The organism is Hymenobacter coalescens (assembly GCF_054783195.1).
On record NZ_BAAGRA010000022.1, the window covers coordinates 57,672 to 172,638 of the forward strand.

A 114,967-nucleotide genomic window follows, 5' to 3' on the forward strand; every position below is an offset into this window, starting at 1 on the left:
GCTCCACTTCCACCGGCGGAGCGGCGCGCACCTCACAGTCGGGAATGGAGCACCGCTCGCAGGTTTCGTTAACCCAGCGCACCGGAATGGTCTCGTCGTCCAGAAACTTCACTTTCTGCCGCAGGTTCTCATCGACGGGCAAGCCCACCGTCACGCTGCTGCCGTGGCCGTTGGCGTCGTAGCGGGCCACGGTGAGGCAGAGGTACTCGTCGGGCGTCTGCCAGTAGCGGGAGCGTTGGGCGGCCACGCGCAGGCCGGGTCCGCCGGCCTGCCGGCCCTGCTCCAGCAGCCACAGGCTCACCCAGCGGCGGCAGTAATGTTCCTGCAGTTCGTTGGCGTGGGGGTTGTGCAGGCGCGAGAGGTGCAGCTCCTTGCTCAGGTGAAACTGCCCGGTGGCGGCGTCCTGATCGAAGCGCAGGAAGAACAGACTGCCAATGCCGAAGTGCCGGGCCAGCAGGTTGGTCACGCGCTGCAGCAGCATTTCCGGCGACACCTCGTAGCGCGTGAGCAGGCCCAGCAGCAGGGCCGCGTTCCAGCGCGGGTAGGAGAAAAACGCCTGTAGATCGGCCACCAGCTGGCCTTCCTCCATCAGCAGGGCCACGGCGAAGTACGAGGCGCGAAAGTGGTTGAGGACCTGCTCAAAGGTGCCCGGCGTGACGGCCGGCACGTTCGTGTACGGTCGATCTTTCAGCCCCAGGTAGTTGAAGGCCACTTCGCGCCCGAGCACGAAGGCCTCCTGCGCCCGCGTGAGGCCGGGGCGCAGCAGCAGGCGCCGGGCCGCGGGCTGGTACACCGACCGCAAGCTTTGCAGCTCCGGGAGGCTGCCCAGCTCTTCGCGGTCGATCAGGTAATGGTATTCGGTGCCCAGCAGGTTTTCGAGCTGGTGCAGGTCGAAGGGGGCGTCGGTGCGCAGGCGGAAGCGGGCCACGCAGCTGCGCACGGCGTCTTCCAGGTCGTCGAAGTAGTTGTCGTGCATCTCCTGGTAGGAGCGCAGCGCGGCCAGGTAAAAGTGCTCCTGGCGCATCTCGTAGTTGCGGCCCAGCTCCCACAGCGTGCTGATAAAAGCCATAACCCGCGTCGGCGCGTCCGATATCAGTTCCACCAGCCGGCCCGCGTCGAGCCCAAACATGTCCAGCGGAAACTCGCGCAGCACATCCGACTGCAGCAGCTCCGAAATCGGGGCTAGGCGTTTGCCCAGCGTCAGCGAAATCAGCTCGTCGTAGCTCACGCCCAGCACCCGCGCGAAGGCCAGAACCTTATCGGCCTTGGGGTACTTCTTGCCCTTCTCAATTTCATTCAGGTACGACACCGATACGTCGACCGCCTGTGCCAAAGCGGCTGGGGTAAAGCCCCGCTCTTGCCGGAGCTGCCGCAGCTTTAAACCAAAAATGAGACGGACAACCTGGGCTTGGGTAAGCATATGAGCAGAAAATAGGCCGGGGCAAAAGGCTGAAGGAGCAGCACAAAATCAGCTTTGCAGGCAAAGAAAGGCATTATCTCAGCATTTGTGAATAAATCACTTTCTGCTAATTATTTACTTTTAGCGAATATTCGCTTGATTTTAAATATTCGCTTGCGTATGTTTGGCCACGCTCTCGCACTTCCACGACCAAACACCATAATCACATGGAAACCCTTGTTAAGCCGCTTGCTACCAGCAAAGTCGAATACCGTTGTCCCGACCGGGTAAAAGTACTGGGAGAGTACACCCACGAATTCGCCCAGGTGCTTACGCCCTCCGCCCTGGCCTTCATAGCCGAATTGCACCGACACTTCGACAAGCGGCGGCAGGAATTGCTCCGGCTGCGGCGGCAGCGGCAGGCCGAATTCGGCGCCGGACGCTTGCCGGATTTTCTGCCCGAGACGACCCAGTTGCGCGAAAGCGACTGGCAGGTAGCGCCTGTGCCGGCCGATCTGCAGGACCGGCGTGTGGAAATTACCGGGCCCACCGAGCGGAAGATGGTCATCAATGCCCTCAACTCCGGAGCGAAAACGTTCATGGCCGATTGCGAGGATTCTCTGGCGCCGACCTGGGCCAACGTCGTGCAGGGCCAGCTCAACCTACGCGACGCCGTGCGTGGCACCATCTCGCTGGAAACGCCCCAGAAAACCTACCGCCTCACCGAGCGCCCCGCTACGCTGCTAGTGCGCCCGCGTGGCTGGCACCTGAACGAAAAGCACGTGCTCGTCGACGGCGAGGAAGTCAGCGGCGCCCTGTTTGACTTCGGCCTGTACTTCTTCCACAACGCCCACGAGCTGCTGGCCCGCGGTACCGGTCCGTACTTCTATCTGCCTAAGCTGGAAAGCCACCTGGAGGCCCGGCTGTGGAACGAGGTGTTTGAGCTGGCGCAGTGGGAACTGAAGATTCCCAAGGGTACCATCAAGGCTACCGTGCTTATCGAGACGCTCCCTGCCGTTTTTGAAACCCACGAAATCCTTTGGGAGCTGCGGCAGCACTCGGCCGGGCTGAACTGCGGCCGCTGGGACTACATTTTCTCCTACATCAAAACCCTGGGTGCCCGCCCCGAGTACCGCCTGCCCGACCGCAGCCAGGTGACCATGACCGTGCCCAACATGGCGGCCTACGTGCGCCTGGTCATCGATACCTGCCACCGGCGCGGGGTGCACGCCATGGGCGGTATGGCCGCCCAAATTCCCATCAAGGACAACCCGGCCGAAAATGCCATTGCCCTCGACAAAGTGCACCTGGACAAGGTGCGTGAAGCCCGGCTGGGCCACGACGGCACCTGGGTGGCGCACCCGGCGCTGGTGCCCATCGCCCTCGGCGTGTTCGATGAGCTGATGCCCGAGCCCAACCAGATCGGCAAGCCCCGCAGCGCCGAGCCGCTGCCCACCGCCGCCGAGCTGCTGCAGGCGCCGCAGGGCAGCATCACCGAGGCGGGCCTGCGGCAGAACATCGACGTGGCCTGGCGCTACCTCGGGGCCTGGCTGGGCGGCAACGGCTGTGTGCCACTCTACCACCTGATGGAGGACGCGGCCACGGCCGAAATTTCCCGCGTGCAGCTCTGGCAGTGGCTGCACACGCCCGGTACCACGCTGGCCGACGGCCGCCCGGTAACGCCTGAACTGTACCGAGCTCAGTTAGCCGAGCTGGTCGACAAGCTGCGCCACGAAGCAGGGGAGGAGGCTTACACCGCCTATTACCGCCCCGCCCTGCATCTGCTCGACCGCCTCGTACTGGCCCAGGACTGTGCCGATTTCCTGACCCTGCCGGCCTACGAGCTGCTGCCGTGACGCCTGCGTGGTAGCGCGAACTACTCCCTTCGCGATACGCCACCTGCGACATCTCGCTTTTCTGCATGCCTGCTTCGATGTTCCCCAAAGCATCGACAGCTACGCCTTTGTCTTTGCTGACCCCCTTTTCCACAACCAAACCCCAAGACCCATGAACCGCACCCAACGCACCGCCGCCCTCGCGCACGATTGGTCCACCAACCCCCGCTGGCAGGGCATCGAACGCCCGTATTCGCCCGACGACGTGGTGAAGCTGCAGGGCTCCGTGCAGATCGAGTACTCCCTGGCCCGGCAGGGCGCCGAGCGGCTCTGGCAGCTGCTGCACACCGAAGAATACGTGGCGGGCCTCGGCGCCCTCACCGGCAACCAGGCCGTGCAGGAGGTGCAGGCCGGCCTCAAGGCCATTTACCTCTCGGGCTGGCAGGTGGCTGCCGATGCCAACGGCGCCGGGCAGATGTACCCCGACCAGAGCCTCTACCCCGCCGACTCGGTGCCGGCGGTGGTGCGCCGCATCAACAACGCCCTGCTGCGCGCCGACCAGATTCAGCACCTCGAAAGCCGGGACGGCGACGCCGGCCACGTGCACTGGCTGGCACCCATCGTGGCCGACGCGGAGGCCGGCTTCGGCGGCAACCTGAACGCCTTCGAGCTGATGAAGATGATGATTGAGGCCGGGGCTGCCGGCGTGCACTTCGAAGACCAACTCTCCTCGGCTAAGAAGTGCGGGCACCTGGGCGGAAAGGTGTTGGTGCCGACCCAGGAGGCCGTGCAGAAGCTCGTAGCCGCCCGCCTGGCCGCCGACGTGCTGGGCGTGCCCACCCTCATCGTGGCCCGCACCGACGCCGACGCGGCCGACCTGCTCACCGCCGATGTGGACCCGCGCGACAAGCCCTTCGTGCTGCAGGAAGCCGAGCGTACTTCTGAGGGCTTCTACCGCGTGCGCTGCGGGGTGGAGGCCTGCATCGCCCGGGGGCTGGCTTACGCGCCCTACGCCGATCTGCTCTGGATGGAAACGTCGCACCCCGATCTGGAGCAGGCCCGGCAGTTTGCCCAGGACATTCACGCCCGGTTCCCCGGCAAGCTGCTAGCCTATAATTGCTCGCCGTCGTTCAACTGGGCCGCCAAGCTGAGCGTGGAGCAGATGGAGACCTTCCGCGAGGAGCTGGCCGCGTTGGGCTACAAGTTCCAGTTTATCACCTTGGCCGGCTTTCACGCGCTCAACACCAGCATGTTTGAGCTGGCCCAGGCCTACCGCGACCGGGGCATGGCCGGGTACTCCGAGCTGCAGCAGCGCGAGTTTGCCCTGCAGCAGCAGGGCTTCAAGGCCGTCAAGCACCAGAGCTTCGTCGGCACCGGCTACTTCGATGCGGTGCAGCACGTGGTGTCGGCTGGGCAGGCCAGCACGGCGGCCCTTGTCGGCTCGACGGAAGAAGAACAGTTTCAGCGCTAAGGACCCAGTCCGCGGTCATCATAGCTGGAAAGAACGGCGGCGTACCGGCAGTTTCTTTCTGTAGAATCGGCAATGGCGCTGCACCCCCGCTTAAAAACGATACCGCCCGAAGCCCGTCGTGCAGACGTGGTTTCGGGCGGTATCGTTTTTAAGCGCGGGCACCCCGGTGAGCAGCGCCGATTGGTTTACGCCGTCCGCAATTCTTGCGCGTGGCCTGGATGGGGCGGGCTAGCGGCCGTTGAGCCAGGCGAAGGGCTGGGCGATAAAGCCGTAGTCGAGGCCGTTGCGGGCGGTAACGTCGCGCAGGATTTGCTGCTGCCAAGGCCGCAGGGCCGCATCGGCACCTAACTCGATGATATCGGAAATGAGACGATTCGACAGTACCAAGTTAGCTACGTAGCTGTTCAGATCGTTGGATACGTGCGTTTTCAGGGTCATCAGAAACTGCTCGCGGGCATCGGCCTGGGCGGCCTTCTCGCCGCTGAGGCGGCGGCGGAAGGGGAAGCGGCGTGACTCGGCGGCCATAGGTGGCTCGGGTACGGCCACGAAGTTGTCGGGCGAGAAGTTCAGTAGCTGCTCGAAATAAGGCGGGCGCTTCAATTCCGGGTGCAAGCCGCGGGCCGCTTTCCAGTCATTGGCGTTGCGCGGGGTATCGCGCACCAGTTCCGACAGTCGGTCGTTGCTGAACACCATGTAGGGCGGGCGGTCCAGTTCTTTGGCTACTTGGTCGCGCAGCAGGTACAGGTCACGAAACAGCGGCATTTCCTGGGGCATGATGCGGTACTTGCTGGCCATGCGCAGGTAGGGCCGCTCGTCGCGGGTGTAGCGCACATCTTCCAGTGCCATGTTTTCCTCCGCAGCCCAATGCAGGCGGCCCAGGGCTTCCAGCTTGGCCACGAGCCGGTCGGCTAGCTCCAGCAGGTACAGCACGTCGTTGGCCGCGTAGATTTTCTGTGCTTCCGTCAGCGGCCGCTTCAGCCAGTTCGACTTCTGCTCGCCCTTGTCTACCTCGATGCCCAGCTCGCTCTGAATCAGCCGGCCCAGCGAAATGTTGTTGTCCGATTCGGCCAGCAGCGTATGCAGCACGCTCGTGTCGGTAATGCGGCGTACCCGCACGTCGTACAGCTCGTCGAGCAGCAGGATATCGGACTTGCAGCTATGGAATACTTTTTCCACGGCCGGGTCGCCGAGCACGGCCCACAGCGGGGCCAGCTCCTCCCCGGGATTGGTCAGAGGAACCGGGTCGAGCAGAAAAACCGTGTGGCCGTCGTAAATCTGGATCAGCGCCAGGTTACGCCCGTAATGGTGGCGCATATCGTCGAACTCCAGATCGACGGCCAGGCGAGGTTGGGTATGCAGCCCCGCCGCGGCCTCTTGGATGGCGGCTGGGGTGGTGAGGTATTGTATTTCAGCCATTAAAAGCTAAGGTTGGCTACCCGGGACAGACCCGGCGCACCGCCGGCAGCAGTGCCTGGTTTGGGTAAAGGTAGGCAGTAGCAGGTGCCAAATCCAATGGCCGGGACAAACGGGGCGCCGACGCGCGCGCAGGTGCCCTGGCTTCAGCGCCGGCGCAACTGCGTTTAGACGGCTTAAAAGGGGGACGTGTGACCAAAACCCAGGCCGGAACCGCACTGGCGACCGGTAATTAGGTCAATTTCAAGATTATTCATGCCCTAGCGCAGTGCAGCTGGAGGCCGTTAGAAGCTGATTTTCTTGACGCGCACCTTCCCATCGCTGCAGGAAACTTACCAAGGTAGGATGCAAGCAGCCATTCTATACCTAAATTGGGTCTATCACTCACCAAAAATGGCTCCTGAGCCAACCCACACATGAAACACAAGCTACTACTCTCCCTGGCCCTAGCGGTGCCGGTGGCAGTGGTGGCCCAAGCGCAAACGCGAAGCGTGAGCGGGCGGGTCACTTCTGTCGCCGACGGCACCGGCCTGCCGGGCGCAACGGTGCTGGAGCGCGGCACCACGAACGGCACGAGCACGGATGCCGATGGCAACTTTCAGTTGACCGTGCAGCCCGGCGCTACCTTGATTATCAGCTCGGTCGGTTTCGCGTCCCAATCTGTACCCGTGGGCACCCAAAGCAGCCTCAACGTGCGTCTGGCCGCCAGCGAGACGCTATTGGGCGAAACCGTGGTGGTCGGCTACGGCACGCAGGCCAAGCGGGAGCTGACGGGCGCCATCACGCAGCTCGGCAGCAAGGAAGTGGAAAACGTGCCCACGGTCAGCTTCGAGCAGGCCATCCAGGGCCGCACGCCGGGCGTACAGATCAACCAAGGGACCGGTAAGCTGGGCGCGGGCGTGCAGATCCGCGTGCGCGGGGCTTCGTCGGTGCGAGCCAGCAACCAACCGTTGTACGTTATCGACGGCATTCCCGTGACGTCCACCGACGTGGGCAGCATCAACGCCGACGAGCCCATCAACCCGATGGCCGACCTGAACCCGAATGACATCGAAAGCATCTCGATCCTGAAGGATGCCGCCGCCTCGGCCATCTACGGGTCGCGCGCGTCGAACGGGGTCATCATCGTGACGACGAAGAAGGGCCGCCAGGGGCAGACGCGCGTGAACGTGGGGGCGTACTTCGGGACGAGCCGCCCCACCCGCATCCGCGAGTTCCTGAACGCAGACGAATACCGCGAGCTGTTCAACGAGTCGGTGAAAAACGCCCTTGACGACCCGAACAGCTTCTTGCGGGCGGAAGTGGGGCTGCCGGCCAATACCCCGGCGGCCGACGTGTTCGAGCTGTTTTCGGGTTCGACAGATTACAACTCAACCAACAACACGCCCTGGAACGAGCTGGCTTTTCGCGACGGCAAGGTGTCGCAGTACGACGCCAACGTGTCGGGCGGCGACGCCAAAACCCGCTTCTACATCAGCGGCAACTTCAGCGACCAGACCGGCATCATCGTGGGCAACCGCTACCGCCGCGGGTCGTTGCGCACCAACTTTGACCACTCCATTACCGACAAGCTGAAGATCGGGCTGAACCTCTCGGTGACGCGCTCGGTGAACGACCGCGTGCCCGACGACAACGCCTTCACCAACCCGGTGCAGTTGAATGCCATTCCGCCGGTGCAGTCGCCCTACAACGCGGCCGACCCGACGGGCTTCAACCGCCAGCTGCTCTACGAAAACGCCCTGGTGAGCGTAGACCGCAACACCAACCGCGCCAGCAACTACCGCTCGTTTAGCAACCTGTCGTTGCAGTACCAGCCCATCCAGGGCCTGACGCTGCGCTCGGAAATCGGGGGTGACCTGCTGGCCCTGCGCGAGGAGGTGTACTGGAGCCGATTCACGGCCGATGCCGCCGGCGAAGGCCAGGCGCTGAGCAACCAGGTGCAGGCCGTCAACTACACGACCAACCAGACGGCCACCTACCTGCGCACCCTCGGCGCCGACCACACCGTGGAAGCGCTGCTGGGCTACTCCTACCAGCGCTACGACAGCGAGCAGACGGCGGCGGTGGGCCGCGGCTTTGCCAGCGACCAGTTCCGCAAAGTGGCTTCGGCGGCCGTGTTTTCGCCGGGCACCACCAGCGCCGGCACCGGCTACGACTTCCAGTCGGTGTTCAGCCGCGTGAACTACACCTTCCGCAACAAGTTCCTAGTCTCGGGAAGCATCCGCGCCGACTACTCCTCACGCTTTGGCGTCGACAATCGCTGGGGTTACTTCCCAGCCGGTTCGCTGGGCTGGGTGGTGTCGGAGGAAAGCTTCCTGCAGGACAACAACGTGGTGAGCCTGCTGAAGCTGCGCGGCAGCTACGGCCGTACCGGCAACGCCGAAATTGGCGACTTCGACGCGCTGACGCTCTACAGCGGCGCGCAGTACGAAACCCGCCCGGGCATTGTGCCCGCCGCGCGCATCGGCAACAACCTGCTCACCTGGGAAAACACGGATCAGGCCAACGTAGGCGTGGAATTCGGCTTTTTCAATGACCGCATTGCCGGTGAAGTGGACGTGTACCACAAGAAAACCACCGACCTGCTGCTCGATCAGCAGCTGCCCTACACCGGCGGCTATCAGGTAGTGCAGCGCAACCTCGGCTCCTTGGTCAACAAGGGCATCGAAGTGTCCTTGAACACGCGCAACCTCGACGGGGAATTTAAGTGGGGTACCAACTTCAACATCTCCCTCAACCGCAACAAAGTGACCGATCTGGCGGGGCAAGAGTTGATTTCTGGCGCCCGCAACCTGGGCCGCGTGCGCGAAGACCAGCCCATCGGTGTGTTCTGGGGCCGCGAGTACGCCGGGGTAGACCCGGCCAACGGCGACGCCCTCTACTACCGGAACTCCCCGAACGCCGACGGCTCGGTGGACCGCAGCACCACGAACAACCCCAACCAGGCTACGTTCGTGAAGCTGGGCGACCCGAACCCAAAGTTCACGGGAGGTTTCACCAACACGTTCTCCTACAAAGGGTTTGATCTGAGCCTGCTCACGCAATTCACCTACGGCAACGACATCTACAACATTGCCGGCCTTTACCAATCGGTGAACGGGGACTACTTCGATAACCAGACCCGTGACCAGCTGAACCGCTGGCGGCAGCCCGGCGACATCACCGACGTGCCGCGCGCCAAATTCTACGAGGGCAACGGCACAGCCGCGTCGTCGCGCTGGATTCAGGACGGCTCTTTCTTCCGCTTCAAAAACCTGACCTTGGGCTACAACCTGCCCAAGGCCTGGGCTTCGAAAGCCCTGCTGCAGAGCGCCCGCATCTACGTGACCGGCCAGAACCTGATAACCCTGACCGATTACGAGGGCTACGACCCGGAGGTGAACACCTCGGGCCTGAACACGGCCGCCGCCAACTACCTGCTGGGCCACGATTTCTACACGCCGCCGCTGGCCAAAACCTGGCTGGTCGGTTTCAACCTCGGTTTTTAACCTTAGCCGACGCGTACTGACATGAAGAAACTATCTACTCGCGCCCTCTTTGCGGCGCTGTTACTCGGGGGCGGTCTGCTGACTTCGTCCTGCGAAAAGGAAATCAACCCGGAGCAATCCATCGACGCGGAAACGGCGCTGAGCGACGAGCAAGGCATCCAGACGGCTGTGGTGGGGGCTTACTCGCGGCTGTACCAGCCGGCCCTGTACGGCACCAACCTGATCATCATTCCCGACCTGCTGGCCTCGCCCGGCTACCTCTCGTGGCAGGGCTCCTTCCAGTCGTACCGCGAAATTTCCTCGGTGCAGATTACGACCGTCAACGCGGATGTGCAGCGCACCTGGCGCGATGCCTACCGTGTTATCAACATCAACAACCTTGTGCTCGAAGCGCTGCCCACCATCCGCGACGCGGCCCAGCGCCAGGAGCTGCAAGGCGAGATGCAGCTGATGCGCGGCCTGATGCACTTCGAGTTGGTGCGGCTGTACGGGCAGCCTGCCATGTCGAGCACCTTCGGCGTGCCGGTGGTCACGCGCGCCAACCGCACCGTGGACGAAGCCTCCCAGCGCCTGCCGCGCAATACCGTGCAGCAGGTGTACGACCAGGTCATCAGCGACATGCGCGCCGCAGAGCAAGCCTTGCCGGAGGAGAACGACGCCGGGCGCTTCGACCGTTACGACGCCAAAGCGCTGCTGGCCCGGGTGTACCTGCAAATGGGCAACTATGCCCAGGCCCGCGACCTGGCCAACGACGTGATTCAGAACAGCGGCGCTACGCTGAATGCTTCCGTACTCGATGCCTTCACCTCCGACGGCTCGCCGGAAGTGCTGTTTGAGGTTCTGCAGAACGAGCAAAACAACGCCGGCCAAGCCAACGACGGCCTGGCCACCTTCTACTCGGGCAAGTCGGTAGGCTTCCAGGGCCGCGCCGATGTCGCCGTATCGGCTGCTTTCGCCGGGCGCTACGAAGCCAGCGACGTGCGCGGCGACCAGGGCAACATCGGCGACGGCCTGCTCTACCTGGGGGATGCCGCCCGTCCCGGGCAGCTGCGCTCGTACAAGTGGAACGACTTCGCCCAAAACATACCGGTGATTCGGCTGGCGGAGATGCTCCTGACCCGCGCCGAGGCCAACCGACGCTTGGGCACCACCACCGGCGCCACGCCGCTGGCTGATGTCAACGCTATTCGCCAGCGCGCCGGTGCCACCCCGCTCACGGCCGTTACCGTGGAAGACATCCTGCTGGAGCGGGAGTTGGAGCTAGCTTACGAGGGCTTCCGCATCCACGACTACCGGCGCACCGGCCGCCAGCTGGGCGCCAACCCTTCCACGGCTGATGCCCGCGTGCTGCCCATTCCACAGTACGAAATCAACCTGGGTAACGCAACTCCCCAGACGCCGGGCTACATGTAGGCCTTAGGTACAAGCTTTACCAAAAAAGCCGCTCCGGAAGCTTCCGGAGCGGCTTTTTATTTGGGTATTTGAATTATTCCTCGTCGTCGTCGTGCGGGGCGTCGAAGTCCAGCGTGTCGACCAGGTCGGCTGCTTCCTGAATCACGGCATCCATGGCCGGAATGGAGTCCGCGTCCAAGGTTCGTTCGAAAAGGTGCAGCAGTTGCTCGCCCTCGTCGTTGACGTACAAATCGGTGTACAGCCGCTCGAAGCGCTTGGCTTCCTTGGTAATGGTCGCGTCGATCTGCTCGATGGAGCCCGCCTGCAAGGCCTGGTGCAGAACGTGCTGCACCTGCCGGCTTTCGTCGTGGTCGCCCAGGTCGGCCAAGGCCTTCATCAGGCTCATGGCCACCAGCAGGCGCACGCGCTCGAAGCGGAAGCCCTGCTCGCGCCGGGGCGCGCGCTGCAGCTCGCCGTAGGCGTGCAGGTCGTCCGACGGCAGGTAGGTGGCGGCATCTTGGCGGAAAGCGGCGTGCAGCAGCTGCTGAAACAGGGTAGCGGACATCGGCGGGGGAGGGCAGAAGAAAGTACAAAGGAACGCAAATGCCCGCAGCTACCACCCGGGCCCGTGCATCGGCCCCGCGGAATTTGCCGTACTCCTGTGCCAGGTGCGGCCGCAGAGGCCGGGCCAGGCTTTTCACATACCTCTGCTAGCGAGATGACGCATAAATCCAAATGGCTGTTGTTTGCCCCCAGCGGGCTAGTGGTAATCGGCTTCGGTGCCTGCCTGGTGCAGTGGGCCTCGGAAATGAAGCGCGACGGGGCCCCAACCGCGCAGTGGGTGGGCGCCGGCACGGTGGCGCTGGGCGTGTTCAACGCGGGCGTCAGCCTGTTTGGGCGCGGCGTGGCCGAAAGCGTGCTGTACCAGATTCGGGAAAAGCCCGGCGAGGACCCCGGACCGAATGCCGAATAAGGGAGCCTCGGGCATCACCCGACCGCAGTGTACTTTCGCTTCGTCGCCGGAGCCCGGCGGCCTCGTTTACCCGCTTTTCGCTCGGCATTTATGATTCGACCTCTCCTGCGCCTGCTGCCCGCCTTAGGGGTGGGGGCGAGCTTGCTGCTAGCTGCCCCCGGCCAGGCCCAAACCGCGACCCCGCTGCTGGCGCCTGCCCAATTCCTCGGCTATCCGCTCGGCAGCCGCTTTACCTACCACGCCGATGTGCTGCGCTACGCCGAGTACCTGGCCCAGCAGCACCCCGACCGGCTGCGCGTGGTGCCCTACGGCAAAACCTACGAAGGCCGGCCGCTGGAGGTCGTGCAGGTAGCCTCTGCCCGCAACTTGGCCCGCCTCGAGGATATTCGCCGCAGCAACCTGCGCCGCACCGGCTTGGAAAGCGGCTCCCCGGCCCCCGACCAGCCCGCCGTGGTGTGGCTGAGCTACAACGTGCACGGCAACGAGGCGGTGTCGTCGGAGGCGGTGCTGCAGGTGCTCTACGACTTTGCCAACCCGCAGAATGCCGAGGCCCAGGCCTTGCTGGATAAAGTGGTGCTGCTCATCGACCCCTGCGTGAACCCCGACGGCCGCGAACGGTACGTGCAGTGGTACGGCCGCGTGGCCGCGGCCCCCACCAGCGCCGCGCCGCTGAGCTGGGAGCACCGCGAGCCGTGGCCTGGGGGGCGCTTCAACCATTACCTTTTCGACCTGAACCGCGACTGGGCCTGGCAGACGCAGCGCGAAAGCCAGCAGCGCATTGCGCTCTACAACCAGTGGCTGCCGCAGGTGCACGCCGATTTTCACGAGATGGGCCCCGATGCGCCCTATTATTTCTCGCCGGCCGCCAAGCCCTTTCACGAGGACATTACGGCGTATCAGCGCCAGTTTCAGAACCGCATCGGCGACTACAACCGCCGCACGTTCGACCAGAACAGCTGGCTGTACTTCACCCGCGAAACCTACGACCTCTTCGCGCCCAGCTACGGCGACACCTGGCCCTCCTTCAACGGAGCCATCGGCATGACCTACGAGCAGGGGGGCAGCGGCCGGGCCGGCGTGCGCGTCATCAAGAGCGACGGCGACACGCTCACGCTCACCCAGCGCATTGCGCACCACCACGCCGCCAGCTGGGCTACCATCCGGGCTGCGGCCGACCACCAGGCCGAACTGCTCACCGAGTTTGGCCGCTACTATGCCGATGCCCGGCAGCGGCCGCGCGGCGAGTATAAGAGCTTTGTGGTCAGTGGCGCCGCCGAGCGCGTAGCGCCGCTGGCGGAATACCTGCAGCGCCAGCAAATCGAGTTCGGCTACGTGGGGGAGCGGCGTAAAACCAACGCGTACAACTACGCCACCGGCCGCCGCGAGGCCGTGACCCTGCAGCCTACCGACCTGGTGGTGAGCATGTACCAGCCGAAATCAACGCTGGTGAAGGTGTTGTTCGAACCGCAGTCGGCGCTGGAGGATTCGCTGACGTACGACATTACGGCGTGGTCGTTGCCGTACGCGTACGGCCTGCAGGGCTACGCACTGACAGGTAAGTTATCTGGAAGGGAACTGGCAGTTGTCAGTGGGCAAAAGTCCAATGCCAAAGGCCTGACAACTGGCAATCTGCAACTGACAACCAGGCCTGCTGGCCCGCCAACCGACAACTCACCAGCAGCATCGGCTAAGCCCTACGCCTACATTGCCGGCTGGAATTCCCTGCGCGACGCGCGGCTGCTGTCAGCCCTGCTGCAGCGGCAGATCCGTGTGCGGGTGGCTTACCAGCCGTTTGAAGCCGGCGGCCGCAAATTTCAACCCGGTACACTCATCATCAACCGCGGCAATAACGAGGGGCTTGGCGCCCGTTTCGATGGAGTGGTGCGCGCGCTGGCCGATTCCATCGGCACGGAGCTGACGGCGGTGCAAACCGGTTTTGCTACCACTGGCAGCGACCTGGGCTCCAGCAATGTGCACGGCGTGGGCCGGCCCAACGTGGCCGTGCTGGCCGGTAACGGCACCGACCCCTCCGCGTTCGGCGAGGTGTGGCACTTCTTCGAGCAACAGCTCGGCTACCCCGTTACCGTGCTGGGGGCCGATTACTTTGCATCGGTACCGCTGACCAAGTTCGACGTGCTCATCCTGCCCGATGGCAACTACGCCGACGTGCTGCCCGAGCGTCAGCTGGAGAACCTGAAGGCCTGGGTGCGCGGCGGCGGACGCCTGATTGCTATGGAAGGCGCCATGAGTTACCTGGCGGGCAAAAAAGATTTCGCTCTGAAGGCCAAGCCGGCCGACACTACCCGCACCCGCAAGGCCGACCCGAGCCGCCTGCTGCGCCGCTATGGCACGGCCGAGCGGGAGTCGCTGCAGGAGCTGGTGCAGGGCAGCGTGTACCCCGTGCAGCTGGACAACACCCACCCGCTGGCCTTTGGCTACGGCTCCACCTACTACGCGCTGGTGCGCAGCCCGCTCAACTTCCAGTACCTCGGCGACGGCGGCTGGAACGTGGGCGTATTGCGCAAGGGGCAGGCAGCGGCCGGCTTCACCGGCAGCCAAGCGCGCCGCAAACTCACCGATACGGTGGTGCTCGGCGTGCAGGAAATGGGCCGGGGGCAGGTCGTGTACCTCGGCGACAATCCCCTGTTCCGCGGCTTCTGGCACGCCGGCAAGCTGCTGTTCAGCAACGCGGTATTCTTCGTCGGACAGTAAGCCAGCGGATTAAAAAAGCCCCGCCGGACCTGCGTCCGGCGGGGCTTTTTGTTAAGGCAATGGCAAGGTTAGTCGACGATATCTTCCGCCTTGTTGCCCACTTTCTTGGCGCCTTTCTTGATGCCGCGGCCCGCTTTTTTGGCGCCCTTGCCAACGGTGCTGCCAGCTTTCTTGCCCACGCGCTTGGTGTCGCTGGCGGTGTTGCTGATGGCTTCGCCGGCTTTGGTGCGGCCGGTGCGGGTCTCGGTTTCCGTTTTCATCGTACCGTTGCTGCGCACGTCGATTTCCGTGGAGGTAGAGCCGGCAGTGGTGGTGCCGGTGGTGCTACCGCTCGTAGTGCCGGAGGTAGTGGAAGTGCCCGATGTGGTACCGCTGTTGTAGGTACCCGTAGTCGTGCCGGAGGTAGTTACGGACGTGCCCGACGTGGTACCGGTGGTCGTGGAAGAGGAAGTGGTCGTGCCGGTTTGGGCCAGGGCCGAAACGCTGGTCAGCGCTACGGCCGACAGGAGCATGAGTATCTTTTTCATGGGAAAGGTCGATTTTAGAATCGTCCCTTCTACGCAGCTTCGTGGCGAAGGATGCTTACGGCAGCAGCAAAGAACTGTCGCCGTAGCTCAGAAAGCGGTAGTTGTGGCTGAGTGCGTGGTCGTAAACGCGGCGCCAATCCGGGCCTATCAGCGCCGCCACCAGCAGCAGTAGGGTGCTTTCCGGCTGGTGGAAATTGGTAATGAGCCCCTGCGCCACCCGAAAACGGTAGCCCGGCGCGATGAGCAGCTGCGTGCTAGCTTGTAAAGCGTCGTCGCCACGCCGTTCCAGCTCCGTCAGCAGCGCTTGCAGGGCTGCTCTAGCAGGTACTTCTTCTCCTTCCTCGTACGGTTCCCACTGCTGCACCTGCCCGCTCAGGCTGCCGCCGCGTACTACTTGGCAGCCCAGCCAGTACAGGCTTTCGAGGGTGCGCAGGCTGGTGGTGCCCACGGCAATAACAGGGCGTGGCGCGTGGCTGAGCAGCTGCAGCAGCAGCTGCCGCGTGGCACTGATGGGCTCGGCGTGCATGGCATGATCAGCCATGCGGTCCGCTTTTACCGGCTGAAAGGTGCCCGCCCCAACGTGCAGCGTCAGCTGGGCCGACTGAATGCCGCGCGCCGCCAGCTCCGCTAGCACGGCGTCGGTAAAATGCAGGCCGGCCGTCGGAGCAGCCACGGCGCCGTCGTGAGCAGCGTACACGGTCTGGTACCGTTCGTCGTCGTCGCCGGTGGCTTGGCGGCCGAGGTAGGGGGGTAGCGGAAGCTGTCCGGCACCGCTGAGCACTTGGGCAAAGGGCAACTGCGCCGGCTGCCAGCGGAAGCGGATCAGGGAGCTGCCTTCCTCAGCCGTGACGCGCTCAGCCTCCAGCACTGCCGGCTGTCCGCCAGGCGTGGTGAAGGTCGCCTGTACCGCTCCGTTCTTCCAGCGTTTGCCGTTCCCGACCAAGCAGCGCCAGGTGCATTCGCCGGTTTGCTGCATGGCCGGCTCGATAGCGCGATGCGGTGCCACAGGTTCCAGGCAAAACAGCTCGATCTGCCCACCTGTGGGCTTGTGCAGGTACAGGCGGGCCCGTACCACCTTGGTATTGTTGAAAATCAGCAGGGCGTCGGAAGGTAGCTGCGCGGGCAGCCCGCGGAAGCCTTGGTCGCTGATCTGTCCCTGCCGGTACACCAGCAGACGCGAAGCGTCGCGGTCGGGGAGGGGGGCCGGGGCAATGCGTTCAGCGGGCAGTTCGTAAGTGTAGTCCTGAATGGACAGCAGGCGCGGGTTGGGCGTGTTCATCGGACCGCAAAGGTAAACTGCGGACGGGGCAGATGGCCTGACCGCAAGCAACAGATTCGGGCAAGCGGCTGGTGCTCGTAGCAAGTAAATCGAACCACAGGAAGGCCTAACCCAGGCAAGGCTCTTCCCCGCGACTCTGCCGCCGCGATGAATGGCAAACCCAAACGGCCGCGTCCGGAACCTTGTATCTTGGGTTCCGGACGCGGCCGTTTGAGAATCCGTCAGAACGGCAGCGGAGCCAGCTCAGTTCTCGTTGCAGAGACGAAGCGCTAGCCGCCGCGACTACCGCTGAAAAATCAGCAGGTGCTGCTGCGGCAGCGACTTGTTGTTTTCGACAAACTTCAAACCCACAGCCTCCAACTCCCGGCGGGCCTGCTCCTCGCTCATGCGGTGAATGCGCTTGATGGGCACCTTGGCGTCCTCAGCGCGGTATTCCACCAAAGCCACGCGTCCGCCGGGCTTCAGGGAATTGCGCACGGCGCGCATCATCTCGCGCGGGTGGTCAAACTCGTGGTAGGCGTCCACGATCAGCACCAAGTCGAGGCTGTTGGCGGGCAGGTTGGGGCTGCGCACGGTGCCCAGCACCGGCTCCACGTTCGTGACTTTGCGCTCAGTGCTGGCATTGCGCAGGCGAGCCAGCATTTCGGGCTGGATGTCGACGGCCAGCACCCGGCCCTGCGGCACCAGGGGGCTCATGCGAAACGTGAAATAGCCGGTGCCAGCCCCAAGGTCGGCTACTACGTCCGTTGGCCTCAGGTTAAGGGCGCGCAGCAGCACATCGGTGCCTTCCTCCTGCTGCCGGTCCGGGCGCTCCAGCCAGCCGGCGGCATCGTGGCCCATCACGTGCGCAATCTGGCGGCCCATGTAGTATTTGCCAATGCCGTTGGGGTCCTGCGGGGCTTTGCGCTGGTAGCCGGCGCTGTCGGGCGCGGCGCCCAAGCGGCGTTGCGCTACCAAGCCGGCATTGCTTTCCACAATCGGCGTTTGGGTACACGCGGCAATCAGGACGGGTACCAGCAACGCAGCCGGCAGGCGGAATCGGGACGGAGTGAGCATAGGTAGATGCAAAGAAAGCGGCATTGGCCTAACAGTGCTGGCCCGGAGTACGTTCGTTTGGCGTTTCAACCCTGCAACCAGCTCGGCCGTATGGCAGCAGGCGCCGCCGGCGGGCCCATTTGGTTGTCCGTTTTTAATTTGCGGCCGTAGCATTCCAAACATCGGCTTTTCTTTCACCTTTTCTCTCTTCCCCATGAAGCACGTTGCCAAACTGTTCCACCAGCTTGCCGGTGCCGCGCTGGTCGTGGCCGCCCTCAGCGGCTGCAGCCGCGGCGAGTACGCCATGCTGCCCAAGACCAGCCCCTACCACGCGACGTACACGGCGGCCAAGCCGGCCGTGCAGCCCGTGGCCCCAGAGGCCACGCCTGCCCCCGCTGCCACTGCGGAGGCCCCGGAAGTGACTCCGGCAGCCGCGCCCGCGGTAGCTAGCGCACCGGTAGCTCAACCGTCTAAGGCCGTCGTCGCGCCGGAAGCCAAGCCCGCTCGCAAGCTCAACCCCATGCAGCAGGTGCTCGTCAAGAAGATGGCGCACAAAGTGGACAAGCTGGCCGCCAAGGCTCAGCTGAAAAAGCACCAGAACACCGCTGGCACGGAGCAAACGCAGGCCGTGGGCGGCAACTTGCGGCTCGGCATTATCTTCCTGGCCATCGGTCTGATTCTGGCCCTCTTTGCCGGCGTCAACGGCATCTTTGGTGTGCTGGGCACCATTGCCGTCATCATCGGTATCGTGCTGCTGGTACTCTGGCTGCTGGAGCAGGCTTAGCGCTTTCGCCGATTTTACCCCACGAAAAAGCCCCGACTGCACTGGCAGCCGGGGCTTTTTCGTGATAGGCGCGGTTTGCTTTACAGCGTCTTGGCGTAGCTGCCGTTCTTCGGCTGCAGGCTACCCGTGATGATCTTGATGATGTCGATGATAACCAGCGCGAACAGCACGATGGCCGGCACGATCAGGAAGCTGGTCAGAGCCAGGGCGATGTAGAGGATGCCGCGGCCGGTGTAGCCCAGGTAGAAGCGGTGCACACCGAGGCCACCCAGGAAGATGGCGAGCAGCAGCGCTACCAGTTGGCTTTTGCCTTCGGCCAGGGGCGAAGCAGCGTTAGCCTTTTTGGCGGCTTTGTGCATGGCTTTGATGGCCGCTTTGGCTTCTTTTACCTCAGCGCGGGTCGGAGCTGCTTTGGTTTCGGCTTTGTTAACCGAAGCCGCTTTGGCAGCCTGCGTGTGAGCAGCGTACGTGCGGGCCGACTGGGCTTTAGCAGCTACCGGAGCAGCGGCCGTCGAAGCCGTCAGCTCGGGAGCAGCAGCTTCAGCGACGGGAGCTACGGCTTCGGTTACGGGCTCAGCTTTGGTAGCCGCCGTGTAGGTGTTGCCGTAAGGAGCCGAGTTGCGGAACGTGTAGCTTTCCTTGCTGCACGAGGCGAGGGTCACGACTGCCAGAGCAGTGGCGAACAGGGAGGAGAACTTTCCCATGGATGTGGTTGGTAAAAGAAAAAAAAGAAATGAGGTAGGGTTAAAGCCAGTTTGAGCTGCGGGTATTACCAGGATTTGGCAGCAATATAGAATGAATTATTATGCGCCTAACTATGACAGGAGTAAACTTTATATCACATAATCGGGGGATACGGCCTATTAGAGACCGGGAAAAGTCTACTTCAATTGTTAATTCCTTAGCAATCAAAATGCCCGCCCGACTGCTTGGCTGACAACCGAACGGGCACCCCTATATCCTACTATGGCTATTTACATCGGGTCGACGTCCGCCACGAAGCGGGCCTGCCGGAAATCCTTGTCGTCGCGCATCATATTCAGGGCTTCCAGGATCTGCGCCTTGGCGTGCTTGAGCACGGTGTGCTCGCGGCTGAGCTTGATGGTAATTTCCTGCAGGTAGAAGTTGCGGATGCGGAAAATGTAGGGCGCCTCGGGGCCCAGCACGGCGTCGCGACCCAGACGCTCCACCAGCTCCTGCGTGAGGCGCACGGCCGCGTCCAGGGCCACGCGCTCCTCCACGTGTTTCACAGTAAGCTTGATGACGCGGGCAAACGGCGGGTACATATGCTCGCGGCGCTGCGCAATTTCGTACTCGTAGAACTCCACGTAATCGTTGCGCATCACCTTGTCGAAGATCTGCTGCTGCGGGTCGCCGGTCTGGATGATGACCTTGCCCTTCTTGCCCTTGCGCCCGGCGCGCCCGCTCACCTGCACAAACATCTGGTAAGCCCGCTCGTGCGCCCGGAAATCCGGGTAATGAATGATGCTATCAGCGTTAATGATGCCCACCAAACTCACGTTACCGAAGTCCAGGCCCTTCGTGACCATCTGCGTGCCCACCAGTACGTTGGTGCGCTGCTGCTCAAAGTCGCTGATGATCTGCTGGTAGGCGTTTTTGGCGCGGGTCGTGTCCAGGTCCATGCGCTGCACCTGCGCCTCGGGCAGCATGATTTTAAGGTCATCCTCGATGCGCTCGGTGCCGAAGCCGATGGCCTTGATGGCCCGCGAGCCGCAGGCCGGGCACTCCCGCGGCATCTGGTCGTGGTGGCCGCAATAGTGGCAGCGCAGCTCGTGGGCGTGCTTATGGTAGCTCAGGCTCACGGCGCAGCTCTTGCACTTGGGTATCCAGCCGCAGTCGAGGCAACTGATGAAGGGCGAATAGCCGCGGCGGTTCTGAAACAGAATCACCTGCTCGCCCTGCGTGAGCTTGCCTTCAATGGCGGCCGTCAGCTCGGGCGTGAAGTGGTGCGTGGGCTTTTTCTGACCGGCCTGCGCGTTGCGGCGGGTATCCACCAGCTCGATGTCGGGCAGGCCGGCCTCGCCAAAGCGCTTCGTCAAGGACACCAGGCCCCAGCGGCCGGCGCGGCACTGGTAGTAGGTTTCCACCGACGGTGTGGCCGAGCCCAGCAGCACCTTGGCGCCCTGAAACGTGCCCATCATCAGCGCTACCTCGCGGGCGTTGTAGCGCGGGGCCGGGTCGTACTGCTTGTAGCTCGATTCGTGCTCCTCATCGACGATGATAAGCGAGAGGTTGTCGAAGGGTAAGAACACGGCGGAGCGCACGCCCACCACCACCTGAAAGCGGCCCGACAGCACGCCGTTCCACACTTCCACCCGCTCGTTGTCGGAGAACTTCGAGTGGTACACGCCCAGGCGCGAGCCGAACACGCGCATCAAGCGGGTCACGATCTGGGCCGTGAGGGCAATTTCGGGCAGCAGGTAGAGCACCTGCCCGCCGCCTTCCAAGGCCGAGCGGATCAGGTCGATGTAGATTTCCGTCTTGCCGGCGCCCGTTACGCCGTGCAGCAGCGTGATGTCCTTCTGCCCAAACAGCTCCATGATCTGGTCGCGGGCCGCGGTTTGGGCCTCGCTCAGCTGAAAAGGCATCTGGTTGCGGTCATTCTCATCCAGCGGGAAGCGCGACACGATCTGGTCGAACTGCTCCAGCACGCCGTTTTTGATGAGCGTATTCACCGCCGAGGGCGAGAGGTGCGGGCTGCTGGTCAGGGCCGCTTTCTCGATGCCGTTGTGGTTGAGGTGCTCGTTCTGGTACACCGGCACGCGCTGAATGTAGCGCATCAGTACGTCGAGCTGCTTGGGCTTGCTGGCCAGGCCTTCGAACAAGCCTTCCAGCGCCGCCTCGGCCACGAAATGGTGGGCCAGGCGCACCTTCTTCACCACCTTGGGCGCGTACTTATCGGCAATGTGCTCGAACAGAAAGATGACGTCTTTCTGAATCAAGGACTTGATGACCTTGTGGAAGGAGTTGATTTCCAGAATTTCTCCGACTTCCGAAAACGTGAGGGCCTTGCCATCTTCCGTGCTCAGGGCCGCCACGATTTTTTCCTCTTGCGCCGTGAGCGGGTAGGGCGTGCCTTCCGACTTATAGCCCGGATGCAGCTGCACCCGCGACTCGGAGCTGAGCTTCAGGGCCGAGGGCAGGGCCGCGTTGATGACCTCGCCGAGGGTGCACAGGTAGTAATCGGCAATCCAGCGGAACAGCTTCAGCTGCGGCTGCGTGACCACCGGCGCATCGTCGATAAACTCCAGGATGTACTTGGCCTGATAGTCCTTGGGCGGCGTCTCGTGCACTGCCGCCACGATGCAGCTCAGCGTCTTCTTGGCCCCGAACTGCACCAGCACCCGGCCCCCAATGACCACTTGGTCGTTCAGCTCGAAGGGCACGCGGTAGGTGTAGAGCTTGGGCAACGGCAGCGGCAGCACCACATCGGCAAACAACGTGACGCGGTCCGCCGGGGCGGGCTCAGACTGGGGCAGGGCAAAGAGGTGCGTTTGGGACACGGGACAGGCAACGGCGAACCACAAAGATAGACCGCCAAGGGGCTATGATGGTTCGCCGCTCACCTGCCGGTACGCCCTATGGTTCGACCAACTGGCAAAGATAACCAGATGGCTATGAGGCGATATTGCGGACTGCCAGCGGGTTGCGCCGACCGCAGAATTATTCCGGCAGCCCCGCGGCCTGAATCTGGACCAAAGCTTCGGCGGCACTGGTTACCGGCCGCTGGCAGGCGCGATTGTAGCACACGTACACGGTGGTTTCGCCGTTGCCGGCCCCGCGCTCCTGCAGCAGCGGTAGCTCGCTTCGGCTGGTAGTGCCCGTCAGCACGGCATTGGGCAGCAGGTGGCGGCTCAGCTGCTGCCGCAACGCCTCAGCCTCCGGACCCACGATAGCCACTTCGGCCAGGGGCGCCAGCAGGCTTAGGTAGAGCGAGGCCCAGCCTGCTAGGTGTTGCGGTTCTTGCACCGCCAGCTCCTGCGTGAGGGCCAGCATCGCGGCGGCCCGCTCGCGCCATTCGGGCACGTCCAGCAGCGTACCCAGGCGCAGCAGGTTGTGGGCCATGACGGAGTTGGAGCTGGGCACCACGTTGTCGAACAGCTCCTTCTTGCGGGCAATCAGCGTTTCGCCGGTAGCGTCGGTATAGAAAAAGTGCGCCTCGGTTGGGTCGGCGAAGTTGGTCAGCACGTACTGCGTCAGTTCCTGGGCGCGCTGCAGCCAGCGTTCCGCAAAGGTCACCTCGTAAAGTGCCGTGTAGGCGTCAATGAGCAGGGCGTAATCTTCCAGAAAAGCCGCAATGGTTGCGCGGCCGTGCTTGGTGGTGCGCCACAGGCCCCCCCCGGCCCGGCGCAGGTTGGCCTCGATAAACTCGGCGTTTTGCAGGGCCAGCTGCAGGTAATCGGGCAGGTGGAAAGCTCGGTACGCGTCGATGAGGCCGCGCAGCATCAGAGCGTTCCAGCCCGTAAGAATTTTGTCGTCGAGGCCGGGGCGGGTGCGTTGGCTGCGGTAGGCGAGAAGTTTCTGGCGCCAGCCCTGCACCAGCGCGGCCACCACACCCGGGCTTAGCTGATGCGCCTGCGCGAAATCCTGGTCGCTCTGGCGGCGATGCAGGATGTTGCGGCCGTGTTCCCAGTTGCCGACGGCAGTACAATTGTAATAGTCGGCGGCCAGCGGCGCCTCGGTGCCCAGGGCTTCGCGTAGTTCGTCCAGGGTGAATACGTAAAACTTGCCTTCTTCCCCTTCGCTGTCCGCGTCGAGGGAGGAGTAAAAGCCCCCTTCGGGGCTCAGCAGCTCGCGTCGGGCCCAATCCACCGTCTGGGCCACCACGTCGCGGTACAGCTCATTTTGGGTGAGTTGATAGGCTTCGGCGTAGAGGCTGAGCAGTTGCCCGTTGTCGTAGAGCATCTTTTCAAAGTGCGGCACCAGCCACTCCGCGTCCACAGAGTAGCGGGCAAAGCCACCGCCAATCTGGTCGTAGATGCCGCCCCAGGCCATTTCGCGCAGCGTCAGTTCGGTTTGATGCCGCGCCGCGTAGTTGTCAGTCAAGACGTGGGCCCGCAGCAGAAAGCGCCAGATGGCCGGCATAGGAAACTTCGGCGCTTTGCGCGTGCCGCCCCCTCGGGTGTCGAAGCGCTTCTCCAAGTTCAGCAGCAATTGCTGCAGCTGGCTTCGCGACCGACTCTGGGCGGCGGCCTGCACGCCGTATTTCTCCAGATCATTGGCTCGCAGCACCCGCGCAAAGTCTTCCGCCGACTTGTCCAGCGCGGGCCGGTGCTCCGCCGATGCGTAGGCATTGGAAACCTGTTGCAGCAGTTCAAACCAGTTGCGCGGGGGGAAGTACGTGCCCCCATAGAACGGCTTGGCCTCCGGCGTGAGAAACACGTTCAGCGGCCAGCCGCCGCCCAGCCCCATGGCCTGAATAGCGTCCATGTACACTTGGTCCACGTCGGGCCGCTCTTCCCGGTCCACCTTGATGCACACGAACCGCTCGTTCATGATGCGCGCAATTTGCTCGTGTTCGAAGGACTCTCGCTCCATCACGTGGCACCAGTGGCAGGCGGCGTACCCGATGCTGACGAGGATGGGTTTCTGCTCAGTGTGGGCTCGGCTGAGCGCCTCTTCGCCCCAGGGGTACCAGTCAACCGGATTGTGGGCGTGCTGGAGCAGGTAGGGGCTTGATTCGTGAATCAGGCGGTTAGACTGGGCGCCCGGGGCAGAAGAGGTCATGAGAAGGGCAGATTGACGGGTGATGCGCGCACAACGCAGGATTGTACGTGCCCCCTGGTAAAAACAGTAAACCCGGCCCCTGGGGGCCGGGTTGGAATTAGCTGTCGGCAGAAGTGTCGTCCGGCTTGCGGCGCGGCGGCCGGCTGCGGCGTTTAGGCGTTGCGGATGCTGCCGCGTCGGGCACTGGCGGCGCCGGCGCGGGTTCAGCTGCCGGGGCTGGTGCGGCGGGCTTGCGGCGGGGAGCACGCCGACGCGGCGCTGCTGGCGGCGCCGCAGTCTCGGTGACTGTCGGAGCAGCTTCCGGAGACGAATCAGCCACGGGAGCTGCCTCTGCCGACGACGTTGGCCCTGCTTCCGCAGCGGCTTCCAGGGTTTGCGTTACTTTATTCGCGGCCCGGCCACCCCGTGCCGGACGTCGGGTCGGGGCTTTAGGCGTTGGCTCGACGGCTGTCACCGGTTCCAAAGCGGGTGCTTCAATGGGCGGCAAAGCAGGCAGGGCCGGGGCATCAACTACTACTGCCGCAACGGCTTCCGCCGGCTCAACCGAAGTCAACGGCGAAGCAGGCTCGGCCGGGGCGCTGGACTCGGGAACCGGTACCTCAGCGGTGGCCGGCAGCTCCGGCGAAGCGGTTTGGGCTGCGTATAGGGCGGGCTTTTTGCGGTTGGGCCGGTTACGGCGCTTCGGACCCGGTACGGGCAGCGGTTCGTCAACCGCCGGCAGCTCCACCGGTGGTAGCGCCGTTGCACCCGGTTCCACAGACTCAAATACTGACTGCGGTGCTCCTTCGGGCAGTAGAGTAAGCGGCTCTGCCGCACGTTGGTCCACCGCTGGTGTTTCTTCCTCCCCTGTTTCAGTGGCATCCTCGCCGGCCACTGGCTCTTCACCAGCGGGGCGGTTGCCCTTCTTCTTATGCTTACGGCCCCCGCGCTTCCGCTTGCGGCGTTTGCCGCTGGTGCCTTCACCCGGCAACGCGGCTTCTGCTTCGTTGACCGGAGCCGCCTCTTCAGAATCGTACTCGTCCGTTTCGGCGTCAGCTTGTTCGGCCTCAGCCGAGAGGATATCTGCCCAGGTAGGCTCGGCCTTGGCGGGTACCGCCGCAGGCTCGATGAATGGCTTTGCGGGCTTGGGCACGGTGGCATCCTCGTAGCCAATGTCAATCCGCTCCTCATCGTCGCCTTCCTCCGGCTCCGCCGGTACGGGCAGCGCCGGTAGCGCGTCGAGGCGGTCCTGTACCTCGAGCAGTTCCAAACGAACGTCCACGCCCCTGCTTAGCAGGCGCTCCAGCCGCTTTTGCGTCTGCTCCAGAAACTCGCGGTGCTCGGGGGCGCCTTCGTGCAGCGGGCGGTGGTGCAGGGCACGCCGGATGCCGTCCCATTCCTGGGCAAACTGCCTGAAGCTGGCATCGAAGTAAGTGCCGGTAAACTTCTCCCACACGTACTGCTCGGCCACGTCCGACGGATGAATCATGTCGGCGGCGTAGAAGCGGTAGTCGCGCAGATCGTCCAGCTGCAGCTCGTAGGCTGGGAAGTACGACGCGCCAGGCAGCAGCTCGCTCAGGTAATGGCAGGCCACGCGCAGCACCGACTTGCTGACCGCATTCAGCGGCAGCGTGTCCTTGAGGTGGCGCACTGGGCTAACGGTCAGCACGAGCCGCAGCTTGGGATTCAGCTGGCGCAGCAGCGCGTAAGCCTCGGTCACGGCTGTCACGATTTCCTCGGCGGTGAGCAGCTCTTTCTCAAAGCGCTCAGCGGGGATCTTGTGACAATTGCTTACTACCTCGCCGGTGTCGCGCAGGCGGTAGCCGTAGGCCGTGCCCAACGTCCATATCAACACGTCGGCCGTGCGGATAAACTCAGCGGTGTCGCGCACCATTTGCTCGATGCACTCAAGCAGGGCAGGGGGGGAATCCGCCCCGACGGTAGCGTGCAGATCGAAGCTTTGCCAGCGGCCGCGGGCTTCCACCAAGTGCTGCTGCCAGTCGGTGTCTTCGCCGGCCACAGCCCGTAACAGGCGAGCCGCTGCGAGCGGATTGAACACGGTGCCAAACGGGTTTACCAGCGTCCGGATCTTGTGGCCGGCCAGCCGCTCCCCGATGACATCCGAAAAGCACGACCCGATAGTGAGAATGCGCGCTCCTTGGGAGAGCGGCTGCGCGGCAGGTCGGAGGGATAATTCAGTACGAAACATTAGCAAAAACAGTCCTGACGGCGGCAACCGGGAAGCCAACCTACGCAACGGCGAGCGGACGGCCAAACGAGGCGACGAGCGCGGCCCACAGGGGCCAGCGTCACCGGGTTGTACGGTTGCCGTGAAGCGGCGTATGCGCTTCCGCCTACGCAAGCTAAAGCTTACGCAACAAAAAAGCCCTGCCACGGGGGCAGGGCTTTTCAAAAGCATGCGTCGGCAGCCGATTATTCAGCTACTACGTTCACGCGGATTTTGTGCTTCACCTCGCGGTGCAGGTCGATGGAGGCAGTGAATTCGCCTACGGTCGACGGGTCCGAATCAAGGCTGATACGCTTGCGGTCAACGTCGAAGCCTTTGGCTTTCAGCGAATCGGCAATTTGCAGCGTGGTCACACGGCCGAAGATCTTGCCCGAATCACCCACCTTGGCGGGGATGTCGATGGTCAGGTCACCGATGCGGTCGGCCAGAGCCTGGGCATCACCTTTGATCTTATCAGCTTTGTGCGACGCCTGGCGTACGTTTTCAGCTACGATTTTCTTGTTGGTCTTGTCGGCCACTACGGCCAGACCCTGGGGCAGAAGGTAATTGCGGCCGTAGCCGGGCTTTACCTTCACGACGTCGTTCTTGTAGCCCAGGCCTTTTACGTCGTCTTTCAGGATAACTTCCATCTTGCGGAGTCGTCGTTAAGGGTAATGGACTATTTCAGCTGGTCAGCCACGTAGGGCATCAGGGCCAGATGACGGGCTTTTGCCACGGCCTGGGCCACTTTGCGCTGGAATTTCAGGCTGGTGCCCGTGATACGGCGGGGCAGAATGCGGCCCTGCTCGTTCACGAACTTCAGCAGGAAGTCCGGGTTTTTGTAGTCGACGTAGCGGATGCCGGCTTTCTTGAAGCGGCAGTACTTTTTGCGCTGCTCCTGCTTGTGGATGCGTTCGTTAGCGAGGCTCATCTTTACTGGGCTACGGCTTCGGTTTGTTTTGCTTTCTGCGAGTTCAGCTCACCCTTGCGGCGGCGCTCGTTGTAAGCCACGGCGTGCTTATCGAGTGCGGTGGTGAGGAAACGGATAACGCGCTCATCGCGACGGTATGCCAGTTCCAGCACGTCTACCAGGGTAGCCGGAGCAGTGAATTCCACCAGGTAGTAGTACCCGGTCGATTTTTTCTGAATCGGATAGGCAAGCTTGCGCAAGCCCCAGTTTTCCGTATTCAGGAGGTCGGCGCCATTTTCCTTAAGCACCTGCGTGAACTTCTCGATCGTCTCTTGCACCTGCGCGTCGTTGAGGACGGGCGTCAGGACGAAGACGGTCTCATAGTTTCTGTTAGCCATTGCGGAACAGAGAAAAAGTAAGTGAGACGATGAATGAGCCGGCAAAGGTAAGACTTTTCCTTACTGGCTCTGATGGTTGACGACAAATATTTTCTGGAATCAGTTCGGCAAGCTTCTGAATGTCAACCCGCAAACCTTCGTGCGCGTAGGCAGGTTAGCATGGTGATGGCAGCCAAACCTGTAGGAGCGCAGTTGGATGTTTTGGAGGCAGAAGCCGCATACCTATATATAATAAGGTGTGTCAGAGCTGTTTTTAGAATGGTTCTAAGTAGGCTGGATAGGCCGAAATTTAGGCACCCCCGGTTTGTTCTCTGGCGTTCGTGGGCTACATTTGTGGCCCTAAAGCACCCTGCTTTTACGTTTTTCCAGCACGTTTTGCAATGAGTAGCTACCGACTACGTCCTTTTTCACACTGGCTTCTCGCTCTGTTCCTGACGTTTACTGCTGTTGGCCAAGTGGCCGCGCAGGATGCCGCCACGGTGAGCAAGGAAGGTGTGGTGCCCGGTCAGACCGCCGCCGCCGCGCCTGCGGCCGCTGCCGGTGGTGCCGCGCCCGCCGGTGACGCCGCCGCCGTTGCGGCCGGCGACGCCCTTTTCAAAGGCAACTGCGCCCAGTGCCACGCCGTCAACGACGTAGTGGTAGGTCCGGCCCTGGCCGGGGTGGAGCAGCGCCGCCCTTTGCCCTGGCTCATCAAGTGGGTAAAGAACTCCAGCAAGATGGTAGCCAGCGGCGACGAGTACGCGGTGAAAATCTTCAACGAGTACCAGAAGCAGCAAATGCCCAGCTTTGCGCTGAGCGACGAGGAAATTACCTCGATTTTCGCTTGGGTTAAGTCGCAGGAAGGCGCTCCGGGTGCCGCTGGTACCCAGCAGGCCAATGGCGGCGGTGCCGATCAAGGCGCCCAAGCCAACCAGGGTGGTGCTGGCGCTGAGGATGCAGCTGGTGCCGGCAAGTACATCAACGTTGTACTGATCGTTCTGATTGTGGTCCTGATTGTGCTGGTGGTAACGCTGGTTATCATCGCCAATATCATGAAGGACGTGCTGCGGGGCCGCAAAGACCTTGACGGCCGCGACGTGGAAATCCTGGATCAAAAAACCGACTGGATGGGTATCCTGAAGTCGGGCTGGTTTAAAGGTACTGTAGCTACCCTGTTTGTGCTGGTGGTGCTTTACGAATCGATCCAAGGTATTATGGCGGTAGGCCTGGCCCAAGGCTACCAGCCCTCGCAGCCGATTGCCTTCTCACACAAGCTGCACGCCGGGGAACACCAGATCAACTGCGCATACTGCCACACCTCGGTGTACAAGAGCAAGTCGGCCAACATTCCGTCGGCTAACATCTGTATGAACTGCCACTCGCAGATCAAGACGACCTCGCCCGAGATTAAGAAGATCTACCGCGCTATCCAGCGTCAGCAGCCGATTCAGTGGGTGCGGGTACACAACCTGCCCGATCTGGCATATTTCAACCACGCACAGCACACGCAGGTGGGTGGCATCGAATGCCAGACCTGCCACGGCCCGATTCAGAACATGGATGTGGTGTACCAGTACTCGGCTCTGACCATGGGCTGGTGCATCAACTGCCACCGCGAGACGCCGCTGAACACCAAGGGCAACGGCTACTACGACAACCTCGTGAAGCTGCACGACGAGGCTAACGCTGGTGCTCCGTTCACCGTGTCGTCGAACGGCGGCACCGAATGCTCGAAGTGCCACTACTAATCGGTTGTTAGGAACGTCGGAGACGCTGGCCCGCCGGCGCCTCCCGTTCCACTTTCACGTCGAAACAGAGAAACACTTGGGCACTGACGGCCCGGCTACCGGCCCCGCACAGTCCCTAAGTTCCCATAAACACATGCAAGAGTCGCCTAAGTACTGGAAGGGAATCGAGGAGCTCGAAAACTCACCGGAGTTTTTGCACAGCGCCCTGAGCGAGTTCGGGACGTTGCCGGTGAAGGACAGCCACCCCTCGTCGGACGAGACGGTTGCGCCCCGCCGCGACTTCCTCAAGCTGATGGGCTTTGGTCTGGCTGCTGCTACGCTGGCAAGCTGCGAAGCTCCGGTGCGCAAAGCCATTCCGTACCTGAACAAGCCCGAAGAAATTGATCCGGGCATTGCCAACTTTTACGCTTCGACCTACTTCAACGGTCAGGACTATAACAGCGTGCTCGTCAAGACGCGTGAGGGTCGTCCGATTAAGGTAGAAGGCAACCCCGAGTCGCCGCTAACGCGTGGCGGGTTGTCGGCCCGCGGCCAGGCCTCGGTGCTGAGCCTTTACGACACGGCCCGTCTGCAGTCATTTGCCATTAACGGCAAGGCGGCCGACAAAGACCAGGTAGACCAGGAAATCCGCACCAAGCTAGCTTCGGCCGGACGCATTGCTATCGTGTCGCCTACGATCATCAGCCCGAGCACCAAGCGTGCCATTGCTGATTTCGCCGGCCGCTTCGGCAGCGTGGAGCACGTGATGTACGATGCCAACTCGGCTTCGGCCCTGCTGCGCGCTAACGGTGGTGTCGTACCGGGCTATGATTTCAGCAAGGCAACGGTCATCGTGAGCCTCGCCGCTGACTTCCTGGGCACCTGGATTTCACCCGTTGAGTACGCTTCGCAGTACATCGTGAACCGGAAAGTGTCGGCCGACAAGAAGAACATGTCGCGCCACTTCCAGTTCGAGACGAACATGTCGCTGACCGGCGCCAACGCCGACGTGCGGGCCGCCGTGAAGCCTTCGCAGCTCGGTCGCATCGCGCAGCAGCTGCACGACGCCGTGGTGGGTGGCACGCTGCCCGCCAAGCCGGCTGATAAGAAAGACATCCTCGGCAATGCGCTGTACAAAGCAGCGGCTGAGCTGAAAGCTGCCGGCAACGGCGGTCTGGTCGTGTCGGGCTCGAACGATGCCAATGTGCAGGCTCTGGTAGCCGCCATCAACGCTTCGCTCGGCACGGCTGCCATCAACGCGGCTGCTCCTTCGTACCTGCGCCAGGGCGACGATCAGCGCATGGCCAACTTCGTGAGCGGCATCAGCGGCTACGGCGCTGTCATCTTCTACCACGCCAACCCGGTATATGACCACCCCATGGGGGCGCAAATTGCCACGGCGCTGAAGAGCAAAGGCCTTGTCAGCATCTCGTTCAACGAGCGTGCCGACGAAACGACGGCCCTCTGCCAGTACCAGTGCCCCGACCACCACTGGATGGAGTCATGGAACGACTTTGAGCCGAAGCGCGGCTTCCTGAGCCTGTCGCAGCCGGTAATCACGCCGCTGTTCAAGACGCGCCAGGCGCAGGAAAGCCTGCTGACCTGGGCCGGCAACCCCAACACGTACTACAATTACCTGCGTAACAACTGGCGCGGCGTACTGGGAGGCAACTTCCAAGCTGGCTGGGATAAGGCTGTGCACGACGGCGTAGCTATTGGCTCGCTGCTGCCCGCTCCGGCTGCGCAGGTCGCGCCCGCTGGTCAGGCTGCGGCTCCGGCTCTTCAAGCTGGTGCCATCGAATTGGCTATCTACGAGAAAGTAGGTGTCGGCAACGGCATGGAAGCTAATAACCCCTGGCTACAGGAGTTGCCCGATCCGGTGTCGAAGGCTACCTGGGGCAACTACGTTACGGTGCCGCGCGCCATGGCCAAAGAAAAGGGCTGGGAGCAGGGCGACGTAGTGAAAGTAACGGCCAACGGCAAAACTGTTGAGCTGCCGGTGCTGATTCAGCCGGGCCAGGCTCAGGGTACTATCGGTATTGCACTGGGCTACGGCCGCACTAGCGCTGGCAAAGTCGCCGATAACGTAGGTGGCAGTGCTTTCCCGATGGTGCAGCTGGCCAACGGCTCGCTTGCTTACACGGCTTCGGCCACCATCGAGGCTACGAGTGCTAATCAGCCGATTGCGCAGACCCAGACCCACCACACCATCATGGACCGCAAGCCGGTGGTGCAGGAAGCAACGCTGGCTCAGTACATCGCCAACCCCAAAGAGGTAACCGAGTACGACAAGATCTCTACGCCGGAAGGTCTGGAGAAGCCCAGCAAGGTCTCGTTGTGGCAGGATTACGAGTACAAGAACCACCACTGGGCCATGGCCATCGACCTCAACTCGTGCATTGGCTGCGGCTCGTGCGTAGTGGGTTGCCAGGTGGAGAACAACGTGCCGGTGGTAGGCAAGCAGGAAGTAATCAACCGCCGCGAAATGCACTGGCTGCGTATCGACCGCTACTACAGCTCGGATACGCACAAGGATTCGTTTGAGACGGAAGGCAAACTGGCGACTTACGCCATGATGGAAGACCCTTCGGACAACCCGCAGGTTATCTTCCAGCCGATGCTCTGCCAGCACTGCAACCACGCTCCCTGCGAAACGGTATGCCCGGTACTGGCTACCACGCACAGCACGGAAGGTCTGAACCAGATGACCTACAACCGCTGCGTAGGCACCCGCTACTGCGCTAACAACTGCCCGTACAAAGTGCGTCGCTTCAACTGGTTCTCGTACTACTCCAACGAGAAGTTCGAAACCGTAAACGGCCACATGTTCACCGACTTGGGCCGCATGGTGCTGAACCCGGACGTGATGGTGCGTGCCCGCGGCGTAATCGAGAAGTGCTCGTTCTGCGTGCAGCGCATTCAGCTCGGCAAGCTCGAAGCCAAGAAGCAGAAGCGTCGTCCGCAGGATGGGGAAGTGGTAACGGCCTGCGCTCAGTCCTGCCCCACTCAGGCCATCGTCTTCGGCGACCTGAAAGATCCGAACTCGCGCGTAGCCCAAATCTGGCGCCGCGAGGATGGTGAGCGGGCCTTCAAGGTCCTCGACGCCATCAATACGCAGCCGAACATTACGTATCTGACCAAGATCCGTAACACCGAAGTGTCGAACTTCTTCGCTCCGGAGGTTGAGCACGCTGAGAAAAAGGCTGAGTCCCACAACGCCTAAGACATCCCCGAACCAATAAACCAACAATATGCAGCACGTTTCGCCTGTACGCATACCGCTCGTTACGAACGGTAAAACGTACCACGACGTCACCGAGGACGTGTGCCGCCAGGTGGAGGCCAAGCCGAACATCCGCTGGATGGCCGCCTTGAGCGTCGCCCTGTTTTTCCTGGGTGTATTTCTTTACTCCGTGTACCGCACGCTGTGGTACGGCATCGGGGAGTGGGGTCTGAACAAAACGGTGGACTGGGCCTGGGACATCACTAACTTCGTGTGGTGGGTAGGCATCGGCCACGCTGGTACGCTCATCTCGGCCGTGCTGCTGCTGTTCCGCCAGAAGTGGCGCACCTCCATCAACCGCGCCGCCGAGGCTATGACCATCTTTGCCGTGATCTGCGCGGCCATGTTCCCGGTACTGCACATGGGCCGTCCGTGGCTTGCTTTCTGGGTACTGCCGCTGCAAAACACGTACGGTTCGCTGTGGGCAAACTTCAATTCGCCCTTGCTGTGGGACGTGTTTGCCATTTCGACCTACTTCTCCGTGTCGCTGGTATTCTGGTACACGGGTCTGGTACCGGACTTCGCTACCATCCGCGACCGGGCTAAAGGTCCCATCGCCCGCCGCGCCTACGCACTGCTGAGCTTCGGCTGGAAAGGCGGTGCCAAGCACTGGTCGCGCTACGAGACTGTGTCGTTGATCCTGGCTGGTGTTTCGACTCCACTGGTACTCTCGGTGCACACCATTGTATCGATGGACTTTGCTACCTCGGTGGTACCAGGTTGGCACACCACCATCTTCCCGCCCTACTTCGTAGCCGGAGCTATCTTCTCTGGCTTCGCGATGGTGCTGACCTTGATGCTCATCACCCGCGTAGTATTCAAGCTGGAAGACTACATCACGCTCGAGCACATCGCGCTGATGAATAAGATCATGATGATTACGGGCTCCATTGTAGGTGTCGCTTACATCACGGAGTTCTTTATCGCCTGGTACTCGCAGGTAGAGTTTGAGCAGTACGCCTTCATCAACCGGGCCACGGGCCCCTACTGGTGGGCTTACTGGTCGATGATGACCTGCAACGTGATTTCGCCGCAGCTGGTATGGATCCGTCGCATCCGCTACTCGATTCCCGCCACGTTCATCCTGTCGATCATCGTCAACATCGGTATGTGGTTCGAGCGCTTCGTGATTATCGTCACTTCGCTGCACCGCGACTACCTGCCCTCAAGCTGGGCCATGTTCTCGCCTTCGATCATCGACATCGGCATCTACGTGGGCACGCTGGGCCTCTTTTTCACCCTGTTCCTGCTCTTCGCCAAGTTCTTCCCCGTCATCAACATGGCCGAGGTTAAGTCGGTCCTGAAATACGGTGTCGACAACGGCCCGACCTATGGCGGCCCCAACACGGGTGCCCAACAGTCGGCCCTGCGTTCCACCGGTGCTCCTGCCTCCGCCCCCGTAAACTTCAACAAGCATGACTAAGCGTTACGCGCTCGGCATCTTCGAGGACGAAGACGTGCTCCTGCACGCCATTGAAAACGTCCGTGCTGCCGGCGTAAAAATCTACGACGTTTTCTCGCCCTACCCGGTGCACGGCATCGACGACGCCCTGGGTATCGAACGCTCCCGTCTGCCGATTGCCGCCTTCTTCTATGGGCTGTGCGGCCTGTCGTTTGCGCTGTGGATGCAGATCTACATGCTGGGCTTCGACTGGCCGATGATTATCGGTGGTAAACCGCATATCGGTCTACCCGCGTTCATCCCGGTTTCCTTCGAATTGACGGTACTGTTCTGCTGCCACGGCATGGTCATTACCTTCTACACCATCAGCGGGCTCTATCCCCGCATGAAGGTTCCGGTAATGGACGTGCGCTCCACGGACGACAAGTTCGTCATGGCTATTGAGCTGAAGGAAGACACGGACATGGGCAACCTGACGCAGCTGCTCCGCTCGAACGGTGCTTCCGAAGTGAACGAGAAAGAAATGACCAAAGAATAATGACGCACTCTTTTAAATACGGCGTCCAGGCTTCGGCCATTCTGTTTGCTTCGGTGCTGACTACGGCCTGTAACGACGCAAACGACCCCGGTCTGGAATACGCGCCGCAGATGTACGAGTCGCTCCCGTACGACCCGCTGCGCCAAGTTGATGCCAATACGGTTAACCCAATGGGCATTAATGAGCGCACTCCTGCCATTGGCACAGTACCACGTGGTAAGATTAATTATTTCAACCACATTGGTAAAGATAGCGTTGGCATTGCGGAGCGAGTACTCCGTAATCCCGTACGTTACACCCAAGCCAATCTGGAAGAAGGCAAAGTACTTTACACCCGCGCCTGCCAGCACTGTCACGGCGAACAAGGCGATGGTCAAGGCCCAGTAGGGGTGAAGTTCAAGGGCGTGCCCAACTATGCCACGGGTGCTTACGCCACCATGAACGATGGACACATCTACCACGTCATCCAATGGGGCAAAGGCCGCATGATGCCGCACGGCTCTATCGTAAATCCCGAGGAACGTTGGAAAATTGCTATGTACGTTCGCGTGCTACAGAAGGGCAAAGGCCCCGATGGCATGAGCGAACTGGTACAGGATGAACTGACTCCCACCCAGAAAACCAATCCCGAAACTCAGGCTCCCTACGGTCAGGCACAAGCTGGCAAAGGCTCGGAAACCCCGGGTCAGGGCGACGAAGCTCGTAACGGCACGGCTCAGTAATTATGGCAGCAACGCATCATCATCATGAACCCATTACGGCTGAGTTCTTGGAGCTGTCCGCTTCGGCTCGCCGTCGGTTCATCCTGTTCATCGTCGCCGGGGTCGTGCTCATGGCCGTCGGTCTGATCATGGCCGCTTGGAACATCGGCGGTCATCACGAAGTAGCCGGTGCCGCTCACGGGGCCACAGCTGAGCACGGCGCAGGAGCCGGAGCTTCGGCTCATGGTACGGAGCACGCGCCCATTTGGCTGCGTCGCTTATTGGCCTCGCTGTGGCAGAGCAACGTGTTTTTCCTCGGCGTCTCGGCCGTAGGTACAGTATTCGTAGCGATTTTCACAGTTGCCTACGCCGGCTGGTGGATCATGGTCCGCCGCATTGCCGAAGCCTTCAGCGCCTGGGTTTTGCCCGGTGGTATCATTCTGCTGGCCGTTTTCCTGGCCAGCGACCTGTTGGGTGGTGGGCATAACCTACTCTTCCACTGGCGTACCGAAGGCATCATGGAGCCGGGTCACCCGAACTACGATGCCATTATTGCCGGTAAGGCTGGCTTCCTGAATCTGGGCTTCTACGTGGCTCGCATGGTGATTTTCATTGCCATCTGGTGGTTCTTCTCGAAGCGTCTACGCGACCTTTCGCTGCAGGAAGACCAAATTGGAGGCACCGGTTTCTGGGATAAGAGCATCAACGTATCGGCCATGTTCCTCGTGCTCTACGCAGTGACTTCTTCGATGTCGGCCTGGGATTGGGTGATGTCGATTGACACGCACTGGTTCTCGACCATGTTCGGATGGTATGTCTTTGCTTCTTGGTGGGTATCGGGCATTGCTGGCATCCTGCTGACGGCCATCTACCTGAAGCAAGCTGGTTACCTGCGTTTTCTCAACGCCAACCATCTGCACGACCTGGGCAAGCTAATGTTCGGCTTCAGCATCTTCTGGACCTATGTGTGGTTTTCGCAGTTCATGCTGATCTGGTACGCCAACTTGCCGGAAGAAGCAGTGTACTTCAACCAGCGCCTCGGCGGTTTCGATGGTAAGTACACTTGGTTATTCTTTTTCAACCTGATCATCAACTTTGCCTTCCCCTTCCTTGTTCTGATGACGCGTGACGCCAAGCGTCAGATCATCATGCTCAAGATCGTGGCAACAGCAATTTTGATCGGCCACTGGCTGGATTTCTACATGATGATTATGCCCGGAACGCTTCAGGGCGACAGCGGGTTTATCATTGAAATTGGTACTGGCCTTGTGTTCTTGGGCGGCTTCTTGCTGCTGATGACTAAGCGTCTTTCGCAAGCCTCTCTGGTACCGGTAAATCACCCCTTCGTAGAGGAAAGCGTGCATCACACCACGTAAGCCTCGCGCTGTTCGGACGACTGACTTTCACAACGTACAACTAATGATTGCTCTCGGTATCCTACTGGCGCTGGTGCTACTGCTGGTCGTGTTCGGCCTCCTGTTCCGGCTCCAGATTCTCACCTCCATTTTCTCGGGTAGCTACGTCCGTCAGGTCGGGCTCAGCAATCGGGTAAATGCCATTCTGATGTTGGTGTTCCTAGTGGTAGGCGGCGCTGCTTTTGCCTACTCTTTCGTCGCCAACTTCGACAAGATGAACCCGCCGATTGCGTCGGTACACGGTCTTCACACGGAGAGACTGTTCTGGATTACGATGATTGTAATTGGCATCGTGTTCGTGCTGACGCAAGTGGCCCTTTTCGTGTACTCTTACAAGTACCAGTACCGCGAAGGCCGTCGTGCATTCTTCTATTCGCACAACAACAAAATTGAAGTCATCTGGACGGTAATTCCGGCCATTGTGATGTCGGGTTTGATCTTTGGCGGCTGGAAAGAATGGACCAACATTATGGGTCCGGCTCCGAAGGAAGCGGTTGAGCTCGAAATCATGGGCAAACAGTTCAACTTCTTGGTGCGCTACCCTGGCCGCGATGAGAAACTGGGCCGCATCAACTTCCGCCTGATCGATGCTACCAACGAGTTCGGGTTCGATCTTAATGACGAGAAGGGACTCGACGACTTTACAGCTGGCGAAGTGCACGTACCGAAAGGGGTGCCAGTGCTGATGCACATTCGTTCGCGCGATGTGTTGCACGCTGTTTACGCTCCGCACTTCCGAGTGCAGATGTACGCCGTGCCGGGCATGCCAACGAAGTTCTGGTTTATTCCAACCAAGACGACCGACGAAATGCGCGCGCAAACCGGCAACCCGAACTTCAACTACGAAATTGCCTGTAACCAGATCTGCGGCCGTGGCCACTTCGCTATGAAGGCCACCATCATTGTGGACGAGCCGGACGACTACGTAGCTTGGTATGCCCAGCAGAAGTCGTTCTCAGAGCAAAACCCGGACGTACTGGCTGCCTTCAAAAACAAGAAGGTGCAGGCTCCGGTTGAAGAAGCACCGGCCGCGGCTGCGGTAGTGCCGGCAACGGAAACGGCGAAGGCCGCCCTGTAACGAGTAACTTTAAAGCACGCTTCTCTGATGGCTGCATCTAATATTCCGATGGGCTCGTCGCCTACCAGCGCGCCGCACATCCAGCACCATGTCGCTGGCGACCACCACGACGAGCACGACCACCACGATCAGCACTGGCTGTTTAAGTACGTATTCAGCCAAGACCACAAATGGATTGCCAAGCAATTCCTGATTTCGGGTATTGTGTGGGCTTTCATCGGTGCGACGCTCTCGACGCTGTTCCGTATTCAGCTTGGCTGGCCCGATGCTCAACTCACGTGGTTGGAGCCTTTGCTTGGCCGCTGGGTTGAGGGCGGTAAGCTCAACCCGGAGTTCTACCTGGCCCTTGTAACCATGCACGGCACCATCATGGTGTTCTTCGTGCTGACGGCAGGTTTGTCGGGAACGTTCTCCAACTTCCTGATTCCGTTGCAGGTCGGTGCCCGCGACATGGCATCGGGTTTCATGAACATGCTTTCCTTCTGGTTCTTTTTCGTAGCCGGGATTGTAATGTTTGTTTCGCTGTTCTTGGAAACCGGACCGGCATCTGCTGGCTGGACTATCTACCCTCCGCTGTCGGCGCTGCCGCAGGCTATTCCGGGTTCGGGTGCTGGTCAGACGCTGTGGCTGGTATCGATGGCCCTCTTCATTGTGTCGCAGCTGCTAGGTGGCGTAAACTACATCACCACCGTTATCAACCTGCGTACGGCCGGTATGTCGATGGCCAAGCTGCCCCTGACGATCTGGTCGTTCTTCCTGACGGCTATCCTGGGTCTGCTCTCGTTCCCGGTACTGTTCTCGGCCGCTCTGCTGTTGATTTTTGACCGCTCGTTCGGCACCTCGTTCTTCCTGTCGGATATTTACATTGGTGGGGAAGCCCTGAACCACGTTGGTGGTTCGCCCATCCTGTTCCAGCACTTGTTCTGGTTCTTGGGTCACCCGGAGGTGTACATCGTAATCATGCCCGCCATGGGTATCGTGTCTGAAGTACTGGCCACGAACGCCCGCAAGCCGATCTTCGGCTACCGCGCCATGATCGGTTCGCTGATCGGCATCTCGCTTCTCTCGTTTGTCGTGTGGGCTCACCACATGTTCGTAACGGGTATGAACCCCTTCCTTGGGTCGGTGTTTATGTTCCTGACACTGATTATTGCGGTACCGTCGGCTGTAAAAACCTTTAACTGGCTGGCTACGCTGTGGCGCGGCAACATTCGCTTCACTTCGGCAATGCTGTTCGCCATCGGCTTCGTGTCGCTGTTCGTTTCGGGTGGCTTGACTGGTATTATCCTCGGCAATGCTGCGCTGGACATCCAGATGCACAACACCTACTTCGTGGTAGCTCACTTCCACTTGGTGATGGGTTCGTCGGCATTCTTCGGCATGTTTGCGGGGGTATACCACTGGTTCCCGAAGATGTTTGGCCGCATGATGGATGAAAAGCTGGGCTACGTGCACTTCTGGCTGACCATTCTGGCAGCATACCTGGTGTTCCTGCCGATGCACTACGTTGGTATTGCCGGTTTCCCCCGTCGTTACTACGCTTACACGGCTTACGAGACGTTCAACCAGTTCGGTGACCTGAATACGTTCATCTCGATTGCCGCCATCATGGCGTTCTTCGCCCAGTTCATCTTCCTCTTCAATTTCGTGTACAGCATTTTCCGCGGTCGTCGTGCCACGGAAAACCCCTGGAACTCGAACACGCTGGAGTGGACGACTCCGGTAGAGCCGGGTCACGGCAACTGGCCCGGTGCTATTCCGGCAGTATACCGCTGGCCGTACGATTACAGCAAGCCGGGTGCGCCGGAGGATTTCATTCCCCAGCACATTCCCTACTCACAGACTGTATCGTCTAACCTGCCATACGAGAAAGAAATGGAATAGTCCTAACAGGATTATTCAACGAGAAGGAGACCCAAAAAAGGGCCTCCTTCTTCTTTTTCAATGGTTTCCGTTTGACCTTTGCAATGCGAACTGCTGTTACTTTTCTGATGAAAACACCTGCTTTTGTCCGACGTTTTCGGGTCGTTGCGACCTTAACGGTAGTGGCCGTTTACGTGCTGATTCTGGTTGGGGGAATAGTACGTAGTACCGGCTCTGGAATGGGCTGCCCTGACTGGCCCAAGTGCTTTGGTCAGTGGGTTCCGCCCACGCACATCAGTGAGTTGCCGCCGGACTACAAAGAGGTTTACACGGCACAGCGCGTAGCCAAAAACGAACGGTTGGCTAAAACCCTAAGTCAGTTTGGTTTTGCTGAGGTAGCTGCTGACATATTCGCACATCCTACTCAATATTTGGAAACCGACTTCAACGCGACTAAAACGTGGATCGAATACGTCAACCGTTTAGTTGGAGCGTTGATTGGGGTTTTCATTTTCGCTACGGTGATTGTCGCGTGGCCGTATCGGCGCCATGACCCACTGGTATTCTGGCTTTCGGTTCTGAGCTTTATCACGGTGGCGGTGCAGGGGTGGCTTGGCTCGCTCGTGGTGTCGACCAACCTGCTGCCAGTCATGGTAACCATCCACATGAGTCTGGCTTTGGTGCTGGTCGCGTTACTTATCTGGGCCTTGGTCCGAGCTGATCAGCGCCGACAGGCGTGGCAAGCTCCGCAGCCCCTCGAGGCGGGACTTACGCTGGGGCTGGTAAGCATCGTGGGGCTGACGTTTGTGCAAACTGTGCTGGGCACGCAGGTACGCGAAGAAATTGACATGGTCGCTTTCGGTTTAAACTACCTCCACCGGGAACACTGGGTGGAGCAGTTGGGAGGAGTATTCAAAGTACACCGTACGTTCTCGGCCTTGCTGCTGCTGGTAAACCTTTACGTGAGCCTAAAGCTGTATCAAACCAACGTTCCTAAGCTGGCTACACTTGCAACCAGCATTATGGTTGTAATTGGACTGGAAATCCTGGCCGGAATTGGATTGGCTTACTTTGCCATGCCCGCCGCTATGCAGCCGGTGCATCTCACCTTGGGCACGCTGCTGTTTGGTGTGCAGTTTTTGACGCTGGTTCGCTATCGGCAGGCGGTAAAAGCCAGCCGCACAGCCGGGTTTCCGGCCGTTGTTGCGTAACTTTGCGGCCCGTTTCGGAGCCGAATGGCCGGCTTGATTGTTTTTGCTGCTGATGACCAAGGCCAGGGCCTATTTCCAATTACTCAAGTTCCGGCTGTCGCTGACGGTGGCGTTTTCGGCGGCTATCGGCTATATGCTGGGCCAGCACGAATTTGCCTGGCGCCACCACTGGTCGGAAGCGCTACTGGTAATGCTGGGCGGTTTGCTCGTGACGGGCTCGGCCAACACCATCAACCAGATCTACGAGAAAGACCTCGATAAGCTGATGAAACGCACCGCCAAGCGGCCGTTGCCGCAAGGGGTGCTGTCGGTTACCGAAGGGTGGGTGTTCGTGTTCGTGACGGGCTTGGCAGGCCTGCTGCTGCTGGGCCTATGGTTCAACCTGCTGACGGCGGCCATTTCGTTGCTGTCGCTGATTCTGTACGGGTTTATCTACACGCCGCTTAAGCGCATTTCGCCGATCTGCGTGGCGGTGGGAGCCATTCCGGGCGGGCTGCCGCCCATGATTGGTTGGGTAGCCGCTACGGGCATGCTTACGGTCGAAGCCTGGATACTATTTGGCATTCAGTTCATGTGGCAGTTTCCGCACTTCTGGGCCATTGCTTGGGTGCTGGACGAGGACTATCACAAGGCTGGCTTTAAAATGCTGCCCACGGCGGGCGGGCGCGACCTGCGGACGGCTTTTCAGATCATGACCTACACGCTGATTCTGATTCCGCTGAGTCTGCTGCCGTTTTACTTTGGCATGACCAGTACCGTCTACCCGATGGTGGCAGCAATCTGCGGCGTTTTGTTTCTGATGCAGACCTTTTACCTGATGCGCACTGTTAGTAAGAAAGCAGCAATGAGCATCATGTTTGGCTCTTTTCTGTACCTGCCGATCGTGCAGATAGCCTTGGTCCTCGACAAACTGTAATCCAACAGCTGAGTTGTTGAAAAGGCTAGGTGGCGGGTGTTCTGCCCAAGAGCGGCCGGCCATGTTACCAAACCACATCTACGCAATCAACATAACTGCCATGCATCCTTCCGAGTCTTTGAACAACAAGCAGGTCGCCCTGGGCATCCACCCGCTGCGTTTTCTGCTCTGGCTGATGATCATCAGCATCACGATGATGTTTGCCGCTTTCACGAGTGCTTACATTGTACGCCGGGGCGAGGGCAACTGGCTGGAGTTTGACCTGCCAACCGGGTTGCTTATCAACTCTCTTATCATTTTGGCCAGCAGCGCCACCGTACAATGGGCGTGGTTTGCAGCCAAGCGCGACGAACTGGCGCGCATGAAAACGGCCCTGATCATCACCTTCGTGTTAGGCATTGCCTTCTTGGCTGGGCAGTGGCAGGTGTGGGGTGAGCTGGTGCAAAACAAGATTTTCTTCGGCGGCGCCGACAGCAATCCAGCCGGCTCGTTCGTATACGTGCTGACCGGCGTGCACGGCTTTCACTTGGTTACCGGCCTGATCTTCCTGCTGATACTCCTGCTTAAGGCCTTTCGCTACAAAATCCACTCGCGCCAGATGATGGCTATGACCAACGGTACGATCTACTGGCACTTCCTCGGGGGGCTTTGGTTGTACTTGTATTTGTTCCTACTTTTGAACAACTGATTTCGCCTTTTTTCCGCTCCTTATGGCCAACCCGACCACGACGCTGCAGAACTCGGCGTCCTACGAAGCACCGCGCAGCGGCACCTGGGACGGCGGTAACGAACCCTTCAAGGTCAGCTATGGTAAGCTGATGATGTGGTTCTTTCTGCTGTCGGATGCTTTCACCTTCGCAGCGTTCCTGACCACCTACGGCATGGTGCGTCACCGCCACCTTGCCTACACCGGCGACGCGAAAGACTTCTTCTTCAGCCAGGCGCACTGGCCAATTCCGGAGAAAGTGTTCAACGCCTTCCCCGGCCTGCACGGGCTGGACATCCCGCTGGCCTTCGTGGCCCTGATGACGATGATCCTGATTGTGTCGTCGGTAACGATGGTACTGGCCGTAGAAGCTGGCCACCGTATGGATAAGGACGACGTGCAGAAATGGCTGCTCTGGACCTTGCTGTTCGGAGCCATGTTCCTGGGTTGCCAAGCTTGGGAATGGACCCACTTCATCAACGGTTCGGATAACGGACTGAAGATGGCGGATGGTTCGACGGTTTTCGGCGCCAACTTACAGGTAAATGAATACGGGCCGGTGCTTTTCGCAGACCTGTTCTTCTTTATCACGGGTTTCCACGGTACCCACGTATTCTCGGGTCTTTGCCTGCTCACGTGGGCGTTCATCGCCACCACCAACGGCACCTTCCACAAGCGGGGCCACTACGAAATGGTTGAGAAAATTGGCCTGTACTGGCACTTTGTAGACCTCGTGTGGGTGTTCGTTTTCACCTTCTTCTACCTGATTTAATTGCTAAATGATCTGATGGCTAAGTGGCCGATCGTTCTGACAAGCAGAACCATCAACCATTTAGCCATCGGGTTATATAACCATTCAACGAAATGGCTCACCACGCTCCCGAACACGATTACAACGCCGAAGGCCACGCCGTACACGGCAAGGCAAACGTGAAGCCCATCCTGAAGGCTTTGGCCTGGATCGTGGGTATCACGGCGTTTGAATTTTTGCTGGCCTTCACCATGGATGCCGGCACGCTGCGCAACAGCATCTTCATCATTCTGACCATCTTCAAGGCCTTCTTCATCGTGGCCGAATTCATGCACCTGCGGCATGAGACCAAAGGCCTGATCTGGTCAATCCTGGTGCCGATGGCCCTGCTTATCTGGCTGCTGGTCGCTTTGATTGCCGAAGGTAGCTTCGTGGGCGAAGCCATCTTCGGCACAGCCAAGTAAGGAATGAGGCCCCAGCAAGTTCTGATTCTGGGCCTCCTTTTGCTCGCACCGGTACTGGCTTTCCTGTTCCTGTTTCGTTTCGGGACCAACCATTTCGCGCTGCCTACTTACTATCCCGACCGTGTGGACTCCACGCAGGTAGGGGGGGAGTGGCAGCGCGATACGGTTTTTCACCGGGTAGGTAATTTCCGGTTGCAAAACCAGAACGGACAATGGCTGACGCAGCGCGAGTTGGCAAGAGGCGTATACGTGGCAAGCTTCTTCTTTACGACCTGCCCGCAGGTATGCCCAAGGCTGAACACGCAGCTGCAGCGGGTGCAGGAAAAGTTTCGCAAAGAGCCCCGGGTAAAGCTCGTTTCCTACTCCGTCGATCCGCAGCACGATTCCGTGGCGGTGCTGGCGCGTTATGCCGAGCAGTACGGGGCTATGGCTGGCAAATGGAACTTCCTCACCGGTCCCAAAGACAGCATCAACCGTCTGGCCCTGGAGGAATACAAAGTTGCTACGCCCGGCCCGGCCATGATTGCCGGCACGCCGGGGCTGGTGCACAGCCAGCGCCTGGTTTTGGTGGACCGCGACAAACACATCCGCGGCATGTACGACGGGCTTAACCCGAAGGAAATTGATCGGCTGATGACCGAAATTCGCATTCTGCTTTACACTTATGACCACGAATAACCCTGGTTTGCCGACCAGCCCCGCAACGCCGCGCGGGTACAAAGTGGCAATGCTGGCCCTGGGAGCCATCATTCCGTTAGCTGTGGCGGTGCTCTACTACTTCCCGCAACTGTTCCGAGTCGAAGGGGCGGATGTAAGCTTTCTGCCCGGCGTCAATGCCGGGCTGAACTCACTGACGGCGCTTTGCCTCGTACTGGGCTACTATTTCATTCGGAACAAGGACGTGGCCAAGCACCGCGCCATGATGGGAACGGCGTTTCTGCTGGGCTCCATTTTCCTGGTGTCGTACGTGGTGTACCACTCCCAAACGGAAACGACGCGCTTTGGGGGCGAGGGGCTGATTCGTGGCATCTACTACTTCCTGCTGCTGACGCACATCGTACTGGCCGCGGTGACCGTCGGGCTGGTGCTGTTTACGCTGTACTTTGCCCTGACCAATCAGTTTCATAAGCACCGGCGCATTGCCCGCTGGACCTTTCCCATCTGGCTGTACGTTTCCGTAACAGGCGTCATCGTGTACTTCATGATTTCGCCGTATTACACGCATTAAGCTTACCGGGCCCGGACCGGAACTCTGCTGACCTGAAGCTGTTGAAAGAATATGAAAAAGCTACTGACCACCCTGCTGCCGCTGTTGTTTGTGCTGGTGCTGAACCTGGCGCCGCGCCATGGCCAAGCCCAGTGCACGTTGTGCAAAACCAACGTAGAGGCCTCGCGCACTGAAAAGGACGGCTACGACATTTCGGGACTGAACAAGGGCATTCTGTACATGATGGCGGCTCCCTACGTGATGGGCGGCTTGGTCGCTTTTTTCTGGTACCGCAACGTGCGCCGCAACCGGCAGCAGTCTGCTTCCTAATGCCAGCAGGGGCGCCTGAATCGGGAACGTTGGCGCAGCTGCAGTTGCGCTGTCCGCGCTGCCATGCGGAGCCGTTGTTCACGCCCAGGGCGTTCAGCATTACCAAGTTCGACGCTGTGCCCAAGTCTTGCCCGGCGTGCGGACAGCACTACGAACCCGAAACCGGCTTTTACTGGGGGCCATGTACATCAGTTACGGGCTGGCCGTAGGCGTCGTATCCGTAGCGCGCATGCTGACGTACCTGCTCAGCCACGACCCGCCGGTGTGAGTGTATGTGACCGTGGTAGCGGCGGCCATGATTTTGCTTACCCCGCTGCTGTTCCGCTACGCTCGGGCCATTATGCTTTACGGTTTCGGCGGCATCCGCTACGACCCGCAGACGCTTCGCCGGTAGGCCTTGCTTTTCTTCCAAATGCCGCCGCTGGCGGCATTTTTGCTTATTGCCCAGTCATTACCAACCAGCGGGCCGTTGAACCCATCTCTCCCCGTCCGACCGCGTCGCTTCGTGAGCAAGCGTTTGTTGCCGCTGTGGCTATTGCTGCTGGCGCTGCTCTGCTTTCTGGGCGCTTACCTGAGCAACTACTTTACCGCGCCGGGCGTGCTGGTGCGTGCCGACGTAGCGCGGCTGCAGCAGTTGCTGTCGGGGGCAGAGCGGCGGGCCGAGCAGGAAGCCGAAACGTTGGCTGTGCAACTGCTGCGTGGCAAGGGCAGCTTTGCCACTTTGCAGCCGGCTACCTACCCCACCTTCGTGTTCCGGGGAGAGCAGTTGCTGTACTGGTCCGACCACACCATGCGGCCGGAAGTGGAAAACGTGGCGCAGCCGTTCCGCGACAAGCTGGTGGAAATGCGATTTGGGCGCTACCTGGCCATCCGGCGCCCCGCTGGCTCCTACATCATCCTGACTTACGTGCCGCTGTTGCGTGAGTACGGCATCAGCAACCGCTACCTGCGCGAAGGCAGCGAGCGGGCCTTGTTTCGCGGGCCGGAGGTACGTCTTGTCGCCAATGCGCAGCACAATTCCTCCCTACCGCAGCTTTTCTCGCACGAAGGCCGTTACCTCTTCTCCCTGCAAAGCCTGCAGCCTAACCCCATCACGGGCAAGTATCTACCCCTGGCCCTGCTGCTGCTCGGTATGGGCCTGTACGTAGGCAGCTGGTTGCTGCAAGCGAGGCGGTTGTTTGCGCGCGGCCGGCTGCTGCCCGGCGCGGCAGCCGTTGTGCTGCCGCTGGTACTGTTTCGGGCCATGCTGCTGCACTTCAACCTGCCTTTTTCCTTTATCGAGCTGCCGCTGTTCGATCCTAAGCTGTACGCCGCTTCCTGGGCTTCGCCGTCACTAGGCGACCTGCTGATCAACGCGCTTTTGCTGCTGCTGCTGGCCTGGTACGCCCTGCTGCTGTTCCGGCGCTACGGCGTGACGCGCTACGTACGCCGGCTGCCGCTGGGGCCCGCGCGCTGGGGAGCAGCGGCCGGGGCTTTTCTGGGGTTTTTCACGGTGCTGCTGGGACTGTACTTCTTCTACCTAAGCTCCGTCAGCAATTCGCAGTTGGTGCTCGACGTCACGCAAAGCATTCAGTTTTCGGGCTTCAAGGTGCTGCTCTGTCTGGCCATCGTGCTGCACACGGGAAGCTACTTGGTGGTTTTCTGGCTGGTGACGCAGCTATACCTGGCCGCCGTGCCCGCCGAGCCGCGGCCGGTGCAGCTGTTGATCTTGGCAGTGTCGGCGCTGCTGGTGCTGCCCGTGGGCTTCGCACTGGGCGAAACGCTGGTGGTATTGCTGGGCCTCACGCTGCTGTTCTTCCTGATTCTGCGCATTGCCGCCCTAAGGCAACTGGCTAGTGTGCTGCCGTTTCGGGTGGTAGTGTTCCTGTTTCTGATGCTGGGCCTGAGCGCCGGCGTCGGCTCGCTGGCGCTGTACCAGCACTTCAAGGAGCAGCTGATTCAGAACAAGCAGCGCCTGGCGGGCAACCTGCTCGTCGACAATGATCTGCAGGGCGAGTTCCTGCTGGCCGAGCGGGCTCACGACATTGCGGCCGACCCGGTGATGCGTACCCGGCTGGCCAACCGCTTTGCCGACCAGGACGTGGTGCGCCAGAAGATAGCCAAGTATTACCTGCGCGGGTACTTCGACAAATACGAGGTGCGCGTGACGCTCTTTGACGGGCAGGGCCAGCCCATGAACGAAGACGACGGGTCGCTGACTCTATCGACAGTCCGCGCACAGTTGCTGCGTCAGGCCGTGCCCACCGACCTACCCAACCTGTACCTGCTGCACGGGGGCAATTCTTTCGACTCGCGGCGGTACGTGGCCTTCATACCTGTACCGACGGTGGCCGGCAGCACGGCCACGGTGCTGCTGGAGCTGACGCTGAAAAAGCTCACCACCAACAGTGTAGTGCCCGAACTGCTGGTAGACCAGAAGTACTTTCAGCCCGGCCTCGGCAACGAGCTGAGCTACGCCGGTTACGAAAACGGCCGGCTGGTGTACAGCGAAGGCGATTTTGACTACGTGAACGAACTGCCCGGCACATTACTGCAGGACGCGCGTCTCAACACCACCGGCCTCGTGCTGAACGGCTCCCACCACCTGGGCGTGCAGGGGCCGCAGCAGCGCACCGTGGTGGTGACCACGCCCACCTACGCCGCCGCCGAGTGGCTGGCCAACTTCTCGTTCTGGTTTTTGCTGCACCTGATTGGCGGCGGGCTCATTGGCCTGGCGTTGCTGGCCGGCCGCAGCCCACGGCAGCGCTGGTTCCGCACCACGTTCTCGGCCAAAATTCAGGCCTTCATGACGGTGGGCATTCTGGTGACCCTGCTGGTGGTCAGCCTAGCCACGGCCAGCCTCTTTACCGATACCTACAAGCTGGACCTGCGCCGCAGCTACGAGCGGCGGGGCCAGTTGGCGCAGCAGACCCTACTGCGCCGGCGGGGCCTGCTAGCCGACTCCGCCGGTCGCAACAGCCTCACCGAACTGGCCGAAACCGTGTCCACGCTCACGGAAACCGACCTCAACGTGTACGACGCCCGCGGCCAGCTGCTGGTCAGCAGCCAGCCGCTCATCTTTGAGGCCGGGCTGATCAGCAACCTGATGAACCCCGAAGCCGTGGTGGCGCTGGCCGAGCGCGGGCAGCCGCGCATTCTGCTGACGGAACGCGCCGGGTCGTTGTCCTTCAACACGCTGTACCTGCCTATCCGGGCGCAGTCGGCCTCGCCCGGCGGCGGCGCGGTAGTCGGCTACGTGGGCATTCCTTTCTTCGACTCGCAGAAGGAGCTGAACACCAAGCTCACGGAGCTGACTACCACCATCCTGAACATCTTCACCGTGATGTTCATTCTGTTCCTGTTCCTGACGTTTGTGGCCACCCGCGTGCTGACGCGGCCGCTCAAGCTCATCACGGAAAAACTGCGCCACATTACCCTCACGGGCCAGAACGAGCCGCTGGCCTACGAATCGAACGACGAGCTGGGGCTGCTGGTGCGCGAGTACAACACCATGCTCCACAAGCTGGAAGACAGCAAGCAGGAGCTGGCCATGCAGGAAAAGGAGGCGGCCTGGCGCGAAATGGCCCGGCAGGTGGCCCACGAAATCAAGAACCCGCTCACGCCCATGAAGCTGAGCCTCCAGTTTCTGCAGCGGGCCCTGACCGAGAAGCGCGGCAATCTGGAGGAAATGATCGGCCGCATCTCGCAGACGCTCATCACCCAGATCGACGTGCTCACTGATATTGCCACGTCGTTTTCCAACTTCACGAACCTGCCCGCCATGCGCCCCGAGCGGCTGGCCATTGCCCAGGTGCTGCGCCGCTGCGTGGCCCTGCACCAGCACGTGCAATTCGAGCCGGCGCCCGGCGCCGAGCAGGCCGAGGTCTTTGCCGACGAAAACCTGCTGGTGCGCACCTTCAACAACCTGTTGCTGAATGCCCTGCAGGCCATTCCGGCCGACCGCGCGCCTTCCGTGCTGGCCCGTGTGGAGCTGCTGGGCGCCGGGCAGGTGCGCATCAGCATTCAGGACAACGGCAGCGGCATTGCCGAGGACGTGCGCGACAAGGTATTCCGGCCCAACTTTACCACCAAGGAAACCGGCTCCGGCATCGGCTTGGCCGTAGCCAAGCGCGGCATCGAAAGCGCAGGCGGCAAAGTGTGGTTTGAAACCACGGCGGGGGAGGGCACTACCTTCTTTATTGAGCTGCCGCTGGCTCGAGCCTAATCGCGGCGGCCCGCGGGATTTTTCCCGCTGCGCACGACGTTAGGCCGCCAAGCGTTATTCCAGTTCTGCCGAAGCCCGCCCGGCTCGCTCTATGCCGCATTCCTTACGCCTCACCGTCCGCTTTCTGCTGCTGCTGGCCCTGTTGGCGGGGGGCGCCGTGGCCGCGCGGGCGCAGCTGCGGCCGGGAGCAGTGCCCTCGTCGCGGCGCTGCGTGTGGGTGCGGCTGCCGCCGGGCCGGGATACCACTGATTTCCGCCTCGCGGATACGCTGACGGTGGTGCCCTCCTCCGTCTCGACCGACGGGCGCGCCGTGGCCTACGATGCGCGCCAGGACCGCTACCGCATCATCTGGCCGAGCAGCCGGGTGGCCTCGCCCGAACCCGGCCAGCCCGATCTGCGCCTCCCCACCAACCGCCCCGATTCGGTGCTGGTCTGCTACCGCGTGCTGCCGGTGCGGCTAGCGGCCCCGCTGAGCCGCCGGCCGCGCAGCCTGATGGACTCGCTCAGCTTCGAGAGCCGGCCCTTCACCGGCTACGCCGACCTGGGCCGCAAGGAGCAGATTCTGGCCACGCCGGGCGTCAACAAAACCGGCTCGCTGACGCGTGGCATCTCCTTCGGCAATGCCCAGAACGTATTCGTCAACTCGGCTCTGAACCTGCAGCTGGAGGGCAAGCTCACCGAGAAGATCAACCTGACGGCCGCCATCAGCGACCAGAACGTGCCCTTTCAGCCCGAAGGCAACACCCAGCAGCTGCAGGAGTTTGACCGCATCTACATCACGCTTACTCACCCGAACTGGGCCCTGACGGCCGGCGACGTGGTGCTGCGCAACAAGCCCGACTACTTCCTGCGTTTCTACAAAAACGTGCAGGGTGCCGCCGGAGAGCTGTTTCTGGGCCAGCAGCTGAACCCCACGACCGGGCCCGGCGCCTTTGTGCCCAACCCGCTGAACCCTACCAACCCGGGTACCACCGGTCCGCAGTTGCCCATTACGGCGCCGCAGACGCTGGACCCGCGCTACCCCACCGAGCGCGACCAGACCCGGCCCGTGACGGTGCAAAGCAACGCCAGCTCCCGGCTGGGGCCCTTGCGCAGCTCCACCACCGTGGCGGCGGGCGTGGCCAAGGGCAAGTTTGCCAGCACCACCGTCGAGCCCATCGAGAACGTGCAGGGCCCGTATCGGCTGCGCGGGCCCAACGGCGAGCAGTTTATCATCATCCTGGCCAACTCGGAGCGGGTGTACCTCGACGGCCGCCTGCTGGTGCGCGGCTTCGACAACGACTACGTCATCGACTACAACACGGCCGAGCTGACGTTTTCCCCGCGCAACCTCATCACGCGTAATTCCCGCCTGCGCGTCGACTACGAGTACTCCGACTTCAACTACGCCCGCTCGCTGTACCACCTGAGCCACTACCAGCAGGCCGGCCGCCTGCAGGTGCACGCCAACTACTACCGCGAAGCCGACAACCCCGACAACTCGCCCAACCTCTCGCTGACCGACCAGGACAAGGAGCTGCTGCGCGGCATCGGCGACAACGTGAGCCTGGCCACCGCGCCGGGGGCGGTGCCGGCCACCTACGACCGGCGGCAGATTCAGTACAACCGCGTGCTCTTTACCGACCCGGCCACGGGCGAACAGCGCTTCATCTACGCGCTGCTGACCGACTCGACCCGTGACGTGTACGACGTGCGCTTCACCGACGTGGGCCAGGGCGCGGACGGGGCCGACTACGTGCTGAGCACCACTCCGGGCAACCTCAACGCCAACGGCCGGGTGTACGAGTACCGCGCGCCCGTCGGCGGGGTGCCGCAGGGGCGCTTCCGGCCCGAGCGCCTGCTGCCCACGCCGCTGGAGAAACAGGTGCTGTCGACCGGCGTGAGCTACCAAGTCGACTCCTCGACCACGGTATTCGTGGACCTGGCTTCGTCCCGGCTGGACCTGAACCGCTTCTCGCCCGAGTCGGGCCAGGGCCACGCCATGCGCGTGGGCTACGTGATGGAGGGCCGGCCACTGGGCGGCGGCCTGAGCAGTTACCGCCTGGCCGACGGGCGCCCGGCCTACGCCCGACGCAGCGGGGCGCAGGGCCAGTGGCAGGGCTACCGCCTGCGCAGTGCCCTCGACTACGAGTACACCAGCCGCGGCTTCGCGCCCATCGACCGGTACCGCGACATCGAGTTTGACCGCAACTGGAGCACCGGCGCCACCCAGCAGAGCAACGCCACCGGCGGCCGGCTCTCCCGCGAAGACAACATTTTCAACTTCTCGCTGGGTGTGGTGAAGGACGCGGCCAACAGCGTGAACTACCGCGTGAGCCGCCGCTTCCGCACCGGCGAGGTGAGCGGCGTGCAGCACTGGCTGGATGCCGCCCAGCGCCTCGGCAACGTGGAAATGCGCGGCTCGCTGTTCGTGCTCGGGGCCGATGCGGGCCGCCGCCGCAGCACCTGGACGCGCGGCGAGGCCGCCGTGCGCTACGTACGCGGCCCTGTGGTGCCCGGCTACGCGTACCGCTTCGACAAGAACCGTGTGCGCCTGCCCTCCGGCGACTCGCTTTCCTCGGCCAACTACTTCGACGAGCACGCCGTGTTCGTGCAAAGCCAGGACAGCGCCAGCGTGAAGTACCGCCTCGATTACACCTACCGCCGCGACCGGACGCCGGCCCCGGACTTGCGCGCCCTGCAGTTGCGCGGCACGGCCCAGACCTGGCAGGGGCAGCTCAGCACCAAGCTCGGCCGCAACCAGGACCTGAGCCTGCTGGCCACCTACCGCGACTTGGCCGCCCGCGACAGCGCCCGGCAGCGCACCGTGCTCGGGCAGCTGGCCTGGAACCTCTCGCTGCTGCAGGGCCAGCTGCGCTCGGAGCTGACCTACAACGTGGCCACCGGCCGGGAGCCCAAGCGCGACTACGTGTTTATTCAGGTGCCCACCGGCCAGCAGGGGCAGGGCACGCACTACTACGTGGGCGACCTGAACAACAACGGCCGGCAGGACAAAGACGAATTTCTGGAGGCGGCCACGCCCGATGCGGTGTACCGCACCCACATCAAGGTGTTTCTGTTCACCGATCAGTACGTGACGGCCTTCACCAACCGCTTCGGTTACCGGCTGAGCCTGGGCGCCCCGCGCAGCTGGCGCGACGCGGGCGGCTGGCGGGCGGGCGCGGCCCGCTTCAGCGCCGTCACCACCGTCAACCTGGACCGGCGCACCACGGAGCGCGGCCTCTCCGCCCGCCTGAACCCCTTCGCCTACCAGACGGCCGACGACCAGCTGCTCTCCTTGACCAAGCTGCTGCGCTCCACGCTGTACTTCAACCGCTCCAATCCCATCTTCGGGGCCGAGCTGACCGTGCAGCAGACCCAGCAGAAAACCCTGCTCACCCAGGGCTCTGACACGCGCAACCTCGCCAGCCAGGGTGTGCTGCTGCGCCGCACCCTGGCCCAGGCCCTCACCAGCCGCCTGAACATGGTGCGCAGCATCCGCGAAAACCAAAGCTCCTTCCTCGACCGCAACTTCCGCCTGGAGCAGTACGAGCTGGCCCCCGAGCTAAGCTACCAGCCCACGGGCATCTGGCGCTTCACCGGCGCTTACCGGCGCACCTCCAAGCTAAACACCCTGCCGCCCGCCCCCGACGCGCCCCGCGCCCGCGGCACCTTCGACGAGTTGAGCGTGGAAACTCGCATCAGCCAGGTGGGCAAGCGTACTCTCTCGGGCACGGCCAGCTACGTGCGCGTGGGCTTTCGGGGCACCGAAAACTCGGTGGTGGGCCTGGAAATCCTGCAGGCCCTGCGCCCTGGCAACAACGTGACCTGGAACCTGAACCTGGAGCAGCGCCTCAGCAACGGCCTCAACATCACCGTGAGCTACGACGGCCGCAAGCCCGATGGGCTCAACGTGATTCACACCGGCCGCATGCAGGCGTCGGTGCTGTTTTAGGCGAGGGTAGAAATCAGTCGGCTAGGACCGTGGCCTTACCAACGCCACGTGCGCGCCATGCGGGGCTTGGCCGCGCTGCCGATGCCCTTGGTCAGCTCGCGCTGCTTGAACGACCACGCGAATGAGTGTCCGCTGCGCAGGGCCCGCAGCGTTAGGTCGGCGCAGGCGGCGGCGTCGGAAAGGCTGTCGTGGTGGTTGAGCGTGAGGCCGAAGCGGGCGGCCAGCTCGTTGAGGCGGTAGGAGTCGAAGCCGGGGTGCGAGGCGCGCATGAGCTTCACGGAGCACAGGCTGTGGAAGGCGGGCACCGGCAGCGCGTGGGCGCGCAGGCTGTGCTCCAGCACGCTCACGTCGAAGGAGGCATTGTGGGCCACCACCAGCTGGCCCTCGATGAAGGGCTGCAGCAGCGGCCAGAGCTCGGGCAGCGGCGGGGCCGGGCGCAGCTGCTCCAGCGAAATGCGGTGTACGCTGTAGTTCATGGGCGCCACGCGCAGCTCCACCGGCCGGATCAGGTACTGGTACGTATCGACCACCGCGCCGCCCTGCACGCGCACCAGCCCGATGGAGCAGGCGCTATGGCGCTGCTCGGTGGCCGTTTCGAAGTCGATGGCCGTGAAATTCAGTTCCTGCAGGTCCTGAAGTATCTTGTGCTGCATGGCGGGCGGTGCTTAAGGCCCGCAAGGTACGCCGCCCGCGCCGTAGCTCGCATCCTGGGGGCACGTCCGCCAATGGTAATTGTACTGCGACAACCGTGCGGGGCGCGAACCGAACGGTTCGCGTCACCGCGCAATCGGCGCGGGCACCGGGCTTACTTTTTGGCCAGCTTGTGGGTGCGCAGGTAAGTTTTGGCCTCGGCGTGATTGGCCGATTTGCGGTCGGCAATGGCCAGCACCTGCTCGTAGTAGCGGCGGGCCTCCTTCACGTTGTTGTCCTTATCGGCCATGCGGGCCAGGTTCAGGTTGGCGTAGAGGTAAAAGCCGCCCTTGGTATCGGCCGTGCTTTCGGCAAACACGATGCAGCGCTGGTAGTAGTCCTTGGCCTTGGGCAGGTCCTTGTACTTGTTCTGCATCAGCCAGCCCAGAAAGTAGGTGGCGTAGCGGCCGCTGATGCCCTCGTAGCCGGCAAAGCCGCGGTTGAGCTTGTCCAGGATTTCGCGGCTCACCCGCTCACACTCGCGGAACTCGCCCTCGTTGAAGCACAGCAGCGCGTAAAAGCGCTGGAAGTAGCCGTTGTCGGGGTAGCTGGCGGCCAGCCCGCGGGCAATGGGCATGGCCAAAGCCGGGTTGCCTTCCTCGTTGTTGAGGATGCGCATCAGGAATACCTTGGCCTCGGGGCCCACGTACACCCCGTTGTCGGCCACGTTGCGCATCTGCTGCAGGCCCAGCTGCTTGTTGCCCTTCGGAAACAGCAGCAGCACGGGCTTCAGCAGCGGGTAGTTGTCCGGAATCCAGACGGCGTAATAGTTGAACAGCGCCTGCCCGAACAGGAACTCCGGGCTCAGGCCGTTGGCCTCCTGGCTGAGCTCCAGGTATTTCAGGGCGCGCTTCGCGCTGACGGTGGCCTTGGCCCAGTTGCTGCGCTCGGCGTACAGGCGGCCGGAAAAGCCGTAGGCGGCGGAAAGGAAAAAGCAGGCTTCGTAGTTCTTCTCGTCCTTTTCGTACAGGGCCTCGGCCTTGGTAATGGCCGTGTCCATGTAGGCGATAAAAGGCTTGTCGTAGAGCCGGGTCTGAACGTTCGTCGGTACAATCTTCCACCAGGTGCTCAGGCCCATCAGGAAGTAGGGCATGGGGTGGTTGGGGTAGCGGCGGCGCAGGGAGCGGAATTGCTTTTCGGCCCGGTCGTACTTGAAGTTGTAGAGGTTCTGCACCGCGCCCTCCAGCTCCAGCGCAATGTCTTGGTTGAGCAGCAACCAGCCCTTGGTGTCCACCGCGTCCGGGGCCACGTCGATATTTTCCAGGTCGATGTTGCGAACGGGTTTCGGCGTCCGGCTGGTATCGGCTTTCTGGGCCTGGGCGCCGCCAGCCAACAACAGGAAACAGAGCACAAGCCCTATCCAATTGCCGGGCAAAAGACGACGGAGGCGATTCATTCGATTCAAATTGTATTCTGCCGGCGGGTAAGGACTCTTCTCGTACGTAAAACTACACTATCCGATTCAGTTCACGGGCGAAGGCCGCGCAGCGGTTCCATTGCTCCTCTGACCCCGCGTAGCGTTGCTTGGGACGTAAACCCCATCAGTGCCAAGGGGTAGCAGCCAAGTGGTAAAATAATCATCCGGACGAGGGGAAGGGTTCCGATACAGACTGGTTTGTTGGTGCTAACGCGCTATAACGCATTAGTAATATGTTATTTACTAACGGATGTTTTTTGTACTTACCACAGTCCTTGCCTATATACTCCCGCGGCCTTGCAGGGTTAGGGCCGGCTCAGCGCATCACTGGCCAACTCGCCCACGCGCTCCAGCGGCTTGCCGGTGAAGACCGCAATGGCTTGCCCCACGGCCAAATCCTTCGATTTGGCCAACCCTTCGCCGATAACGAGGCGCCCTTTGGCGGCGGTAGCCACATACAACAAGTACCCGCAAAAATGGTCCTCGGCGTCGTGCACGGCCTCCAGCACCACGCGGTTAATCTCATCGAAGGAGCAGAACGGGGCTTCCTCGTTGCGGCGCACCACCGCCTGGGCGCGGTCGAAGACGATCCGGTCGCGCAGCAGCACTTGCTGCCGCAGGCGGCGCAGCACCCCGGCCAGCAGGGCCAGCACAGCCGCGCCCAAGCCCACGGCGGCCAGGCTCAGGTAATCCGGCGCCGGCTCGCGCAGCAGCACCACAAACTCCACGGCCAGGCAGCCGGCGGCCAGCAGCAGGGCCACGCCCAGCCACAGCATGTCGCGCCGCAACGACTTTTTCGTGCGCCCGATGGCCAGCACCGACTCCGGGCTGCTCAGTACTTTGATTCGGCGGATCATAGGCGAAGGGGCTGAAAAGAAAAACCAGAAAGCGGACCCGGCCGGCTCACCTCAAAGTACTAGGCCGGCTGCTGGCGGCGGCCCTGCAGGATGCGGAAGAAGGAGCGGGACTGGATTTCCTCCGTGGTCAGGCCCGTGGCCAGGACCTCTTCCTCAGTGATGGCGCCGCAGTTCAGGGCCCGCAGGAAGAAGTTGAGCAGCCCCTGGCCGGTGGCGGCATCGTCGAAAATGTCGCCGGTGAGGGTGCTGATGGCCGCCCGTTCCACGAAGGTTTTGAGCCGGTGCAGCGCGTCGGCGTGGGAGCTGAGGAAGAAGGTGTAGGTGGCCGCGTAGCGCATCGGCAGCTGGGCCGGGTTCAGGTCCCAGCCCTGGTAGAGGCCGTTGATGAGCGAGTGGGTGGTGTGGTGAAAGCCCTGCCGCCACGCGTTGTGCACCGATTCGCGGTTTTCGCGCAGCTGCTCGTAGCTGAGGTTGTCGCCGCGGTGCGGGGCGATGGGCATCACGTTGGTGGCCCCGTCGGAAAGAAAGATGCCGGTGCCGCCCAGCGCCACCTTGGTCATGTGGTGAGCAAAGTCGCAGACCGGGTGCGCCATGGTCTGGTAGCGCGCCGTGATGCCGGCCGAGGCCGTGTAATCGTAGGTGCCGAAGTGGGCGGCCACGCAGCGGCCTTCCCCGGCGCGGATGATGCGCATCAGCGGGTTGCGGCCCTCATCGTCCATGATGATTTGGGTGGCTTCCACCATGGTTTCCATCCGCAGCGTGCCGGCGGGCAGGCCGTGGGCTTTTTCCAGCAGCTCGAAGAGGCGTACCATGGTAGTCATCTGCTCGGGGATGGTCACCTTGGGCAGCATCACCACGAAGTTGTCGGGCAGCCGGCCGCCGGTTTCGGTCAGCAGGGCGGTCAGGAAGAGGTCGAGGGTGCGCACGCCGCGCTGCTTGAGGTCCTCGGTGAAGGGCTTGATGCGGATGCCGATGAAGGGCGAAATGGTACCCTGCTGCATGCCCCGGGCCAGCTCCCGGGCCGCCTGCACGGCGGTAGCGTCCTCCTCCTCGTCGGGCCGGTTGCCGAAGCCGTCCTCGAAGTCGATGCGAAAATCCTCCACCGCCTCGGTCTGCAGCTTGCGCAGCATCTTGTGGTAGACGGAATAGGCCAGCCAGGCGTGCTCCTTTTTGCGCTGCTCCTCGCTCATCGCGTCGAGCCGGGCCGTGAGGTCGGCAATGTCGGCGGCCGAGGTGGGCAAGTGCTCGTGGCCCTGCAGCTGCAGCACGCGGGCCAGCTCCACGAAGTTCGGGGCGTAGGTTTGCAGGCTGTGCAGGGCAATGTCGCCCATGCGCACGCAGGTATCGGCCTTGAAGAGGTTGGCCCCGCCGTACACCGTGTGCACGGGCTGCCGGTCGGGCCGGTCGCCGGGGTAGGTGCGCTGAAACTTCAAGTTGGCGCTGCCCAGCTGCTCCAGTAGCTGGTTTTTATCGGATTCGGGAAGGCTCAGGTGCATGGGGGAGGGGTAGTTATCGGTGGTCGGGTGGGAGTCGGCAGAAGTCATCAGCTCAGCAAAAAATGCCTGGTAACGGACATGCTTCTGCCCGCCGCGGCTCCGTCAGCTGCCGCGGTAGGTGCTGTAGCCATAGGCATTCAGCAGCAGCGGCACGTGGTAGTGGCTGCCGTCCGACACGGTAAACACGATTTCGACGAAGGGGTAAAACGTGGTGGCGTTGGTGCGCTCGAAGTATTCCTGGGTGAAGAACTTGAGCTTGTAGGGGCCCACCGGCAGGCGCAGCGTGGGCGTGAGCAGGTCCGGGATGCGGCCGTCGGCGTTGGTCACGCCGCGGGTCAGCTCCAGCCACCCGTCGCCGGGCAGCGGGCTGTAGAGCACCACCGTCACGTCGGCGGCGGGGCGGCCCTTGGTGGTATCGAGAATGTGCGTGGTAAGCTGACTCATGGGGTCAGGAGTTTTTCCAGCCGCAGCCGGGTGATTTTGCGCTGTTCGTCGGCGGCCAGGCGTATTTCGCGCTCGGCCGGGTTCGGCAGGCGGGCCTGCAGCAGGGCCAGCATTTCGTCGGCCGATTTGCCGGTGGCGCACACGATGAAAATGTAGCCAAACTTCCGCTCGTACGCCTCGTTGCCGGCCGCCAGGGCTTGCAGCGTTGCCTCGGAAGCCTGGCGCACGGCGCCCTGCTCCCCTTCGGCCCAGGCGCTGGTGCTGGCAAATTTCTCGCGCAGGGCCTCCAGGTCGCCGATTTTGGGATGGTGCGTAAACGCCTCGCGCCAGTCCGCCTCCGAGAGGTTGTTCCAGATGAAGTCAGCCTGATCGAAGAGCGTTTCCCGGTCGGCCATGGGAAACGAGGCCGCCATGATGGCTACCCAGGCCGAGGCGCCGCAGCAGGTGCGCAGCGCGTCGGTCAGCGCGGGTTCGGGCAGCTGGTTGAGGTCGTCGAGGGTCATGGCAAAAGCGGCAAACGACGGCGCTACACCACCGTCGGGAAGCGGTTCACGTTTTTGTAGTAGATGTACACCGAGGGCTCCTGGCCCATGGCCGTGGCCCACTGCTGGCAGTAGGGCGCCATCCAGATGGAGTCGCCCTTCTTCACCGGGTACCATTGCTGGTCGAGCATGTAAATGGCCTGGCCCTGCAGGTACAGCAGGCCGTGCTCCATGATGTGCGTCTCGACCATGGGCAGGTGGCCGCCGACGCCGTAGGTGAAGATGTTGACGGCCATGTCGAAGCCCGGCTCGTTGGGCAGCAGCTCCTGAATGCGCAGGGCCTCGTCGTTCATGTAGATGGGCGCCTTGCTCAGGTCCCGCTCGCCGAAGTACACGGCCGGCACCGCGTGGCCCGCCAGCGGCTCGTACACTTTGTGGAAAGTCAGCACCTGGGCGCCCTCCGTGGGTTGCCGGAACAGGTAAGGCTTGCCGACGGGCACGTACACGTACTGCCCTTCCGCCAGGTCGCGCTCCTGCCCGTCGATGGTGGCCTGCACCTGCCCGCTCACCACGTAAAAAAAGATCTGCGCGGCCTCGGTGCGGCCCGTGAGCTGCCCGCCTTCGCGCAGGGTCACCAGCGTCTGGCAGAGGCGGGCGCCCATCTGCTCGTTGATGATGACGTTGACGGTACAGTCGGTCCAGCCCGGCACGTTGCTGTTGATGTAGCCGTCGGGCGCAATGACGGCGTGGTTGCGCTTGACCACGGACCGGGTAAGGGCGGAAATTTCCATTTAGCAGGCTTGGTGTTTGGTAAGCTGAAGCGAAAGAAACTGCTCGGCCACGCGCAGGGCGGCCGCCAAGTCGGCGGGCTCCACATGTTCGAGGGGGTGGTGGCTGATGCCGCGGTAGCAGCGCACGAAGAGCATGGCGGCCGGCGCCACCCGCGCAATCGGCACCGCGTCGTGGCCCGCCCCGCTGACCAACTCGATAACTTCGTGGCCCGCGCCGGCAATGGCCGCGCTCAGCAAGCTATTCATTTCCGCGTCGCAGGTCACGGGCGCGGCTTGCTGCACCAGCTGCCAGGCCAGCGTGAGGCCACGGCGCGCGCTCAGGGCCTCGGCCTGCTCGCGCAGCTTGTGGTACGCCGTATCGAGCTGTACTTCGTGCGGACTGCGCACATCCAGGCTGCAGCTCACCTGGCCGGGAATGACGTTGCTGGCCGCGTGCGCCACTTGCAGCTTGCCCACCGTGGCCAGCAGGCCGGGCTGGTGCTCGGTGGCAAACCGCTCGGCGGCCAGCACAAACTCCGCCGCGCCGGCCAGCGCGTCCTGCCGCATGCGCATGGGCACCGTGCCCGCGTGCCCGGCCATGCCGCCGAACGTCAGCTCCACGCGGCGCTGGCCGGCAATGGCCGTCACCAGGGCCACGGGCACCTGCCGCTCCCAGAGCACCGGCCCCTGCTCGATGTGTACCTCGAAGTAGCCCAGCCACTCGGCGGCGGGCAGGGCATCGGCGGCCAGCTGCGCCGGGTCGCCGCCCGCCGCGCGGATGGCTTCGGCCAGCGTAATGCCAGCCGCGTCGGGGCGCTGCAGCAGCGCGGGCTCGAAGGCGCCGGTCACGACCTGGCTGCCGAGGTAGGTGGTATGAAAGCGCACGCCTTCCTCGTCGCTGAAAGCCATCAGCTCCACGTGAAACGGCAGCTCCTGGGGCCGGGCGGCCAGCTGCGCGAGCAGGTCCAAGCCCAGCAGCACGCCCAGCGGCCCGTCGAACTTGCCCGCATTCACCACCGTGTCGAGGTGCGAGCCGATGACGAAGGTGCGGGCCCCCGGCCGGGCGCTGCGCAGCCGCCCGCGCAGGTTACCAATGTTATCGACCCGCGTTTCCAGCCCGGCGGCGGTCATCCATTGCTGCACCAGGGCGCGGCCCGCCAGGAAAGCTGGTGTGCCGAACGTGCGCGTGACCACGCCCGGCTCTTCGCTGATGGCGGCCAGCTGCTCGATACGCGCCATAATGCCGGCGGCGCGGCGTTCGTAGTCGTTCGACATTGCGCGTTAGCGGGTTAGGATCCGGCCTTGGCCGAGGCGAAGGAAATCGGGCCGCTCGTACACCAGCGCCCCGGCCAGGTAGGTCTGCTCCACCACGCCGCGCAGCTCCCGGCCCACGTACGGCGACACCTTGTGGCGGTGGTGCAGCCCCTGCTCGGTCACGGTAAACGTCTGGTCGGCGTCGAGCACCACCAGGTCGGCGTCGTAGCCCGGCGCGAGGCGGCCCTTGCGCCCGGCCTGCCCGATGAGCCGGGCCGGGTTTTCGCTCAGCCAGCGGGCGAGGTCCGAGAGGGTGGCGCCACGCGGCTGGGCGGCGGTCCAGAGCGCCGGCAAGGCCAGCTGCAGCGAGGCAATGCCGCCCCAGGCCGTGGTAAAATCTCCGGTTTCGAGCTGCTTGAGCTCGGGCGGAGCAGGGGAGTGGTCGGTAGCCACGAAATCAATCAGGCCCGAGCGCAGCGCCTGCCAGAGCTGCTCCTGGTTGGCCCGCTCGCGGATGGGCGGCGCGCACTTGTAGCGGGTCTGCCCGTCGGGAATGTCCTCGGCGGCGAAGAAGAGGTAGTGCTGCCCGGTTTCCACCGTCAGCGGCAGGCCCTCGGCTTTGGCCGCCGCCAGCTGCGGCAGCGCATCGGCGGAGGACAGGTGCACGATGTGGGTGCGGCAGCCGGTTTCCCGGCACAGCCGGATCATCAGCGCCACGGCCGCGTCTTCCCAGCTTTTGGGGCGCGAGGCGAGGTAGTTCGGGTAAGATTGTTTGTCGCCCAGCTTCCACGCCTCGTCGTCCTGGCTTAGCTCGCAGTGCACCAGCAGGGGCAGGTCGTGCCGGGCCAGCAGGGGCATCACGGCGCGCAGGTCGGCCTCCGTGGCGTTCGGGAAATCGTCGATGCCGGAGTGGGTCAGGAAGGCCTTGAAGCCGAGCACGCCGCGGGCAATCAGGCCCGCCACCTCGCCCGCGTTGCCGGGCACGATGCCGCCCCAGAAGCCGCAGCCGGTGTGCAGCTGCCCGGCCGCGGCGGCCAGCTTCTGCTCCAGCGCGGCCACCGACGTGGTGACCGGCGCCGAGTTCAGGGGCATGTCCACGAGGGTGGTGAGGCCGCCGGCCAGCGCGGCGCGGGTGGCCGTATCGAAGCCTTCCCAGTCCGTGCGGCCCGGCTCGTTGATGTGCACGTGCGGGTCGATGAGGCCCGGCAGCACCGCCAGGTCGTGCACGTCGCGCACGGGTACGTCGACGGCGGCCTCCGGGGGCAGCAGCGCCGCGATGCGGCCCGCCCGCACGACCAGCAGACCGGCGTGCGTACCGGTCGGCGTGACGATTTTTTTACTTTTTAAGGCGAAATCGGACATGCAGGGGGCTGGACTGTGCCACAAAATGAGAATATTTCAAACACGAAGCGCCGCTGCCCGGTCGCCGGTCGCAGAAAAGTTTGAAAGCCGGCTCTGGGCAGTCAGGGCCGGTGGCCGGTCGTCCGTCTAAGTGTGCCGGTCGGCCGCTGGCATCACCCGGCAACCGCCCTGCTGCCCGTTCTTTTTCCCAGTACCCAGGCCCGCCCGCGGCGCCGAGCTTACGCAGTTATGATTCGCTTTCTGATTTTGGCGGTGGTGGGGCTGGTGTTTCTGCTCATTCTCGGGGCCAGCGCCTTTCTGCACCGCCTCGGCCGGGCCGACCGCCGCGGCGGTGCCCTCGGCGACGGGGGGCTGACCATGCAGGGCTTCGGCTACGCCCTCACGGTGCTCGGGGTGGTGTTTCTGCTGGCCGTGGCCTACGTGTTCGTGCAGGGCTCGGCCTGGGAAGGCCATCTGATGGAATGGCTCAACATCGTGGTGCGGCTGATGCACGTGACCTTCGGCATTGCCTGGATCGGGGCCTCGTTCTACTTCGTGTTCCTGGAAAACGCGCTGAACCGCACCGACAACGTGCGCGAGGAGCTGGCCGGCAACCTCTGGGCCGTGCACGGCGGCGGCTTCTACTACCTGGAGAAGTACAAGCTGGCGCCGCCCACCATTCCCAAGGCCCTGCACTGGTTTAAGTACGAAGCCTACTTCACCTGGCTGACCGGCTTCAGCCTGCTGTTCGTGGTGTACTACTTCAACCCCACGGCCATGCTCATCGACCCGCAGGTGCTCGACATCGGCCCGCTCACCGGCGTGGCCATCGGCATTGGCTCGTTCGGGGTGGCCTGGGTGCTTTACCACCTGCTCTGCCGCACGCCGCTGGTGCGCAACGGCTTGCTGATGGCTGTGCTGGGCCTGCTGATCGGTACCGTCTTCGCGTGGTTTTACTGCCAGGTGTTCAGCGCCCGGGCGGCTTACCTGCACTTCGGAGCCATGCTCGGCACGCTGATGGTCGGCAACGTGTTTTTCATCATCATCCCGGCCCAGAAAGCCATGGTGAAGGCCGCCACCGAGGGACTGCCGCTCGACCCGGAGCTGGGCAAGCACGCCGGGCTGCGCTCCTTGCACAACAACTACTTCACGCTGCCGGTGCTCTTCGTGATGGTCAGCAACCACTTCCCGAGCACCTTCGGGCACAGCCAGCCCTGGCTGGTGCTGGCCGCCATTGCCCTGGGCACGGCCGGCGTGAAGCACTGGCTGAACCTGCGCGAAAAGCACCAGCCCAGCGGCCTCGTGTTTCCGCTGGCGGCGGGTCTGCTGCTGGCCGTGGCCTTCGTAACGGCCCCGAAAAACGACGCCGGCGCCGCCGGCGCGGCCTGCACGCCCAACGTGAGCATGGCCCAGGTGCGGGGCATCGTGCAGCAGCGCTGCGTGCAGTGCCACTCGGCCTCGCCCACCGACGACGTGTTCAAAACCGCGCCCAACGGCGTCGTCTACGATTCGCCCCAGGACATCATCCGGCTTCAGGACAAGATCATGCAGCGCGTGGTGCTGACCCGAACCATGCCCCAGAACAACAAAACCGGCATGACCGAGGAGGAGCGGCAGCTGATTCGCTGCTGGATTGAGCAAGGGGCCAGAAGCGAATAGGGCTGGCTGCGGGCCACGGCCGAATACCGGGCTTACCGGCGGCGCACCAGCGTGTAGTGACGGCGGCCCGGGCTGAGGTTGATGTGTTCGGCGTCCGGGCGCACGGCGAAGAGCTGCAGCGTGTCGCGAGTGATGCGATAAGCCAAGGTGCGTTGCCGGGCCGTGTACTGGTCGAAAAACAGCATGTTGAGGTTGTTTTCGGGGCCGATGAAATCAATGTTGACGGTGTAGGTGCGGAAGCTACCCAGGCCGCTTACGTGCCCGTCCGGCAGAAACTGCGCCTGCACGGCCCGTCCCACGGAGTCGGTGCCGGTGTAGCGGCCGGCCAGCATTACCTGCCGCACGGCGTAGGCCAGCCCCTGGTTCAGGGCGGGCTCGTCCTGCAGGTTGGTGGGGCGGAACCGCACGCGGCGGTAGCTCACCGATTCGCGAAGCCGGTTGCGGCGGTCGTACTTACGCAGCTGGAGCAGCGTGTCGGTGCCCTGCCGGCCGTAGCTGAGCTCGAAGCTGCTACCCTCGTCTTCGTAGTCGACGTAGCTTACGGGCAGCGACTGGGGCTGGCGGCCCGGCCGCAGGTACACCTGCAGCAGCCCGCCCTCGTGGTTGTTCAGAATAGCGTCGAAGGCTACGCTGTCGGCTCGGGGCTTGCTCAGGTCGATGGCAAAGGCCGTGATGCCCGTGGCCGCCGGGGCTTCGGCTACGGCCTGAGGCGAGCGGGTGCGGGTAAGCGCATCGAGGTAAGCTGCTTTCACCCACACGCCGCTGATGAGCGGACTAACTTGCCGGGCCAGCCGGGCCGGAGCCACGGCGGGCGCAGGTGCAACAGCAGTGGCCGTAGTGTCGGCATCGGCGGCGGCTTCGGTGGTGGGGTTCCGCTCGGAGTCGGGCTGGCCGGTTTGGCACGCGGCCAGGCCCGCCAGGGCCGCAAAAAAGAAAAAGGAATGGCGCATCAAAGGGGAAAGCAAAGAAGGTCTGCCGCCGCAAGCTACGGCAGGGGAGGCGTTTCGGCCGGCTGTGAGGTAGGGAACTACGGCTGCCCCCACACCAGCTTATCAAGCTTGGTGGCCAGGGCCAGCTCCGCCTGCCCGACGGGTTTGCGGGCAGTTTCCAGCTGCTTTTGCGCCCCGGCCAGCCAGTCGGCGGACACGGGGCGGCCCTGCTCCAGCTGCTCCAGGCGCTGCAGCAGCAGGGTGGCCACCACGGTGAGCTGGGTAGAGAGCGGGGCGTACTCGCGCAGCTCCGGGTTCAGCTGCAGCAAGGGCTGCACGCGGGCGTCGTTCTGCTGCCAGGTTTTCAGCTGCGTGCGCAGCGCCGCCAGCTGCCGGCGCGTGGTGGGCGTGCGCGGCAGCTCGGTGGTCTTGGCCCGCGGAGCGCGCAGCAGCGAATCCAGCGTGGCATGAAATACCCGGGCCGCCTCCGATTCGGCCGGGGCCGCGTCCACGAGGCGGTTCAGGGGCATCAGCGGGGTGTAGGTGCGGCCCTGGAAGTGGCGCTTGTATTCCTTCACCGGCTCCAGCACGGCGGCCAGCGTCTGCAGCGGTTCCACGGGCTGGCCGGCGGCCATCATGGTGAGGAGCTGCTGCGGAGCGCGGCGGTGCTGCAAACCCAGCTGGTCCAGCTGCCCCGATACCAGCTGCAGGCGGCGGTACATGTCGGGCACGTCCGTGACGGTGCCGGCCGACCACAGCCGCTCGGCCACGGCGGCGGCGCGGGGCCAGATGCGCGAATCAACCACCACGGAATCGGCAAACTCGCTCCACATCGTGGCCTCGCCGCCCAGGATGCGTTTTTTTTCCGCCTCGGTCAGCGGGGCGTCGGCCGGCAGCGGGTCGGGGGTGTAGTGCGCGGCCGCCGGAAAGTACAGATCGAGGTAGTAGCCGTGGGAAAGCAGGGCCGAGTGGCCGGCCTTCACCGCGTCGTAGAGGCCCTTTTTGCCGCGCCAGCTCTGAACCACCGCGCTGGCCGGCAGGCCGGGACCCAGGATTTCGTCCCAGCCCACCATCTTCTTCCCATACTTAGTCACGATGCCGAGCACCCGGCGGCTGAAGGCAATCTGCAGTAGGTGCTTGTCCACCGTCCCGTCGCGCTTCACCATGCTGCTGTCGCGCATGTACTTCGCGATGCGCGGGTTGCGCCGCCACTGCCGCCCGTCGTTTTCGTCGCCGCCGATGTGGAAGTGGGGGTCGGGAAACAGCGCGGTCATTTCCCGGAACAAAGAGTCGATGAACGTATAGGTGCCGGGTTTGGTGGGGTCCAGGGCAATGTTGGAGGTGCGGAAGCTCTGGTACGGCCCGTAAATGGTATCGAGCGAGGCCAGGCGCGGGTAGGCCACCTGCCAGGCGGTGGTGTGGCTGGGCACGTCGAACTCGGGCAGCACCCGGATGCCGCGGGCCCGGGCGTAGGCCTGCACGTCCTGAATCTGGGCGGCGGTGTAGAAGCCGGGCGTGGTGTTGCCGGCCCGGTGCAGGCGCGGAAACACCTTGCTTTCGACGCGAAACGCCTGGTCGTCGGAGAGGTGCCAGTGCAGCACGTTCAGCTTCACCGCCGCCATGGCGTCGAGGTTGCGCTTGATCAGGTTCACCGGCATGAAGTGCCGGGCCGCGTCGATGAGCAGCCCCCGCCACACAAAGCGCGGCTGGTCCTGGATTTCGACTTCGGAAATGGTTAAGGCGCCCGGGTTGCCTTTGCGGCCCCGAGTGGGTTGAATTAGCTGCCCAAGCGTGGCCAACCCACGCAATACCCCCAAACTCGTGGGCGCGTCGATGCTGATGCCGGCCGGGCTGACCACCAGGCTATAGCGTTCCTCGTCGAAGTTCTCCATGCGGCCCACGCGGCCGTAGCGAATAACCAGGTCGGCCGGGCCGGTGGTGGCGAAGGTCGTGCGCGTGCCGGGTGAGCCGGGCACCAGCAAACGTTCAGTTACCAGCTTCCGAACGACGCCTTCCAATGCCGGATCAGCCTGCGGGGGCAGCTGCACCTTGAAGGTGGTTTTGACCAGGTAAGCGCCTTTGCCCCACTTCACCGAAGTCGGCACGGGCATGAGTTGGCGGGTGTCGGGCGGGGGGCTGGGCGCCTGGGCCGAAGCCAACAGCGGCAAAGCCAGCAACAAAAAGAGCAATCGGAACATGGGGCGAGTTTACGGGGAATCGGCCCAGCCGGCGCAATTTCTTTGCCGTTTGCAAGGCGGGCAAGAACACGCCCCTGGCCTTTTACCGGCGTCCAGGGGCTTCGATCAGCTTGGCCAGCAGCTGCGCTTTCTCATCACCGGGAGCCGCGGCCAGGGCCCGGGCGATGTAGCGGCGGGCCGAATCCATTTGGTGGGTGTAGAAGTAGTTAGCGGCGAGTTGTCGGTCGATGGGGGCCTGCTTGCCCAGCGCTTTGGCGCTTGACAGGTATTGGTTGGCTTCGGCATACCGGCCCGCCAGGCCGTAGCATATGCCTGCCCGGTAATGCGCGTCGGCGTTGCGCGGCTCGCGCAGGCACAGGCTGGCAAATACCACAGCAGCATCTGCGTAGCGCTGTTGCGCGTAGAGCTTGACGCCTGTTTCGTGCGGGGTCGATTGCCGCGGAAGCTGCTGCCCGGATTTTCGCTCGCACGCCACGAGGGCCAGCGCCAAAGCAGCGGCCGCCGCGACGGCACGGCGAACGGTTACAAGCTGAGGCAGAGGTAAATCGTCTTTTATCACTGGAGGTTAGATCAGGCCGCGGGACTTAAACTCCAGGTAGCGGTTGATGGTGTTGGCCGTCAGGTGCTGCGGGGCGGTAAGCAGGGCCTGAATGCCGTAGCGCTGCAGCTCCAGCACCATGCGGCGCTTGTCCTGGCTAAACTTGTCGGCCACGGTCTGCACGTACAGCTCGTCGGTGGTTTCGGCCGGGTTGTCGAGCACGCTGCGCAGCTCGGTGTTCTCAAAAAACACGACCAGCAGCAAGTGGCGGGCGGCCAGGCGGCGCAAAAACGGCAGCTGGCGCTGCAGCCCGTGCAGGCTCTCGAAGTTGGTGAAGAGCACCAGCAGGCTGCGCTGCTTCACCTGCCGCTGCACCAGCGCAGCCAGGCGCTCGAAGTCCGACTCTAGAAAGCGCGTTTGCTGGCGGTAGAGCACTTCCAGCAGGCGCGGCAGCTGCCCGCGGCGGCGGTCGGCGGGCACCACGTCGCCGGGCTCGTGGGCGAAGGTGATGAGGCCGGCGCGGTCGTGCTTGAGCAGGGCGATGTTGCTGAGCACCAGCGAGGCGTTGATGGCGTAGTCGAGCAAGGCCAGCTGCTCGAACGGCATGCGCATCACCCGGCCCTTGTCGATGACGCAGTACACCTGCTGGGCGCGCTCGTCCTCGTGGTGGTTCACCAGCAGGTTGTTGTCGCCGGGGCGGCGGGCGGTGGCCTTCCAGTTGATGGCGCGCGGGTCGTCGCCGACGGCGTACGGCCGGATGTGGTCGAACTCCATGCTCTGGCCCACGCGGCGGATGCGCTTGACGCCGACCTCCGTCAGGCGGTTGGACACGGCCAGCAGCTCGTAGCGCCGCATCTGCAGAAACGACGGGTACACGGCGGCCACCTCGTCGGCCTCCCCGAAGCGGTAGCGGCGCTGCACCAGGCCCAGCGGGGAGCGAACGAGCACGTTGGTCTGCCCGAACACGTACTCGCCCCGGCGGGTGGGGCGCAGCTGGTAGCGCAGCGTGGTGGTGTGCCCGCCGCCGAGCTGCACCGGGAACACCAGGTCGCGGCGCTGGAACTGCACCGGCACGTCGTCCACCACGTCGAGGCGGGCCGGGAAGGGGTAGCGGTTTTCGAGCACGACCTGAATGTCGTTGTCGTCCCCGTTGGAGAGGCGGCGCCCCAGCACGCGGCGCGCAAACACCCCGCCGCCCCGCCCCAGCCCAAATAGCAGCACCGCGTCGAGCAGGGTGAGCACCAGCAGCAGCAGCATGAGCACCTGGGCCGGCACCAGCAGCACCGGCCAGAAGTGGGCCCCGATGAGCAGCAGCACCGCTCCGGCCAGGGCCACGAACAGGCGCGGCGGCAGCAGCACGGCGCGGAAAAACTCGCGTAAGGGAGAAGCAGGCATAAAGTAGCGCGAATCGCCGGGCGGCGAAGGCAACGAGCAGCGCGCGGGGCATTGCGCGGTGAAGAATCAGGAACGGAAACGCAGCAGGGCAGGGCGGCTGGCAGCGGGTGTGCCAGGCCAACGAAGTGGTCCGGCGGGGCAATAATCCCGGCCGTTAGCGGCGTTTGGGGCAGCCCGCTGCGGAAGGCGTACCGGGCTAGCGGGGCACCTCCACCTGCTGAATCAGCTGGCGCACCACGTCGTCGGGCCCGAGGCCTTCCAGCTCCCGCTCCGGCGTCAGCTGGATGCGGTGGCGGAGCACCGGCGCGGCGAGCTGCTGCACGTCCTCGGGCGTCACGAAGTCGCGGCCGCGCAGGGCGGCTAGGGCCTTGGCGCCGTTCAGCAGCGCCAGCGAGGCGCGGGGCGAAGCGCCCAGGTACAGCGACTTGTGGGTGCGGGTGAGGCCCACGAGCCGGGCCACGTATTCAAACAGGCGCGGCTCCACGTGCTGCTTTTGCACCTGGGCCCGCAGCGTTTGGAGCTGCCCGGCGCTGAGCACCGGCTGCACGTCGTCGAGCGGCAGGCCGCCGGGGCCGCTGTGGTGGCCCTGCAGGATCAGGACTTCCTCGGCCTCCGTGGGGTAGGGCACCAGGGCTTTGAAAAGGAAGCGGTCGAGCTGGGCCTCGGGCAGGCGGTAGGTGCCTTCCTGCTCCACCGGGTTCTGCGTGGCCAGCACCAGGAAAGGCGCGTCCAGGTGGTACGTCACGCCGTCGTAGGTCACGTGGCGCTCTTCCATCACCTCAAACAGCGCCGACTGCGTCTTGGCCGGGGCGCGGTTGATTTCGTCGATGAGCACGATGTTGGAGAAGATCGGGCCTTGCCGAAACTCGAAGGCGCCGCGGGCGGGCACGTACACCGAGGTGCCGAGCACGTCGGAGGGCATCAGGTCGGGCGTGAACTGAATGCGGCCGAAAGGCACGTCGAGGGTGCGGGCGAGCAGCTTGGCGGTCAGGGTCTTGGCTACGCCCGGTACGCCTTCGAGCAGCACGTGGCCATCGGCGAGCAGGGCCACCAGCAGCAGCTCCACCAAATCGTGCTGGCCGACGAGCACGCGGCCCACCTCGCGGCGGACGGCCGCGGTGGTGCCAGCCAGCTGGCTTAGGTCGGTGCGCTGGGCAAACGCAAGGTTGTCGGTCGTGGCCGCGGGGGTATCAGGCGTGGGGTTGGCAGTCGGTTCCATGCGAAAAGGGCTTCACTGCCGGGCCGGGGGCCAAGGGGCACCAGTGGTCAGGGCAGGACGGAAGCAGCGCAGCAAAAAATGAAAGGTCAGAGAAAAAACAGGCGGGCGGCCGGGAGGCGAGGTCAGGCCTCGGCCCGGCGGCGAAAATCGGTGAGCAGCTGGTGGAGCTGGTGCAGCTCGGCTTCCGACACGTGCTCCGCATCGAGAAAACCGTGCAGGCGGGCCAGCAGGGCAGTAACGTCGGATTGGGGCACGCCGGTGCGCAGGCTCAGCCGGCGCGGGTAGTCCGCGTCGATGCCCGCGGGCACGGGCTCCTGAAAGCGGGTGCGCAGGTAATCGAAGAAGAGGCGGATGCGCAGGGCGGCCAGCGGCTGGTGGTTGCGGCCGCGGCGGTAAAGGCCCGCCACGGTGCGCGCAAACTGCAGGCTGGTGTTGGGCAGGGGCCGCAGCGTGGGCACCGGCCGCTGCCGCCGCCGGGCCCCGAGCAGGGCGAAGAGCACTCCGCCGAGCAGCAGGCCGTACCAGGCCCAGCGCAGCGCCGGGCTGCGCTCCACCACGCGCAGCAGCGAGTCGTTGCCCGCGCGGCCCTGCTTGTAGAACTCGTCCCAGAGCACCGGCCCCGCCGGCAGGTACGCCAGGGCCCCGGCGGCAAAGCGGGCGTTCTGCCGGTACAGCAGGCCGTAGTTGCTCAGCAGCGCCGGCACCGTGCACAGGTACAGGTGGCCGCGCCCGACGGGCAGGTGCAGCAGCACCGGCTCGCGGCGGTTGTTGACGGCCAGCACCGTGGCCGCTTGCTGGTGGCGCGCCGAGTCGCGGCCCGCAAAATCTTCCAGCCGGCCCAGGGAATCGGTGTGAAACGCTACGGTGGCCGCGCGCTCGGGCAGGCGGGCGGTGCGCCCACCGAGGCCCGGCGCGGTCAGCCGCACGGAAAGCGTGTCGTCGGGTTTGTGGGGCTTGTAGTCGTAGCGGTGAGTCGTCATGCCCGTGGGCACTCCGCTCCACAGGCTGTCGACGCCGCCGAGCCGTTGCACGTTTTCGGCGGCAATCCACACCGTGCCGCCGCGCCGCAGGTAGCCCAGCAGGGCGTGGGCATCGGCCCGGCCGGGCTCAAACTCTTCCTGCACGAAGAGGTAGGTGGCTGGCGCCGCGGCGGAGTCCTGCAACTCCTCGTAGGGCGAGCGGCGCGTAGTTTGCACCGGCCCGCGGGCCACCGCGGGTAGAAGCTGAAACAGGGCGTAAGTATCGAGCGGGTTTTTGCGGCTGTTGCGGTAGGAGGGCGTCCAGTCCAGCTGCTTGGGGGCGCCGGCCATGATCAGTACCCACAGCAGGGTCAGGACGCCCAAGGTCGTAAGGGGCCAGCGAATCGAGCGGAGCATCAGGCGGCGCGGTTGGCGTGGAGGTCGGATAAAAAGGCCTGCCGGTCGGCGCGCACCTGCTCGTATTGGGCGGCCGTGAGCGGAAACTCCCCGTACCACACGTACTCAAACTGCCAGGTGAGGGCCCCGAAGGCGGAGGCTTGGCGCGGCGCGCTGAGGCGCAGCTCCGCGTCGTAGTGGTGGTTGGTTTTCTCCGGCAGCCACTCAATCAGGCCGCGGTCGGTGAGGGCCTTGAGCACCAGCAGGTACCCGAGCCGGGTCGCCAGGCGCCACTGCCCGGTTTCTTCAGCCTCGCGCAGCCGCTTGGGCAGCGTCGCCTCGTGCACGTCGTCGGCCTCCACGGCGAAGGGCACGGCCACGCGCCGGCCGCGGCTGCGCAGCCACTCGGCCGGCTTCAGCCCGAGCAGATGCATCACCACCAGTACCAGCGCACCCAGGGCCAGCGCGTAGAACACGAGGCGCCAGTAGACCACGGAGTCAGGCGAAAAAACCGTGCTGAAAAAGCGGCGCATCAGATCCTGCCACCAGCGGCGCAGCGGGTTGTCGGCCGGCGGGGCTTCGCGGTACTGCAGGTCTTCGTCGGCGCGCAGCCGGCGCAGCGTGGCGGCGGGGAAGTCGCGTACGCCGGCCGCCGGCGCGGCCGCGGGGCGCGCCCGACCGGTGACGCTGGCCGCCGACGGCCGCGGCTGCGGCTGGGCCAGGCCGGGGGCACCCGTGAGCAGGGCCAGCCCCAGCGCGGCTACCGCGCCGGCGCGCCGAAACGGTGCGGAAAAAACGGGCATCAGAGCGTCTGGTCGCCGTAGCTGGGGCGGAAGGGTGCGTCATCGGAGGCCGGACCAGCCGGGATGGTGGGCGTCAGGCCCAACTCCTCCAGGCGCCACTGCAGGCTTACATGGTCGCGACGCTCCACCAGGTTGAAGTACTGAAACATCAACAGGATGTAGAGCACAGGGTAGAGGATGAAGTTCACCGCCATCTGAATGGCCTGCGTGAGCACGAAGCCCGCGCCCATCACGCCATCGGTGGGCACGTCGGCGTCGGTGGCAATGAGCGCGCCGGCCATGATCGTGCCCAGCCCGCCCGAAATCATGCCGATGGCAATGGACGCCACCAGGAACAGGCCGAAGGTGGACCACCACTTGCCCTTGATCAGGGAAAAGCAGCGGCTGAAGCTGGTGCCCAACTCGCTGCCCTCGAACACCACCACGCAGGGCAACAGCAGCAGCACCACGTAGAGGTAGATGCCCGGCAGAATGAGGAAGAGCATCCCGATGCCGATGAGCACGGCGGCCACCAGGAAGTAGCCGAGCAGCGGCAGGATGTGCTGGCGCGCTTCGGCCCATACCTCGCCCACGGTCAGCGGCTGGGCAGGGTCGGGCTGGTGCATGCGGCACTTCACGAAGCCGTAAATCATGGCGTACTGGGCCATGAGGGCGGCCAGAATGAGCAGGCCCAGCCCGATAAAGGCCGGCAGCATGGTCAGGCCCACCATGCTGTTGCGCTCAAACAACTCCTGGTTGCTGGCCGCCAGCAGGATGAGCAACGCCAGCGGAACCAGGGCTACGGCCAGCGGCACGAGCAGCACTTTGTAGAGGTTGGGGCCGTGCTTGCCGAGGAAAGCCAGGGTGGCCTCGAACTTCTGGCCAAAGTCGCGCAGGCGGTAGAAATCCTGGGGCGTGGTAAAGGAATGGGCCGATTCGGCTTGGTAGACGGGCGCGGGGCGTTGCGGTTCCATGGGCGGCAAGGGGATAAGCAAGCGTGAAGGCAGAAGTTACAACGTCCCGCCGAATGGCGGGGCGTACGCGTCGTCGCCGGGGGCCGGGGCCTCGGGGGCCGCGCCCAGCTGGGCGGCGCGCCACTCCAGGCCCGGGCTTTCCTTGGTTTCCACGATGCTGAAGTAGTTGAAGGCCAGCAGCAGGTTCATGGTGGGGTTCAGGAAGAAAAACACCAGGGCCGTGAGCACGCTGAACGGCAGCGTAAACGCGGCTGATTTGTCCGCGCCGCCGGTGGCTACCAGGGCGCCGAACACCATGGCCGGCACGAACAGCAGCCCGATGAAGACCAGCCCGTACACCAGCGCCAGCCCGAACGTGGACCACCAGTGGCCCTTGATGAGCGAGAGGCAGCGCGAAATGCCGTTGTCTTCCAGGAAGAACACGGCGGGCAGCAGCGTCAGGGCCACGGCCACGTAGATGCCGGGCAGCACCAGCAGGAACATGGCAAAAACGGTCAGCAGGTTGCTGATGATGTACTGGCCGAAGTAGGCGCCCGTGCCGCTGGTGGCCGCCCAGATGTCGGCCACGGTGAGCTGGTGGCCGGGCGTCTGGTAGAGGTTCATGCGGGCCCGGATAAAGCCGAAGGTAATGCCCGTGCCCACCACCAAGCCCACGCGCTGGAAGATGCCGCCAAGGAAACCCGCGCCCGGAGTGCCATCGGGCAGGGTAGCCACGGCCACTTCGACGACGGTGCCCAGCAGCAGCCAGGGAGCCGTGTAGCGCAGCAGGGTGGCGAAGAAGACGCGGCCGTGCTCCCGCAGCAGCTGTGCGGCGGCTTCCCACTTCTGGCCGAAGTCGCGGGTTTGGTAGAAGTCAGCCGGCTGGCTAAAGGTGGGCGGCGCGGCGGCCACCGTGGAGGTAGAAGTGCTCATATAGGCAACTGGAGAAAATAAAACGACTTAAATCAGGGAGCCTCGGCATCCGCGTCGGGCAGTACGTAGCCCCCGCGGGCCGCGCGGCGGTGCAGCCACCACGGATACACCACGAAGTAGCCCACAATCAGCACTAACGACAGGGCAATGACGGGCACGCTCACGCTCAGCGGGTGGCGGGGGGCCAAGCGCGTCACGAAGCCTTCCAGGAAAGCGGCCAGCACGATGAGAGGCACCAGCCCGGCCATGAGCTTCATGCCGTCCTGCGCGCTGCGGCGCAGCGCCTCGCCGCGGGGGTAGCTGCCCGGAAACAGCAGCCCCCCGCCGAGCACCAGCCCGGCCCCGGCCGCCAGCACGATGCAGCTGATTTCGATGGTGCCGTGCAGCCAGATGGCCAGCGCCGCCCGCAGCCCCACACCCTGTTCGATAAAGAAGTACTGGAAGCTGCCCACCATCACCGCGTTCTTGAAGAGCACGTACACCGTGCCCAGCCCCGCCAGCGCGCCCAAAGCGAAGGTGGTCAGGGCCACGCGCACGTTGTTGTAGGCAATGAAGAGAAACATCTGCACCTCCGGGGCCGTGCCGTAAACGTCGGTGGGGCGGCCGCGGCGGATGTTTTCCAGGGTCATGTTCACGTACCCGTCGCCGAGAATAAGGCGCACGAAGGTATCGTCCTCGGCGGCCGACAGCGCGCCCAGCCCGGCAAACAGCAGGAAGGCTACCAGGGAGGCGAGCAGGGGCTTCCAGTGCCGGGCCACCAGCAGGGGCAGCTCGGTCAGCCAGAAGTGGCCGAAGCGCTGCTTGCGGGCCAGGGGGCGGCGGTATAGCTGCTCGTGCAGGCGCCCGGCCAGCTGGTTGAGGTGCTGCGTAACGGGCGCCGTCGGGTAGAAGGTGCGGGCGTAGGCCAGGTCGTCGGTGAGGGCCACAAAGCGTTCGGCTACCTCCTCGGGCGTGGCCGCGGGCTCGTGTTCGTAAGAATGCCACCGCTCATGGTTGCGGCGGATGAATACCACTTCGCGCATAAAGAAACGCCCAGCCAATCGGAGTGGGCGCAAAACGTGTCCGGAAGATGATACTTTTGACGGCATTCTGCAATTCTTTCCGCGCGCCGCATGGCCTTGCTACGCATCCCCACCACCCAGAACGTCACGCTCGAGTACGAAACCGCTTCCGTGGGCGAGCGTATCGCCGCCACCCTGCTCGACCTCCTGGTTATCATCGGCTGGATTATCCTCTGGGTGCTGCTGAGCGTGTACGGGCTGCGACCCAGCGCGGGGCTGCGCCTCGACTCCGGCAATACGCTGACCATCGTGCTGTTCGGGTTTGTGCTGCTGCCGGTGTTTCTTTACCACCTGCTGAGCGAGACGTTCTTCCAGGGCCAGAGCATCGGCAAGCGCATCATGAAGATCCGCGTCATCAGCCTGAGCGGCACGCCGCCGCGCTTTACTCAGTACCTGGTGCGCTGGGTGCTACGCCTGATCGACATCGACCTGATCTACGGCGTGGTGGCCATGGCCTGCATCCTGGGCAGCGGGCGCGGGCAGCGCCTCGGCGACCTGGCCGCCGGTACCTCCGTGGTGCGGCTGGGCCGCCGCCAGACCACGGCCGACAACCACCTCTTCGGCCCCGCCCACGTGGACCCGCACTACCGGCTCACGTTTCCGCAGGTGGCCAGCCTGTCCGACCACGACGTGCGCCTGATTCAGGAGCTGGTCACCCAGAGCGAGCAGCGCGGGGCCTACCACATCCTAGCCGACGTAGCCCAGCGCGTGCGCACGCTCACTGGCATCCAGACGACCATGCCCGACCACGAGTTTCTGCTGGTGGTGCTCCGCGACAACGCCCACCTGGCCGCCCAAACCAGCGAGTAAAGCCGGCGGCCCCGGTGCTGCGGCCAACTCCGCGCCCGCCGCTTGCGTACTGCCAAGGGCCGGGAGATACGCATTCCGCCCGGCGCCCGTCCCCATGAACAACGAATCGAGCTTCCGCCAAAACCCCGACGAATTTCACGGCCTCGGTGCCGATAAAGACGAAAACATCCAGCGCGGCCAAAACGCCGCCCACAAGCGTCCGCAGGAAGGCCAGACCGGCCAGCTCACCGTGGGCCACGGTAACCATAGCCCCAACTACGGCGAATTCGGCAAGCCCGAAGGCGCCGCCGCAGCCGCCACGCCGGAGGGCTTTCAGCCCCGATACGGCCAGGAAACGCCGCCCGAACTCGACGATACCCACCACGGCGACGACCGGTTCCGCAACAGCGGCACCCGCAACTGGGAAACCAACGAGCCCAACAACCCGCACCGCGGCACGGAGGATTAAGTAGCCCGCCGTACTTGCCAACGCCACACGGCCCGCTGCAGCTGCAGCGGGCCGTGTGGCATTTTACCGGGGTGCGTAAGCGGTGACGAGCACTTCCAACTCATCCGGCCGGCGCGCCGGGCTGCCCACGCGGCGCGCCACGTCCTGGCCGCTTTCGCCGCGGCCGGCCAGCGTGAAATGCACCAGCAGCCGAAACCGCGCCTCGGTGGGGCGGCCCAGGTGCACGGCGGGCAGCCAGCGGTTGGGGGCGGCCTGCAGCACCTGCAGCGCGTGCTCGTCGCAGGCCGCCGACACGGACTGCTCCACCGCGAAGTCTGTGGCCTGGCCTTGGGTGTTCACGGTGAATCCAATAACCACCGTGCCCTGCTGCCGGTCGCGCAGGGCGGCGCCGGGGTAACGCATGTGCATGCCCAAGTACTGCATCAGCGTGGGCAGGCTGCCCAGAAACCGGGGCGCGCGGCCGTGCCGTGCCTCGCGCCACTCCGTGCCCACCCGCAGGCGGTAGCGGGCTGTGTCGGGCCGTACGAATACGACGCGGCTCGAATCGTAGTCAATGGATAAATCGAGTTGGCCGCGGCTGTCGAAGTACTGCCACAGGCCGGAAGGGCGGCCGTTGGTCAGCGTGCCCTTTTCGTATTGGGTATCGATGCGCCGGGGCTTGGCGCTTTGGGCCAGCAGGCCGAGCGGCAGCAGCCCCACACTGAGCAGCAGTATCAGACGACGAAGCATACAAGCAAAAAAATAACGGGCCGCAAGATAGCGGCCCGTTAGGCTTTCCCAGTTCGGCAGCGCTTAGCCGGCGGTGTGCTGCAGCTTGTTCTTGCGGCCGGCGCGCAGGCTGCTGCGGTCTTCGCCCTGGGCCAGCAGCTCGTCGTCGCGCTCGGTTTTCTTCACCCAGCTCACCGAGTACAGGTCCTTGCGCCGGTCGCGCAGGTTGCGCACGGCCCCGGAGCTGTTCAGGTCCTTGAGCAGGTCCAGGTCGAGGTCGGCGATGAGCGTCATCTCCGTGTTCGGCGTGGCCTCGGCCACGATGGCGTCGTGGGGGAAGGCGAAGTCGGAGGGGCTGAACACGGCCGACTGCGAGTACTGGATGTCCATGTTTTCCACGCGCGGCAGGTTGCCCACCGAGCCGGTAATGGCCACGTAGCACTCGTTTTCGATGGCCCGGGCCTGGGCGCAGAGGCGCACGCGCTGGTAGGCGTTCTTGGTGTCGGTCCAGAACGGCACGAACAGAATCTTCATGCCCTCATCCGAGAGCATGCGCGAGAGTTCGGGAAACTCCACGTCGTAGCACACCAGGATGCCGATTTTGCCGAAGTCCGTGTCGAAGCACTTGAGCTTGTTGCCGCCGCGCATGCCCCAGTAGGAGGCTTCGTCGGGGGTCACGTGCAGCTTGTACTGCTCGTCCACGGTGCCGTCGCGGCGGCAGAGGTAGGCCACGTTGTGCAGCTTGCCGTCGGTGTAGAGCGGCATGGAGCCCGCCACGATGTTGATGTTGTAGCTCACGGCCAGCTCCATGAACTTGGCCACCAGCGGCTCGGTGAAGGCCGCCATGGCGCGGATGGCCACCGAGGGGGTGTCCTCGTTGGTGAGGGCCATCAGCGGGGCGTTGAAGAACTCTGGGAACATCACGCAGTCGGCCTTGTAGCCCGACACGGTATCCACGAAGAACTCGATCTGCTGAAACAGGTCCTCCAGGCTCTTGGTGCCGCGCATCTGCCACTGCACGATGCCGATGCGCACGTTCGACTTCTGGTTGCCGATCAGCTTCTCCGAGTCCTCGTCGTAGTACACGTTGATCCACTCCAGCAGGGTGGCGTAGGCCTTGGAGTCGCCGTCGTAGGGCAGGTAGCCGCGGATGAGCTTGCGGACGTAAAAATCGTTGGCCAGCTGAAAGGTGAGGATGGGGTCGGACAACTCCTTGTTGCGCACCATCTCCACGTACTTCTGCGGGGTCATTTCGCTGGCGTACTGGGCGTAGCCGGGAATGCGGCCGCCGGCCACCATGGCGCGCAGGTTCAGGTTTTCGCAGAGCTCCTTGCGCGCGTCGTAGAGGCGGCGGCCCAGGCGCAGGTTGCGGTACTCCGGGTCCACGAACACGTCCACGCCGTAGAGCGTGTCTCCGTCCGAGTTGTGGGTGTCGAATTTGCCGTTGCCGGTAATCTTAACGTAGGTGTGCCGGTCGCCGAAGTCCGAATACTGCACGATGATGGCCAGGGCCGCGGCCACCACGCGGCCGTTGTCCTCGATGCAGATCTGGCCCTCGGGGAATTTCTTGAGCAGGTTGTTGTACTCGTCCTGGGCCCAGGCGCCTTCCATGTTGGAGTACACCTGGTCCATGATGTCGCGCACGGCCTTGTAGTCGGATTTGCGCAGGGTGCGCAGCACCAGCTTGTGGGCCGCTACGGTCGCCGGGATAGGACTGCCGTCCTCGGAGGTGTTGGTTGGGCCGGCCACCGTAGCAACGGTGGTAGCCGCCGGTTTTTTATCGGCCTTTTTGGCCTGGCCATTGGATTTGGCGGAAGAAGTCGAAGCCATGAGTGCGAAGGGATGAAGCGCCCGGCAAAAGTACGCGGCCGGGAATGGACGCGCGGGCGCAGTCCATAGCAACGTTGGGAGGGGCGGCGGTGTTCCAGCGCCGCCCGTTAGCCGCGGCCAGGTGGTCAGCCGCGGCCAGCTCGTTCCGCACCAGGCAGTGCCAAACGCGGCCCGTCCTCATCCTGAAAAATGCCCGCGCTAGTAGCGCACCAGCTTGCCCCGGCTCACCGTGCCGTCGGCCTGGCTTACCCGCAGCAGCAGCAGCCCCTGCCAGGCCGCCTCCAGCGGCAGCTGCTGCGTGCCGCTCGCCAGCCGATACCGGCCCAGCATGCGGCCGGTGGCATCGGTTACCTGCACGTCGGCCGGGGCGGGCAGCTGCAGGTGCACGGCTTCGCCGGCCGGGGCGCCGGTGGGCCAAGCGGTCAGAGGGCGGGAAGGCCGGCCGCCAGCCGCGCTCAGCGGCCGCAGGCGCCGGTACACGTCGCGGTACTCCACGGCCGTAATGATTTCCTGGCCGCCCACCTGGCTGGTGGTGATGGTGAGCACCGGTACGTGCACCGTCTTGGCCAGCCACTTGTACTCGCGGCGCACCGGCAGCGTCTGGCCCTGGCCGGGGCCCGCGCCCACGACCACGCTGTCGTGGTCTTCGAGGCGCGTCACCAGGCGCACCGTTTGGAAGGTGCCAAACGGCGTGGTGAGCGTGCCCCAGGCGTCGGGGCGGTTTACGCGCTTGCGGCGCTGCGAGAGGTAGCCCGTGCCCGGCAGGCTGATCTGGAAGTAGGAGTTGCTGGAGTCGGCCGGGCTGCTAAAGCTCAGCGGGAAGCGGTAAATCACGTCCTGCTGCGCCTGGCTCTGGTAAGTGACGGGCACGCCGAAGCCGCTGACCGTGCCGCCGAAGCCTACCGAGCGGAAGTCGTTGGTGGAAAGGTTGTAGAATTCCACCGGATCGGCAATGGGCACGGGCAGGCCGGCGGGCAGGCTGCGGGGCGACACGAGCGTGGCGCGGTTCACGCCGCCCAGCGGGCCGAAGGTGAACTGCAGCGTGGGGGCTGTGGTGTTGAGCGGCACGTAGCGCTCCACGCGCTGGGCCGTGGGCGTCAGCGCGGCGTAGTTCCAGGTCTGGTTGGGCCCGCGGCGCGTAAGCGGCGGCGCGCCGGCCGGCAGCCCCGGCGCGGCCTGGCTCAGCCGCAGCGTGTCGCCGATGACGGGCATGTCGGTGCGGTCGATGCTGGGCGAGGTCTGGGCCCAGGCGGCCGGGGAAACGCTCAGCAGGAGCAACAGCGGGTAAAGGTTTGGGCGCATAGGCGGGCGTTGGCTTATCAATGAGCAATATAGTCGGCGCGGGGCGGGCCACGGCCGGCGGTAAATTTATTGCCGCTTCAGGCCGGCCAAAATGGCGCCTAATGCCGTCTATATAGTAGCTTCAACGCCCAAATGTGTTCCGTGTCCTAACCCGCTTCTATGCCCCGATTTTACTCGTTTACCGTCTTGCTGTGGCTGCTGCTGAGCGCCGGCGCCCTGCGCGCCCAAACGCTCAACGGCTACACCTTTCAGGCCCAGAACAGCCCTTACGCTCCCCTCGGCGCCGGGGCCACCGCGCTGCCCGCCCTCGAAACCGACGATGCGGTGGCCACGCGGGTGCCGCTGGGCTTCGTGGTGGTGCTCGGCGGCCATTACTACGCCGACGTCAACGCGTCGTCGAACGGCTGGCTGAGCTTCTCCGATCAGACCCTGCCCCGCAACTCCGCCCCCCAGCCGTACTCGCTGTCGTTTTACCGCGAAGGGGAAGCCATGCTCGCCCCGCTGTGGGCCGACCTGAGCGGCACCGGCGGCACGGCCCGCTACGCCACCACCGGCACGGCCCCGAACCGCGTGTTTGCCATGGAGTGGCTAAACTGGCGCTGGGGCAAGGGCGCTCCGCAGCCCGTCGTGTCGTTTCAGGTGCGCCTCTACGAAGGCAGCAACCGCATCGAGTACAGCTACCGCGCCGAGGCCGGCAGCCTCGACAGTTCGCAGCCCAACAGCGGCGCCTACGCGGGCCTGAGCATCTACGATTTCGGCCTGGGCTACAGCCGGTACCTGGCCCTGAGCGACCTGGGCAGCGCGCCGACCCTGAACCCGCCGGCGCCCTTCTCGGTCATTCTCACCAAGCCGGCCTCCGGCCAGCTGTTCCGCTTCACGCCCACGCCCAACACGCTGCCGCCGTGCGAAGCCCCGCTGTACACCAGCCTGGATCAGCTGCGGCGCACTACGGCCAAAGTCACCTGGCGGCTGAATCCGCAAGGGGCGGGGGGCAGCCCACGCGTGCACTACGGGCCCCGGGGCTTCGTGCTCGGCAGCGCCGCCGATCAGGTGGTGCGCGGCGTGATGGGCGACTCGGCCACGCTCACCGGGCTCGTGCCCGACACCGAGTATGAATACCTCGTCGAAGTGGATTGCGGCCCGGGCGTGGCCGCCGTCCGCTCGCCCCGGGGCAGCTTCCGCACGTTTACACCCGCCGCCAACGACGAGGGCCGCAGCGCCGTGTGGGTGCAGGTGGCCCCCACCACGCGCGACAACAACCTGACCTGGGGCGACTGCGCCGACGCTACCGCGTCGTTGCCGCCCAATGCCACCTGCGGCGGGCAGCCCGGCGTGCGCGACGTGTGGTACGCCTTTCGGGCCACCGAAACCACCCACGAAATCCGGGTGCGGGCCAGCAGCGGCCACACCAACGGCTTCGTGGTGGAGCTGCGCGACAACTACAACCCCGGCCTCGGGCCGCTGGCCTGCGCCGTGAGCCCGGCGCCGCTGCGCTTTTCCGGCCTGAACGTGGGCCAAGCGTATTTCCTGCGCCTGTACCAGCTCACGCCGGGCATCAGCTCGTTTACGCTGGCTGTGCTGGGCACGCAAATCACCGTGCCGGCCAACGATAACTGCTCCACTGCCCAGCCCCTGACGGTGGCCGCGGCCCCGGGCGTGGGCCCGGCTACGGCCGGCACCGTGCGCGGGGCTACGGCCAGCGGCCTCGGCCAGGGTGGCCTGGGCGCCTGCGCGCTCGGGGGGGGCGGCCCTTCCAAGGACGTGTGGTACAGCTTCGTGGCGCCCGCCTCGCGGGCGGAGGTGCAGCTGACGGCCCGGTTCCAGGTGGGAGTGGAGGTGCTCAGCAACTGCACCACGGCCCCAACCAACTACCAGTCGTGCATCGTGGTGCCGGCCAACCGGCTCGGTCGCCTGCCGCTGACGCAGCTTATCCCCGGCGCCACCTACCTGCTGCGGGTGTACAACCAGTGGGAAACCGTGGTGCTGGACAACGCCACGTTCAACATTGCCGTCAGCCGCCAGGCCGCGCCGCCGGCCAACGACGAATGCTCCGGGGCCACGCCGCTGACCGTGGCCGCGCCGCTGGCGCCCCGCACCCGGGGCACGCTGGAAGGAGCTACCTTTTCCGGGCTGGCGCACCCGGCTTCGCCCTGCTCCGCAGCCCCCAGCTCGGGCCCGAACCCCGTGCCCGCCGGCGACGCGGACGTGTGGTATTCTTTCGTGGCGACGTCCGCCGCCCACGGCCTGTACCTGAACAGCACCCGCGACGCGGTGGTGGAAGTGCTCAGCAGCCCCGGGGCTACGCCCTGCGCGGCCAGCGTGGCCCCGCAGCGGCTGGCCTGCGCCCTGGCCCGGGCCGCCGACCCCAGCTTTGGCCCCGACCGCCAGGTGCCGCTGCCGGCGCACCTGCGGCTGACCGGGTTGGTGGTGGGCCAAACGTACTGGGTGCGGGTGCTGGCCACGGCCGTGCCCACGGCCATCCGGCCCGACGGCGAAGCCACGTTTGAAATAGCCCTGCGCGACGAACCCGTGCCCGCCAACGATGAAATAACCGGTGCCCTGCCGCTGACCGCCTCGGCGGTGGCCGGCACCTGCACCAACCCCACGGAATTCACGCTCGTAGGGGCCACGCCCTCGTTTCAGCCGACGGGTGCGGACCTGCCCCAGCGCGACGTGTGGTTTAGCTTCGTGGCCCCGCCGGCTTTGCCTGGTAATACCACCTCGGGTATGACGGCGTTTCTGGGGGGCGAAACCCTGCTGCAGGGCGGCATGCAGCTGCTCGAAAGCGTGGCCCAGGGGCCCAGCTCCTCCTCCGGCTGGACGCCGGGCATCCGCCTGGTCGGTCCGGCCATCGGGTCGAACAGCCTGGTGCCAGGGCGTACCTACTACGTGCGCATCTATAGCACGCTGCCCCAGCCGGAGCCCGGCCTGCGCTACACCCTGTGCCTGCGGCCGCGCATCACCAACGACGAGCCCTGCGGGGCCCTGCCGCTGGCCGTGGATGCCGCCGGGCAGTGCGCTGCCCCCGTGGTGGGCACCACCCGCGGCGCCACCCGCACCACCACTACCGGCGGGGTACGCCTGCCCGTGCCCAACTGCGGCTACACCACCGATGCCGTGGATGTGTGGTACCGCGTGGTGCCCACCACCACGGCCTTCACCCTGCGCTGCGACGACGTGACGGTGGCGGCGGCCCGGCTGTACCGGCCCACCACGCCCGGCGGCACCTGCAGCGGGCCGTTTCAGCTGGTGAGCTGCCAGAATACCCTCGTCGAGAACCTGGCGCCGCGGGCCCTGGGCACCGTGATGTTCGACGACCTGACGCCCGGCCAGCCCTACTACCTGGCTATTTCCAACGGGTCGTCGGGCCAGAACATCATCGGCGACTTCACGCTCTGCACCCAGCCGGCTACCACGCTGCCCACCCGCCCGGCGGCCGAGCGGCGTAGCCTGGAGCTGTGGCCCAACCCGGTGCCGGCCGGCGAGCTGCTCACCGTGCAGCTGCCCGCCGGGGTGGCCGCCGCCAAGGCGCGCGTGGAGTGGCTCTCGCCCCTGGGGCAGCGCCTGCCCGCGCTGGGTACGCTGCTGACCACGGCCCGGGCGGGCGAGCTGCGCCTGCCCACGGCCGGGCGGGCGACGGGCCTGTACCTGCTGCGCGTCTGGCTACCCGACGGTCAACCGCTGCCCGCCCAGCGCGTGCTCATCCAATAAAGGCCGAGCCTGAACGAGAAAAAGGGCCCGTTGCGCTGCGCAACGGGCCCTTTTTCTATTTATCAGCGTCAGCGGCTACACGCCCGTCATTTCGGGTACGCCGCCGGCCGGAATGACCAGCTTGCCGGCCGTGGCGGCCTGAATCTGCTCCACGGTGACGCCCGGGGCCCGCTCGCGCAGCACGAAGCCGTCGGGGGTGATGTCGATAACGGCCAGCTCGGTCACGATTTTCTTCACGCAGCGCAGGCCGGTGATGGGGAGCGTGCAGTCGGTGAGCAGCTTGGAGGAGCCGTCCTTGGCCACGTGCTGCATGGCCACGATGATGTTTTTGGCCGAGGCCACCAAATCCATGGCGCCGCCCATGCCCTTCACCATCTTACCCGGAATCTTCCAGTTGGCAATGTCGCCGCGCTCCGATACTTCCATGGCGCCGAGGATGGTCAGGTCCACGTGTTCCCCGCGAATCATGCCGAACGACTCGGCCGAGGAGAAGAGGCTGGAGCCGGGCAGCGTGGTCACCGTCTGTTTGCCGGCGTTGATCAGGTCCGGGTCCACTTCGGCCTCGGTGGGGAAGGGCCCCATGCCCAGCAGCCCGTTTTCGGACTGCAGCTCCACGTTGATGCCGGGGGGAATATAGTTGGCCACCAGCGTGGGAATGCCGATGCCCAGGTTGACGTAGTAACCGTCTTTGACTTCCTGCGCGATGCGCCGGGCAATGCCGTGTTTGTCTAGCATGAGAAGGGTGGGAGAGAGTAGCGGAAGTTAGTTGGCCGGCGCGCCGGGGGCGGCCGTCACCGCCTGTCGCACCTGCTGCTTGAATTTGGCGGGCAGGTCGCGGGCGGTGGTGTTGGGGTATTTCTGAGTGTAGAGCAGGGCCACGATGTTCAGCGTCGGGTCGACCCAGTACGTGGTGCCGAAGATGCCGCCCCACTCGTAGCTGCCCTCCGAGAGGCCCGACTCCGCGGCCGTAGCGGCCGTGGTGATGCTGAAGCCCAGCCCGAATTTGTTGCGGCCCTGCTCCAGCGGGCCGATCTGGTTCGTGGTCATCAGGTGCACGGTGGCCGGCTTCAGCAGGCGCCGGCCCTGGTGCTGGCCGCCGTTGAGCAGCATCTGCAGAAACGCGGCGTAGTCGTCGATGGTGGAAGAAAGGCCCGCGCCGCCCGAAAAATACGTGCCCGGCCGCTTGGGGTAGTCGGGCGTGAAGGCTGGGGTAGCGGGCGTTTTTACCAGGGCCTTCGCGGCGTCCTCGGTGTACAGGCTCACCAGCCGGGTCTGCTTGTCGGCGGGCAGGTAGAAGTAGGTGTCGCGCATGCCGAGCGGCTCGAACAGGCGACGGCGCAGAAACTGGTCGAGCGGCTGCCCGCTCAGCACCTCGACCAACCGGCCCGCCACGTCCACGCTCAGCCCGTAGGTAAACCGTTCCCCGGGCTGGTGCAGCAGCGGCAGCCGGCCCAGCGCATCCATGGCGGTGGCCAGGGTGCCGCCGGGCGTGCCAATGCCGCTTGGAATGCCCGCTTTGGCGTAGATGGCGCGGGCTTCCGGGCTGCCGATGGCCGGGTAGCCGATGCCCGAGGTGTGCGTGAGCAGCTGCCGGATGGTGACTTCGCCCCGGGCCGGCACGGTGGTGTAGCTGGAGTCCTGGGCGTTGAAGGTCGCCAGCACCCGCGGCTGCCCAAACGCCGGTAGGTACTTCGACACCGGGTCGTCGAGCTGAAACTTGCCTTCCTCGTAGAGCAACATCAGCCCCACGCTCGTCACGGCTTTGGTCTGAGAGGCAATGCGCACGATGGCCTCGGGCCGCAGCGGCGTCTGCGCCGCCACGTCGTCGTAGCCAAAGGCCTTGCGGTAAACCACCCGCCCGTCGCGCACGACGAGGGCAATGGCTCCGGGCAGCTGGCCGGCAGCCGTGTACGCCTGCAGCAGCTCGTCGAGGCCCGTTAGCTGCCCGGGCTTTGCCGGCTGGCTGCGCGCGGGCGCGCTCCGGGGTTTGGCCGGGGCCGTCGCCGTCTGGGCGTAAGCACCGCCGTGGCACGCCAGGCCGAGCAGCAGAACGTAGGCAGCGGATTTCACAGGATGCGGATGATGGATGGGGCTGAAGGAAAGAGGCAGGTTAGCTGACAGCGGCTCGCACCGTGCGCTGCTCGATGCGCTTCTCGTAGTGCTGGCCCTGGTAGATGCGTTGCACGTAGATGCCGGGCGTGTGAATCTCGTTCGGGTCCAGCTCGCCGGCGGGCACCAGCTCCTCCACCTCCGCCACCGTGATTTTGCCGGCGGCGGCCATCATCGGGTTGAAGTTGCGGGCCGTGCCCTTGTAAATCAGGTTGCCGGCCGTGTCGCCCTTCCAGGCTTTCACCAGGGCGTAGTCGGCGTGCAGGGCCGTTTCCAGCAGGTACATCTTGCCGTTGAACTCGCGGCTTTCCTTGCCTTCGCCTACTTCGGTGCCGTAGCCGGCCGGGGTGTAGAAGGCCGGAATGCCCGCGCCGCCGGCGCGGCAGCGCTCGGCCAGGGTGCCCTGCGGAATCAGCTCCACTTCCAGCTCGCCGGAGAGCAGCTGCCGCTCAAACTCGGCGTTTTCGCCCACGTAGCTGGAAATCATCTTCTTCACCTGCCGCTGCTGCAAGAGCAGCCCGATGCCGAAGTCGTCGACGCCGGCGTTGTTGGAGATGCACGTGAGGTTTTTCACGCCCAGGCGCAGCAGCTCCTGAATCGAGTTTTCGGGAATGCCGCACAGGCCAAAGCCGCCGAGCATGAGCGTCATACCGTCGGTGAGGCCCAGCAGCGCGGCCTGGGCATCGGCCACTACTTTGTTGATCATGGGGGAGTGGGAATGGGAAAAGAGCAGATGGGCGCCCGGCGCCCGGGGCGCCGGACAAAGAAAGCGGGGCGCCCGGCAAGTTGCCCGGCGCCCCGCAAACCTACAGGTTCTTGTTGGTCCGCCCAATGCCGGGGCGGAACGGCCGGTCGTCGCCGAACCGGACGGCCCCGGGTCAGGGGCGGGCCGTCTTCGGGCGGGCGGGCGCGGCCGAGGCCGCCGGCACCACGTAGTCGAAGGGCAAAAACTCCCCAATCTTCTCAAACCCCCAGTACTCGCCCACGGAAACGTCCAGCGGGTTCATGAGCGAGCCGTCGGCCTTGATTTCGGCCTCGCGGCCCTGCAGCCGCAGCCGCGACACCTGCCGCTTGGCCGGATAGGGCGTGCGCGAGGCGCCCAGCGGCGACATGGGCCGCTTGTAGCGCGGGTCGGGCGCCTCGCCGAAGTGGGCCACCTGCAGCTCGCCGGTGAAGCGCAGGTACACGCGCTTGCCGTCGGCCGACACCCGGCGGATGCTGTCGATGGGCAGCGCGGCGGGGTTCAGCGTGGCGTACACCGGACCCGAGCGGCTCCACAGGCTCAGGGAGTCCTTCTCGGCCTTGGTCAGGTCGCTGCCGTCGGGGTGGCGCTCCAGCAGCATCTGCCGCAGGCTGTCGGTTTGGCCGAAGCGCTGGTTCACCGTCACCTTGATCTGCTGGGCCATGAAGTCCTCGGTGCGCAGCTTGTTGCGGTACACGCTGCGCAGGAAGTGCATAAACGAGCCTTGGTAGGCCGCTTGGCGGTTAGCCGCCCACTGCTGGCGCTGCTGCTCGTCCTTGGGCTTCATTTCCTCGAACACCGGCTCGCCGTAGTAGGAGACGGAGCCGTCCTCCGGGTCGTACGAAAACTCCATGCCGTAGTACTTCAGGCGGTAGCCGAGCGCGTCGTTGTCCACCTGCGCGTACTCCTTGGCCCGGGCCCGCAGCACCTTGTCTTCCTCGTCGAAAAACACGCGCACGGCCTCCGGGTTGCTGATGTGGCACTGCTCCGAAAACGTGGTGCCGCCCAAAAACAGCTGCGAAAACTGCTGGTACTCCTCGGGCTTGTTGGGCTCAGGCTTAATAACCACCTCGCCGATCTTGTTGCCCACCGGAGCCAGCAGCAGCGTGAGCTGCTGGGGCCCGCCGCTCACGGTAATCGATTGCTTGGAAAGGCGGTAGCCCACGTACGAGCAGACGAGGTCGTAGGTGCCGGCCGGCACGCGCGCTATTTCAAATTTGCCCTGCTCATTGGTGGAGGAGCCGAACGTGGTGTTGGCCAGAAACACGCTGGCAAATTCCAGGGGCTGCTGCGTGAGCGAGTCGAGGACGACGCCGCTGAGCTTGCCCTGGGCCTGGGCGGCGGTGCCGGCCAGCAGCCCGCAGCCTAGCAGAAACATCCGCAAAAAATTCTTCATAGAAGGAGCTAGGGTACAAAATCCGGGCCGGCTTAGCCGCCGACCAGGTGTTGGCGGGCCGCGTCGGCGTCCAGGGCCAGCTGGGCCTTGAGCGCGTCGAGGCCGCTAAACTTCTGCTCGTCGCGCAGGCGGGCCACAAACTGCACCGTCAGCAGCTGGTCGTACAGGTCGCCGTCGAAGTCGAGCAAATGGGCCTCCACGGTTTCCTGCACGTCGCCGCCCACGGTGGGCCGCACGCCGATGTTGAGCATGGCCGGGTGGCGCGTGCCGGCCGCCGTGGTGGCCATGACCGCGTACACGCCGCGGCCCGGTACCTGCTTCAACGCTTCCGCCGAGCGAATATTGGCCGTGGGGTACCCAATCGTGCGCCCGAGTTGCTGCCCGCGCACCACGGTGCCCGTGAACGGGTAGTCGTAGCCGAGGTAGCGCGAGGCCGTGGCCACGTCGCCGGCCTCCAGGGCGCGGCGGATGCGGGTGCTGCTCACGCCCACCGCATCGACGTCCTCGCGCGGAATTTCCTCCACTTCAAGGCCGTATTCGGCGGCGTGCTCGCGCAAGTACTCGAAGCTGCCCTCGCGGTTTTTGCCGAAGCGGTGGTCATAGCCGATGACCAGCTTGCTGGTGCCCACCGTGCCGAGCAACAGCTCGCGGATGTACTGCTCGGACGTCCACTCGGCAAATTCGCGGGTGAACGGCACAATCAGCAGGTAGTCGACGCCGTAGCCTTCCAGCTTCTCGATGCGCTCCTCCAGGGTGTTGAGCAGGTGCAGGGGTTTGGGCTCGGGGTGGGAAAGCGGCGGGGCCAGCACCAGCCGCGGGTGCGGCCAGTAGGTGATGACGACGCTCGGCCCGCCGGTTTGCCGGGCTACCTCCTGCAGGCGGTGCAGAATCTTCTGGTGGCCCAGGTGTACGCCGTCGAAGGTGCCGCTGGTTACCACGGCATTGGTCAGGCGCGGAAACGCGGCGGGGTCACGGACAACTTGCATGGGCAATAAGGGGAAAGCAGAAGAACGAAGGTGGCTTAGTGAAACGAAGTGGCGTAGCCGCTGAGGCGCAGAAATTCCCGAGCATCTTGGATGTGCAGCAGGTCGTATACGGCCTGCCGCTTGTTGGGGGCGCGGCGGTAGTAGGCTTTGATAATCTGGTAGCCCAGGCAGTAGCCCAGGTCGGCAGGGCGCCCAGCGGGCCGCTCGCCGCCGTAAAGCCAGAGGGCAAAGCTGTCGTTTTCGCCCAGGTTCTGGTCGCGTTCAAACTCCTGCCAGAGTTGCTGCTCGCGGACCCGGGCGTAGTCGTAGTTTGGTCCGGCAGCCGGGCGTCCCGAAATCAGCTCGGCCAGGAAGTCGGCGCCGCCTTCGATCAGACACTGCTCCAGCAAAATCCGGTACTTGTAAGAGATGCGCTGCTGGGCATGAGCCAGCTCGTGTGCCACCAAGGGGGCAATGTGGGCCGGCTCGTTCATTTCCGCTCCGATGAGCTGCCCCTCGGGCACGGAGTTGCCGCCCACCAAAAAGCTCCCAACGGCGAAATACACGGGCGGAAACACCGCGGCCGGGTACACCCGCTTCAGCGCCCGGTACGACGCGCGGCACTGCGGCACGGCCTCGGACATGCGCAAGGAAGCGGACCGGGCGCGCTCGTAATCGGCGCGGCGGCGCTGCACCACCCGCAGCAGGGAGTCCGGGTGGGCCAGGCCGCTCTTGTCGAGTAGGATGCGGGCGCCGATGCTGGCTTTGGCCGTATAAAGGGCAGCAAACGGATTACCGGGCTGTCCGCCCCGCCAAGCGTCGTACGCTTGCCAGAAGTAGCGCACGTCGTCGGTAAAGAACTGCGCTTTCCGGGGTTGGGTAGCCGCCGACTGCGCCCGTAAGGCCGGGCTAAGCAGGCCCAGACCCCAAACCAACAGCGGAAAAATAGCACGGCGCATGGCAGCGGGAAATTAAGGCTGGTCGGGGTCGGGTTCAGCGGCCTGCTGCTGGGTGGCATCGTAGTGCTCCAGGCCGAGGCGGCGCTCCGGGCGGGGTATCCGTTCGCGGCGCGGGCGCTCGGCTTCGCCTTCCGGGCGCGGCGGGCGGCGGGCTTCGATGTCGGCCATGCTCAGCGCATCCTCCAGCCGGTACTCCCCGATGCGGGTGCGTACGAGCTGGGTGAGGTGGGCGCCGCAGCCCAGCAGCTCGCCGAAGTCGCGGGCGAGGCTGCGGATGTAAGTACCCTTGGAGCACACGATGCGGAAATGCACGTCGGCGCCGTTGATGTCGGGCAGCTCAAAAGCCTTGATGTCGACGGTCTTGCTCTTGATTTCGGCCGTGTCGCCGCGGCGGGCTACCTCGTAGGCCCGCTCGCCGTTGATCTTCACGGCCGAAAACAGCGGGGGCGTCTGCTCGATCAGGCCGGTGAGCCTGGCGGCGGCGGCCAGCAGCTCCTTGCGGGTGAGGTGCTGCCAGGGCTTTTCCGCGTCGACGGCCGTTTCCAGGTCGAAGGAAGGCGTGGTCTGGCCCAGGCGAAAGACGCCCGTGTACTCCTTTTCCTGCGCCTGGATCTGGTCGATGGTTTTGGTTTTTTTGCCCGTGCACAGGATGAGCAGGCCGGTGGCCAGCGGGTCGAGTGTGCCGGCATGGCCGATCTTGCGCGGCTTGAGGGCGTACTTCACCTTCTTCACCACGTCGAACGAGGTCCAGCGCAGGGGCTTGTCGATGAGCAGTACTTCGCCGGGCTCGGGTTCGGGCTCGGGGCGCGTGGGCTTGCGGGGCGGAAACGACGGGCTCATACTTATACCAGCTGAAGGGGAATCTGCAGGGCCAGCATCAGCAGCAGGATGACCCCGACGATGATGCGATAAATACCAAAGACGCGGAACCCGTAGCGCGCCACAAAGCCCACGAACAGGCGAATGGCCAGCAGTGCCACCACGAACGCCACCACGTTGCCGAAAGCCAGCAGCTTAATCTGCTCGCCCGACAGGGTATTGCCTTCCTGAAAATAGTCCAGCAGGTCCTTGGCGGCGGCGGCGGCCATGGTGGGCATGGCCAGGAAGAAGGCAAACTCCGCCGCGGCGCGGCGCGTGAGCTTCTGCGAGAGGCCGCCGATGATGGTGGCCGCCGAGCGGCTGACGCCCGGCACCACCGCAATGCACTGGAACAGACCGATGACGAAGGCCTGCCGCCAGCCCGGGTTGGTCACCGGGTGGCCGCCCTCCTGCGGGTCTTCCTGCGGGAAAAGCCGGTCGATGAACGTGAGCACGATGCCCCCGATCAGCAGCGACACGGCCACCGTCGTCACCGACTCTAGTAGGGTGTCGATGTGCTTTTTGAGCAGCAGGCCCACCACCACGATGGGCAAAAAGGCCACCAGCAGCTTCAGGTAGAAGTCGAAGCTCTGAAAAAAGCGCTTCCAGTACACGGCCAGCACCGAGAGGATGGCGCCGAGCTGAATGACGACCAGGTAGAGCTTGGTAAACGCCGTGGGGGGGATGCCCAGCAGCGCCGAGGCAATGATCATGTGCCCGGTGCTCGATACGGGCAAAAACTCAGTCAGCCCCTCGACGATGGCCAGGAGCAGGGCGTGCCAGTAATTCATCCGGTAAGCTTAGCGGCGCTGGTAAGTGGGCTGCACGGGGGCAGCTGGGGCCGTGGACTGGGGCGGGGTGCCGGGCGCGGGGGCCGCGGGCGGCGTGGCGCTCGGCGCCGGACCCGACTTGGCCATGATGGCAAAAAACTCCACGATAAAGCCGGCCGCCAGCAGCAGCGGACCCAGCGTCAGGCCCAGAAAGCCTTCGCCGTAGTCCTCGCCGTCGAGGCTCATGGTGATAAAACCGGCGGCCAGCAGGCCGAGCCCGAGAAACATCAGGCGGTAGTTGCGCGGCCCGAAGGCAAAACGAGGAGACATGTGGCTAAATGGTCAAATGGCTAAATGGTCAAATGGCTGTTGGTGTACTTCACCAAGGCATTGATCATTTTAGGGAGCCGTTGAAGTTCTTGAAAAACGTGGGTGTACTGTTCCGGGGTAGACAACTGACGCACCTTGGCTTTTTCGTTCCAGTCCAAGGCTTCGAATAGGGAACCGTGGGCAATCCGGTAAAATTTGATCTTATCTTTCTTGCCATAACGGCCAAAACCCTCCGCAATGTTGGCCGAAACACTGTCAACGGCCCGAATAAACTGCTCGCCGACGGTGCGTTGCGCCATGGGTGGCCAGCTGGTTACCTGAGCCCACACCGCGTTGCTCAACGCAAAGCTAATGCGGTAGCACTCGATGTCGGCCAAACGCAGGTACTTGCGTGGGGAGGAAGGAGGGTCAGCCATTTAACCATTCGACCATTTAACCATAGCCCTAATACAGATCATCCAGCGACATGCGCAGGTACTTGCGCACGGCCCGGTAGGAGCTGAAAAAGCCGATGACGCCGCCCAGCACCAGCAGGGCCACCAGTACCGCCCCAATGAGGCGGTCGTCGCGCAGCAGGTGCAGCTCTTCCAGCGAGTAGTACGCGTACTGCAGCAGGGCCAGCAGCAGCAGGCCCGCCAGGGCCCCGCTCATCACGCCCTGCCAGGTGGCCCGGCGCAGGAAGGGCTTCTGGATAAACCAGGACGTGGCGCCCACCAGCTGCATGGAACGGATCAGGAAGCGCTGCGAGAACAGGGCCAGCTTGATGGTGTTGTTGATGAGCACCGCCACCACCAGGGTCAGCAGCACGGCGAAGCCCAGCAGCACCGCGCTGATTTTGCGGATGTTTTCGTTGACTGAGGTGATGAGCGTCTGCGGGTACGTCACTTCAAACACGCCCTGCTGCTGCTGCAGATCCTGGCTGATGCGGCGCAGCTGCACCGAATCGGAAAACTCCGGGTTCAGGCGCAGGATGAACGCGTCGCGCAGCGGGTTGTCGCCCAGCAGCTCAATCGGGTCCTCGCCGGTGCGGTCCACAAACTGCCGCACGCCCTCTTCCTTGGAGAGGAAACGCACCTGCGGCTGGTCCAGGCGGTAGGCGATGTACGGCTTCTGGGCCAGGGTGCGCTGCAGGCGCAGCAGCTGGGTTTCGGGCAGGTTGCGCTCCAGAAACACCTGGACTTCCAGGTTTTCCTTCACCACCCCCGAAATCTTGTGCGCGTGCACCAGCAGCAACCCGAACAGGCCCACCACCAGCAGGGCCATGGTGATGCTGAACACCACCATGGTATACGGATAGGAACCAAGCTTCTTCTTGCGGGCGGGGCGGAACTGGGGCATTGGGGCAAAAGTAATGAATGGTTAAATGGCTGAATGGTTAAATGGTTGATTGTTCTCGCGGTGCCAGAACGACCAGCCATTTAACCATTCAGCCATTTAGCCATTTACAGGGCCGTGCGCGGGTCGTCGTCGATGATGAGCTGCTCGCGGGCCTTGCGGCGGGCTTGCTCGCGGCGGCGCAGGCGCTTGCGGGCAAACAGCTCGGTGAGGTTGTCGAACTGCTCGGTGTGCACCACCGAGAGGCCGGCGCGGGCCTGGTTCTGCACGCCGATGTCGCGCGGAGTGGTTTCGTAGCGCAGGCGCACCCGGAATTTGCCGTCCTGCCGCAGGAAGTACTCCAGGCCGATGTCGCCGATGAGGGAAGTCTGGTTGGTGGGGTTGGCGCCGCCGTTGCCGCCGGTAGGGCTATTGTTGGTGATGCCGCCGAAGCGCGTCAGCCGCAGACGGCCCTGCAACAGGCTGTAGCTCAGGCGCACCTGCAGGTTGCGCAGCTCCTCCTGGGTAACGCCGTCGAGGTTGAAGGCAATTTCCAGGTTCTGGTCGATCTGCGAGGTGAGCAGGCCCAGCTGCGTGGACAGGATCTGGCCGAGGCTATTCTGTACCGCGTTGCCGCCGCTGGCCAGGGCCGCGTTGTTGAAGCCGCCGAGCGAGGTGAGCTGCCGGAACAACAGCAGTGAAAACACCTGCCGGTTCAGCTCCTGCTCGTCGTTGCGGATGTTCGAGAGGAAGGAAGTGAGCTGGCCCTCGGCCGATGAAGGCGCGTCGTTGAACTCCAGCCCGAGCTGAATGCGCGGTAGCAGCATGTCGCCCGTCAGGTGCATCACCGCCGTCACGCTGGCGAAGCCGCTGGAGGAAGTTTCGTCCTCGCTGCTGCCCAGGATGGGCGCCAAAGAAGTGCGCTGGGTGTAGGTGGCCGTCACGTCCATCTGGCCCTGCATCGGGTCACCGTTGAAGGTGAGCGTGCCGCCGGGCCGCACCTGAAACTCCTTGTTCACGAGGCCCTGCAGCGTAAAGTTGTAGGCCCCGCGCACCACTTCCAGCTGCCCGTACATGTTAAACTCGCCCCGGGTATCGATGTTCATGCGCAGCTGCCCGGTGGCCGAGCCGCGGATGACGTCGCCGGTCGTTTCGTCCAGAATCACTTCCATGTAGGCGTCGGGCGTCACGTCGAAGGTGGCGTTGAGCAGGATGCCCGACAGGTCGACGGGGGCGCGGGTGGTGGTGGCGGTCTGCGCCGTGTCGGGCAGGTTGCGGTTCACGAACTTGATGTAGCTGGCCTGCGAAACGGTGGTGGCGTTGTCGAGGGGCAGGGCCAGGCGCGTGCCCGATTCACTGCGGGCCCGCACGTTGATAACCAGGTTGTCCACCGGGCCCGTCACGGTGGCGTCGCCGGTGGCGAAGGCCGTGCCGTAGTACAGCTCGTTTTGCCGGCGGGTGGTGTTGAGCACCTGCAGGCGGCGGAAGTTGGCCTTCAGGGCCAGGCGCATGTCGTTGAAACCCCGGTGGTAAATCGAGCCGTCCAGCGTGCCGGAGTTGCCGAGCACGTCGCGCAGGCGGATGTTGCGGAACAACATCCGGTCCTCGAAGAAGCGGATCTGGTCGTCGAAGGTGTAGGTCGTGTTCAGGTAGGCGAAGGTCAGCTGCCCCTTGCTCACGTCCACCGTGCCGCGCAGCGACGGCGCCGAGAACGGCCCGGTGAGGCGCAGCGTGCCGCGGCCGGTGCCGCCCAGGTTGGTGAGCACGCCCGCCAAGAAAGGCTCGGCCAGCTTGATGGGCGCGTCGTTCAGGGCCCCGGTCAGGTTGAGCTGCTCCTGCGCCGGGCCGGTAGGGGCAATGGTGCCGGCCACGCTCAGCACGTTCTGCCCGTCGCGGGTCACCGAGAGGTTGGTGCCGAGGCGGCTGGCCTGGTTGTCCCAGTTGGCCACGCCCGCCACGTCGCCGATCAGCGTGTTGTCGAAGTACAGGGAATCCACCGTCAGGCGCGCGGCCGACACGAGCTGCCCAAACACGCCGCGCACGTCGCCGGTGGCATTCACGCGGCCGCGCATGTTTTGCCGGGTGAGCTGCGAGAGCGTACCCAGCTCCAGGTCCTTCACCTCCAAGTGCAGGGTGCGGGTGGGGTCTTCCGATACCTCGCCGGTGGCTAGAATCAGCTGCCGGCCGTTGGAAAGCGAGAAGTTGGGCACCGTGATTTCGTGGCCGCCGCCCGCAATGACGATGGCGTTGTCTTGCGCGATGGTCCACTCGCGGCCCAGCAGGTTCACGCCCGAGCGGCGAAACACAATCTGCACCGCGTTGGGCAGGAAGTCCAGCGCCCCGTTGACTTGTGCGCGGTTGGTGGTGCCCGTCTGTGCCAGCGAGGAAGAGAAGTTGATTTTGTCCTGGTCCCACACGCCTTCCGCGTAGAACTGCTCGGTGGCGCCCAGGCCGGGCAGGCGTTGCCGGGCGCTGGTGGCGCTGGCCTGGGCCAGCACGTCGGGGGCGTCGGGCAGCTTGGAGGTGAGCAGGTCGAAGGCCACCTGCTCGGCCCGAATGCTGTCGTATTGGATGGACCGGGCCGTGCCGTTCAGCTGCAGAATGGAGGTGGCCCCGTTGCGGAAAGAGCCCTCCACGCGGGCCGAGTCGCTGATGCTGAGCTGGGGCACGAACACGTGCAGCAGCGGGTTGGCCCGGCGCAGGTCCAGCGTCAGGTTGATGTTGTAGTCGGGGATGGTTTGGCGGCGCTTGCGGCGGTAGTAGGCCTCGGTGGCGCGGGCGTCGCCGGCAAAGTTCAGGCGGTACTCCTCCACCAATTGCTGCACGTCGCGCAGGGCCTGCGAAAACTGGTAGTTGCCGCGGGCGCGCAGCCGAAACGCTTCCGAGCGCATGGCCAGCAGCCGGTCGCCGTCGCGGCGGGTGGCTAGCACATCCAGGGTGTCGAGGTGCACCGAGCGGCCCTGCAGCGTCAGGCGGGTGTCGCGCAGGTGAATGCGGCCCAGCAGCTCGTCCAGCGTCAGGCCCTGAAAGCGCACGTCCGCCTGGGTGCTCACCACCACCGGCTGGCGGGTGAGGCCCAGGGCCTGCAGGTTGGCGTGGCGCACGTCGCCGACGAGGTCGAAGGCCTGCCGGCCGCGGGCCCAGTTCACGGTGCCTTCGCCGGCCAGGCGTAGGTTCGGGTCGTCGATGCGCAGCTGCCCATCGAACTCCTGCCGGGTCAGGCGGCCGTTGGTGACGGTGATGTTGCGGTAGCGGTAGCCCTTCAGCCACACGCTGGCAATGGTGGCGCTGGTTTGCAGGCGCGCGGCTTCGAGGTCGAAGCCCACGCCGGCCACCTTGCCGTTCACGGCTACGTCGCGGATCAGCGACTCGTCGCCGAGCAACTTGCCGAGCTGGAAGCCGGCCGTGCGCACGGTGCCCTCGTAGCTGGAGTTGCGCGGGTCGGTCTTGAACTTCAGGTTCACGTCGGCCGTCACGGCTCCCAAGTTGGTCTTGAAGTCACCGTTGGCCACGAAGTCGTTGTAGAACCCCAGGAACTGCCCGTTCAGCGTGACGGTGCCCAGGCGCTGAAAGTAGGGGTAGACGCTGGCGGGCAGAATGGGCTGCAAGTCGCGGGGGTTGACCACGGTGCCCGGGCGCAGGCGCAGCTCGGCGAAGGTCTCCTTCCACTCGGGCAGGCCCTGGGCCGAAACGTTGCCGATGATGCGGGTACCGCCGTTGCTGTAGCGCAGGTCCAGGTTTTTGGCGGCGAAGTTGCGCACGTAGCCTTTGGCTTCGCCCGCAATCAGGATTTGCTCGCCCCAGCCCCAGAGCTGCGGGGCGAAGAGGGCAATGTCGTCGGAATACACCCGGCTGGGCTTGAGCCGCGCCGTGACTTTGACCGAGTCGTTGAAGTCGGTGAAATTCAGGAAGTGCTGGTAATCGAAGCGTACGTAGTCGCGCAGGCGGCTGCGGCCCACGCGCAGGTTCAGCTTCTCAAACTCCCAGAACTTGGAGGCGTAGGTCATGTCCGCCGTCAGCTCGCGCAGACGGGTTTTGGAGGGCAGGTCCACCGCCCGCAGCCCGTCGACCTGGGCGTGAATCGTGTCGCCCCGAAACCAGATCCGCGAGAGGTCGACGTACACGCTGTCGATGTACATGTGGGCGTAGTCCATGGACTTGCCGTACTCCGGCACGCGCGGCACGTTTTTGCGGTCGAGCACGAAGCGGGCGTTGCGCAGGCCCACGGTTTCCACCTTGAAGTCGAAGGGCTTGCTGGCCTGGGTGGTGTCGGGCGCGCCGAGCAGGCGCTTGAAGGCAGTCAGGAACTCGTCGAGGTTGGTTTCCTCGTTGGGCGAGTTCGGGTACGTCACCAGCTCGAAGCGGGGCTCGGTGAGGACCACCTTGCTCAGGTAAAGCTTGTTGGGCGAAAAAACCGAGAACGTGCTGATGTCGGCTTCCAGCTCGCCGATGTAGAAGAGGTTGCCGCCGCGCCGGTCGAGCACCTGCACGCGCTCCAGCACCACCTTCGTAAACGGCCGGATGTCGACCCGCCCGATGCTGACGGGCTGCTGCAGCTTGTCGGAGACCAGGGCCGCCGCGCGCTGGGCCACCTCCGTCTGCACCGCCGGCACGCGCAAGGCCAGCACGGCTGCCCCGAGCAGCAGCGCCAGCAGCAGCACGAGCCCAAGCAGGACCTTCAGGATGACCTTTATAACTTGCACGCGGGTTGGGACGGAAGGGAAAAACGTGTCGGCGGCAATGAGCCCCGGCACGAAGACGTAAACGCCGCCGGGATGGATGCTTATACGCCCCCACCCAACGGATATTCTGCAAAAAAAGCCAATTAGCGGTGAAGTGCGCTGGCCTAGCTGGCGCCGATTTGGCCGCAGGCGTAACCGGCGCCCAAAATAAAGCAGGTTTTCAGCCTGCGAGGAACAGGGTGGCAGCGGTTCCGGGCTTTCCGCCAAACGCCGGGCGCAGGCGGAAAGCCTGCCCGAAGGCGGGCACCGGTTACGCCGGTGGCTAAACCGGTGCCCGCCCGTCCTATCTTCGTTTATCAGTTCTGCAGTTCAACATGGAGCATCCCATCATTCTCGCCATTGAGTCGTCGTGCGACGACACGGGCGCGGCCGTCATTGCCGGTGGCAACATCCTGGCCAATGTGGTGGCCTCGCAGCAGGTCCACGAGCAATTCGGCGGCGTGGTGCCCGAGCTGGCCTCGCGCGCCCACCAGCAGCACATCCTGCCGGTGGTGCAGGCGGCCCTCGCCAAAGCCGGCATCCAGAAGGAAGAGCTCGACGCGGTGGCCTTCACCCAGGGCCCCGGCCTGCTGGGCTCCCTGCTGGTGGGTGGCATGTTTGCCAAGAGCTTCGCGCTGGCCCTGGGCAAGCCGCTGCTGGCCGTAAACCACATGCGCGCCCACATCCTGGCGCACTTCATCGAGGAGCCCCGGCCGGCTTTTCCCATCCTGTGCCTCACGGTGAGCGGCGGCCACACCCAGCTGGTGGTGGTGCGCAGCCCCTTGGACATGGAAATCATCGGCCAGACCCAGGACGACGCCGCCGGCGAAGCCTTCGACAAGACGGCCAAACTGCTCGGCCTGCCGTACCCCGGCGGCCCTCGCCTCGACAAGCTGGCCCAGCAGGGCGACCCGCTGCGCTTCCCGTTCCCCGTGAACCAGATGCCCGGCTACGACTTCTCGTTCAGCGGAGTGAAAACGGCCGTGATGTACTTCCTGCGCCAGCAAACCCAGCAGAATCCCCGGTTCATCGAGGAAAACCTGCCCGACCTCTGCGCTAGCATTCAGCACACCATCCTGCAAACGCTCATCCGCCAGCTGCGCCGCGCCGCCAAGGACTACGGCCTGACCAACATTGCCATTGCCGGCGGGGTAGCCGCCAACTCCGGCCTGCGCGCCGAGCTGCAGCGCCTGGCCGGGGAGCTGGGCTGGCAGGTGTTCATCCCCGCCTTCCAATACTGCACCGACAACGCCGGCATGATTGCCATGGCCGCGCACTTCCAGTATCAGGCCGGGGACTTTGCCGATCAGCTGGCCAGCCCGGACCCGCGGCTGAAGCTGGCGTAACGAATATCAGAATGTCATGCTGAGCTTGCCGAAGCATCTCTACCGCTTCGTTGTGTTTCGTAACTCAATCAGTTTCCGATGTCAAAATATCCAACCGTTAAAGACTCCAGCTTACTAGGTACTTATCCGGCTCTTGTAAGCACGGGTGGTGGATACGTTTGGGATGATGTGCTAGAATATCGGGTTTGGTGCCATCCACATGATGGTGCGTCTGACATTGAGGACGGCAATGACTACTACTATGTGTTCGAGACATATGAAGAAGCTCTTGCCTATTCAGAATCAAATAGGGGGGCAGAACAGCCATTAGCTCTTGTAGTACAAGCGGAATACATAGATGAAGCGGAACCTGGCGAATTCATTCATGTCAAGAAACAGCGGTTGACTGAGTGGCCCGTCGAGTTTTTAAATCGTCCGCGGAGAAATATGCATACCATTCCCGCCTTCTTTTCCCCGAATGCTCCCGTCAATCGATTAGACATCTTGCGTGGATTAGCGGAAGCCCCAGCTCGCTGAACTCAACGAAGCGGTAGAGATGCTTCGGCAAGCTCAGCATGACGTTCTGATATGACCAACCCCTTCCGCCCCGGCGACCAGCAAATTCACCACTACCGCGTCGTCGCGGCCGACTTCGCCCACTTCGAGGCGGGTGGCGGGCTGGTGCACCCGGTGCTGAGCACCTTTGCCCTGACGCGTGAGATGGAGTGGGCCGGGCGGCTGTTCGTGCTGCGGATGCGGGAGGCAGGGGAGGAGGGCATCGGCACCATGGTGGAAGTGCAGCACCACGCCCCGGCCTTTGAGGGCGAAACTGTGGAGCTGACTGCGACCTTTGCCGCCCTGCACGGCCGCGAGCTGACCTGCACCGTGGAGGCCCGCGTGGGCGCGCGGCTGGTGGCCACGGGCCGCACCGGGCAGCGCATCGTGGATAAGCAAAAACTCGAAGCCCGCTTTGCCGCCCTGCGCGCCGCCGATTAAGGCGGCCGTGCGCAAGGCAGGCGTTGTATCTTGGCGGCCATTTATTCGCTCTTTATGTCAATGCGTTTACGCAACGGGCTACTGGTGCTGGCCGCTGTTAGCCTGCTGCCGGCCTGCAAGTCTTTCGACCCCCGGCTGCTGGAGCCCACGCCGGGCGTGCTCACGCCGCGGCTGCCCACGGCCACTCCCGCCGCCCAAACCGATTGGATTATCCAGCTCGGCGCCCCCGGGCTGGGCGCCGCCGGGCCGCGCGGCGGCTCCCGCGACGTAAACACGCTGTTTGAGCGGGAAGTACGCGAAACCCTGACCGACCCCTACGGTACGCCCAGCTGCTACCTGGTGCTCACGACCACCATTGTGGACAAAGGATCGGGCTGGGGCTGGACGGTGCTGTCGGTAGCCACCAACGGGGGGCTCAACCTGCTGGGCCTGCCGTACTCGCGCACCCGCATGACCGTGGACGTGAAGCTGGACGTGCTGGACCGGCAGCGCCGCCTAGTGGGCAGCTACCGCGGGCAGGGCCAGGCTAAGGCGCTGGGCAGCCTCTTCAGCAAAACCAATTACATAAGCCCCGGCCGCGTCGTCTACGTACAAGCCGTGCGCGCCGGGCTGCAGCAAGTCAAAACCAGCCTGCAGGCCGACATGGCCCGGCTGCAGGCCGGCCTGGCCGCGGCGCCCCGCTGACCCCAGCCCCGCGCCGAATTTCTCACGATTTACCCGGCTCCCTGCGGGCCGGCCTCCCGACTTCCGATATGGCTAAAGCCAAAGAAGCTACCCCGCGCTCCGTCAACATTCAAAACCGCCGCGCGGGCTACGAATACTCCTTCCTGGCCAAGTACACCGCCGGCATGGTGCTGGTAGGTACCGAAATCAAGAGCCTGCGCACCGGCAACGGCAACATCACCGACGGCTACTGCACCTTCGGCTCGAACGGCACGCTGTGGCTGCACGGCGTGACCATCGCCCAGTACACCCAGGGCACTTACAACAACCACGAGCCCACCCGGGCGCGCCAGCTGCTGCTCACCAAAAAGGAGATGCGCCAACTCCACGCCAAAGGCCAGGAGCAAGGCCTGACCATCATTCCGCTGCGCATCTTCATCGGCGAGCGGGGCTTTGCCAAGGTGGAAATAGCCCTGGCCAAAGGCAAGAAGCTCTTCGACAAGCGCGAGGACATCAAAGCCAAGGACCAGAAGCGCGAAATGGACCGCAGCCAGTATTAGGTAAGATGGTGAGCTGGTGAAATGGGGAGTTTTCCGATGGATGTTTGGCCGGCTGCGTTTTAAGCGGGAGCTTCGCGTAATTATTTACAGCGTGAACGAGCATAATTGCCTGCTTTGCGCATGGTGAACAACCGCTCACCATTTCACCAACTCACCATCTCACCGTCTTGGACCACGGAATTTGCGCCCTGAGCGTCGTGCCGGTGCGCGCCGAACCTTCGGACAAAGCCGAAATCGTTACCCAGCTTCTGTTCGGCGACTGCTACAGCGTGCTGCTTACCCAGGGCAACTGGCAGCAGATTCGCACCGCGGCCGATAACTACGTGGGCTGGATGGACCCCAAGCAGCACCAGCCCGTGTCGGCGGAGTACCTGGCGGCCTGGCAGGCCCAGGACCACCCGCGCAGCCTCGACGTGGTGCAGGTGGTGAGCAGCGCCGCCGCCCGCATCCCCGTGACCCTCGGCGCCCGCCTACCCTTTTTCGACGGCATGACGCTGCGCCTCGGCGACGACAGCTACTTCTACAACGGGGCCGCCACCAACCCCCAGAACGGCCACGGTCTGCACGGCCCCACCGACAAGCGCACGGCCCTGCTGCTCAAGGCCGGGCAGCTGTTTTTGAAGGCACCCTACCTCTGGGGCGGCCGCACCTTGTTCGGCGTCGACTGCTCCGGCCTGATGCAGCAGCTCTACGGCCTCATCGGCGTGCAGCTCCCCCGCGACGCCCGCCAGCAGATCGACCACGGCCGCGTGGTGCACTTCGTGGCCCAGACCCAGCCCGGCGACCTGGCCTTCTTCGACAACGCCGAGGGCAACATCATCCACGTGGGCATGCTGCTCGACGACCAGCAGATCCTGCACGCCAGCGGCGAGGTGCGCATCGACCCGCTCGACCACAACGGCATCTACAACCGGCAGCGGCAGAAGTATACCCACAAGCTGCGCCTGATCAAGCGCCTGCTGCCCGAGTAGGATGCTGGTGGCGCCTCGCCCGGCAGCCGGTTTTGCCGCCAGCCCGTCCGGCTGGACTTTGAACCAACCCCAGCACGTGGTGGTTGCGTAAACGAGCGGAAACCCCTAGCTTACCGCTAGTTCCGGCCGTTTACCACCTCGTGCGTATGGACCAAAAAGTGCTCGTGCTTAATGGCGACTACACTGCCATTACTCTCTGCAGCGTGCAGAAGGCCTTCGTGTTGCTTTACCTCGACAAAGCCGAGTTGATTGCCAACAAGGAAGGCGCCTTCCTGCGCACCGTCAGCAAGGCTTACCCCAAGCCCAGCATCATCAAGCTGCAGCGCTACGTGCGCGTGCCGTACAAAGGCATTGCGCTGAGCCGGCACAACATCATGAAGCGCGACAACTTCGAGTGCCAGTACTGCGGTTCTACCAAGAACCTGACGCTGGACCACGTGATGCCCCGCAGCCGGGGCGGCGACTCGAGTTGGGGTAACCTGCTGACGGCCTGTGCCCGCTGCAACCACGCCAAAGGCCACAAAACGCCCGAAGAAGCAGGCCTCATCGTCAGGCAGAAGCCCAGGAAACCTACCCTCGCGAGTTTCCTCAAGCTCAGTGCCGGTACCATCGACCAGACCTGGCACCCTTACTTAAACTGACGCCGGCGTAGCCTCTGCTGCCCGGTTTTTTTGTGCTCTGCGCTTCCGCGTGCCGGTAGCTCAAGCGACCAGCCCAAACCAAAACGGCCCCGCAGATAGCTCTGCGGGGCCGCTTGCCGGTAAGAAGTGTTGGCTACACCAGCGGCTCGCGCGCACCGGTATACCGGGAACCGGCGCTGGCACCGGCGCCGAGGAACTCCAGCAAGTCGTCGGTCAGGCGGTTCTTTCCTTCAGCGGTGGCGAACAGGCCGTGCGGCTCGCCGTCGTAGCGGATGTAGGTAGCCTGGGGAAGCATCTGAGCCGTCCGGTCGCCGCTGTTTTTGATGGGCACGGTTTGGTCGTCGGTGCCGTGAATGATGAGCGTAGGCACCGTGATGCTTTGCAGGTCCTGGCGGAAATCGGTACCGCTGAAGGCCTTCACGCATTCCTCGGTGGCGTGCGGGGCGCCCTGCAGGCACAGCATCTGCATCCAGTCGAGGGTGGCCTGGCTAACGGGGTGGCTGATGACGCCCACCCCGTAGAACTGCTTACCAAAGGTTTGCAGGAAGTCGGGGCGGTCCTTGCGCAGGCCCTCGATGATGTCGTCGAAGGTCGACTGGTCCACGCCGTCGGGGTTGTCGTCGGTTTTCAGCAGGTAAGGTGTCACGGCCGATACCAGCGCCACCTTGCTCACGCGGGCCCCGCCGTGCCGGCTCATGTAGCGTGCCACCTCGCCGCCGCCCATCGAGAAACCCACGAGCGTAACGTTTTGCAAGTTCAGGCCTTCGATCAGGGCCTTCAGGTCGTCGGCCAGCGTGTCGTAGTCGTAGCCGTTCCAGGGCTTGTCCGACTTGCCGAAGCCGCGGCGGTCGTAGGCAATGACGCGCTTCCCGTAGTGCGGCAGCGCGTGCGACTGGTGCTCCCACATCTGGTGGTCGGCGGGCCAGCCGTGAATCAGGATAACCGGGTCGCCCTGGCCCCAGTCCTGGTAAAATAGATTAACGTCGCGGCCTTGGGCGTCCTGGCCCACTTTAAGGTAGCTCATGATCAGGTGTGGTTGGTTTTGTCCAACGGGATACTGGCAAAGTTTGGTTGTAGTTGCTCGTGCCGTCGGCACACACCGGCTTCGATGGGCCGTTTTGCCCCTTCAACGCCGCACTTTGGGCGGTAAGCACTCCTGATGGGCCGATGAATTTTTGTGCGTGGCAGAAGGGGCTGGCCATTCCAATAGGCGCGGCGGCAGAAACCGCCTTCTGTAAAGTGGGCAGGGCGTGGCGGCGGTCCGGAAGGAGGCCGACGCTGCTAACCGAAGGCTACCTGCAGGCAAGCAATAGCTCCGGGAAAGGCCGGCAGAACGGAACGACCCTTGCCGGCGGCGCGTCTGGTATCAGCCGCACGCCCCTTTCCAGCGCGGCCAAACCAGGCCCGACACTGCTGCGTAGGTCCACGGTAACTACTCAATTCGAGCCGGCTTTCCGCCGTACCTTTGCTGCCCAATACCGTTTACCCACCCCGCATGTCCGTACCCAAGTTTGCCGCCGTCCGGCAGAAAGAATCGTTTCACTTCGAGCTGAAGCGCCGCGTCAACGAGTACTTCGAGCAGGCTGGCAAGCCGACGACCGGCAACGCCACCCTCTTTACCAAGGCCGCGCTACTCACCGCCGCGCTGCTGTTCCTCTACATCCACCTGGTATTCTTCACGCCCTCGGCCGGCTGGGCCATTCTGGAGTGCGTGTTGATGGGCGGGGTAGGGGCCGCCATCGGCTTCAACGTGATGCACGACGGGGCCCACGGCTCCTTTTCCGAGCACAAGTGGCTCAACCAGGCGGCTGCCTTTACCCTGAACGTGTTTGGCGGCAACAGCTACATGTGGAACACCAAGCACAATCTGATCCACCACATGTATACCAACATCGACGGCGTGGACGACGACATCGATGCCCAGCCCTGGCTGCGCCTGAGCGAAACGCAGCCGCGCCGCGCCCTGCACCGCTACCAGCACTACTACTTCTGGTTTCTGTACGCGCTGTTCTACCTGGCCTGGGTGGTCATGATGGACTATCAGAAGTATTTCAAGGGCAGCATCGGCTCGGTGCCCATCAAAAAGATGGAAACCAGCGACAAAATCGTGTTCTGGGGCTTCAAGGCGCTCTACCTGGTGCTGTTTGTGGGCCTGCCCATTTACATCGTCGGCTTCACGCCCTGGATTATCGGCTTCCTGATCTTCGCGGCAGTGGCGGGCTTCTCGCTGAGCCTCGTGTTTCAGCTGGCGCACACCGTGGAGCCGGCCACGTTCCCGGTGCCGCAGCAGCCGAGCTACCAGCTGGAAGACGAGTGGGCCATCCACCAACTCAAGACCACGGCCAACTTCGCCACCAACAACAAGGTCGTTACGTGGCTGCTGGGCGGGCTGAACTTCCAGGTGGAGCACCACCTGTTCCCGAAAATTTCGCACGTGCACTACCCGGCCATCAGCAAGATCATCAAGCAGGCCTGCCAGGAGTTCAATGTGACCTACAACGAATTCCCGCGCATGCGCACGGCGGTGCTCTCGCACGTGCTGTTCCTGCGCCAGATGGGCCGCGCCTAACCTGGCCCCGGCGCTCAGCTGCCAAAAATCATCTTTTGGGCGAAATCAGGTTTTGAAGCCTGGTTTCGCCCTTTTTGCTGCTGGTGGCCGAGCAGCCGCCGGCATATAGGAACCAGACTATCTGTTGGGCCGTTGGAATAGGTGTAACTCGCGACGGAACCGCTGCCGCTGAAGCTGCAGCTTATTGGCCGAAGGGGTACTTCGGCACTGCCCCGCGGCTTCAGTGCTTGCGGGGCGCATCATCATCACCGTCCGCATGTCACTTCCCAAGTTTGCCGCCTCCCGTTCCTTTCATGCCGAACTAAAACGCAGAATCAGCCTCCACTTCGAAGAAACCGGGAAGTCCACCGCCGGTAGCTCAGGCCTGTTGTCCAAGGCCGTGCTGCTGCTCGTGGGCTTCGTCGCGTTGTACGTGCACCTGGTGTTTTTCACCCCGTCCGTGGCGTGGGCCCTGCTCGAAGCCGTACTGCTCGGCGGTTTCATTGCCGCCATCGGCTTCAACGTGATGCACGACGGGGCCCACGGCTCCTTTTCCCAGCACAAGTGGCTCAACCACTTCGCCGCCTTTACCCTGAACGTGCTCGGCGGCAGCAGCTTTATGTGGAACATGAAGCACAACGTGGTGCACCACGCCTACACCAACATCGACGGCATCGACGACGACATCGACGTGCAGCCCTGGATGCGCCTGAGCAGCACCCAGAAGCGTTACCGTCTGCACCGCTTCCAGCACCTGTACTTCTGGTTCTTGTACTGCATGCTCTACCTGTCGTGGATTTTCGTGATGGACTACCAGAAGTATTTCAAGCGCAAAATCGGCTCGGTGGACCTGAAGAAAATGGACCTGAGCGACCATCTGGTGTTCTGGGGCTTCAAGGTGCTCAACCTCGGCCTGTACGTGGCCCTGCCGATCTACACGCTGGGCTTCCTGCCCTGGCTCGTGGGCTTCCTCACCATCACTTGCGTGGCGGGCTTCGTGCTGAGCCTGGTGTTTCAGCTGGCGCATACCGTGGAGCACACCGCCTTCCCCATGCCCAACGAGGCTACGCTCAAGATGGAAGACGAGTGGGCCATTCACCAGATCAAAACCACGGCCAACTTCGCCACCAACAGCCGGGTCATCAGCTGGCTGGTCGGCGGGCTGAACTTCCAGGTGGAGCACCACCTGTTCCCGAAGATTTCGCACGTGCATTACCCGGCCATCAATAAGATTATCAAGCAAGTGTGCGAAGAATTCGACGTGGTCTACAACGAGTTTCCGCGCATGCGCACGGCGGTGCTCTCGCACGTGCTGTTCCTGCGCCAGATGGGCCGCGCCTAGCTCGTCTTTGCTCGATCTACCACAAACGGCCGGCGCTTGCGTCGGCCGTTTTTTTATGCAGCGGCTCACATGCTTATGTGGGCCTGGATAGAACCATGCTAAGACGAATTTGGGTTATTTTGCATGAGCGCCTATCCACCGGGGCCGCCGCCATGGAGCAAGTATATCCGATTCCGTCTACTTCCCCCTTGCACGACGTGCTGCGTCAGTGCTGGCAAATGGAGCGCGAGGCAGCGACCCAGGCACAAGAAACCATTATTCCCAAGGGGCTGGTCGAGGTCATTTTCAACCTCAATGACCGGGGGCCGGTCACGGCGCAGATTGAAACGCGGGCTTTTCAGCTGCCGCGCTGCTTTCTGAGCGGCTTCAACTCCGTGCCGGTCCATACCTACATGCCTCGGCAGCATGCGTTGTTCGGCGTAGTGCTGCACCCCACTGCCGCCGTGAGCCTCTTCCACCTGCAGGCCGCCGACTTCGTCAACCAGTGCCTGGACCTGACGTTGGTGCACGCGCCGCTGCTCGATCTGTGGCACCAGCTTATGGAACAGCCGCACTTCGCGGAGCGGGTGGCTTTGGTGCAGCGCTGGCTGCTGCCGCGCCGGCCCGCGCCGACGGCGCAGGAACAACTGCTGAACCGCTACCTGAACGGGGCCGCCGCGCCCGACCTGACGGTGCCCGCCCTGGCCGATCAGCTGTGCTACTCGCCCCGGCAGCTGGCCCGCAAGCTGCAGGCGCTGACGGGCATGAACACGGAACAAACCCTGCTGTACCAGAAGTACCGCCACGCCGTCGAGCTGATGCACACCACCGACTGGTCGCTGACGGAAATAGCCCATGCCAGCCGATTCGTGGATCAGGCGCATTTCAGCCGCACGTTCCGGGCCTTCGCGCACCTGGCACCCCGCGAGTACCGCCGCCGCAAAAGCCACCTGCCCAGTCACTTGTTTACGGAAGTGGGTTAAGGCAAATGTCCGTTACATACAAGTAGCAGGGCAAGACCCGGCAGACCTTTGTGGAGCATCAACCAACTCCCACGAAGGCTATGAAAACCACTCCCGTTCCGTCCCTGCGCACTCGCCTAGGGCGCACCCTATTCTCGCTGGCATTCATCAGCTGCGGCGCCGTGTTTGGCGGCAGCCTTTACCAGATCATTGCCGAAGTGCCCAACTGGTCCACGAACCCGGCCCAGGAGCTGCGGAGTTACCAGCAGTTCTTCCGCGTCTCGCACGCCGGCTACTTCTTCCAGACGATGATGCCCCTCACCCTGCTGAGCCTGCTGGCCGCTACCGCCTTGCTTTGGAACCAGGGCTCCGCTTTGCGCCGCCTGTTGCTGTTGCTGCTGGCCGGCCTGGTGGTGAACGAGGTGTTCACCTTCGTTTACTTCATGCCCCGCAATTTGGTGTTGTTCCTGCCCTCCGCGACCAGCGTCGACGAAGACACCGTGAATAGAATGGCCCGCGAGTGGCAAACCGCCAACTACCCGCGCCTGGCCATTACCGCGGGCATCATCTACACCTTCCTGCGCACGCACCGCCTGCTGAGCTGGCTGCCCGCAACCCCACCCGCTGCCCGCCCCGCACAGCGCCCCACCGCCGAGCTGCGCCCCGAGCTGACCCATTAAGTTTTTCCCGACCTCTTTCCGACCAACCTGCTATGAAAACCAACCTGCCCGTTCCCACTGCCCTGCCCCACACCATCACCAACGGCCTGGGCGAACAACTCACCTTCGTGCGCCTGGAGCCCGAGCCCGATGGCGACCGGCTCATTGTCGAAAACGCCGTGGCACCCGGCCACGGCCCGCTGATGCACACGCACTGGCTGCAGGACGAAAGTCTGACCGTGGTCAAGGGGCGCTTAGCCTACCAGATCATGGGGCGGCCCACGCAATACGCCGAAGTAGGAGAGTCCGTCGTGTTCAAGCGCGGCGTGCCCCACCGCTTTTGGAACGCCGGCACCGACACGCTGAACTGCTCGGGCTGGGTGAAGCCCGCCAATACCCTCGTGTTTTTCCTCTCGGCCATCTACGACGCGCAGATCCGATCCGGCAAGCCCGAGCCCGAACCCTTCGACGCGGCCTACCTGATGATGCGCTACGGCCGTGAGTACGACTTACCGACCATTCCGGGCTTTGTGAGGCACGTCATCATTCCCACGACGTACCGGGTGGGCAAGCTGCTGGGCAAGTACAAGAAGTTTAAGAACGCGCCGGAGCCAGTACTTGCTTAACCCAAGCTGAAAACCAATAAAACGGCCCGCTTCCACGGAAGCGGGCCGTTTTGTTTAACTCGATTTGGTGCCAAGTTTATCGGCTCGTTTCCTGATTGCGGGCAGGATGTTGCGCTTGAATTCTGTCAGGGCCGGGCCGGCATCCCGCCATTCAATGGATTGCAAAGCCGAGTCTGGTTGCAACACGTTCATGCTGGTTATGCGAAGGTCGCAATCGGGCCCTATGAGTCCCTCGGGTTCCGATACAGGGCCGCCGCAGTTACATAACTCAAAGCTGTAAAAGGTGTGGGTTGGAGGATGAAAAACCACGAACCCTTTTCTGTTTCGATAACCTGTAACATAGGTAGTGTCGACCCAATGGCCAACGACCTGCCCGCCAAGCAGCGCAGCTTTCTGTTCGATTAGGGGCCGCCAAGTACCTATCCTTGTTTGGAAGGTGCCGTCCTGAATCAAGCTGATAATGGCTTGTTCAGTCAGGGCCTTGCTCTTCGCCTTGATAGGGTAAAAACTACCAAGATGCCACCGGTAAAAGCTGCAACTGCTAAGTAAGATACCCGACAACAGCAGGCAGACCGGGCGTATCATGGATTTGTTGATGTATGACCAGCCGCATAAGCTACTCAAATCGATTGACTGTCACTGATTTTATCCCCCAAAAACCCTATCTTTGCCGCCCTGCCAGGGTGGCGGGCCAGGGCTTAAGCCTTGTGAATCAATAAAAAACGCGTTCCGGAGGCGGGCCCTGCGCCGGACGTGTACACCAGGGCCAATGCTAACATCATGGCAGAAGTAGTAGACAACTTCGATTGGGACAACCTCGGAGCGAATAGCTTCGGTGGCAACTACTCGAAAGAGGAGCGCGCCCGTCTCGAAGATCTGTACGCCGGTACGCTCACCACCGTAGAGGAGGAGCAAGTCGTGAAGGGCACGGTAGTTTCGGTTGGCGACCGTGACGTAATCGTGAACATCGGCTTCAAATCGGATGGTCTGGTTCCGCGCTCGGAATTCCGCGACCTGACCGACCTGAAAGCCGGCGACGAAGTAGAGGTCTTCATCGAAGACCAGGAAGATGCCAACGGCCAGCTGATCCTCTCGCGCAAGAAGGCGAAGATCAAGCAGGCTTGGAAAGCCATCTACGACGCCCTGGAGAACGACACCATTCTGGAAGGCGTCGTTAAGCGTCGCACCAAAGGCGGTCTGATCATGGAGCTGGACGGCGTGGAAGCCTTCCTGCCCGGCTCGCAGATCGACGTGAAGCCCATCCGCGACTTCGACATCTACGTCGGCCGCCGCATGGAAGTGAAAGTGGTGAAAATCAACGCCGCTTTCGACAACGTGGTTGTTTCGCACAAAGTCCTGATCGAGAAAGACCTCGAGAAGCAGCGCGAAGCCATCCTCAACAACCTGGAGAAGGGCCAGATCCTCGAGGGCGTTATCAAGAACATGACCAACTTCGGCGTGTTCATCGACCTGGGCGGCGTCGACGGCTTGCTGCACATCACCGACATCTCTTGGGGCCGCATCGCTCACCCGAGCGAAGTACTGCAGCTCGACCAGAAGCTGAACGTGGTTGTGCTCGACTTCGACGAGGCCAAGAAGCGTATCTCGCTCGGCCTGAAGCAGCTGACCCCGCACCCGTGGGATTCGCTGCCGCAAGACCTGCAGCCCGGCTCGCGCGTACAGGGCCGCATCGTGAACGTGGCCGACTACGGCGCGTTCATGGAGATTGTGCCCGGCGTTGAGGGCCTGATCCACGTGTCGGAAATGTCCTGGAGCCAGCACCTGCGCAACCCGCAGGACTTCATCAAGCAGGGCGACGTAGTGGAGGCGCAGATCCTGACCCTCGACCGCGACGACCGTAAGATGAGCCTCGGCATCAAGCAGCTGACCGAAGACCCGTGGACCCGCGCCGATTTCGGTGGCAAGTACGCCGTCGGCAGCAAGCACAACGGTCTGGTGCGCAACCTGACCAACTTCGGCCTGTTCGTCGAGCTGGAAGAAGGTGTAGACGGCCTCGTGCACGTATCCGACCTGTCGTGGACCAAGAAGGTAAAGCACCCCTCCGAAATGGTGAAGGTGGGCGACCGTCTGGACGTGGTAGTGCTGGAGCTGGACGTAGCTAACCGTCGCCTGGCCCTGGGCCACAAGCAGCTGGAGGAAAACCCCTGGGATACGTTCCAGACGGTGTTTACCCCCGGCTCGACCCACAAGGCGACCATCACCGAGAAAACCGACCGCGGTGCGGTGCTCGAGCTGCCCTACGGCATCGAAGGCTTCGCGTACCCCAAGTCGCTGGCCAAAGCTGACGGCTCTTCGCCGGAGGTTGGCGAGTCGCTGGACTTCCGCGTAGTGGAATTCTCGAAGGACGACCGTCGCATCGTGCTGTCGCACTCGGCCACCTACGGCCAGGGCCAGCAGGACGAGGACAACCGCATGTCGAAGTTCCAGAAGAAGAAGCCGGCCGGTGGCAGCGCTGCTGCTGCTCAGGGCGAAGGCAAGCTGAGCGATCTGAAGAAGCCCGCCGCCGAGAAGTCGACGCTGGGTGACCTGGACGCGCTGAGCGCCCTGCGCGACCGGATGATGGGCAACGAGCGCGAAGCTGCTGAGCAAAAGCTCGGCACGCCCGCCGCTAAGCCCGCCAAAGCGGAAGCCGCTCCGGCCGCTGACGCCGAAGGCGGCCTGCTGAGCTCCATCGCCGACGCCGCTTCGTCGGTCGTTGACAAAGCCAAGGAAGTAGCTGGCGACGTGGTGGACACCATCACCGAGAAAGTGAAAGACCTGACTTCGTCGGACGAAAACGCTGACGAGAACAAGGACAAGGCTTAATCGCCGCGTCTAGCTTCTAGGCAAAGAAAGCTCCCAGTCCTCGCGGCTGGGGGCTTTTTTGTGCTCATCCGGGATGCATTTTTTCCCGCACGCTACCAATGGCTTAGGCCTGTTCCAATGAAACTACGCGGCCCGGGTTTGGCAAACGCGGCCGGAAGCTGTATGTTTGCGCCCCTAAGCCCCTTCAAGGTGACGTGACCGAGTGGCTAGGTAGAGGTCTGCAAAACCTCCTACAGCGGTTCGAATCCGCTCGTCACCTCAGAAAACGCCCCGTAGCTGCTGCTGCGGGGCGTTTGTCATTAGGGGCGGTGGCATGGCGTCTGGGTTTGTCCCAGACGCTTTCAGCCCCGGCCGTGCGCCGCCTGAAGCCCCAGAGCGGAGGGCCGCCCCGCTGATCTGGCTGCCCCCCTGATTCGGAGTTGCAGGGCGGCTGTATCGGCTGAGCAGAGAATGGCCGGAGAACCTTCAGCGACATGCTTTAATGACTGCTTCTATTGTGCTTTGGGGCCTGGCCTGATGCGGCAAGCAAACCAATGTGCGCGCCTGCTGGCTATAAATGCCGAAACCCGGCTGATCAGGCCGGGTTTCGTAGCGAGGGATGTTACACTCATTCACCTCACTATCAGCGAGCCGCTGCCCCGGCTGGGCACCTTTGCTTGCTGTGCATATCGGAAAGGCGTTTGGTGAGCCAAGCATCGCGTGTGGGCAAGGCGTGGCTTGGTTCGCCGGCAGGGCAAGGAGTTGGTACAGAGACGCGGGATGCGGGTCAGGGCTGCAAGCAGGGCTTATTTGTTCTTGCGGATGTAGATGTTGCCCTGCAGGGACTTGAGCATGATTTCCGCGCCGCCGCCGTTGAGCTTGCCGTAGTTCCACTCGTCCACGCTGAGGCGGTACATGCCGTTGGTGCCGGTCGGGCGGGAAGCTTTCAGCGCGTTGCGCTCGGTCGTGAGGTCGAAGTCGCTGTAAATCTCCCCGTGGTCCGATTTGAGCTTGAGCGAAGCTTTGGTGCTGGCGGGCAGGCCCACGTCTACCTTGCCGTTGACGGTGCTGAAAGCCATCGGAGCACCGGCCGTCACGGTTTTGAAGCTGGCCGTAACCGGGCCGTTTACCGTGGTGGCCACCGCCGACCCCGACACTTGGTTCAGCTCGATGGCGCCGTTGACGTTGTTGACTTCCAGCTCGCCGCTGACGTTTTCCACCGTGATGTCGCCGTCCTGCACCGTGCTGATCTGCAGCGAAAACCGTTGCGGCACCTTGATGGTCAGGTTCACCGGCCGCTGCCACGACTGCGACCGGACGTAGACGTGGTTGTCTTTCTCCTCGGCCGTCAGGTCGAAGCTGGCGTTGGAGTCGATGCGGCGCATGCCGGGGCCCGTGGGTGGGGTGGGCCCCCGGCCAGGGCGCGGGCCGATATCGGAGGGCCCGGGGCCGCGGTGCGGGCTGCTGCGCGGCCCGGTTTCGGCCGCAATCAGCACTTCTTTACCGCCGTAGCCCACCACGTTGATGGAGCCGCTTACCAGCTTCACGTGAAGGGTGCCGGGCTTGGCAGGGGCGCTGAGGGCCACGGAGAGCTGCTCCTTGCCTCCGGTTTGGGCCCGTAACGGGCTGGCCAGGGCCACCGCCAGCAGCAGCAGGCTGCTGCGACGCGCGGCTTGGCGTAGGAAGGGAGCGGGAATATGGGTCATCGGGGTTGCTGTTTGATGGTAACGTCGCCGTTAAGCGTTTCGAAGCGGAATTCCTGGCCGCCACTGCCCAGCCGCACGACGGTGTCTTTGCGGAGTTTGTATTTGGTGCCGCTGCCGGTGTTCTGCGCGTTCTGGCTGGCCTGCACGGGCAGCACGGCGGCGTTGGGAAAGTCGGTGTACAGCTCGCCGTGCATGCTCTTGAAGTACACGTCGGCGGCCACGTCGCTGGGGTAGGTCACCCGGATCTGCCCGTTGATGGTGTTGTAGGACGACGGGCCGGGCGGGTTGGCGGCGTAGGTAGCATCCACGTTGCCGTTCACGGTGCGGGCCACGGTGCTGCCGCGGGCATTTTTGATGGAGAGCGGACCGTTCACGTTGAAGGCGCCCAGCTTACCGCTCACGTCCTGAATGGACACTTCCCCGCCGTTGACCGTCGACACGTGCAGGTTCATCGCCGCCGGCACCTTCACCACGAAATCGAACTGGTGCTGGTAGGGGCGCTGGCCGGAGTCGTTGCGGTTGCCGCGGTTGGGTCGCGCGTCGTGGGGGCCGGCTTCGTACACAACCAGGCTGTCGCCGCGCTGATCGAAGCCCAGCTTGGCTTCCTGCTGCCCCGTGGCTAAGCCCTGCGCCGACTCCGAACGCACGGTCTTAGTGACTTCCACCACCACCGCGTTGCCGGCGTATCCTTGCACCCGCACCGAGCCGAAGACGTTGTACAGCGCCAGCGTGCTGCGGGCGGCGGTTCCGGGCAAGGTGAATTCCTTTTTGATCTGCTCCGTGCGTTCCTGCCGCTGCTGAGCCTGGCACTGGGTGCTAAATGCTAAGCTCAGCAGGCCGAGCAGGCTGGGAAAGAAGTAGCGTTTCATGGTTGAGTTGGGAAGGAGAGGTTTTGGTATCGGCGGAAAGCGAACGGATGGACTGCTGGATTTTGCCTTTCACGGCGTCGTTGAGGTCGGGCTGGGCCAGCAACCGGCGCAGCGGGGCCACCGAGCGTTTCTCCTGCAGCTGCACCATCACATCGGCCAGGGCCGACTGCACCAGCGGGGAGTCTTGCTGGCTCAGGGAGCGAACCAAACCCTGGCGCACGGCGGGCTCATCGGGGGCAAGCTGGGCCAGGGCTTCCAGGGTGGCCAGGCGCACGTTCACGTTGTCGTCG

General features: G+C 63.6%; 94 protein-coding genes and 1 tRNA gene (2 of these 95 only partly in view). 43 read left to right on the plus strand and 52 right to left on the minus strand.

Annotation, left to right across the window (positions count from 1 at the left end):
- Positions 1-1,420: the 5' portion of a helix-turn-helix domain-containing protein gene (locus tag ACYVKQ_RS20215; protein ID WP_460677173.1), read on the minus strand. It extends 59 nt beyond the left edge of the window; the window shows 1,420 of its 1,479 coding nt (coding positions 1-1,420); it begins with the start codon at positions 1,418-1,420; its stop codon lies off the left edge, out of view.
- A gap of 206 nt (positions 1,421-1,626) precedes the next feature.
- Here ACYVKQ_RS20215 and aceB point away from each other — a divergent pair, with 206 nt between their 5' ends.
- A complete protein-coding gene (gene aceB, locus ACYVKQ_RS20220; RefSeq protein WP_460677174.1) occupies positions 1,627-3,255 on the plus strand; it encodes a malate synthase A in 1,629 nt (542 codons plus the stop codon).
- Positions 3,256-3,406: 151 nt separating this feature from the next.
- Positions 3,407-4,705: an isocitrate lyase gene (aceA, locus tag ACYVKQ_RS20225; protein ID WP_460677175.1), complete on the plus strand. Its 1,299-nt coding sequence runs from the start codon at positions 3,407-3,409 to the stop codon at positions 4,703-4,705.
- A gap of 228 nt (positions 4,706-4,933) precedes the next feature.
- Here aceA and ACYVKQ_RS20230 read toward each other — a convergent pair whose 3' ends face one another.
- On the minus strand, positions 4,934-6,121 hold the full coding sequence (locus tag ACYVKQ_RS20230; RefSeq protein ID WP_460677176.1) for a ribonuclease D: 1,188 nt from the start codon (positions 6,119-6,121) through the stop codon (positions 4,934-4,936).
- Between the two features lie 413 nt (positions 6,122-6,534).
- Here ACYVKQ_RS20230 and ACYVKQ_RS20235 point away from each other — a divergent pair, with 413 nt between their 5' ends.
- The gene (locus ACYVKQ_RS20235; protein WP_460677177.1) at positions 6,535-9,606 is read left to right on the plus strand and encodes a SusC/RagA family TonB-linked outer membrane protein; all 3,072 of its coding nucleotides are present in this window, start codon (positions 6,535-6,537) and stop codon (positions 9,604-9,606) included.
- 21 nt (positions 9,607-9,627) lie between these two features.
- Positions 9,628-11,019 (plus strand): RagB/SusD family nutrient uptake outer membrane protein, encoded by a 1,392-nt coding sequence (locus tag ACYVKQ_RS20240; protein ID WP_460677178.1) that lies wholly within the window; start codon positions 9,628-9,630, stop codon positions 11,017-11,019.
- A gap of 73 nt (positions 11,020-11,092) precedes the next feature.
- Here ACYVKQ_RS20240 and ACYVKQ_RS20245 read toward each other — a convergent pair whose 3' ends face one another.
- A complete protein-coding gene (locus ACYVKQ_RS20245) occupies positions 11,093-11,563 on the minus strand; it encodes a hypothetical protein (protein WP_460677179.1) in 471 nt (156 codons plus the stop codon).
- A gap of 153 nt (positions 11,564-11,716) precedes the next feature.
- On the opposite strand from ACYVKQ_RS20245, the gene ACYVKQ_RS20250 reads away from it, so the two are divergent.
- Together ACYVKQ_RS20250 and ACYVKQ_RS20255 are read left to right on the plus strand one after the other, a co-directional pair.
- Entirely contained in the window at positions 11,717-11,971 is a 255-nt protein-coding gene (locus ACYVKQ_RS20250) for a hypothetical protein (protein ID WP_460677180.1), read from the plus strand.
- Between the two features lie 90 nt (positions 11,972-12,061).
- Positions 12,062-14,683, plus strand: a complete 2,622-nt coding sequence (locus ACYVKQ_RS20255) for a M14 family metallopeptidase (RefSeq protein ID WP_460677181.1) — start codon at positions 12,062-12,064, stop codon at positions 14,681-14,683.
- A 68-nt stretch (positions 14,684-14,751) separates the two neighbouring features.
- On the opposite strand, the gene ACYVKQ_RS20260 is transcribed toward ACYVKQ_RS20255, so the two are convergent.
- The 3 genes from ACYVKQ_RS20260 to ACYVKQ_RS20270 all read right to left on the minus strand — a co-directional run bounded on the left by ACYVKQ_RS20260 (position 14,752) and on the right by ACYVKQ_RS20270 (position 17,545).
- Positions 14,752-15,210: a hypothetical protein gene (locus ACYVKQ_RS20260; protein WP_460677182.1), complete on the minus strand. Its 459-nt coding sequence runs from the start codon at positions 15,208-15,210 to the stop codon at positions 14,752-14,754.
- A gap of 55 nt (positions 15,211-15,265) precedes the next feature.
- The gene (locus ACYVKQ_RS20265) at positions 15,266-16,489 is read right to left on the minus strand and encodes an S-adenosylmethionine:tRNA ribosyltransferase-isomerase (RefSeq protein ID WP_460677183.1); all 1,224 of its coding nucleotides are present in this window, start codon (positions 16,487-16,489) and stop codon (positions 15,266-15,268) included.
- 282 nt (positions 16,490-16,771) lie between these two features.
- A complete protein-coding gene (locus tag ACYVKQ_RS20270) occupies positions 16,772-17,545 on the minus strand; it encodes a class I SAM-dependent methyltransferase (protein ID WP_460677184.1) in 774 nt (257 codons plus the stop codon).
- A 193-nt stretch (positions 17,546-17,738) separates the two neighbouring features.
- Between ACYVKQ_RS20270 and ACYVKQ_RS20275 the strand changes: the two genes are divergently transcribed.
- Positions 17,739-18,308, plus strand: coding sequence for a hypothetical protein (locus ACYVKQ_RS20275; protein ID WP_460677185.1), 570 nt, complete (start codon positions 17,739-17,741; stop codon positions 18,306-18,308).
- An 80-nt stretch (positions 18,309-18,388) separates the two neighbouring features.
- On the opposite strand, the gene ACYVKQ_RS20280 is transcribed toward ACYVKQ_RS20275, so the two are convergent.
- The 7 genes from ACYVKQ_RS20280 to rpsF all read right to left on the minus strand — a co-directional run bounded on the left by ACYVKQ_RS20280 (position 18,389) and on the right by rpsF (position 27,570).
- Entirely contained in the window at positions 18,389-19,012 is a 624-nt protein-coding gene (locus ACYVKQ_RS20280; RefSeq protein WP_460677186.1) for a TM2 domain-containing protein, read from the minus strand.
- A gap of 270 nt (positions 19,013-19,282) precedes the next feature.
- On the minus strand, positions 19,283-21,832 hold the full coding sequence (priA, locus tag ACYVKQ_RS20285; protein WP_460677187.1) for a replication restart helicase PriA: 2,550 nt from the start codon (positions 21,830-21,832) through the stop codon (positions 19,283-19,285).
- Positions 21,833-21,992: 160 nt separating this feature from the next.
- A complete protein-coding gene (locus ACYVKQ_RS20290; RefSeq protein WP_460677188.1) occupies positions 21,993-24,056 on the minus strand; it encodes a thioredoxin domain-containing protein in 2,064 nt (687 codons plus the stop codon).
- A gap of 97 nt (positions 24,057-24,153) precedes the next feature.
- Positions 24,154-26,244, minus strand: a complete 2,091-nt coding sequence (locus tag ACYVKQ_RS20295; protein WP_460677189.1) for a GSCFA domain-containing protein — start codon at positions 26,242-26,244, stop codon at positions 24,154-24,156.
- A 224-nt stretch (positions 26,245-26,468) separates the two neighbouring features.
- Complete coding sequence (gene rplI / locus ACYVKQ_RS20300) at positions 26,469-26,912, minus strand: 50S ribosomal protein L9 (RefSeq protein ID WP_460677190.1); 444 nt, start codon at positions 26,910-26,912, stop codon at positions 26,469-26,471.
- 29 nt (positions 26,913-26,941) lie between these two features.
- Positions 26,942-27,193: a 30S ribosomal protein S18 gene (rpsR, locus tag ACYVKQ_RS20305; RefSeq protein ID WP_059072510.1), complete on the minus strand. Its 252-nt coding sequence runs from the start codon at positions 27,191-27,193 to the stop codon at positions 26,942-26,944.
- Between the two features lie 2 nt (positions 27,194-27,195).
- The gene (gene rpsF / locus ACYVKQ_RS20310) at positions 27,196-27,570 is read right to left on the minus strand and encodes a 30S ribosomal protein S6 (protein ID WP_460677191.1); all 375 of its coding nucleotides are present in this window, start codon (positions 27,568-27,570) and stop codon (positions 27,196-27,198) included.
- Positions 27,571-27,950: 380 nt separating this feature from the next.
- Here rpsF and ACYVKQ_RS20315 point away from each other — a divergent pair, with 380 nt between their 5' ends.
- From ACYVKQ_RS20315 to ACYVKQ_RS20400, 18 genes are all read left to right on the plus strand, one after another.
- On the plus strand, positions 27,951-29,297 hold the full coding sequence (locus ACYVKQ_RS20315; protein ID WP_460677192.1) for a cytochrome c3 family protein: 1,347 nt from the start codon (positions 27,951-27,953) through the stop codon (positions 29,295-29,297).
- 133 nt (positions 29,298-29,430) lie between these two features.
- The gene (locus tag ACYVKQ_RS20320; RefSeq protein ID WP_460677193.1) at positions 29,431-32,499 is read left to right on the plus strand and encodes a TAT-variant-translocated molybdopterin oxidoreductase; all 3,069 of its coding nucleotides are present in this window, start codon (positions 29,431-29,433) and stop codon (positions 32,497-32,499) included.
- 28 nt (positions 32,500-32,527) lie between these two features.
- Positions 32,528-33,982, plus strand: coding sequence for an NrfD/PsrC family molybdoenzyme membrane anchor subunit (gene nrfD, locus ACYVKQ_RS20325; protein ID WP_460677194.1), 1,455 nt, complete (start codon positions 32,528-32,530; stop codon positions 33,980-33,982).
- Positions 33,975-34,499 carry a DUF3341 domain-containing protein gene (locus ACYVKQ_RS20330; protein WP_460677195.1) on the plus strand — a complete coding sequence of 175 codons (525 nt, stop codon included), beginning with the start codon at positions 33,975-33,977 and terminating at the stop codon, positions 34,497-34,499. The genes nrfD and ACYVKQ_RS20330 overlap by 8 nt, the downstream gene beginning before the upstream one ends.
- Complete coding sequence (locus tag ACYVKQ_RS20335; RefSeq protein ID WP_460677196.1) at positions 34,499-35,221, plus strand: c-type cytochrome; 723 nt, start codon at positions 34,499-34,501, stop codon at positions 35,219-35,221. The genes ACYVKQ_RS20330 and ACYVKQ_RS20335 overlap by 1 nt, the downstream gene beginning before the upstream one ends.
- A gap of 47 nt (positions 35,222-35,268) precedes the next feature.
- Positions 35,269-36,576 carry a quinol:cytochrome C oxidoreductase gene (locus ACYVKQ_RS20340; RefSeq protein WP_460677197.1) on the plus strand — a complete coding sequence of 436 codons (1,308 nt, stop codon included), beginning with the start codon at positions 35,269-35,271 and terminating at the stop codon, positions 36,574-36,576.
- 43 nt (positions 36,577-36,619) lie between these two features.
- Complete coding sequence (locus ACYVKQ_RS20345) at positions 36,620-37,693, plus strand: cytochrome c oxidase subunit II (RefSeq protein WP_460677198.1); 1,074 nt, start codon at positions 36,620-36,622, stop codon at positions 37,691-37,693.
- A 48-nt stretch (positions 37,694-37,741) separates the two neighbouring features.
- Positions 37,742-39,577 carry a cytochrome c oxidase subunit I gene (locus tag ACYVKQ_RS20350; protein ID WP_460677310.1) on the plus strand — a complete coding sequence of 612 codons (1,836 nt, stop codon included), beginning with the start codon at positions 37,742-37,744 and terminating at the stop codon, positions 39,575-39,577.
- A gap of 107 nt (positions 39,578-39,684) precedes the next feature.
- The gene (locus ACYVKQ_RS20355) at positions 39,685-40,767 is read left to right on the plus strand and encodes a COX15/CtaA family protein (protein WP_460677199.1); all 1,083 of its coding nucleotides are present in this window, start codon (positions 39,685-39,687) and stop codon (positions 40,765-40,767) included.
- Positions 40,768-40,819: 52 nt separating this feature from the next.
- Positions 40,820-41,683, plus strand: a complete 864-nt coding sequence (gene cyoE, locus ACYVKQ_RS20360; protein ID WP_460677200.1) for a heme o synthase — start codon at positions 40,820-40,822, stop codon at positions 41,681-41,683.
- Positions 41,684-41,783: 100 nt separating this feature from the next.
- Positions 41,784-42,371, plus strand: coding sequence for a cytochrome c oxidase subunit 3 (locus tag ACYVKQ_RS20365; protein ID WP_460677201.1), 588 nt, complete (start codon positions 41,784-41,786; stop codon positions 42,369-42,371).
- A gap of 22 nt (positions 42,372-42,393) precedes the next feature.
- Positions 42,394-43,161, plus strand: coding sequence for a cytochrome c oxidase subunit 3 (locus ACYVKQ_RS20370; protein WP_460677202.1), 768 nt, complete (start codon positions 42,394-42,396; stop codon positions 43,159-43,161).
- 92 nt (positions 43,162-43,253) lie between these two features.
- Positions 43,254-43,604 carry a cytochrome C oxidase subunit IV family protein gene (locus ACYVKQ_RS20375; RefSeq protein ID WP_460677203.1) on the plus strand — a complete coding sequence of 117 codons (351 nt, stop codon included), beginning with the start codon at positions 43,254-43,256 and terminating at the stop codon, positions 43,602-43,604.
- Positions 43,605-43,643: 39 nt separating this feature from the next.
- Positions 43,644-44,282 carry an SCO family protein gene (locus ACYVKQ_RS20380; RefSeq protein WP_460677204.1) on the plus strand — a complete coding sequence of 213 codons (639 nt, stop codon included), beginning with the start codon at positions 43,644-43,646 and terminating at the stop codon, positions 44,280-44,282.
- Positions 44,269-44,832 (plus strand): DUF420 domain-containing protein, encoded by a 564-nt coding sequence (locus tag ACYVKQ_RS20385; protein ID WP_460677205.1) that lies wholly within the window; start codon positions 44,269-44,271, stop codon positions 44,830-44,832. Before ACYVKQ_RS20380 ends, ACYVKQ_RS20385 begins: the two co-directional genes overlap by 14 nt.
- A gap of 51 nt (positions 44,833-44,883) precedes the next feature.
- Positions 44,884-45,141 carry a hypothetical protein gene (locus ACYVKQ_RS20390; RefSeq protein ID WP_460677206.1) on the plus strand — a complete coding sequence of 86 codons (258 nt, stop codon included), beginning with the start codon at positions 44,884-44,886 and terminating at the stop codon, positions 45,139-45,141.
- A gap of 469 nt (positions 45,142-45,610) precedes the next feature.
- Positions 45,611-49,345 (plus strand): sensor histidine kinase, encoded by a 3,735-nt coding sequence (locus ACYVKQ_RS20395; protein WP_460677207.1) that lies wholly within the window; start codon positions 45,611-45,613, stop codon positions 49,343-49,345.
- Between the two features lie 91 nt (positions 49,346-49,436).
- Positions 49,437-53,279, plus strand: coding sequence for a hypothetical protein (locus tag ACYVKQ_RS20400; protein WP_460677208.1), 3,843 nt, complete (start codon positions 49,437-49,439; stop codon positions 53,277-53,279).
- Between the two features lie 35 nt (positions 53,280-53,314).
- Here ACYVKQ_RS20400 and ACYVKQ_RS20405 read toward each other — a convergent pair whose 3' ends face one another.
- The 9 genes from ACYVKQ_RS20405 to allB form a co-directional block, all read right to left on the minus strand.
- Positions 53,315-53,932, minus strand: coding sequence for an exonuclease domain-containing protein (locus tag ACYVKQ_RS20405; RefSeq protein WP_460677209.1), 618 nt, complete (start codon positions 53,930-53,932; stop codon positions 53,315-53,317).
- 152 nt (positions 53,933-54,084) lie between these two features.
- Positions 54,085-55,320: a tetratricopeptide repeat protein gene (locus ACYVKQ_RS20410; protein WP_460677210.1), complete on the minus strand. Its 1,236-nt coding sequence runs from the start codon at positions 55,318-55,320 to the stop codon at positions 54,085-54,087.
- Positions 55,321-55,691: 371 nt separating this feature from the next.
- Positions 55,692-56,243 (minus strand): hypothetical protein, encoded by a 552-nt coding sequence (locus ACYVKQ_RS20415; protein WP_460677211.1) that lies wholly within the window; start codon positions 56,241-56,243, stop codon positions 55,692-55,694.
- Positions 56,244-56,302: 59 nt separating this feature from the next.
- Positions 56,303-57,787 carry a DUF6986 family protein gene (locus tag ACYVKQ_RS20420; RefSeq protein WP_460677212.1) on the minus strand — a complete coding sequence of 495 codons (1,485 nt, stop codon included), beginning with the start codon at positions 57,785-57,787 and terminating at the stop codon, positions 56,303-56,305.
- Positions 57,788-57,841: 54 nt separating this feature from the next.
- On the minus strand, positions 57,842-58,183 hold the full coding sequence (gene uraH, locus ACYVKQ_RS20425; RefSeq protein WP_460677213.1) for a hydroxyisourate hydrolase: 342 nt from the start codon (positions 58,181-58,183) through the stop codon (positions 57,842-57,844).
- Positions 58,180-58,686 (minus strand): 2-oxo-4-hydroxy-4-carboxy-5-ureidoimidazoline decarboxylase, encoded by a 507-nt coding sequence (gene uraD / locus ACYVKQ_RS20430; protein WP_460677214.1) that lies wholly within the window; start codon positions 58,684-58,686, stop codon positions 58,180-58,182. Before uraD ends, uraH begins: the two co-directional genes overlap by 4 nt.
- A gap of 23 nt (positions 58,687-58,709) precedes the next feature.
- Positions 58,710-59,456: a (S)-ureidoglycine aminohydrolase gene (allE, locus tag ACYVKQ_RS20435; RefSeq protein ID WP_460677215.1), complete on the minus strand. Its 747-nt coding sequence runs from the start codon at positions 59,454-59,456 to the stop codon at positions 58,710-58,712.
- A complete protein-coding gene (locus ACYVKQ_RS20440; protein WP_460677216.1) occupies positions 59,457-60,710 on the minus strand; it encodes an allantoate amidohydrolase in 1,254 nt (417 codons plus the stop codon).
- Between the two features lie 6 nt (positions 60,711-60,716).
- Entirely contained in the window at positions 60,717-62,051 is a 1,335-nt protein-coding gene (allB, locus tag ACYVKQ_RS20445) for an allantoinase AllB (RefSeq protein WP_460677217.1), read from the minus strand.
- Between the two features lie 228 nt (positions 62,052-62,279).
- Between allB and ACYVKQ_RS20450 the strand changes: the two genes are divergently transcribed.
- Positions 62,280-63,689, plus strand: a complete 1,410-nt coding sequence (locus ACYVKQ_RS20450) for a urate hydroxylase PuuD (RefSeq protein ID WP_460677218.1) — start codon at positions 62,280-62,282, stop codon at positions 63,687-63,689.
- Between the two features lie 32 nt (positions 63,690-63,721).
- Here the strand turns inward: ACYVKQ_RS20450 and ACYVKQ_RS20455 are convergent, their stop codons facing one another.
- The 10 genes from ACYVKQ_RS20455 to ACYVKQ_RS20500 all read right to left on the minus strand — a co-directional run bounded on the left by ACYVKQ_RS20455 (position 63,722) and on the right by ACYVKQ_RS20500 (position 75,013).
- Positions 63,722-64,639: a hypothetical protein gene (locus ACYVKQ_RS20455; protein ID WP_460677219.1), complete on the minus strand. Its 918-nt coding sequence runs from the start codon at positions 64,637-64,639 to the stop codon at positions 63,722-63,724.
- Between the two features lie 77 nt (positions 64,640-64,716).
- Positions 64,717-66,816, minus strand: coding sequence for a beta-N-acetylhexosaminidase (locus tag ACYVKQ_RS20460; protein WP_460677220.1), 2,100 nt, complete (start codon positions 66,814-66,816; stop codon positions 64,717-64,719).
- An 82-nt stretch (positions 66,817-66,898) separates the two neighbouring features.
- Positions 66,899-67,306, minus strand: coding sequence for a hypothetical protein (locus tag ACYVKQ_RS20465; protein WP_460677221.1), 408 nt, complete (start codon positions 67,304-67,306; stop codon positions 66,899-66,901).
- A gap of 75 nt (positions 67,307-67,381) precedes the next feature.
- Complete coding sequence (locus ACYVKQ_RS20470) at positions 67,382-68,749, minus strand: DUF58 domain-containing protein (RefSeq protein ID WP_460677222.1); 1,368 nt, start codon at positions 68,747-68,749, stop codon at positions 67,382-67,384.
- Positions 68,750-68,945: 196 nt separating this feature from the next.
- Positions 68,946-69,968: an AAA family ATPase gene (locus tag ACYVKQ_RS20475; protein ID WP_460677223.1), complete on the minus strand. Its 1,023-nt coding sequence runs from the start codon at positions 69,966-69,968 to the stop codon at positions 68,946-68,948.
- A 122-nt stretch (positions 69,969-70,090) separates the two neighbouring features.
- Complete coding sequence (locus tag ACYVKQ_RS20480; RefSeq protein WP_460677224.1) at positions 70,091-71,344, minus strand: DUF4350 domain-containing protein; 1,254 nt, start codon at positions 71,342-71,344, stop codon at positions 70,091-70,093.
- Positions 71,344-72,126: a DUF4129 domain-containing protein gene (locus tag ACYVKQ_RS20485; RefSeq protein WP_460677225.1), complete on the minus strand. Its 783-nt coding sequence runs from the start codon at positions 72,124-72,126 to the stop codon at positions 71,344-71,346. Before ACYVKQ_RS20485 ends, ACYVKQ_RS20480 begins: the two co-directional genes overlap by 1 nt.
- Positions 72,126-73,079 carry a hypothetical protein gene (locus ACYVKQ_RS20490; RefSeq protein WP_460677226.1) on the minus strand — a complete coding sequence of 318 codons (954 nt, stop codon included), beginning with the start codon at positions 73,077-73,079 and terminating at the stop codon, positions 72,126-72,128. Before ACYVKQ_RS20490 ends, ACYVKQ_RS20485 begins: the two co-directional genes overlap by 1 nt.
- Positions 73,080-73,115: 36 nt before the next feature.
- Positions 73,116-73,991 carry a hypothetical protein gene (locus ACYVKQ_RS20495; protein WP_460677227.1) on the minus strand — a complete coding sequence of 292 codons (876 nt, stop codon included), beginning with the start codon at positions 73,989-73,991 and terminating at the stop codon, positions 73,116-73,118.
- 32 nt (positions 73,992-74,023) lie between these two features.
- A complete protein-coding gene (locus ACYVKQ_RS20500) occupies positions 74,024-75,013 on the minus strand; it encodes a stage II sporulation protein M (RefSeq protein ID WP_460677228.1) in 990 nt (329 codons plus the stop codon).
- Positions 75,014-75,103: 90 nt separating this feature from the next.
- Here ACYVKQ_RS20500 and ACYVKQ_RS20505 point away from each other — a divergent pair, with 90 nt between their 5' ends.
- Positions 75,104-75,862, plus strand: coding sequence for an RDD family protein (locus tag ACYVKQ_RS20505; RefSeq protein WP_460677229.1), 759 nt, complete (start codon positions 75,104-75,106; stop codon positions 75,860-75,862).
- A gap of 94 nt (positions 75,863-75,956) precedes the next feature.
- Entirely contained in the window at positions 75,957-76,310 is a 354-nt protein-coding gene (locus ACYVKQ_RS20510; RefSeq protein WP_460677230.1) for a hypothetical protein, read from the plus strand.
- 63 nt (positions 76,311-76,373) lie between these two features.
- Here the strand turns inward: ACYVKQ_RS20510 and ACYVKQ_RS20515 are convergent, their stop codons facing one another.
- The 3 genes from ACYVKQ_RS20515 to ACYVKQ_RS20525 all read right to left on the minus strand — a co-directional run bounded on the left by ACYVKQ_RS20515 (position 76,374) and on the right by ACYVKQ_RS20525 (position 80,150).
- Positions 76,374-77,039, minus strand: a complete 666-nt coding sequence (locus tag ACYVKQ_RS20515) for an energy transducer TonB (RefSeq protein WP_460677231.1) — start codon at positions 77,037-77,039, stop codon at positions 76,374-76,376.
- A 63-nt stretch (positions 77,040-77,102) separates the two neighbouring features.
- Positions 77,103-78,848 (minus strand): GNAT family N-acetyltransferase, encoded by a 1,746-nt coding sequence (locus ACYVKQ_RS20520; RefSeq protein WP_460677232.1) that lies wholly within the window; start codon positions 78,846-78,848, stop codon positions 77,103-77,105.
- 198 nt (positions 78,849-79,046) lie between these two features.
- Positions 79,047-80,150, minus strand: coding sequence for a hypothetical protein (locus ACYVKQ_RS20525; protein WP_460677233.1), 1,104 nt, complete (start codon positions 80,148-80,150; stop codon positions 79,047-79,049).
- 159 nt (positions 80,151-80,309) lie between these two features.
- Here ACYVKQ_RS20525 and ACYVKQ_RS20530 point away from each other — a divergent pair, with 159 nt between their 5' ends.
- A complete protein-coding gene (locus ACYVKQ_RS20530) occupies positions 80,310-83,861 on the plus strand; it encodes a fibronectin type III domain-containing protein (protein ID WP_460677234.1) in 3,552 nt (1,183 codons plus the stop codon).
- A 75-nt stretch (positions 83,862-83,936) separates the two neighbouring features.
- On the opposite strand, the gene ACYVKQ_RS20535 is transcribed toward ACYVKQ_RS20530, so the two are convergent.
- The 12 genes from ACYVKQ_RS20535 to ACYVKQ_RS20590 form a co-directional block, all read right to left on the minus strand.
- Positions 83,937-84,596 (minus strand): 3-oxoacid CoA-transferase subunit B, encoded by a 660-nt coding sequence (locus ACYVKQ_RS20535; protein ID WP_460677235.1) that lies wholly within the window; start codon positions 84,594-84,596, stop codon positions 83,937-83,939.
- Between the two features lie 27 nt (positions 84,597-84,623).
- Positions 84,624-85,931 carry a serine hydrolase domain-containing protein gene (locus ACYVKQ_RS20540; RefSeq protein ID WP_460677236.1) on the minus strand — a complete coding sequence of 436 codons (1,308 nt, stop codon included), beginning with the start codon at positions 85,929-85,931 and terminating at the stop codon, positions 84,624-84,626.
- A gap of 40 nt (positions 85,932-85,971) precedes the next feature.
- Positions 85,972-86,676, minus strand: a complete 705-nt coding sequence (locus tag ACYVKQ_RS20545) for a CoA transferase subunit A (RefSeq protein WP_460677237.1) — start codon at positions 86,674-86,676, stop codon at positions 85,972-85,974.
- A 172-nt stretch (positions 86,677-86,848) separates the two neighbouring features.
- Positions 86,849-88,108 carry a carboxypeptidase-like regulatory domain-containing protein gene (locus tag ACYVKQ_RS20550; RefSeq protein ID WP_460677238.1) on the minus strand — a complete coding sequence of 420 codons (1,260 nt, stop codon included), beginning with the start codon at positions 88,106-88,108 and terminating at the stop codon, positions 86,849-86,851.
- 32 nt (positions 88,109-88,140) lie between these two features.
- A complete protein-coding gene (locus ACYVKQ_RS20555) occupies positions 88,141-89,094 on the minus strand; it encodes a bifunctional riboflavin kinase/FAD synthetase (protein ID WP_460677239.1) in 954 nt (317 codons plus the stop codon).
- Between the two features lie 35 nt (positions 89,095-89,129).
- A complete protein-coding gene (locus ACYVKQ_RS20560; protein WP_460677240.1) occupies positions 89,130-90,032 on the minus strand; it encodes a DUF2268 domain-containing putative Zn-dependent protease in 903 nt (300 codons plus the stop codon).
- 12 nt (positions 90,033-90,044) lie between these two features.
- Positions 90,045-90,872 (minus strand): tRNA pseudouridine(55) synthase TruB, encoded by an 828-nt coding sequence (truB, locus tag ACYVKQ_RS20565; RefSeq protein WP_460677241.1) that lies wholly within the window; start codon positions 90,870-90,872, stop codon positions 90,045-90,047.
- Positions 90,873-90,874: 2 nt separating this feature from the next.
- A complete protein-coding gene (locus ACYVKQ_RS20570) occupies positions 90,875-91,681 on the minus strand; it encodes an undecaprenyl-diphosphate phosphatase (protein WP_460677242.1) in 807 nt (268 codons plus the stop codon).
- Between the two features lie 9 nt (positions 91,682-91,690).
- Positions 91,691-91,990, minus strand: a complete 300-nt coding sequence (locus tag ACYVKQ_RS20575) for a DUF3098 domain-containing protein (RefSeq protein WP_460677243.1) — start codon at positions 91,988-91,990, stop codon at positions 91,691-91,693.
- Positions 91,991-92,010: 20 nt separating this feature from the next.
- Entirely contained in the window at positions 92,011-92,406 is a 396-nt protein-coding gene (locus ACYVKQ_RS20580) for a four helix bundle protein (RefSeq protein WP_460677244.1), read from the minus strand.
- Between the two features lie 28 nt (positions 92,407-92,434).
- Positions 92,435-93,328 carry a cell division protein FtsX gene (locus tag ACYVKQ_RS20585; protein ID WP_460677245.1) on the minus strand — a complete coding sequence of 298 codons (894 nt, stop codon included), beginning with the start codon at positions 93,326-93,328 and terminating at the stop codon, positions 92,435-92,437.
- 104 nt (positions 93,329-93,432) lie between these two features.
- Entirely contained in the window at positions 93,433-98,007 is a 4,575-nt protein-coding gene (locus ACYVKQ_RS20590; RefSeq protein WP_460677246.1) for a translocation/assembly module TamB domain-containing protein, read from the minus strand.
- Positions 98,008-98,360: 353 nt separating this feature from the next.
- Here ACYVKQ_RS20590 and tsaD point away from each other — a divergent pair, with 353 nt between their 5' ends.
- The 7 genes from tsaD (at position 98,361) to ACYVKQ_RS20625 (ending at position 103,181) form a co-directional block, all read left to right on the plus strand.
- Positions 98,361-99,371 (plus strand): tRNA (adenosine(37)-N6)-threonylcarbamoyltransferase complex transferase subunit TsaD, encoded by a 1,011-nt coding sequence (gene tsaD, locus ACYVKQ_RS20595; RefSeq protein WP_460677247.1) that lies wholly within the window; start codon positions 98,361-98,363, stop codon positions 99,369-99,371.
- Positions 99,372-99,449: 78 nt separating this feature from the next.
- On the plus strand, positions 99,450-99,887 hold the full coding sequence (locus ACYVKQ_RS20600; protein ID WP_460677248.1) for a hypothetical protein: 438 nt from the start codon (positions 99,450-99,452) through the stop codon (positions 99,885-99,887).
- Positions 99,888-99,938: 51 nt separating this feature from the next.
- Positions 99,939-100,346 (plus strand): thioesterase family protein, encoded by a 408-nt coding sequence (locus tag ACYVKQ_RS20605; protein ID WP_460677249.1) that lies wholly within the window; start codon positions 99,939-99,941, stop codon positions 100,344-100,346.
- A 54-nt stretch (positions 100,347-100,400) separates the two neighbouring features.
- Positions 100,401-101,030, plus strand: coding sequence for a hypothetical protein (locus ACYVKQ_RS20610; RefSeq protein WP_460677250.1), 630 nt, complete (start codon positions 100,401-100,403; stop codon positions 101,028-101,030).
- 68 nt (positions 101,031-101,098) lie between these two features.
- Positions 101,099-101,569, plus strand: coding sequence for an SsrA-binding protein SmpB (gene smpB, locus ACYVKQ_RS20615; RefSeq protein WP_460677251.1), 471 nt, complete (start codon positions 101,099-101,101; stop codon positions 101,567-101,569).
- A 167-nt stretch (positions 101,570-101,736) separates the two neighbouring features.
- Complete coding sequence (locus tag ACYVKQ_RS20620) at positions 101,737-102,540, plus strand: C40 family peptidase (RefSeq protein ID WP_460677252.1); 804 nt, start codon at positions 101,737-101,739, stop codon at positions 102,538-102,540.
- Positions 102,541-102,686: 146 nt separating this feature from the next.
- Positions 102,687-103,181 carry an HNH endonuclease gene (locus ACYVKQ_RS20625; RefSeq protein WP_460677253.1) on the plus strand — a complete coding sequence of 165 codons (495 nt, stop codon included), beginning with the start codon at positions 102,687-102,689 and terminating at the stop codon, positions 103,179-103,181.
- 133 nt (positions 103,182-103,314) lie between these two features.
- Here the strand turns inward: ACYVKQ_RS20625 and ACYVKQ_RS20630 are convergent, their stop codons facing one another.
- Positions 103,315-104,205 (minus strand): alpha/beta fold hydrolase, encoded by an 891-nt coding sequence (locus tag ACYVKQ_RS20630; RefSeq protein ID WP_460677254.1) that lies wholly within the window; start codon positions 104,203-104,205, stop codon positions 103,315-103,317.
- 471 nt (positions 104,206-104,676) lie between these two features.
- On the opposite strand from ACYVKQ_RS20630, the gene ACYVKQ_RS20635 reads away from it, so the two are divergent.
- From ACYVKQ_RS20635 to ACYVKQ_RS20655, 5 genes are all read left to right on the plus strand, one after another.
- Positions 104,677-105,750, plus strand: coding sequence for a fatty acid desaturase family protein (locus tag ACYVKQ_RS20635; protein WP_460677255.1), 1,074 nt, complete (start codon positions 104,677-104,679; stop codon positions 105,748-105,750).
- A 256-nt stretch (positions 105,751-106,006) separates the two neighbouring features.
- On the plus strand, positions 106,007-107,071 hold the full coding sequence (locus ACYVKQ_RS20640) for a fatty acid desaturase family protein (protein ID WP_460677256.1): 1,065 nt from the start codon (positions 106,007-106,009) through the stop codon (positions 107,069-107,071).
- A gap of 152 nt (positions 107,072-107,223) precedes the next feature.
- Positions 107,224-108,033 carry a helix-turn-helix domain-containing protein gene (locus ACYVKQ_RS20645; protein WP_460677257.1) on the plus strand — a complete coding sequence of 270 codons (810 nt, stop codon included), beginning with the start codon at positions 107,224-107,226 and terminating at the stop codon, positions 108,031-108,033.
- 80 nt (positions 108,034-108,113) lie between these two features.
- Positions 108,114-108,692, plus strand: a complete 579-nt coding sequence (locus ACYVKQ_RS20650) for a hypothetical protein (protein ID WP_460677258.1) — start codon at positions 108,114-108,116, stop codon at positions 108,690-108,692.
- A 32-nt stretch (positions 108,693-108,724) separates the two neighbouring features.
- Positions 108,725-109,297, plus strand: coding sequence for a cupin domain-containing protein (locus ACYVKQ_RS20655; protein ID WP_460677259.1), 573 nt, complete (start codon positions 108,725-108,727; stop codon positions 109,295-109,297).
- A gap of 54 nt (positions 109,298-109,351) precedes the next feature.
- Here ACYVKQ_RS20655 and ACYVKQ_RS20660 read toward each other — a convergent pair whose 3' ends face one another.
- Positions 109,352-109,882, minus strand: a complete 531-nt coding sequence (locus ACYVKQ_RS20660) for a hypothetical protein (RefSeq protein ID WP_460677260.1) — start codon at positions 109,880-109,882, stop codon at positions 109,352-109,354.
- Between the two features lie 195 nt (positions 109,883-110,077).
- Between ACYVKQ_RS20660 and rpsA the strand changes: the two genes are divergently transcribed.
- Both rpsA and ACYVKQ_RS20670 read left to right on the plus strand, forming a co-directional pair.
- The gene (gene rpsA / locus ACYVKQ_RS20665) at positions 110,078-112,123 is read left to right on the plus strand and encodes a 30S ribosomal protein S1 (RefSeq protein ID WP_460677261.1); all 2,046 of its coding nucleotides are present in this window, start codon (positions 110,078-110,080) and stop codon (positions 112,121-112,123) included.
- A 188-nt stretch (positions 112,124-112,311) separates the two neighbouring features.
- Positions 112,312-112,382: transfer RNA gene (locus tag ACYVKQ_RS20670), tRNA-Cys, on the plus strand.
- Positions 112,383-112,908: 526 nt separating this feature from the next.
- Here the strand turns inward: ACYVKQ_RS20670 and ACYVKQ_RS20675 are convergent.
- The 3 genes in view from ACYVKQ_RS20675 to ACYVKQ_RS20685 are tightly spaced (each overlapping or abutting the next) and all read right to left on the minus strand, a layout consistent with a single transcriptional unit that may run on beyond the window.
- A complete protein-coding gene (locus tag ACYVKQ_RS20675; RefSeq protein ID WP_460677262.1) occupies positions 112,909-113,808 on the minus strand; it encodes a DUF4097 family beta strand repeat-containing protein in 900 nt (299 codons plus the stop codon).
- Positions 113,805-114,677 carry a DUF4097 family beta strand repeat-containing protein gene (locus ACYVKQ_RS20680; protein ID WP_460677263.1) on the minus strand — a complete coding sequence of 291 codons (873 nt, stop codon included), beginning with the start codon at positions 114,675-114,677 and terminating at the stop codon, positions 113,805-113,807. The genes ACYVKQ_RS20675 and ACYVKQ_RS20680 overlap by 4 nt, the downstream gene beginning before the upstream one ends.
- On the minus strand, positions 114,625-114,967 hold the 3' portion of the coding sequence (locus ACYVKQ_RS20685) for a HEAT repeat domain-containing protein (protein ID WP_460677264.1). It continues 575 nt past the right edge of the window; only the last 343 of its 918 coding nucleotides appear in the window; its start codon lies off the right edge, out of view; it ends in the stop codon at positions 114,625-114,627. Before ACYVKQ_RS20685 ends, ACYVKQ_RS20680 begins: the two co-directional genes overlap by 53 nt.

What these genes read in the sequence shown, in the direction of transcription:
- ACYVKQ_RS20265 (WP_460677183.1), bottom strand. Translation starts at nt 16,489, where the DNA reads ATGAACACGCCCAACCCGCGCCTGCTGTCCATTCAGGACTACACTTAC.
- ACYVKQ_RS20295 (WP_460677189.1), bottom strand. Translation starts at nt 26,244, where the DNA reads ATGTTTCGTACTGAATTATCCCTCCGACCTGCCGCGCAGCCGCTCTCC.
- ACYVKQ_RS20335 (WP_460677196.1), top strand. Translation starts at nt 34,499, where the DNA reads ATGACGCACTCTTTTAAATACGGCGTCCAGGCTTCGGCCATTCTGTTT.
- ACYVKQ_RS20520 (WP_460677232.1), bottom strand. Translation starts at nt 78,848, where the DNA reads ATGGCTTCGACTTCTTCCGCCAAATCCAATGGCCAGGCCAAAAAGGCC.
- ACYVKQ_RS20245 (WP_460677179.1), bottom strand. Translation starts at nt 11,563, where the DNA reads ATGTCCGCTACCCTGTTTCAGCAGCTGCTGCACGCCGCTTTCCGCCAA.
- ACYVKQ_RS20560 (WP_460677240.1), bottom strand. Translation starts at nt 90,032, where the DNA reads ATGCGCCGTGCTATTTTTCCGCTGTTGGTTTGGGGTCTGGGCCTGCTT.
- ACYVKQ_RS20535 (WP_460677235.1), bottom strand. Translation starts at nt 84,596, where the DNA reads ATGCTAGACAAACACGGCATTGCCCGGCGCATCGCGCAGGAAGTCAAA.
- ACYVKQ_RS20580 (WP_460677244.1), bottom strand. Translation starts at nt 92,406, where the DNA reads ATGGCTGACCCTCCTTCCTCCCCACGCAAGTACCTGCGTTTGGCCGAC.
- ACYVKQ_RS20550 (WP_460677238.1), bottom strand. Translation starts at nt 88,108, where the DNA reads ATGAAGAATTTTTTGCGGATGTTTCTGCTAGGCTGCGGGCTGCTGGCC.
- rpsR (WP_059072510.1), bottom strand. Translation starts at nt 27,193, where the DNA reads ATGAGCCTCGCTAACGAACGCATCCACAAGCAGGAGCAGCGCAAAAAG.
- ACYVKQ_RS20495 (WP_460677227.1), bottom strand. Translation starts at nt 73,991, where the DNA reads ATGAGCACTTCTACCTCCACGGTGGCCGCCGCGCCGCCCACCTTTAGC.
- smpB (WP_460677251.1), top strand. Translation starts at nt 101,099, where the DNA reads ATGGCTAAAGCCAAAGAAGCTACCCCGCGCTCCGTCAACATTCAAAAC.
- ACYVKQ_RS20675 (WP_460677262.1), bottom strand. Translation starts at nt 113,808, where the DNA reads ATGACCCATATTCCCGCTCCCTTCCTACGCCAAGCCGCGCGTCGCAGC.
- ACYVKQ_RS20235 (WP_460677177.1), top strand. Translation starts at nt 6,535, where the DNA reads ATGAAACACAAGCTACTACTCTCCCTGGCCCTAGCGGTGCCGGTGGCA.
- ACYVKQ_RS20250 (WP_460677180.1), top strand. Translation starts at nt 11,717, where the DNA reads ATGACGCATAAATCCAAATGGCTGTTGTTTGCCCCCAGCGGGCTAGTG.
- ACYVKQ_RS20385 (WP_460677205.1), top strand. Translation starts at nt 44,269, where the DNA reads ATGACCACGAATAACCCTGGTTTGCCGACCAGCCCCGCAACGCCGCGC.
- ACYVKQ_RS20470 (WP_460677222.1), bottom strand. Translation starts at nt 68,749, where the DNA reads ATGCCTGCTTCTCCCTTACGCGAGTTTTTCCGCGCCGTGCTGCTGCCG.
- ACYVKQ_RS20530 (WP_460677234.1), top strand. Translation starts at nt 80,310, where the DNA reads ATGCCCCGATTTTACTCGTTTACCGTCTTGCTGTGGCTGCTGCTGAGC.
- ACYVKQ_RS20640 (WP_460677256.1), top strand. Translation starts at nt 106,007, where the DNA reads ATGTCACTTCCCAAGTTTGCCGCCTCCCGTTCCTTTCATGCCGAACTA.
- ACYVKQ_RS20270 (WP_460677184.1), bottom strand. Translation starts at nt 17,545, where the DNA reads ATGCTCACTCCGTCCCGATTCCGCCTGCCGGCTGCGTTGCTGGTACCC.
- ACYVKQ_RS20375 (WP_460677203.1), top strand. Translation starts at nt 43,254, where the DNA reads ATGGCTCACCACGCTCCCGAACACGATTACAACGCCGAAGGCCACGCC.
- ACYVKQ_RS20490 (WP_460677226.1), bottom strand. Translation starts at nt 73,079, where the DNA reads ATGGAACCGCAACGCCCCGCGCCCGTCTACCAAGCCGAATCGGCCCAT.
- ACYVKQ_RS20505 (WP_460677229.1), top strand. Translation starts at nt 75,104, where the DNA reads ATGGCCTTGCTACGCATCCCCACCACCCAGAACGTCACGCTCGAGTAC.
- ACYVKQ_RS20635 (WP_460677255.1), top strand. Translation starts at nt 104,677, where the DNA reads ATGTCCGTACCCAAGTTTGCCGCCGTCCGGCAGAAAGAATCGTTTCAC.
- uraH (WP_460677213.1), bottom strand. Translation starts at nt 58,183, where the DNA reads ATGAGTCAGCTTACCACGCACATTCTCGATACCACCAAGGGCCGCCCC.
- ACYVKQ_RS20275 (WP_460677185.1), top strand. Translation starts at nt 17,739, where the DNA reads ATGAAGCACGTTGCCAAACTGTTCCACCAGCTTGCCGGTGCCGCGCTG.
- ACYVKQ_RS20630 (WP_460677254.1), bottom strand. Translation starts at nt 104,205, where the DNA reads ATGAGCTACCTTAAAGTGGGCCAGGACGCCCAAGGCCGCGACGTTAAT.
- uraD (WP_460677214.1), bottom strand. Translation starts at nt 58,686, where the DNA reads ATGACCCTCGACGACCTCAACCAGCTGCCCGAACCCGCGCTGACCGAC.
- ACYVKQ_RS20460 (WP_460677220.1), bottom strand. Translation starts at nt 66,816, where the DNA reads ATGTTCCGATTGCTCTTTTTGTTGCTGGCTTTGCCGCTGTTGGCTTCG.
- ACYVKQ_RS20390 (WP_460677206.1), top strand. Translation starts at nt 44,884, where the DNA reads ATGAAAAAGCTACTGACCACCCTGCTGCCGCTGTTGTTTGTGCTGGTG.
- ACYVKQ_RS20355 (WP_460677199.1), top strand. Translation starts at nt 39,685, where the DNA reads ATGAAAACACCTGCTTTTGTCCGACGTTTTCGGGTCGTTGCGACCTTA.
- ACYVKQ_RS20440 (WP_460677216.1), bottom strand. Translation starts at nt 60,710, where the DNA reads ATGTCGAACGACTACGAACGCCGCGCCGCCGGCATTATGGCGCGTATC.
- ACYVKQ_RS20655 (WP_460677259.1), top strand. Translation starts at nt 108,725, where the DNA reads ATGAAAACCAACCTGCCCGTTCCCACTGCCCTGCCCCACACCATCACC.
- ACYVKQ_RS20545 (WP_460677237.1), bottom strand. Translation starts at nt 86,676, where the DNA reads ATGATCAACAAAGTAGTGGCCGATGCCCAGGCCGCGCTGCTGGGCCTC.
- aceA (WP_460677175.1), top strand. Translation starts at nt 3,407, where the DNA reads ATGAACCGCACCCAACGCACCGCCGCCCTCGCGCACGATTGGTCCACC.
- ACYVKQ_RS20475 (WP_460677223.1), bottom strand. Translation starts at nt 69,968, where the DNA reads ATGGAACCGACTGCCAACCCCACGCCTGATACCCCCGCGGCCACGACC.
- rpsF (WP_460677191.1), bottom strand. Translation starts at nt 27,570, where the DNA reads ATGGCTAACAGAAACTATGAGACCGTCTTCGTCCTGACGCCCGTCCTC.
- ACYVKQ_RS20600 (WP_460677248.1), top strand. Translation starts at nt 99,450, where the DNA reads ATGTCAAAATATCCAACCGTTAAAGACTCCAGCTTACTAGGTACTTAT.
- ACYVKQ_RS20320 (WP_460677193.1), top strand. Translation starts at nt 29,431, where the DNA reads ATGCAAGAGTCGCCTAAGTACTGGAAGGGAATCGAGGAGCTCGAAAAC.
- ACYVKQ_RS20420 (WP_460677212.1), bottom strand. Translation starts at nt 57,787, where the DNA reads ATGACTTCTGCCGACTCCCACCCGACCACCGATAACTACCCCTCCCCC.
- ACYVKQ_RS20605 (WP_460677249.1), top strand. Translation starts at nt 99,939, where the DNA reads ATGACCAACCCCTTCCGCCCCGGCGACCAGCAAATTCACCACTACCGC.
- ACYVKQ_RS20350 (WP_460677310.1), top strand. Translation starts at nt 37,742, where the DNA reads ATGGGCTCGTCGCCTACCAGCGCGCCGCACATCCAGCACCATGTCGCT.
- ACYVKQ_RS20570 (WP_460677242.1), bottom strand. Translation starts at nt 91,681, where the DNA reads ATGAATTACTGGCACGCCCTGCTCCTGGCCATCGTCGAGGGGCTGACT.
- ACYVKQ_RS20480 (WP_460677224.1), bottom strand. Translation starts at nt 71,344, where the DNA reads ATGCTCCGCTCGATTCGCTGGCCCCTTACGACCTTGGGCGTCCTGACC.
- ACYVKQ_RS20400 (WP_460677208.1), top strand. Translation starts at nt 49,437, where the DNA reads ATGCCGCATTCCTTACGCCTCACCGTCCGCTTTCTGCTGCTGCTGGCC.
- ACYVKQ_RS20555 (WP_460677239.1), bottom strand. Translation starts at nt 89,094, where the DNA reads ATGCAAGTTGTCCGTGACCCCGCCGCGTTTCCGCGCCTGACCAATGCC.
- allE (WP_460677215.1), bottom strand. Translation starts at nt 59,456, where the DNA reads ATGGAAATTTCCGCCCTTACCCGGTCCGTGGTCAAGCGCAACCACGCC.
- ACYVKQ_RS20455 (WP_460677219.1), bottom strand. Translation starts at nt 64,639, where the DNA reads ATGCGCCATTCCTTTTTCTTTTTTGCGGCCCTGGCGGGCCTGGCCGCG.
- ACYVKQ_RS20345 (WP_460677198.1), top strand. Translation starts at nt 36,620, where the DNA reads ATGATTGCTCTCGGTATCCTACTGGCGCTGGTGCTACTGCTGGTCGTG.
- ACYVKQ_RS20415 (WP_460677211.1), bottom strand. Translation starts at nt 56,243, where the DNA reads ATGATCCGCCGAATCAAAGTACTGAGCAGCCCGGAGTCGGTGCTGGCC.
- ACYVKQ_RS20650 (WP_460677258.1), top strand. Translation starts at nt 108,114, where the DNA reads ATGAAAACCACTCCCGTTCCGTCCCTGCGCACTCGCCTAGGGCGCACC.
- ACYVKQ_RS20575 (WP_460677243.1), bottom strand. Translation starts at nt 91,990, where the DNA reads ATGTCTCCTCGTTTTGCCTTCGGGCCGCGCAACTACCGCCTGATGTTT.
- ACYVKQ_RS20660 (WP_460677260.1), bottom strand. Translation starts at nt 109,882, where the DNA reads ATGATACGCCCGGTCTGCCTGCTGTTGTCGGGTATCTTACTTAGCAGT.
- ACYVKQ_RS20365 (WP_460677201.1), top strand. Translation starts at nt 41,784, where the DNA reads ATGCATCCTTCCGAGTCTTTGAACAACAAGCAGGTCGCCCTGGGCATC.
- ACYVKQ_RS20515 (WP_460677231.1), bottom strand. Translation starts at nt 77,039, where the DNA reads ATGCTTCGTCGTCTGATACTGCTGCTCAGTGTGGGGCTGCTGCCGCTC.
- ACYVKQ_RS20315 (WP_460677192.1), top strand. Translation starts at nt 27,951, where the DNA reads ATGAGTAGCTACCGACTACGTCCTTTTTCACACTGGCTTCTCGCTCTG.
- ACYVKQ_RS20255 (WP_460677181.1), top strand. Translation starts at nt 12,062, where the DNA reads ATGATTCGACCTCTCCTGCGCCTGCTGCCCGCCTTAGGGGTGGGGGCG.
- ACYVKQ_RS20405 (WP_460677209.1), bottom strand. Translation starts at nt 53,932, where the DNA reads ATGCAGCACAAGATACTTCAGGACCTGCAGGAACTGAATTTCACGGCC.
- truB (WP_460677241.1), bottom strand. Translation starts at nt 90,872, where the DNA reads ATGAGCCCGTCGTTTCCGCCCCGCAAGCCCACGCGCCCCGAGCCCGAA.
- aceB (WP_460677174.1), top strand. Translation starts at nt 1,627, where the DNA reads ATGGAAACCCTTGTTAAGCCGCTTGCTACCAGCAAAGTCGAATACCGT.
- ACYVKQ_RS20450 (WP_460677218.1), top strand. Translation starts at nt 62,280, where the DNA reads ATGATTCGCTTTCTGATTTTGGCGGTGGTGGGGCTGGTGTTTCTGCTC.
- ACYVKQ_RS20370 (WP_460677202.1), top strand. Translation starts at nt 42,394, where the DNA reads ATGGCCAACCCGACCACGACGCTGCAGAACTCGGCGTCCTACGAAGCA.
- ACYVKQ_RS20680 (WP_460677263.1), bottom strand. Translation starts at nt 114,677, where the DNA reads ATGAAACGCTACTTCTTTCCCAGCCTGCTCGGCCTGCTGAGCTTAGCA.
- rplI (WP_460677190.1), bottom strand. Translation starts at nt 26,912, where the DNA reads ATGGAAGTTATCCTGAAAGACGACGTAAAAGGCCTGGGCTACAAGAAC.
- ACYVKQ_RS20230 (WP_460677176.1), bottom strand. Translation starts at nt 6,121, where the DNA reads ATGGCTGAAATACAATACCTCACCACCCCAGCCGCCATCCAAGAGGCC.
- ACYVKQ_RS20280 (WP_460677186.1), bottom strand. Translation starts at nt 19,012, where the DNA reads ATGGGAAAGTTCTCCTCCCTGTTCGCCACTGCTCTGGCAGTCGTGACC.
- ACYVKQ_RS20625 (WP_460677253.1), top strand. Translation starts at nt 102,687, where the DNA reads ATGGACCAAAAAGTGCTCGTGCTTAATGGCGACTACACTGCCATTACT.
- ACYVKQ_RS20330 (WP_460677195.1), top strand. Translation starts at nt 33,975, where the DNA reads ATGACTAAGCGTTACGCGCTCGGCATCTTCGAGGACGAAGACGTGCTC.
- ACYVKQ_RS20585 (WP_460677245.1), bottom strand. Translation starts at nt 93,328, where the DNA reads ATGCCCCAGTTCCGCCCCGCCCGCAAGAAGAAGCTTGGTTCCTATCCG.
- nrfD (WP_460677194.1), top strand. Translation starts at nt 32,528, where the DNA reads ATGCAGCACGTTTCGCCTGTACGCATACCGCTCGTTACGAACGGTAAA.
- rpsA (WP_460677261.1), top strand. Translation starts at nt 110,078, where the DNA reads ATGGCAGAAGTAGTAGACAACTTCGATTGGGACAACCTCGGAGCGAAT.
- tsaD (WP_460677247.1), top strand. Translation starts at nt 98,361, where the DNA reads ATGGAGCATCCCATCATTCTCGCCATTGAGTCGTCGTGCGACGACACG.
- ACYVKQ_RS20500 (WP_460677228.1), bottom strand. Translation starts at nt 75,013, where the DNA reads ATGCGCGAAGTGGTATTCATCCGCCGCAACCATGAGCGGTGGCATTCT.
- ACYVKQ_RS20485 (WP_460677225.1), bottom strand. Translation starts at nt 72,126, where the DNA reads ATGCCCGTTTTTTCCGCACCGTTTCGGCGCGCCGGCGCGGTAGCCGCG.
- cyoE (WP_460677200.1), top strand. Translation starts at nt 40,820, where the DNA reads ATGACCAAGGCCAGGGCCTATTTCCAATTACTCAAGTTCCGGCTGTCG.
- ACYVKQ_RS20610 (WP_460677250.1), top strand. Translation starts at nt 100,401, where the DNA reads ATGTCAATGCGTTTACGCAACGGGCTACTGGTGCTGGCCGCTGTTAGC.
- ACYVKQ_RS20510 (WP_460677230.1), top strand. Translation starts at nt 75,957, where the DNA reads ATGAACAACGAATCGAGCTTCCGCCAAAACCCCGACGAATTTCACGGC.
- ACYVKQ_RS20240 (WP_460677178.1), top strand. Translation starts at nt 9,628, where the DNA reads ATGAAGAAACTATCTACTCGCGCCCTCTTTGCGGCGCTGTTACTCGGG.
- ACYVKQ_RS20645 (WP_460677257.1), top strand. Translation starts at nt 107,224, where the DNA reads ATGGAGCAAGTATATCCGATTCCGTCTACTTCCCCCTTGCACGACGTG.
- ACYVKQ_RS20290 (WP_460677188.1), bottom strand. Translation starts at nt 24,056, where the DNA reads ATGACCTCTTCTGCCCCGGGCGCCCAGTCTAACCGCCTGATTCACGAA.
- ACYVKQ_RS20525 (WP_460677233.1), bottom strand. Translation starts at nt 80,150, where the DNA reads ATGCGCCCAAACCTTTACCCGCTGTTGCTCCTGCTGAGCGTTTCCCCG.
- ACYVKQ_RS20260 (WP_460677182.1), bottom strand. Translation starts at nt 15,210, where the DNA reads ATGAAAAAGATACTCATGCTCCTGTCGGCCGTAGCGCTGACCAGCGTT.
- allB (WP_460677217.1), bottom strand. Translation starts at nt 62,051, where the DNA reads ATGTCCGATTTCGCCTTAAAAAGTAAAAAAATCGTCACGCCGACCGGT.